The 111,347-nt window shown below is 58.7% G+C and carries 113 protein-coding genes, 5 tRNA genes and 2 pseudogenes (1 of these 120 cut by a window edge); 64 read left to right on the top strand and 56 right to left on the bottom strand.

All coding sequences use genetic code 11. From position 1 onward, the window contains the following. Positions 1-357: 357 nt before the first annotated feature. The 3 genes from ACHPFG_RS21525 (at position 358) to ACHPFG_RS21515 (ending at position 4,212) form a co-directional block, all read left to right on the top strand. Positions 358-1,815, top strand: a complete 1,458-nt coding sequence (locus ACHPFG_RS21525) for a hypothetical protein (protein WP_431700350.1) — start codon at positions 358-360, stop codon at positions 1,813-1,815. Between the two features lie 294 nt (positions 1,816-2,109). Next, positions 2,110-2,868, top strand: a complete 759-nt coding sequence (locus ACHPFG_RS21520) for a hypothetical protein (protein ID WP_431700349.1) — start codon at positions 2,110-2,112, stop codon at positions 2,866-2,868. 87 nt (positions 2,869-2,955) lie between these two features. Next, on the top strand, positions 2,956-4,212 hold the full coding sequence (locus ACHPFG_RS21515; RefSeq protein WP_431700348.1) for a hypothetical protein: 1,257 nt from the start codon (positions 2,956-2,958) through the stop codon (positions 4,210-4,212). A gap of 3 nt (positions 4,213-4,215) precedes the next feature. Here ACHPFG_RS21515 and ACHPFG_RS21510 read toward each other — a convergent pair whose 3' ends face one another. After that, positions 4,216-7,494, bottom strand: a complete 3,279-nt coding sequence (locus ACHPFG_RS21510; protein WP_431700347.1) for an EAL domain-containing protein — start codon at positions 7,492-7,494, stop codon at positions 4,216-4,218. A 66-nt stretch (positions 7,495-7,560) separates the two neighbouring features. Next, positions 7,561-8,451, bottom strand: a complete 891-nt coding sequence (locus tag ACHPFG_RS21505) for a LysR family transcriptional regulator (RefSeq protein WP_131700512.1) — start codon at positions 8,449-8,451, stop codon at positions 7,561-7,563. Positions 8,452-8,591: 140 nt separating this feature from the next. Between ACHPFG_RS21505 and leuC the strand changes: the two genes are divergently transcribed. The 19 genes from leuC to ACHPFG_RS21410 all read left to right on the top strand — a co-directional run bounded on the left by leuC (position 8,592) and on the right by ACHPFG_RS21410 (position 27,445). Beyond that, the gene (gene leuC / locus ACHPFG_RS21500) at positions 8,592-10,010 is read left to right on the top strand and encodes a 3-isopropylmalate dehydratase large subunit (RefSeq protein WP_053128838.1); all 1,419 of its coding nucleotides are present in this window, start codon (positions 8,592-8,594) and stop codon (positions 10,008-10,010) included. Between the two features lie 10 nt (positions 10,011-10,020). Then, complete coding sequence (leuD, locus tag ACHPFG_RS21495; protein WP_424087215.1) at positions 10,021-10,665, top strand: 3-isopropylmalate dehydratase small subunit; 645 nt, start codon at positions 10,021-10,023, stop codon at positions 10,663-10,665. Positions 10,666-10,792: 127 nt separating this feature from the next. After that, a complete protein-coding gene (locus ACHPFG_RS21490) occupies positions 10,793-11,557 on the top strand; it encodes a class I SAM-dependent methyltransferase (protein ID WP_431700346.1) in 765 nt (254 codons plus the stop codon). A 52-nt stretch (positions 11,558-11,609) separates the two neighbouring features. Next, positions 11,610-12,692 carry a 3-isopropylmalate dehydrogenase gene (gene leuB / locus ACHPFG_RS21485; RefSeq protein WP_017530190.1) on the top strand — a complete coding sequence of 361 codons (1,083 nt, stop codon included), beginning with the start codon at positions 11,610-11,612 and terminating at the stop codon, positions 12,690-12,692. A 64-nt stretch (positions 12,693-12,756) separates the two neighbouring features. Beyond that, positions 12,757-13,869 (top strand): aspartate-semialdehyde dehydrogenase, encoded by a 1,113-nt coding sequence (gene asd, locus ACHPFG_RS21480; RefSeq protein WP_027604071.1) that lies wholly within the window; start codon positions 12,757-12,759, stop codon positions 13,867-13,869. 250 nt (positions 13,870-14,119) lie between these two features. Further along, positions 14,120-15,130: an aspartate-semialdehyde dehydrogenase gene (locus tag ACHPFG_RS21475; RefSeq protein ID WP_145336303.1), complete on the top strand. Its 1,011-nt coding sequence runs from the start codon at positions 14,120-14,122 to the stop codon at positions 15,128-15,130. A gap of 163 nt (positions 15,131-15,293) precedes the next feature. After that, positions 15,294-17,861, top strand: a complete 2,568-nt coding sequence (locus ACHPFG_RS21470; protein ID WP_431700345.1) for a FimV/HubP family polar landmark protein — start codon at positions 15,294-15,296, stop codon at positions 17,859-17,861. Positions 17,862-18,002: 141 nt separating this feature from the next. Further along, the gene (gene truA, locus ACHPFG_RS21465; RefSeq protein ID WP_131700548.1) at positions 18,003-18,827 is read left to right on the top strand and encodes a tRNA pseudouridine(38-40) synthase TruA; all 825 of its coding nucleotides are present in this window, start codon (positions 18,003-18,005) and stop codon (positions 18,825-18,827) included. Between the two features lie 64 nt (positions 18,828-18,891). Further along, on the top strand, positions 18,892-19,524 hold the full coding sequence (locus tag ACHPFG_RS21460; protein WP_431700344.1) for a phosphoribosylanthranilate isomerase: 633 nt from the start codon (positions 18,892-18,894) through the stop codon (positions 19,522-19,524). Positions 19,525-19,767: 243 nt separating this feature from the next. Then, positions 19,768-20,688, top strand: a complete 921-nt coding sequence (gene accD, locus ACHPFG_RS21455) for an acetyl-CoA carboxylase, carboxyltransferase subunit beta (RefSeq protein WP_027604076.1) — start codon at positions 19,768-19,770, stop codon at positions 20,686-20,688. Next, positions 20,685-21,992: a bifunctional tetrahydrofolate synthase/dihydrofolate synthase gene (folC, locus tag ACHPFG_RS21450; protein ID WP_431700343.1), complete on the top strand. Its 1,308-nt coding sequence runs from the start codon at positions 20,685-20,687 to the stop codon at positions 21,990-21,992. Before accD ends, folC begins: the two co-directional genes overlap by 4 nt. Further along, positions 21,976-22,629 (top strand): SPOR domain-containing protein, encoded by a 654-nt coding sequence (locus tag ACHPFG_RS21445; protein WP_131700519.1) that lies wholly within the window; start codon positions 21,976-21,978, stop codon positions 22,627-22,629. The genes folC and ACHPFG_RS21445 overlap by 17 nt, the downstream gene beginning before the upstream one ends. 161 nt (positions 22,630-22,790) lie before the next feature. Next, positions 22,791-23,348, top strand: coding sequence for a CvpA family protein (locus ACHPFG_RS21440; protein ID WP_003192538.1), 558 nt, complete (start codon positions 22,791-22,793; stop codon positions 23,346-23,348). A gap of 41 nt (positions 23,349-23,389) precedes the next feature. Continuing rightward, positions 23,390-24,895, top strand: a complete 1,506-nt coding sequence (purF, locus tag ACHPFG_RS21435; RefSeq protein WP_027604079.1) for an amidophosphoribosyltransferase — start codon at positions 23,390-23,392, stop codon at positions 24,893-24,895. Between the two features lie 65 nt (positions 24,896-24,960). After that, positions 24,961-26,172, top strand: coding sequence for an O-succinylhomoserine sulfhydrylase (locus ACHPFG_RS21430; protein WP_131700520.1), 1,212 nt, complete (start codon positions 24,961-24,963; stop codon positions 26,170-26,172). Between the two features lie 11 nt (positions 26,173-26,183). Continuing rightward, entirely contained in the window at positions 26,184-26,948 is a 765-nt protein-coding gene (locus ACHPFG_RS21425) for an SDR family oxidoreductase (protein ID WP_431700342.1), read from the top strand. Positions 26,949-27,055: 107 nt separating this feature from the next. After that, positions 27,056-27,131 (top strand) — tRNA-Val (locus ACHPFG_RS21420). Positions 27,132-27,186: 55 nt separating this feature from the next. Further along, positions 27,187-27,263 (top strand) — tRNA-Asp (locus tag ACHPFG_RS21415). A 105-nt stretch (positions 27,264-27,368) separates the two neighbouring features. Beyond that, positions 27,369-27,445, top strand: a tRNA-Asp gene (locus tag ACHPFG_RS21410). 157 nt (positions 27,446-27,602) lie between these two features. On the opposite strand, the gene ACHPFG_RS21405 is transcribed toward ACHPFG_RS21410, so the two are convergent. Continuing rightward, positions 27,603-28,886, bottom strand: coding sequence for an NAD(P)/FAD-dependent oxidoreductase (locus tag ACHPFG_RS21405; protein ID WP_145336297.1), 1,284 nt, complete (start codon positions 28,884-28,886; stop codon positions 27,603-27,605). Positions 28,887-29,070: 184 nt separating this feature from the next. Here ACHPFG_RS21405 and ACHPFG_RS21400 point away from each other — a divergent pair. Both ACHPFG_RS21400 and ACHPFG_RS21395 read left to right on the top strand, forming a co-directional pair. Beyond that, positions 29,071-29,147, top strand: a tRNA-Val gene (locus ACHPFG_RS21400). A 163-nt stretch (positions 29,148-29,310) separates the two neighbouring features. Next, the gene (locus tag ACHPFG_RS21395) at positions 29,311-29,745 is read left to right on the top strand and encodes a hypothetical protein (RefSeq protein ID WP_431700341.1); all 435 of its coding nucleotides are present in this window, start codon (positions 29,311-29,313) and stop codon (positions 29,743-29,745) included. Between the two features lie 30 nt (positions 29,746-29,775). On the opposite strand, the gene ACHPFG_RS21390 is transcribed toward ACHPFG_RS21395, so the two are convergent. After that, a complete protein-coding gene (locus ACHPFG_RS21390) occupies positions 29,776-31,206 on the bottom strand; it encodes a DHA2 family efflux MFS transporter permease subunit (protein ID WP_431700340.1) in 1,431 nt (476 codons plus the stop codon). Positions 31,207-31,554: 348 nt separating this feature from the next. Here ACHPFG_RS21390 and ACHPFG_RS21385 point away from each other — a divergent pair, with 348 nt between their 5' ends. The 5 genes from ACHPFG_RS21385 (at position 31,555) to ACHPFG_RS21365 (ending at position 35,152) form a co-directional block, all read left to right on the top strand. After that, a complete protein-coding gene (locus ACHPFG_RS21385) occupies positions 31,555-32,271 on the top strand; it encodes a DUF969 domain-containing protein (RefSeq protein WP_431700339.1) in 717 nt (238 codons plus the stop codon). After that, positions 32,268-33,218 carry a DUF979 domain-containing protein gene (locus tag ACHPFG_RS21380; RefSeq protein WP_065927250.1) on the top strand — a complete coding sequence of 317 codons (951 nt, stop codon included), beginning with the start codon at positions 32,268-32,270 and terminating at the stop codon, positions 33,216-33,218. The genes ACHPFG_RS21385 and ACHPFG_RS21380 overlap by 4 nt, the downstream gene beginning before the upstream one ends. Before the next feature lie 7 nt (positions 33,219-33,225). Beyond that, positions 33,226-33,831: a pyroglutamyl-peptidase I gene (pcp, locus tag ACHPFG_RS21375; protein WP_431700338.1), complete on the top strand. Its 606-nt coding sequence runs from the start codon at positions 33,226-33,228 to the stop codon at positions 33,829-33,831. Between the two features lie 63 nt (positions 33,832-33,894). Then, positions 33,895-34,341, top strand: a complete 447-nt coding sequence (locus tag ACHPFG_RS21370; protein WP_431700337.1) for an anti-virulence regulator CigR family protein — start codon at positions 33,895-33,897, stop codon at positions 34,339-34,341. Positions 34,342-34,474: 133 nt separating this feature from the next. After that, positions 34,475-35,152, top strand: coding sequence for an HAD-IA family hydrolase (locus tag ACHPFG_RS21365; RefSeq protein ID WP_431700336.1), 678 nt, complete (start codon positions 34,475-34,477; stop codon positions 35,150-35,152). A 19-nt stretch (positions 35,153-35,171) separates the two neighbouring features. Here ACHPFG_RS21365 and ACHPFG_RS21360 read toward each other — a convergent pair whose 3' ends face one another. From ACHPFG_RS21360 to csrA, 3 genes are all read right to left on the bottom strand, one after another. Continuing rightward, positions 35,172-35,468 (bottom strand): hypothetical protein, encoded by a 297-nt coding sequence (locus ACHPFG_RS21360; RefSeq protein ID WP_145336283.1) that lies wholly within the window; start codon positions 35,466-35,468, stop codon positions 35,172-35,174. Between the two features lie 99 nt (positions 35,469-35,567). Continuing rightward, the gene (locus ACHPFG_RS21355; RefSeq protein WP_131700530.1) at positions 35,568-35,813 is read right to left on the bottom strand and encodes a hypothetical protein; all 246 of its coding nucleotides are present in this window, start codon (positions 35,811-35,813) and stop codon (positions 35,568-35,570) included. Positions 35,814-36,025: 212 nt separating this feature from the next. Next, a complete protein-coding gene (gene csrA, locus ACHPFG_RS21350; RefSeq protein ID WP_003192511.1) occupies positions 36,026-36,220 on the bottom strand; it encodes a carbon storage regulator CsrA in 195 nt (64 codons plus the stop codon). 263 nt (positions 36,221-36,483) lie between these two features. Between csrA and ACHPFG_RS21345 the strand changes: the two genes are divergently transcribed. Continuing rightward, a complete protein-coding gene (locus ACHPFG_RS21345; protein WP_167656391.1) occupies positions 36,484-36,849 on the top strand; it encodes an SPOR domain-containing protein in 366 nt (121 codons plus the stop codon). A gap of 30 nt (positions 36,850-36,879) precedes the next feature. On the opposite strand, the gene ACHPFG_RS21340 is transcribed toward ACHPFG_RS21345, so the two are convergent. The 3 genes from ACHPFG_RS21340 to ACHPFG_RS21330 all read right to left on the bottom strand — a co-directional run bounded on the left by ACHPFG_RS21340 (position 36,880) and on the right by ACHPFG_RS21330 (position 39,105). Next, the gene (locus ACHPFG_RS21340) at positions 36,880-37,569 is read right to left on the bottom strand and encodes an endonuclease (protein WP_431700335.1); all 690 of its coding nucleotides are present in this window, start codon (positions 37,567-37,569) and stop codon (positions 36,880-36,882) included. Between the two features lie 4 nt (positions 37,570-37,573). Next, positions 37,574-37,825 (bottom strand): DUF1654 domain-containing protein, encoded by a 252-nt coding sequence (locus tag ACHPFG_RS21335; RefSeq protein ID WP_178116737.1) that lies wholly within the window; start codon positions 37,823-37,825, stop codon positions 37,574-37,576. Positions 37,826-38,016: 191 nt separating this feature from the next. Beyond that, positions 38,017-39,105, bottom strand: a complete 1,089-nt coding sequence (locus ACHPFG_RS21330) for an asparaginase (protein WP_431700334.1) — start codon at positions 39,103-39,105, stop codon at positions 38,017-38,019. 553 nt (positions 39,106-39,658) lie between these two features. On the opposite strand from ACHPFG_RS21330, the gene ACHPFG_RS21325 reads away from it, so the two are divergent. From ACHPFG_RS21325 to ACHPFG_RS21295, 7 genes are read left to right on the top strand one after another with little or no spacing between them, the layout of a single operon-like run. Then, positions 39,659-40,618 (top strand): sugar ABC transporter substrate-binding protein, encoded by a 960-nt coding sequence (locus ACHPFG_RS21325; RefSeq protein ID WP_431700333.1) that lies wholly within the window; start codon positions 39,659-39,661, stop codon positions 40,616-40,618. 57 nt (positions 40,619-40,675) lie between these two features. Continuing rightward, on the top strand, positions 40,676-42,229 hold the full coding sequence (locus tag ACHPFG_RS21320) for a sugar ABC transporter ATP-binding protein (protein WP_431700332.1): 1,554 nt from the start codon (positions 40,676-40,678) through the stop codon (positions 42,227-42,229). Then, positions 42,226-43,203, top strand: a complete 978-nt coding sequence (locus tag ACHPFG_RS21315) for an ABC transporter permease (protein WP_431700331.1) — start codon at positions 42,226-42,228, stop codon at positions 43,201-43,203. Before ACHPFG_RS21320 ends, ACHPFG_RS21315 begins: the two co-directional genes overlap by 4 nt. Positions 43,204-43,206: 3 nt before the next feature. Beyond that, positions 43,207-44,229, top strand: coding sequence for a LacI family DNA-binding transcriptional regulator (locus ACHPFG_RS21310; protein ID WP_431700330.1), 1,023 nt, complete (start codon positions 43,207-43,209; stop codon positions 44,227-44,229). A 23-nt stretch (positions 44,230-44,252) separates the two neighbouring features. Then, positions 44,253-45,170: a ribokinase gene (rbsK, locus tag ACHPFG_RS21305; RefSeq protein WP_431700329.1), complete on the top strand. Its 918-nt coding sequence runs from the start codon at positions 44,253-44,255 to the stop codon at positions 45,168-45,170. After that, complete coding sequence (gene rbsD, locus ACHPFG_RS21300) at positions 45,167-45,571, top strand: D-ribose pyranase (protein ID WP_131700540.1); 405 nt, start codon at positions 45,167-45,169, stop codon at positions 45,569-45,571. The genes rbsK and rbsD overlap by 4 nt, the downstream gene beginning before the upstream one ends. A 26-nt stretch (positions 45,572-45,597) precedes the next feature. Then, a complete protein-coding gene (locus ACHPFG_RS21295; protein ID WP_431700328.1) occupies positions 45,598-46,626 on the top strand; it encodes a nucleoside hydrolase in 1,029 nt (342 codons plus the stop codon). A 26-nt stretch (positions 46,627-46,652) separates the two neighbouring features. On the opposite strand, the gene ACHPFG_RS21290 is transcribed toward ACHPFG_RS21295, so the two are convergent. Beyond that, positions 46,653-46,865 carry a hypothetical protein gene (locus tag ACHPFG_RS21290; protein WP_053128891.1) on the bottom strand — a complete coding sequence of 71 codons (213 nt, stop codon included), beginning with the start codon at positions 46,863-46,865 and terminating at the stop codon, positions 46,653-46,655. A gap of 154 nt (positions 46,866-47,019) precedes the next feature. Here ACHPFG_RS21290 and ACHPFG_RS21285 point away from each other — a divergent pair, with 154 nt between their 5' ends. Both ACHPFG_RS21285 and ACHPFG_RS21280 read left to right on the top strand, forming a co-directional pair. After that, positions 47,020-47,325, top strand: coding sequence for a hypothetical protein (locus ACHPFG_RS21285; RefSeq protein ID WP_431700327.1), 306 nt, complete (start codon positions 47,020-47,022; stop codon positions 47,323-47,325). Positions 47,326-47,467: 142 nt separating this feature from the next. Continuing rightward, positions 47,468-47,788: an I78 family peptidase inhibitor gene (locus ACHPFG_RS21280; protein WP_131700543.1), complete on the top strand. Its 321-nt coding sequence runs from the start codon at positions 47,468-47,470 to the stop codon at positions 47,786-47,788. A gap of 73 nt (positions 47,789-47,861) precedes the next feature. On the opposite strand, the gene ACHPFG_RS21275 is transcribed toward ACHPFG_RS21280, so the two are convergent. Together ACHPFG_RS21275 and ACHPFG_RS21270 are read right to left on the bottom strand one after the other, a co-directional pair. Continuing rightward, positions 47,862-48,074, bottom strand: coding sequence for a cold-shock protein (locus tag ACHPFG_RS21275; RefSeq protein ID WP_003234260.1), 213 nt, complete (start codon positions 48,072-48,074; stop codon positions 47,862-47,864). A 289-nt stretch (positions 48,075-48,363) separates the two neighbouring features. Next, complete coding sequence (locus ACHPFG_RS21270; RefSeq protein ID WP_431700326.1) at positions 48,364-48,678, bottom strand: hypothetical protein; 315 nt, start codon at positions 48,676-48,678, stop codon at positions 48,364-48,366. A 368-nt stretch (positions 48,679-49,046) separates the two neighbouring features. Here ACHPFG_RS21270 and thrS point away from each other — a divergent pair, with 368 nt between their 5' ends. From thrS to ACHPFG_RS21185, 17 genes and pseudogenes are all read left to right on the top strand, one after another. Continuing rightward, the gene (thrS, locus tag ACHPFG_RS21265) at positions 49,047-50,969 is read left to right on the top strand and encodes a threonine--tRNA ligase (protein WP_406598305.1); all 1,923 of its coding nucleotides are present in this window, start codon (positions 49,047-49,049) and stop codon (positions 50,967-50,969) included. Then, positions 50,969-51,520 carry a translation initiation factor IF-3 gene (gene infC / locus ACHPFG_RS21260; RefSeq protein WP_015884933.1) on the top strand — a complete coding sequence of 184 codons (552 nt, stop codon included), beginning with the start codon at positions 50,969-50,971 and terminating at the stop codon, positions 51,518-51,520. The genes thrS and infC overlap by 1 nt, the downstream gene beginning before the upstream one ends. A 60-nt stretch (positions 51,521-51,580) precedes the next feature. Next, entirely contained in the window at positions 51,581-51,775 is a 195-nt protein-coding gene (rpmI, locus tag ACHPFG_RS21255; protein ID WP_002553160.1) for a 50S ribosomal protein L35, read from the top strand. Between the two features lie 29 nt (positions 51,776-51,804). After that, positions 51,805-52,161: a 50S ribosomal protein L20 gene (gene rplT / locus ACHPFG_RS21250; protein WP_003174975.1), complete on the top strand. Its 357-nt coding sequence runs from the start codon at positions 51,805-51,807 to the stop codon at positions 52,159-52,161. A 109-nt stretch (positions 52,162-52,270) separates the two neighbouring features. Continuing rightward, the gene (gene pheS / locus ACHPFG_RS21245) at positions 52,271-53,287 is read left to right on the top strand and encodes a phenylalanine--tRNA ligase subunit alpha (protein WP_131700545.1); all 1,017 of its coding nucleotides are present in this window, start codon (positions 52,271-52,273) and stop codon (positions 53,285-53,287) included. Between the two features lie 26 nt (positions 53,288-53,313). Then, positions 53,314-55,692 (top strand): phenylalanine--tRNA ligase subunit beta, encoded by a 2,379-nt coding sequence (gene pheT / locus ACHPFG_RS21240; RefSeq protein ID WP_431700325.1) that lies wholly within the window; start codon positions 53,314-53,316, stop codon positions 55,690-55,692. Between the two features lie 3 nt (positions 55,693-55,695). Then, positions 55,696-55,998 (top strand): integration host factor subunit alpha, encoded by a 303-nt coding sequence (gene ihfA, locus ACHPFG_RS21235; RefSeq protein WP_002553164.1) that lies wholly within the window; start codon positions 55,696-55,698, stop codon positions 55,996-55,998. Next, a complete protein-coding gene (locus ACHPFG_RS21230) occupies positions 55,979-56,335 on the top strand; it encodes a MerR family transcriptional regulator (protein ID WP_003174972.1) in 357 nt (118 codons plus the stop codon). Before ihfA ends, ACHPFG_RS21230 begins: the two co-directional genes overlap by 20 nt. 90 nt (positions 56,336-56,425) lie before the next feature. Then, positions 56,426-56,502, top strand: a tRNA-Pro gene (locus ACHPFG_RS21225). Between the two features lie 156 nt (positions 56,503-56,658). Next, positions 56,659-56,944 (top strand): annotated as a pseudogene (locus ACHPFG_RS21220) (DNA adenine methylase); the annotation flags it as partial. 34 nt (positions 56,945-56,978) lie between these two features. Continuing rightward, positions 56,979-57,408: pseudogene (locus ACHPFG_RS21215) on the top strand (IS66 family transposase); the annotation flags it as partial. 162 nt (positions 57,409-57,570) lie between these two features. Further along, the gene (locus ACHPFG_RS21210; RefSeq protein WP_090454267.1) at positions 57,571-58,221 is read left to right on the top strand and encodes a hypothetical protein; all 651 of its coding nucleotides are present in this window, start codon (positions 57,571-57,573) and stop codon (positions 58,219-58,221) included. Between the two features lie 522 nt (positions 58,222-58,743). Beyond that, positions 58,744-59,922, top strand: a complete 1,179-nt coding sequence (locus tag ACHPFG_RS21205) for a CBASS cGAMP synthase (protein ID WP_090454269.1) — start codon at positions 58,744-58,746, stop codon at positions 59,920-59,922. Between the two features lie 6 nt (positions 59,923-59,928). Continuing rightward, positions 59,929-61,560: a ThiF family adenylyltransferase gene (locus ACHPFG_RS21200; RefSeq protein WP_103408617.1), complete on the top strand. Its 1,632-nt coding sequence runs from the start codon at positions 59,929-59,931 to the stop codon at positions 61,558-61,560. After that, positions 61,548-62,027 carry a Mov34/MPN/PAD-1 family protein gene (locus ACHPFG_RS21195; RefSeq protein WP_103408618.1) on the top strand — a complete coding sequence of 160 codons (480 nt, stop codon included), beginning with the start codon at positions 61,548-61,550 and terminating at the stop codon, positions 62,025-62,027. The genes ACHPFG_RS21200 and ACHPFG_RS21195 overlap by 13 nt, the downstream gene beginning before the upstream one ends. Positions 62,028-63,013: 986 nt before the next feature. Beyond that, on the top strand, positions 63,014-64,672 hold the full coding sequence (locus tag ACHPFG_RS21190) for an ATP-dependent nuclease (RefSeq protein WP_103408620.1): 1,659 nt from the start codon (positions 63,014-63,016) through the stop codon (positions 64,670-64,672). Beyond that, positions 64,665-65,849 carry a UvrD-helicase domain-containing protein gene (locus ACHPFG_RS21185; RefSeq protein ID WP_090454279.1) on the top strand — a complete coding sequence of 395 codons (1,185 nt, stop codon included), beginning with the start codon at positions 64,665-64,667 and terminating at the stop codon, positions 65,847-65,849. The genes ACHPFG_RS21190 and ACHPFG_RS21185 overlap by 8 nt, the downstream gene beginning before the upstream one ends. Positions 65,850-65,940: 91 nt before the next feature. Here the strand turns inward: ACHPFG_RS21185 and ACHPFG_RS21180 are convergent, their stop codons facing one another. The 3 genes from ACHPFG_RS21180 to mobH form a co-directional block, all read right to left on the bottom strand. Continuing rightward, positions 65,941-66,480: a hypothetical protein gene (locus ACHPFG_RS21180; RefSeq protein ID WP_259191900.1), complete on the bottom strand. Its 540-nt coding sequence runs from the start codon at positions 66,478-66,480 to the stop codon at positions 65,941-65,943. 95 nt (positions 66,481-66,575) lie between these two features. Then, positions 66,576-66,716: a hypothetical protein gene (locus ACHPFG_RS21175; RefSeq protein WP_159439177.1), complete on the bottom strand. Its 141-nt coding sequence runs from the start codon at positions 66,714-66,716 to the stop codon at positions 66,576-66,578. 624 nt (positions 66,717-67,340) lie between these two features. After that, positions 67,341-69,065 carry a MobH family relaxase gene (gene mobH / locus ACHPFG_RS21170; protein ID WP_103408622.1) on the bottom strand — a complete coding sequence of 575 codons (1,725 nt, stop codon included), beginning with the start codon at positions 69,063-69,065 and terminating at the stop codon, positions 67,341-67,343. 223 nt (positions 69,066-69,288) lie between these two features. On the opposite strand from mobH, the gene ACHPFG_RS21165 reads away from it, so the two are divergent. Beyond that, positions 69,289-69,486 (top strand): hypothetical protein, encoded by a 198-nt coding sequence (locus ACHPFG_RS21165; protein ID WP_044269227.1) that lies wholly within the window; start codon positions 69,289-69,291, stop codon positions 69,484-69,486. Between the two features lie 136 nt (positions 69,487-69,622). Here the strand turns inward: ACHPFG_RS21165 and ACHPFG_RS21160 are convergent, their stop codons facing one another. Next, complete coding sequence (locus tag ACHPFG_RS21160) at positions 69,623-70,585, bottom strand: ArdC family protein (RefSeq protein WP_103408623.1); 963 nt, start codon at positions 70,583-70,585, stop codon at positions 69,623-69,625. 126 nt (positions 70,586-70,711) lie between these two features. Further along, the gene (locus tag ACHPFG_RS21155) at positions 70,712-71,050 is read right to left on the bottom strand and encodes a hypothetical protein (protein WP_103408624.1); all 339 of its coding nucleotides are present in this window, start codon (positions 71,048-71,050) and stop codon (positions 70,712-70,714) included. A gap of 455 nt (positions 71,051-71,505) precedes the next feature. Between ACHPFG_RS21155 and ACHPFG_RS21150 the strand changes: the two genes are divergently transcribed. Beyond that, positions 71,506-71,904 carry a DUF3742 family protein gene (locus ACHPFG_RS21150; protein WP_103408625.1) on the top strand — a complete coding sequence of 133 codons (399 nt, stop codon included), beginning with the start codon at positions 71,506-71,508 and terminating at the stop codon, positions 71,902-71,904. On the opposite strand, the gene ACHPFG_RS21145 is transcribed toward ACHPFG_RS21150, so the two are convergent. The 5 genes from ACHPFG_RS21145 to ACHPFG_RS21125 all read right to left on the bottom strand — a co-directional run bounded on the left by ACHPFG_RS21145 (position 71,893) and on the right by ACHPFG_RS21125 (position 76,464). Further along, positions 71,893-73,434 (bottom strand): conjugal transfer protein TraG N-terminal domain-containing protein, encoded by a 1,542-nt coding sequence (locus ACHPFG_RS21145; RefSeq protein ID WP_103408626.1) that lies wholly within the window; start codon positions 73,432-73,434, stop codon positions 71,893-71,895. The genes ACHPFG_RS21150 and ACHPFG_RS21145 overlap by 12 nt on opposite strands. A 10-nt stretch (positions 73,435-73,444) precedes the next feature. Then, a complete protein-coding gene (locus ACHPFG_RS21140) occupies positions 73,445-73,753 on the bottom strand; it encodes a hypothetical protein (RefSeq protein WP_103408627.1) in 309 nt (102 codons plus the stop codon). Between the two features lie 3 nt (positions 73,754-73,756). Next, positions 73,757-75,139 carry an integrating conjugative element protein gene (locus ACHPFG_RS21135; protein WP_103408628.1) on the bottom strand — a complete coding sequence of 461 codons (1,383 nt, stop codon included), beginning with the start codon at positions 75,137-75,139 and terminating at the stop codon, positions 73,757-73,759. Then, positions 75,136-76,092: a TIGR03756 family integrating conjugative element protein gene (locus tag ACHPFG_RS21130; RefSeq protein ID WP_103408629.1), complete on the bottom strand. Its 957-nt coding sequence runs from the start codon at positions 76,090-76,092 to the stop codon at positions 75,136-75,138. Before ACHPFG_RS21130 ends, ACHPFG_RS21135 begins: the two co-directional genes overlap by 4 nt. Positions 76,093-76,209: 117 nt before the next feature. Further along, complete coding sequence (locus ACHPFG_RS21125) at positions 76,210-76,464, bottom strand: helix-turn-helix domain-containing protein (protein WP_103408630.1); 255 nt, start codon at positions 76,462-76,464, stop codon at positions 76,210-76,212. Positions 76,465-76,633: 169 nt separating this feature from the next. Between ACHPFG_RS21125 and ACHPFG_RS21120 the strand changes: the two genes are divergently transcribed. Continuing rightward, on the top strand, positions 76,634-76,888 hold the full coding sequence (locus ACHPFG_RS21120; RefSeq protein WP_103408631.1) for a LasR-specific antiactivator QslA: 255 nt from the start codon (positions 76,634-76,636) through the stop codon (positions 76,886-76,888). 44 nt (positions 76,889-76,932) lie between these two features. On the opposite strand, the gene ACHPFG_RS21115 is transcribed toward ACHPFG_RS21120, so the two are convergent. From ACHPFG_RS21115 to ACHPFG_RS21075, 9 genes are read right to left on the bottom strand one after another with little or no spacing between them, the layout of a single operon-like run. Beyond that, positions 76,933-79,686 (bottom strand): conjugative transfer ATPase, encoded by a 2,754-nt coding sequence (locus tag ACHPFG_RS21115; RefSeq protein WP_103408632.1) that lies wholly within the window; start codon positions 79,684-79,686, stop codon positions 76,933-76,935. Next, a complete protein-coding gene (locus ACHPFG_RS21110) occupies positions 79,686-80,102 on the bottom strand; it encodes a TIGR03751 family conjugal transfer lipoprotein (RefSeq protein ID WP_103408633.1) in 417 nt (138 codons plus the stop codon). The genes ACHPFG_RS21115 and ACHPFG_RS21110 overlap by 1 nt, the downstream gene beginning before the upstream one ends. Then, positions 80,065-81,582 carry a TIGR03752 family integrating conjugative element protein gene (locus tag ACHPFG_RS21105; RefSeq protein WP_103408634.1) on the bottom strand — a complete coding sequence of 506 codons (1,518 nt, stop codon included), beginning with the start codon at positions 81,580-81,582 and terminating at the stop codon, positions 80,065-80,067. Before ACHPFG_RS21105 ends, ACHPFG_RS21110 begins: the two co-directional genes overlap by 38 nt. Continuing rightward, positions 81,572-82,384 (bottom strand): TIGR03749 family integrating conjugative element protein, encoded by an 813-nt coding sequence (locus tag ACHPFG_RS21100; protein ID WP_103408635.1) that lies wholly within the window; start codon positions 82,382-82,384, stop codon positions 81,572-81,574. The genes ACHPFG_RS21105 and ACHPFG_RS21100 overlap by 11 nt, the downstream gene beginning before the upstream one ends. Then, positions 82,381-83,022 carry a PFL_4703 family integrating conjugative element protein gene (locus ACHPFG_RS21095; protein ID WP_103408636.1) on the bottom strand — a complete coding sequence of 214 codons (642 nt, stop codon included), beginning with the start codon at positions 83,020-83,022 and terminating at the stop codon, positions 82,381-82,383. Before ACHPFG_RS21095 ends, ACHPFG_RS21100 begins: the two co-directional genes overlap by 4 nt. Continuing rightward, positions 83,019-83,432, bottom strand: a complete 414-nt coding sequence (locus tag ACHPFG_RS21090) for a TIGR03750 family conjugal transfer protein (RefSeq protein WP_103408637.1) — start codon at positions 83,430-83,432, stop codon at positions 83,019-83,021. Before ACHPFG_RS21090 ends, ACHPFG_RS21095 begins: the two co-directional genes overlap by 4 nt. 7 nt (positions 83,433-83,439) lie before the next feature. Further along, the gene (locus ACHPFG_RS21085; protein ID WP_060738069.1) at positions 83,440-83,811 is read right to left on the bottom strand and encodes a TIGR03745 family integrating conjugative element membrane protein; all 372 of its coding nucleotides are present in this window, start codon (positions 83,809-83,811) and stop codon (positions 83,440-83,442) included. Positions 83,812-83,828: 17 nt separating this feature from the next. Then, on the bottom strand, positions 83,829-84,068 hold the full coding sequence (locus ACHPFG_RS21080; protein WP_103408638.1) for a TIGR03758 family integrating conjugative element protein: 240 nt from the start codon (positions 84,066-84,068) through the stop codon (positions 83,829-83,831). After that, complete coding sequence (locus ACHPFG_RS21075; RefSeq protein WP_103408639.1) at positions 84,065-84,394, bottom strand: RAQPRD family integrative conjugative element protein; 330 nt, start codon at positions 84,392-84,394, stop codon at positions 84,065-84,067. Before ACHPFG_RS21075 ends, ACHPFG_RS21080 begins: the two co-directional genes overlap by 4 nt. 120 nt (positions 84,395-84,514) lie before the next feature. Between ACHPFG_RS21075 and ACHPFG_RS21070 the strand changes: the two genes are divergently transcribed. Beyond that, the gene (locus ACHPFG_RS21070) at positions 84,515-85,600 is read left to right on the top strand and encodes a hypothetical protein (RefSeq protein WP_259191896.1); all 1,086 of its coding nucleotides are present in this window, start codon (positions 84,515-84,517) and stop codon (positions 85,598-85,600) included. 30 nt (positions 85,601-85,630) lie between these two features. On the opposite strand, the gene ACHPFG_RS21065 is transcribed toward ACHPFG_RS21070, so the two are convergent. The 12 genes from ACHPFG_RS21065 to ACHPFG_RS21010 form a co-directional block, all read right to left on the bottom strand. Further along, a complete protein-coding gene (locus ACHPFG_RS21065) occupies positions 85,631-86,362 on the bottom strand; it encodes a TIGR03747 family integrating conjugative element membrane protein (RefSeq protein ID WP_103408641.1) in 732 nt (243 codons plus the stop codon). An 89-nt stretch (positions 86,363-86,451) separates the two neighbouring features. Further along, the gene (traD, locus tag ACHPFG_RS21060) at positions 86,452-88,557 is read right to left on the bottom strand and encodes a type IV conjugative transfer system coupling protein TraD (protein WP_103408642.1); all 2,106 of its coding nucleotides are present in this window, start codon (positions 88,555-88,557) and stop codon (positions 86,452-86,454) included. Between the two features lie 9 nt (positions 88,558-88,566). Beyond that, positions 88,567-89,082 carry an integrating conjugative element protein gene (locus ACHPFG_RS21055; RefSeq protein ID WP_103408643.1) on the bottom strand — a complete coding sequence of 172 codons (516 nt, stop codon included), beginning with the start codon at positions 89,080-89,082 and terminating at the stop codon, positions 88,567-88,569. Further along, positions 89,079-89,627: a lytic transglycosylase gene (locus ACHPFG_RS21050; protein WP_103408644.1), complete on the bottom strand. Its 549-nt coding sequence runs from the start codon at positions 89,625-89,627 to the stop codon at positions 89,079-89,081. The genes ACHPFG_RS21055 and ACHPFG_RS21050 overlap by 4 nt, the downstream gene beginning before the upstream one ends. Then, positions 89,609-90,328, bottom strand: coding sequence for a TIGR03759 family integrating conjugative element protein (locus ACHPFG_RS21045; protein ID WP_103408645.1), 720 nt, complete (start codon positions 90,326-90,328; stop codon positions 89,609-89,611). The genes ACHPFG_RS21050 and ACHPFG_RS21045 overlap by 19 nt, the downstream gene beginning before the upstream one ends. 9 nt (positions 90,329-90,337) lie before the next feature. After that, positions 90,338-91,009, bottom strand: a complete 672-nt coding sequence (locus ACHPFG_RS21040) for a chemotaxis protein (RefSeq protein ID WP_103408646.1) — start codon at positions 91,007-91,009, stop codon at positions 90,338-90,340. After that, positions 91,006-91,548 (bottom strand): PilL N-terminal domain-containing protein, encoded by a 543-nt coding sequence (locus ACHPFG_RS21035; RefSeq protein WP_081360948.1) that lies wholly within the window; start codon positions 91,546-91,548, stop codon positions 91,006-91,008. The genes ACHPFG_RS21040 and ACHPFG_RS21035 overlap by 4 nt, the downstream gene beginning before the upstream one ends. A 106-nt stretch (positions 91,549-91,654) precedes the next feature. Next, complete coding sequence (locus ACHPFG_RS21030) at positions 91,655-92,401, bottom strand: ABC transporter substrate-binding protein (protein ID WP_103408647.1); 747 nt, start codon at positions 92,399-92,401, stop codon at positions 91,655-91,657. 51 nt (positions 92,402-92,452) lie between these two features. Beyond that, a complete protein-coding gene (gene radC, locus ACHPFG_RS21025; RefSeq protein WP_103408648.1) occupies positions 92,453-92,947 on the bottom strand; it encodes a RadC family protein in 495 nt (164 codons plus the stop codon). Between the two features lie 100 nt (positions 92,948-93,047). Then, complete coding sequence (locus ACHPFG_RS21020) at positions 93,048-93,305, bottom strand: hypothetical protein (protein ID WP_081360954.1); 258 nt, start codon at positions 93,303-93,305, stop codon at positions 93,048-93,050. Between the two features lie 71 nt (positions 93,306-93,376). Beyond that, on the bottom strand, positions 93,377-93,958 hold the full coding sequence (locus tag ACHPFG_RS21015; protein ID WP_103408650.1) for an STY4534 family ICE replication protein: 582 nt from the start codon (positions 93,956-93,958) through the stop codon (positions 93,377-93,379). Positions 93,959-94,922: 964 nt separating this feature from the next. Further along, on the bottom strand, positions 94,923-95,816 hold the full coding sequence (locus ACHPFG_RS21010) for a LysR family transcriptional regulator (RefSeq protein WP_103408651.1): 894 nt from the start codon (positions 95,814-95,816) through the stop codon (positions 94,923-94,925). A 127-nt stretch (positions 95,817-95,943) separates the two neighbouring features. On the opposite strand from ACHPFG_RS21010, the gene ACHPFG_RS21005 reads away from it, so the two are divergent. The 3 genes from ACHPFG_RS21005 to catA are packed head-to-tail and all read left to right on the top strand — an operon-like array spanning position 95,944 to position 98,374. Then, a complete protein-coding gene (locus ACHPFG_RS21005) occupies positions 95,944-97,092 on the top strand; it encodes a muconate cycloisomerase family protein (RefSeq protein WP_103408652.1) in 1,149 nt (382 codons plus the stop codon). 10 nt (positions 97,093-97,102) lie between these two features. Further along, positions 97,103-97,393 (top strand): muconolactone Delta-isomerase, encoded by a 291-nt coding sequence (gene catC, locus ACHPFG_RS21000; protein ID WP_007936026.1) that lies wholly within the window; start codon positions 97,103-97,105, stop codon positions 97,391-97,393. A gap of 51 nt (positions 97,394-97,444) precedes the next feature. After that, positions 97,445-98,374 carry a catechol 1,2-dioxygenase gene (gene catA / locus ACHPFG_RS20995; protein WP_103408653.1) on the top strand — a complete coding sequence of 310 codons (930 nt, stop codon included), beginning with the start codon at positions 97,445-97,447 and terminating at the stop codon, positions 98,372-98,374. A 229-nt stretch (positions 98,375-98,603) separates the two neighbouring features. Here the strand turns inward: catA and ACHPFG_RS20990 are convergent, their stop codons facing one another. The 12 genes from ACHPFG_RS20990 to ACHPFG_RS20935 form a co-directional block, all read right to left on the bottom strand. Continuing rightward, complete coding sequence (locus ACHPFG_RS20990) at positions 98,604-100,571, bottom strand: DNA topoisomerase III (RefSeq protein WP_103408654.1); 1,968 nt, start codon at positions 100,569-100,571, stop codon at positions 98,604-98,606. A gap of 218 nt (positions 100,572-100,789) precedes the next feature. Then, positions 100,790-101,260: a single-stranded DNA-binding protein gene (locus tag ACHPFG_RS20985; protein WP_103408655.1), complete on the bottom strand. Its 471-nt coding sequence runs from the start codon at positions 101,258-101,260 to the stop codon at positions 100,790-100,792. Next, positions 101,257-101,775: a DUF3158 family protein gene (locus ACHPFG_RS20980; protein ID WP_093432362.1), complete on the bottom strand. Its 519-nt coding sequence runs from the start codon at positions 101,773-101,775 to the stop codon at positions 101,257-101,259. The genes ACHPFG_RS20985 and ACHPFG_RS20980 overlap by 4 nt, the downstream gene beginning before the upstream one ends. Then, positions 101,772-102,527, bottom strand: a complete 756-nt coding sequence (locus tag ACHPFG_RS20975; protein WP_431700324.1) for a PFL_4669 family integrating conjugative element protein — start codon at positions 102,525-102,527, stop codon at positions 101,772-101,774. The genes ACHPFG_RS20980 and ACHPFG_RS20975 overlap by 4 nt, the downstream gene beginning before the upstream one ends. A 248-nt stretch (positions 102,528-102,775) precedes the next feature. After that, positions 102,776-103,966, bottom strand: coding sequence for an STY4528 family pathogenicity island replication protein (locus ACHPFG_RS20970; RefSeq protein ID WP_431700323.1), 1,191 nt, complete (start codon positions 103,964-103,966; stop codon positions 102,776-102,778). A gap of 2 nt (positions 103,967-103,968) precedes the next feature. Continuing rightward, entirely contained in the window at positions 103,969-104,511 is a 543-nt protein-coding gene (locus tag ACHPFG_RS20965; RefSeq protein WP_431700322.1) for a DUF2857 domain-containing protein, read from the bottom strand. After that, positions 104,508-106,094, bottom strand: a complete 1,587-nt coding sequence (locus ACHPFG_RS20960) for a ParB family protein (protein ID WP_431700321.1) — start codon at positions 106,092-106,094, stop codon at positions 104,508-104,510. Before ACHPFG_RS20960 ends, ACHPFG_RS20965 begins: the two co-directional genes overlap by 4 nt. Positions 106,095-106,108: 14 nt before the next feature. Further along, on the bottom strand, positions 106,109-106,318 hold the full coding sequence (locus tag ACHPFG_RS20955; protein ID WP_321848131.1) for a hypothetical protein: 210 nt from the start codon (positions 106,316-106,318) through the stop codon (positions 106,109-106,111). Positions 106,319-106,406: 88 nt separating this feature from the next. Continuing rightward, entirely contained in the window at positions 106,407-107,246 is an 840-nt protein-coding gene (locus ACHPFG_RS20950) for a ParA family protein (RefSeq protein WP_431700320.1), read from the bottom strand. 4 nt (positions 107,247-107,250) lie between these two features. Continuing rightward, positions 107,251-107,481, bottom strand: a complete 231-nt coding sequence (locus ACHPFG_RS20945; protein ID WP_275969314.1) for an AlpA family phage regulatory protein — start codon at positions 107,479-107,481, stop codon at positions 107,251-107,253. Between the two features lie 115 nt (positions 107,482-107,596). Continuing rightward, positions 107,597-108,346 (bottom strand): hypothetical protein, encoded by a 750-nt coding sequence (locus ACHPFG_RS20940; protein ID WP_275969313.1) that lies wholly within the window; start codon positions 108,344-108,346, stop codon positions 107,597-107,599. 778 nt (positions 108,347-109,124) lie between these two features. Continuing rightward, complete coding sequence (locus ACHPFG_RS20935; RefSeq protein WP_321848127.1) at positions 109,125-110,588, bottom strand: PLP-dependent aminotransferase family protein; 1,464 nt, start codon at positions 110,586-110,588, stop codon at positions 109,125-109,127. 176 nt (positions 110,589-110,764) lie between these two features. Here ACHPFG_RS20935 and ACHPFG_RS20930 point away from each other — a divergent pair, with 176 nt between their 5' ends. After that, a protein-coding gene (locus ACHPFG_RS20930) for a class II aldolase/adducin family protein (protein WP_321848125.1) crosses the window boundary here: on the top strand, positions 110,765-111,347 show its 5' portion. It continues 191 nt past the right edge of the window; only the first 583 of its 774 coding nucleotides appear in the window; the start codon lies at positions 110,765-110,767; the stop codon falls past the right edge of the window.

The following is a 111,347-nucleotide window of genomic DNA, read 5'->3' as shown; positions in this document are numbered from 1 at the left end:
GTGGGGCGGGCTAGTCGCGCTGATGGTATTCCTGTGCGCGTGAACTAGCACAAACATTGATTTAATGGGGCGGCTAATGATTTCTCTTAATGACATGCCCGGCGGTTTATTAGTGCTTGTGTCTACCGGCAATGCGCGCATGCGGGTTGAATCGCGGCTTTCTGGGGATACCGATGAGGCAAAGTCCGAAAGTTTGGTTTCCTTTCCTTATGTGAATCGCGATTTCTGGAACTTGATGGCGTCAGATTCCACGAATGAAGGGACTGAGATGCAACAATGTTGTTTTCGGCCTCCATAAATCCTGTCGCTGTCCTATGTGCTCATGCTCATGGCGGCGCTGACTAAGGAATATTGATAATGTCTTTCTCGATTAATAATTCGCCTTTTGTGAAGTTTGATGCAACACCCAATGATTCGCAGGTACCAGTACTTTCTAAAACGGGGGGATCACCCGGTACCGCCACTAATGATTCAAAAGTTATTCCGCCCACTATTCAGCAAGACCTCTCCCGAGGTTCGCAGGGCGAGATGATGATTAGCGCAGGGGCGCTGTCTAAGTTGTTTGACATGCTTGAACAAGTTTTCAGGGCCATGCGGGAAATGGTAACGGGGAAAAATATAACTCCTGACCTGAAGACCAGCTCTGATACGTCGGCCAAGGTTAACTCGGGTACAGACCCTCAGAAAAAAATCAGCACGGACTCAAGCCCGTTGCCGAAGGTGGTACCGAACACCGCGGATCAGCCGAAAGTGCAGCCAGACGCCAACCCGTTGCCGAAAGTGGTGCCGAACGCCGCGAATCAGCCGAAAGTGCAGCCAGACGCCAGCCCGTTGCCGAAAGTGGTGCCGAACACCGCAGATCAGCCGAAAGTGCAGCCAGACGCCAGCCCGTTGCCGAAAGTGGTGCCGAACGCCGCGAATCAGCCGAAAGTGCAGCCAGACGCCAGCCCGTTGCCGAAGGTGGTGCCGAACACCGCGGATCAGCCGAAAGTGCAGCCAGACTCCAACCCGTTGCCGAAGGTGGTGCCGAACACCGCGAATCAGCCGAAAGTGCAGCCAGACGCCATCCCGTTGCCGAAGGTTATGCCGAACACCGCGGATCAGCCGAAAGTTCAGCCAGGCGTAAACCCGTTACCCAAGACCGCGCCGGACGGGGACGATCAGATGAAGGTCAAGATCAAAACGGATGATGGCGTGTTTCAGGTGATACCGCCTAAACCGACCCCTCGTTATCTGCCTCCAGTTCCCCAACCTGGCATCCACGTCACCAACGATGCGAATGCGCAGGTGAAGGTGGAAGTCAATGTCGGCCATTGCCACTGTCCAGATATCAGGGCCGAGCACGACAAAGGCAGGCAAACCACGGTGACACCGCAGCCCAAGCCTGACGCTACGCCGCAAACCACGGTGACACCGCAGCCCAAGCCTGACGCTACGCCGCAAACCACGGTGACACCGCAGCCCAAGCCTGACGCTACGCCGCAAACCACGGTGACACCGCAGCCCAAGCCTGACGCTACGCCGCAAACCACGGTGACACCGCAGCCCAAGCCTGACGCTACGCCGCAAACCACGGTGACGCCGCAGCCCAAGTCCGACGCTACGCCGCAAACCACGGTGACACCGCAGCCCAAGCCCGACGCTACGCCGCCAACCACGGTGACGCCGCAGCCCAAGCCCGAGGACACACCGCAGCCGCCGGTTAACCCAATCGTGCCAAAGCCTGCACCTGATGTGACTAGCCCGGGCCCAGCCGAATCTCACGCAGATCTCAAAGGTTGGAGCTTTATCAATCGTCGCCGCGCAAGGACCTGATGCCTGGCGTCGTATTTCGACCTCTTCGATAGAAACAGCGTTCTCCGGACGTAATGTTCGGAGAATCGCTAAGAATGTAGAGAGACAATCATGTCATGCTACCCAATTAATAATATTGCTCGCACAGTGGATGTGCGTCAGGTGTTGCATAGGGAGTTACCAACCGCTATCAATGAAACTGTGCTGCCTTCCAAGCCAGAAAGTGCTGGTTTTAGAGCAGGCTCCGTATCTACGCCTGTCACTGTTCGGCCAAATAGTGTTGCGATAGGAGATCACTTAGCTCCGATTGCAAACTTGATCACGTTGTTCAACTCATTAGTCACTCAATTGATTAACCTGGTCTCGGTTAAACCGGATAAGAGTGATCGCGATGTTGCGCCGAAACCGGAAGTCACCCCTCCATTTGTACCTGCACCGATACCTGCACCGGAACCGAGACGGAATGTCCCGGCCCATATTCCGAACTTGTCCGATAAGCGCAATGGCGCCAAGCCCGACAATATCTGGAGTGGCTTCCGTCAAGGGCCGGATGGTAACTGTGTCACGGTATCGGCCATCAAGGCGGCGATGTACAAGTTCGGCCAAAGCCCCACGGATATTTATAAGGAGGTACTTAGAGTCGGCGATGGCTATCGGATAACGATGCGCGATGACTATGTCCTTACCCTGAGCGACCAGGAGTTGCGAATAGGCGCGGCCGGTTCGAAATTCATCGGCCCTGATAAAGGCATGCTCAAGGATGCGCAATTCCTGTTCGCCGTGAGTGCCAAGCGCGCACAACTGGAAAATAACGACGGTCGGGCCAGACGCAGTTTTCAGGCTGGCGTGAGCAGCTTGAACGATGGTGAGGATGAGCGTGGCCCCGGTGAAGGCTTCGAGCGCTTGGGTTTGAGAAAATACATGAGGACGGTCAGCGTGCGAGACCTCGCCAACGGTCAGTTGGGCATGTGTAACCGATCCCTTCATTCAGTGGCTGTGATCAATGGTCGCGAGGAGTTATACGGGCGACCAGGTGGCGCGCCGACACACGGGCAGGCCATCGCACTGGTTTGAGCGGCGCGTACTTGTTTCCTGGTCAAGGGATGCAGCCAGGGTTTCTGGCTGCATATTTTCCAGCAGTCCTGCTTTAGGAGCAGATCCATGAACGCTTCTGTTGATGGCCGTGGCACCGGCATGGCGATTCGCTTGCCTGAGCACCTTTCAAGTATGTCCAGCATGAAGCCCGGCGCGAAAGGGGATGACCCTGTGAGTGCACTTCATGGCGCCGAGCGTCGATTCGGCGAAAACGTTGACTGCAGTACTCACGTGGCCGTTATCAAAATGATGATGATGACCCTCGGCTCGCGCCCCACCGATGTTTTCAACGAAGTAACCCCTGTGGGTGAAGGATATGCCGTCACCATGAAGGATCAACACAGGGTGTATGTGTCCCAGGCAGAGCTTGAGCGGGTCACACAGGCTTCAGGGGTCATGGGGCCGGACCCTGACGTGGTCAGGCATGCCAACTTCATGTTGGCGGCCTTTATAAAGCGCAAGCAAAAGTCGGGTGGTTACTCGACGTTTGAGGCGGCCCTTGCAAAGAGCCTTGAGGGCGAGACAAGCAAGCGTTGTCTGGAGGGAATGGGCGTGTACGGGCTGTCGCGGTGGGTGGCCGCCCGCGACGTGGCTGACAGGAATTCGGCCTGGGTGCGTCAAACCCATGACTTTGGCGCTGAACTCGTGGTGGGCGGGGTCAATCACAACCACGGCGAAGGCTACGGGTATGTGCTGTTTGATGATCGTCAGACGCCACCGCAGCGTGACGGGGTGCTGGCTCAAGTGTCGGAAAGCATCCGGCATGCCGATATCTGGGGCGGTTTTTATCAAGGAGTGGAGGGCAATTGTGTGACGGTGTCGGCGATCAAGGCGGCCATCACCCGTTTCCCCGAAGGCATCTACACAGCCATCCACAGAACGCCGACCGGCTGCGAAGTGAGCATGCGCGATGGCTTCCGGTTGCGCTTGACCCATGAGGAGCTGAGGCAGGCAACCGCTGCGTCGAACTTCTATGGCAGCGACCCGGTACTGCTGGACTATGCCAATTTCCTCTACGCCTGCAGCGCCAAGCGGGCGCAGTTGGAGAACAACGATTTCCGGGCGGGGAGAAGCTTTGCGGTGGCCCTGGAAACCCTCAACGATGGCGAATACCCAGGCGAGGCGCTCCAGCGCCTGGGCCTATTCGGTTACATCCGTAACAGCACTATCGAGGAGTTGGTCAACGGTGCAATCGGTACGATTGCAGACGGTTGGCATTCTGTGGCGGTTATCGGTGGGACGCTGGACCTGTATGGGCAAAAGTACAACTTGAACGCGTCGTCCTGGAAGAGCAGAGCGCTCACCGCGTTAAAGCTGGTGTAAGGGCTAGCCCAACAACCGTCGAAACCCCTCGATCGGCAGCGGTCGACTGTGCAAATACCCCTGGAACAAATGGCACCCCAGTTTTTGCAGGAACGCGAGTTGTTCCGGGGTTTCCACGCCTTCGGCGATCACCGCCAGGTTCAGGCTGCGGGCCATGGCCACGATGGCGCGGATGATTTCGGCGTCGTTGGGGTCATGGGTCGCGTCGCGTACAAAGGACTGGTCGATCTTCAGCGCATCCACCGGCAGGCGCTTGAGGTATGTCAGCGATGAGTAGCCGGTACCGAAGTCATCCATGGCAAAACTGACGCCGAGCTTTTTCAGGCGGCGCATCTTGGCCACGGTGTCGTCCAGGTTTTGAATCACGATGCCTTCGGTGATTTCCAGCTTCAGCAGGTTGCAGGGCAGTTGATGCCGCTTGAGGCTGCGCTCCACCCGTTCCACAAAGTCGTTCTGGCGAAACTGCCGGGGGCTGATGTTCACGCACAAGCTGAAATTCAGCGGGTCCACCAAACCGTCAGCAATAAGTTGTGCAAAGGCGGCGCAGGCCTCGTCGAGGATCCAGGTACCCACTTCGAGGATCAGGCCGCTGTCTTCCAGGACCTTGATAAATTCGGACGGCGACTGCGCGCCCAGCTGCGGATGTTGCCAACGCACCAGGGCCTCGGCGCCGACGATCTTGTTGCCTCGCGCATCCACCTGGGGTTGGTAATGCACGCTGAACTCGCCGCGTGACAGGGCCAGTCGCAGGTCGGTTTCCATGCGCAGGCGCTCGCTGGCGGCTTTTTGCATGCTGTTGTGGAACATCTGCGTGGTATTGCGCCCCGAATCCTTGGCCCGGTACAGGGCGATGTCCGCGCGCTTGAGCAGGTCCGCCGGGGTCGTGCCATGGTCAGGAATCAACGCCACGCCGATGCTCGGGGTGACCTGCAGGCGATGGCCGTCGAGGAACATCGGCTCCGAAAGCAGTTCGCGCAGGGTATCGGCCAGTTCCTGCACCTGGGCGCTGACTTGCGTGCGCGTGCCGTCCAGGCCGCTGAGCAGTACCACGAACTCATCGCCGCCCAGGCGTGCCACCGTGTCCTCCAGGCGCACACTGGCCTCCAGGCGCGCGGTGACGATTTTCAAAACAGTGTCGCCCACCGGGTGGCCGAGGGAGTCGTTGATGTGCTTGAAATGGTCGAGGTCAAGAAACAGCAACGCGCCGCGCAGGTTATGGCGCTTGAGCAAGGCAATCTGCTGGCTCAGTCGATCCATCAGCAGTGCACGGTTGGGCAGGTTGGTCAGCGGGTCGTGATACGCCAGGTGACGGATCTGCGCCTGGGCGTTTTTCAGCAGGCTCACGTCCCGTGCGGTCAGCAGCAGGCACGGGGTTTCATTGAGGGTGATCGGCTCGACCGACACTTCAACCGCCAATACGTCGCCGCGCTTGTTGTGCCAGAGCATTTCCAGGTGAGGGATACGCCCCTTGATCTGCAATTCGGCCAATAAGGCCGCACGCTGGTTTTCATCGGCCCAGATGCCGATCTGGTACAGCGTCAGGCCGATGGCTTCTTCGGCGCGATAGCCGGTGAGGCGGCAGAAGCCGTCGTTGACCTCGACATAACGGCCGGTATCGCGTTCGGTGATGGAGATGGCGTCGGGGCTGGAATGGAAGGCCTTGGCGAACTTCTCTTCGCTGGCCTTCAGCGCGGCCTCAGAGCGTTGTTGCTGGGTGATGTCGCGCAACGTGGTGACGATGCACGGCTGGTCGCCCACCTTGATCAAACGGCTGGAAATCATGCAGGTCAGGGGATGGCCGTTCTTGTGATGCACCACGACGGCTACATTGCTCAGTGCCTGATCACGAATGACCTGTTCGATACGTTGCAGGCGTTTGCTTGATTCGTCCCACAGGCCAATCTGCTCGGCGCTCTTGTCGATCACCTCGGCCGCTGTCCAGCCAAAGGTCTGGGTAAAGGCGGGGTTGATCTCGATGAACGCGCCGCTGTCCAGGCCGGTGACGCAGATGGGATCAGGGCTGGCCTGGAACAGGCTGGCGAATTTTTCTTCCGAGGCGGTCAGGCGTTGTTCGCGCTCCACTTGGTCGGTGATGTCCAGCAGGGTGCCGGCCATGCGCAGCGGCGCCCCTTGTTCGTCGCGGTAGAGGCGGGCGCGGCTTTCCAGGTAGCGCGAGCTGCCGTCTTCCAGTTGTACGCGGTAAGTCAGTTGATAGTTACCGGCCGGGCCCTCGCGCAGGGTTCGATAGGCGTTGCGCATGTTCTCGCGCTCTTGCTTGGGCATGCCCTCGAAAAACGCTTCGAACGATTCATGGAAGGACTCGGGCGGCAGGCCGTGCAGTTGCGCGGCGCGGGCCGAACCGTAGAGCATACCGGTGGGAATATGCCAGTCCCAGGTGCCCAGTTGCGCCGAGTCCAGGGCCAGGTCCAGGCGCTCCTGGCTGTCCTTGAGGGCGCTTTCGGCGTTTTTGCGCTCGGTGGTGTCGAGAAAGGTGCTGATCAAGTAGGCCTCTCCCTCCAGCTCGACCTTTTGTGCACTGAGGGTGCCATCGTGGATCTGGCCGTTGCTGGCGCAGAACTGCACTTCCATGGTGATGGGTTCGCCTTTGCGCTGGGTGGCCTGGACCAGCTGCGCGCGTTGTTCGGGGTGGCACCACAGGCCCAGGTCCAGGGTGGTGCGGCCAATGGCATCAGCCACCGGCCAGCCGAAGAGCATCTCGAAATACTGGTTGGCTTCGCTGATCAGGCCGTCGCGCTGACGGGTCAACAACACCATGTTCGGGCACAGGTGAAACAGCGTTGCGAAGCGTTTTTCGGAATGGCTGAGGGCGTGCTCCCGCTCGCGTTGGCGAGTAGTCTCGCGGATCACGCCGATCATGCGGCGCCGGCCGGCCTTGTCCGGTGCCAGGCTGCCATTGATTTCCAGCCAGTGATGAGTGCCGTCCGGCCATTGAATGTGATGGTGCATGGCCTGCTCGAACGGCTCGCCGGCCAGCACTGCATGAAAGGCGCGTACCACCCGGGATCGATCCGACGGCGCCAGCAGGTCGAGGTAATCCAGGTCCTTGGGCAGCGGTTGGCGTGGGTCGAAGCCGAACAGCGCCTGGGTGCCCCGTGACCAGCTTATTCTTCCGGTGTCGATTTCCCAGCACCACGCGCCCAGCCGCGCAGCATTAAGGGCTGCCAGCAGTTGCGGGGCACTGTCCCAGCTTTGTTCCGCCTGTTGAGGGTCCAGGGCGTAAATGCGGGGCAGGGGTGGCACAGGGTCGACGGGGTTGCGCATTATCAAAGGGCCTTGGCTCGATGGGCAAACAACGCGGGTTGACTCAGAACCCGAGGCCGCACAGCGTCATACCGGTATCACTGGCAGATCCACCTGTGCATCCAACAGGCTCATGAACGCCCGCGCAGCGTTCGACAGCGTCCTTTCGGTGTGCACGATATAGCCTAGCTGGCGACTGAGTTGTATGCCCGGCAAAGCGATACTCGCCACCTGATCATCAAGCATGGTGCGCGGCAAGACGCTCCAGGCCAGGCCGATGGAGACCATCATCTTGATAGTTTCCAGATAGTTAGTGCTCATCGCGATGTTCGGCGTAAGGCCCTGGGCCTCGAACAGTCGGCTGACAATATGGTGGGTAAAGGTATTACCGCCAGGGAAAACCGCCGGGTGGCCGGCAATATCGGCCAGGCTGACGTCGCGGTTGCCGGTGAGGCTGTGCTCCGGCGCCACCACGAAATCCAGCGGGTCGTCCCACACCGGGGTGGCGCGTACCAGGTGATGGGGGGCGGGCGCCAGGGTGATCACCGCCACTTCGGCGCGGCCGTGGAGGATTTCTTCGTAGGCCACTTCCGAATCGAGAAACTGAATATCCAGGGCCACGTTCGGGTATTCCCGGGTGAAGGTACGCAGGATCGGTGGCAAACGATGCAGGCCGATATGGTGGCTGGTGGCTAAAGTGAGGCGGCCGCTGACTTCTCCGGTGAGATTGGTGAGGGCGCGGCGGGTGTCGTCCAGCACGTTAAGGATCTGATAAGCGCGCGGCAGCAGGGCCCGACCGGCTTCGGTCAAGCCGACTTCACGGCCCAGGCGATCAAACAGTCGCACCTTCAATTGCTGTTCCAGGCCGGCGATGCGCTTGCTGATGGCTGGTTGGGTCAGGTACAGGCGTTCACCGGCGCCGGAGAAACTGCCGGTCTCGGCGATGGCAATAAAGGCATTGAGGTTGGCCAGGTCCATGGTGGTATTCCAGTTGGTAATCCAAAGCATAAAAAATATGAATTTGAGTTATTTAATGTAGCGCCATACCATCAGCCTCACAAGCCAAAGGGTTATTGAAAAGCCCGGCGCATAGAAATACCGCTGATGAGGACCGACTGATGGCCGGCAAAACGCTTTACGACAAGCTTTGGGATTCCCATGAAGTGAAACGGCGCGACGATGGTTCGTCGCTGATCTATATCGACCGTCACATCATCCATGAAGTGACCTCGCCACAAGCGTTCGAAGGCCTGCGGCTGGCCGGGCGCAAGCCTTGGCGCGTCGACTCGATCATTGCTACCCCGGACCACAACGTGCCGACCACCCCGGAGCGCAAGGGCGGGATCGACGCCATTGTCGACACCGTGTCGCGTTTGCAGGTCCAGACTCTCGACGACTATTGCGACGAATATGGCATCACTGAGTTCAAGATGAATGACGTGCGTCAAGGCATCGTGCATGTCATCGGCCCGGAGCAGGGCGCCACCTTGCCGGGCATGACCGTGGTCTGCGGTGACTCCCACACCTCCACCCACGGCGCGTTCGGCGCCCTGGCCCACGGCATCGGCACCTCCGAGGTGGAACATGTGTTCGCCACCCAGTGCCTGGTTGCCAAGAAGATGAAGAACATGCTGGTGCGCGTCGAAGGCAAGTTGCCGTTCGGCGTGACCGCCAAGGACATCGTGCTCGCCGTCATCGGCAAGATCGGCACCGCCGGCGGTAACGGCCATGCCATCGAATTCGCCGGCAGCGCCATTCGCGACTTGTCCATCGAAGGCCGCATGACCATCTGCAACATGTCCATCGAAGCCGGTGCCCGCGTGGGCATGGTGGCGGCGGACGAGAAAACTGTTGAATACGTCAAAGGCCGTCCTTTCGCCCCGGCGGGCGCCGATTGGGACGCCGCGGTTGAAGCCTGGAAAGACCTGGTGTCCGACGCCGATGCGGTGTTTGACACCGTGGTTGAACTCGACGCTGCCCAGATCAAGCCGCAAGTCAGCTGGGGCACTTCGCCGGAGATGGTCCTGGCCGTCGACCAGAACGTGCCGGACCCGGCGCAGGAAGCCGACCTGGTCAAGCGCGGTTCCATCGAGCGCGCCTTGAAGTACATGGGCTTGAAAGCCAACCAGGCGATCACCGACATCCAGTTGGATCGCGTGTTTATCGGCTCCTGCACCAACTCGCGGATCGAAGACCTGCGCGCTGCGGCGGTGATCGCCAAAGGCCGCAAAGTTGCCTCGACCATCAAGCAGGCCATCGTGGTCCCGGGCTCAGGCCTGGTTAAAGCCCAGGCTGAAGCCGAAGGCCTGGACAAGATCTTCCTCGAAGCCGGTTTTGAATGGCGTGAGCCGGGCTGCTCAATGTGCCTGGCGATGAACCCGGACCGCCTGGAGTCGGGCGAGCATTGCGCGTCGACCTCCAACCGTAACTTCGAAGGGCGTCAGGGCGCCGGTGGCCGTACCCACCTGGTGAGCCCGGCCATGGCCGCCGCCGCTGCCGTCAACGGTCGTTTCATCGACGTTCGCGAATTGATCTGAGGAAAACCCGATGAGAGCTTTTACCCAACACACCGGTTTGGTCGCGCCGTTGGACCGTGCCAACGTCGACACCGACCAGATCATCCCCAAGCAGTTCTTGAAGTCGATCAAGCGCACCGGTTTCGGCCCCAACCTGTTCGACGAGTGGCGCTACCTGGACGTGGGCTACGCCTACCAGGACAACTCCAAGCGCCCGCTGAACAAGGACTTTGTGCTCAACGCCGAGCGCTACCAAGGCGCCAGCGTATTGCTGGCCCGGGAAAACTTCGGTTGCGGTTCCAGCCGCGAGCACGCGCCGTGGGCCCTGGAAGAATATGGCTTTCGCAGCATCATCGCGCCGAGCTATGCCGACATCTTCTTTAACAACAGCTTCAAGAACGGCCTGTTGCCGATCATCTTGAGTGATGCGGAAGTGGATGAGCTGTTCAAGGCGGTGGAAGCCGATGTGGGTTACCAACTGACCATCGACCTGGCCGCGCAAACCGTGACCCGTCCGGACGGCAAGGTGTACCACTTTGAAGTGGACGCCTTCCGCAAGCACTGCCTGATCAACGGCCTGGACGATATCGGCCTGACCTTGCAGGACGGCGATGCGATTGCCGCGTTTGAAGCCAAGCACCGGGCGAGCCAGCCCTGGTTGTTTCGTGACGCCTAAATTGATGTAGGCAGGACCGCCGCCATCGGAGCGAGCCCCCTCTCACAGGGGGAACGCATTCCAAATGTGGGAGGGGGCTTGCCCCCGATGAGGCCAGTGTTAACAACACACACCCAGGGGAAACACCATGACCAGCACCGCCCACACCCAAGTCGTGCAAAAACAATTCGGCGAACAGGCGTCTGCCTACCTGAGCAGTGCCGTGCACGCCCAAGGCACCGAATTCGCGCTGCTCCAGGCCGAACTGGCCGGGCAGGGCGGTGCGCGACTGCTGGACCTGGGGTGCGGTGCCGGCCATGTGAGTTTCCATGTGGCGCCGCTGGTCAAGGACGTGGTGGCCTACGACCTGTCCCAGCAGATGCTCGACGTGGTGGCAGGCGCTGCGCACGATCGCGGTTTCACCAATATCAGCACCGTACAGGGCGCCGCTGAACACCTGCCGTTCGCCGATGGCGAATTCGACTTCGTGTTCAGCCGCTACTCGGCGCACCATTGGAGCGACCTCGGCCTGGCCCTGCGCGAAGTGCGCCGGGTGCTCAAGCCGGGCGGCGTGGCGGCGTTTGTGGATGTCTTGTCACCGGGCAGCCCGCTGTTGGACACTTACCTGCAAACCGTCGAAGTGCTGCGCGACACCAGCCACGTGCGTGACTACTCCGCCGCCGAGTGGATGCGTCAGCTCAGCGAAGCCGGTTTGCATGTACGCAACAGCAGCCGCCAGCGCCTGCGCCTGGAATACACCTCGTGGGTCGAACGTATGCGCACGCCGCAAGCGCTGCGCGCCGCGATCCTGGCGCTGCAGCAGGCGATGGGCCAGGAAGTGCGCGATTACTACGAGATTCAAGCCGACGGTACCTTCAGCACCGACGTGCTGGTGGTATGGGCCGAACGCTGATTAATTTTCCCGACCTGCCCACGGGCGGGTCGCTCGATGAAATGAGGAACCCATGAGCAAGCAGATTCTGATTCTCCCTGGCGACGGTATTGGTCCGGAAATCATGGCCGAAGCGGTCAAGGTCCTGGAACTCGCTAACAGCAAGTACAGCTTGGGCTTCGAATTGAGCCACGACGTGATCGGCGGTGCCGCCATCGACAAGCACGGCGTGCCCCTGGCCGACGAAACCCTGGACCGCGCCCGCGCCGCCGATGCCGTGCTGCTGGGCGCCGTGGGTGGCCCGAAGTGGGACAAGATCGAGCGTGATATCCGCCCTGAGCGCGGCCTGCTGAAAATCCGCGCGCAACTGGGCCTGTTCGGCAACCTGCGCCCGGCGATCCTCTACCCGCAACTGGCCGACGCGTCGAGCCTCAAGCCGGAAGTGGTGGCGGGCCTGGACATCCTGATCGTGCGTGAACTGACCGGCGGTATCTACTTCGGCTCGCCACGCGGCGTGCGTGAGCTGGAGAATGGTGAGCGCCAGGCCTACGACACCCTGCCGTACAGCGAGAGTGAAATCCGCCGTATCGCCCGCGTCGGTTTCGACATGGCCCGTGTGCGTGGCAAGAAGGTCTGCTCGGTGGACAAGGCCAACGTCCTGGCCTCCAGCCAACTGTGGCGCGAAATCGTCGAAGAGGTGGCCAAGGACTACCCGGACGTCGAACTGAGCCACATGTACGTCGACAACGCCGCCATGCAACTGGTACGTGCGCCGAAGCAGTTCGACGTGATCGTCACCGACAACCTGTTCGGCGACATCCTGTCCGACCAGGCCTCGATGCTCACCGGTTCCATCGGCATGCTGCCGTCGGCGTCCCTGGATACCAATAACAAGGGCATGTACGAGCCTTGCCACGGCTCGGCGCCGGACATCGCGGGCCAGGGCATTGCCAACCCGCTGGCGACCATCCTGTCGGTCTCGATGATGCTGCGTTACAGCTTTAACCTGAGCGACGCTGCGGACGCGATCGAGAAAGCCGTGAGCCTGGTGCTGGACCAGGGCTTGCGCACCGGCGACATCTGGTCGCAGGGTTGCACCAAGGTGGGTACGCAAGAAATGGGCGACGCAGTAGTCGCCGCGCTGCGGAATCTGTAATCTCTCGGGCCCGCTTGCAGTTGTTGCTGCAAGGCGGCCCACTTTTTAACAAGGTGTAGTTGCGATGAAACGTGTAGGTCTGATCGGTTGGCGCGGTATGGTCGGTTCCGTGCTCATGCAGCGGATGCTGGAAGAGCAGGATTTCGATCTTATTGAGCCGGTGTTTTTCACCACTTCGAACGTAGGTGGCCAAGGGCCGTCCGTGGGCAAGGATATTGCCCCGCTCAAGGACGCCTACAGCATTGAAGAGCTGAAAACCCTCGACGTGATCCTGACCTGCCAGGGTGGCGACTACACCAGCGAAGTCTTCCCCAAGCTGCGTGAAGCCGGTTGGCAGGGTTACTGGATCGACGCCGCCTCGAGCCTGCGCATGCAGGACGACGCCGTAATCATCCTCGACCCGGTCAACCGCAAGGTCATCGACCAGCAACTGGATGCCGGCACCAAGAATTATGTGGGCGGCAACTGCACCGTCAGCCTGATGCTGATGGGCCTGGGTGGCCTGTTCGAAGCCGGCCTGGTCGAGTGGATGAGCGCCATGACCTACCAGGCGGCGTCCGGTGCCGGCGCGCAGAACATGCGTGAGCTGATCAAGCAGATGGGCGCGACCCACGCCGCTGTCGCCGATCAACTGGCCGACCCGGCCAGCGCGATCCTCGACATCGACCGCCGTGTGGCCGAAGCCATGCGTAGCGATGCCTACCCGACCGAGAACTTCGGTGTGCCATTGGCCGGCAGCCTGATTCCGTGGATCGACAAAGAGCTGCCGAACGGCCAGAGCCGCGAAGAGTGGAAGGCCCAGGCCGAGACCAACAAAATCCTCGGCCGGTTCAAGAGCCCGATCCCGGTGGATGGCATCTGCGTGCGCATCGGCGCCATGCGCTGCCACAGCCAGGCGCTGACCATCAAGCTGAACAAAGACGTGCCGATCGCCGATATCGAAGGGCTGATCAGCCAGCACAACCCCTGGGTCAAGCTGGTGCCGAACAACCGCGACATCAGCATGCAGGAGCTGAGCCCGACCAAGGTCACCGGCACCCTGAATGTACCGGTGGGCCGTCTGCGCAAGCTGAACATGGGCACCCAGTACCTGGGCGCGTTCACCGTCGGCGACCAACTGCTGTGGGGCGCGGCCGAGCCGCTGCGTCGCATGCTGCGGATTTTGCTCGAGCGTTGATTGCCTGAAGCAGTAAAAGAGAAACCCGCGTTCTGGTGACAGGCGCGGGTTTTTTATTGTTCTTTCGGGCGCTATCGGGGGTAAGCCCCCTCCCACATTCTTCCGAATTTCAACGTTGAAATGCTGTTCACTGTGGGAGGGAGCTTGCCCCCGATAGCGCCATCAGCCACTCGATCAGACCCAGGCTAATTGCCTCCCCTCCAGCCACCCGGTAAAGTGCCGCTCCCCCGCCATGCCCGAGGTAGCCCCCATGACCCAGACCTTTGAAATTGCCGTGATCGGTGCCACTGGTACGGTCGGCGAAACCCTGGTGCAGATTCTCGAAGAGCTGGAATTCCCGGTGGGCACCCTGTACCTGCTGGCGGGCAGTAACTCTGCTGGCGCCTCGGTGCCGTTTCGCGGCAAGAACGTACGGGTCAAGGAGGTCGACGAATTCGATTTCAGCAAGGCGCAATTGGCCTTCTTCGCCGCAGGCCCTGCGGTCACCCTGAGCTTCGCGCCGCGTGCCACGGCGGCGGGTTGCGCGGTGATCGACTTGTCGGGAGCATTGCCCGCCGAGCAGGCGCCTCAGGTGGTGCCGGAAGCCAATGCCCACGTCCTTGAGGGGTTGAAAAAGCCGTTCCAGCTGGGCAGTCCGAGCCCGTCGGCCACTAACCTGGCGGTGGTGCTGGCGCCGTTGCGTGGCTTGCTGGACATCCGGCGTGTCGCCGTCACTGCCAGCCTGGCGGTGTCTGCCCAAGGCCGCGAAGCCGTCAGCGAATTGGCACGTCAGACCGCCGAGCTCCTGAACGTGCGCCCTCTGGAACCGAAGTTCTTTGACCGGCAAATGGCCTTCAATCTGTTGGCACAAGTCGGCACGCCAGACGCCCAAGGTCATACCGCCTTGGAAAAACGCCTGGTTCACGAACTGCGCGCAGTCCTGGAATTACCTTTGCTAAAGATTTCCGCAACGTGCGTTCAAGCCCCGGTGTTTTTTGGCGATAGCCTGACTGTGTCACTGCAGTTGGGCGCGGCGGTCGATCTCGCCGCCGTCAACCGGGCATTGGAGGCCGCGCCGGGTATCGAACTGGTAGAAGAAGGTGATTACCCTACAGCCGTGGGCGACGCAGTGGGCCAGGATGTGGTTTATGTAGGCCGGGTGCGCGCGGGGGTGGATGACCCGGCTGAACTAAATCTGTGGCTGACGTCAGATAACGTACGCAAGGGCGCGGCCCTTAACGCCGTGCAACTGGCGCAGTTGTTGATAAAACGCCTTGCGTAAAAGATACTTGGCGGCAATTTGTAGATTGATTCTAACCAGGCGCTATGCTTGGCCCCAAGCAGGAACAATTGCGCGTCGGTGACCTATCGGCTCGCCATGCCTTATGGCAAGCGGTTACCAACCTTCTCGCAGGCCGGGGAGTGTTCAAACAAAGGATGAGGCTATGGTTCAAGTTCGCAAACTGGTGTTAGCAATAGCGGCCGCCTCGGCGCTGTCCTCCGGTATGGCGCAGGCGCTGCAGCTGGGGGAGATGACCCTAAAGTCGACGTTGAACCAGCCGTTGTCGGTGGAAATCGAATTGCTCGATGTCGGTGGCCTCACGGCGTCCGAGATCACCCCGAGCCTGGCCTCATCCCAGGCGTTCGTGGACGCAGGCGTCGATCGTCGGGCGTTTCTCGATGACCTGACGTTTACCCCGGTCATCAATCCCAGTGGTCGCAGCGTGGTGCGCGTCACCTCCAGCAAGCCGCTGCCGGATTCCTACGTACGTTTCCTGCTGCAGGTGCAATGGCCCAATGGCCGCTTGATGCGCGACTACAGCGTGTTGCTCGACCCGAGCAAGTTTGACCAGCCCGCTTCGAGTGCCGCAGCACCTGCTCCGCGCTTGGGAGCGCCTGCCAATGCTGCGCCCGCTGTGAGCAAGCCGGTTCAGCACACCACCACCTCCCGCGACACCCTGTGGGAAATTGCGCAGAAGCACCGCAATGGCGGCTCGGTGCAGCAGACTATGCTGGCCATTCAGGCACTCAACCCCGGCGCCTTTATCGATGGCAATATCAACCGCCTGAAAACCGGCCAGGTGCTGCGCCTGCCGGACACCGTACAAAGCACTGCGTTACCGCAACCTCAAGCAATCGCCGAAGTGACGGCGCAAAATGCCGCCTGGCGCCAGGGTCGGCGCGCGGCTGCCAATCAGGTAGCCGGCAAGCAGCAACTGGACGCCACCAAGCGCGCCCAGGCCGGCAATGCGCCGTCGACCACCAATGCCAAGGACAACCTGAGCCTGGTCTCGGCTGAAGCGGCCAAGAAGGGCGGCAAAGGCAAGGCCGGTGACAGCCAGGTCCTGAGCGACAAGCTGGCGATGACCCAGGAGCAACTGGACACCACTCGCCGCGATAACGAAGAACTCAAGAGCCGTGCGGCAGATTTGCAAAGTCAGTTGGATAAACTGCAAAAGTTGATTCAACTGAAAAACGATCAACTGGCCCGTTTGCAGGCAGAGAAAGGCGACCCGGCGGTACCGGCGACGGCAGCGATGCCCGCACAGCTGACAAGCGACCCGGCCGCTACGCCGGCAGCACCCGCTGCACAGGCCGCCGCGCCAACGCCAACGCCAACCCCGGCTGCGTCGGCACCTGAGGCGGCTAAACCAGCCGCCGCACCTGATACCACCGAAGGCAAGTTCAATGATCTGCTGACCAACCCGGTTGTCCTCAGTGTGATCGGTGGCGCGGCTGGCCTGGTGGTGTTGCTGCTCCTGCTGCTGTGGGCGCGCCATCGCAACGCCCGCCGTGAAGAGGAAAAGCACTTGCGCATGGCGCGGGCGCTGGCTGAAGAGCCGGAATTTACCTCGAACATCGAACAGGACCTGCCGTCGGACAGTTTCGAAGGCCTCGAAGTGCCGCCGCCGAACGTCAAGCTGGCAGCCGCTCCGGCCCCTGCTCAAGTGGTTGCGCCAGCGGTGGCGGTTCCGACGGTTGCCTCCGTGCTCGCACCGCTGGCCGCTGCCGTGGCCCCGCAAAACGCCAACGATGCCCTGGCGCAAGCCCAGTCCCATATCGACCGTGGTCATTTGAACCAGGCCGCCGATGTGCTGGAACAAGCGATCAAGCACGAGCCCAAGCGCAGCGACCTGCGGTTGAAGCTGATGGAAGTCTACGGCCTGCAAAGCGACAAGGACGGTTTCGTCACCCAGGAGCGTCAACTGGTGGCCAATGGTGAGAACCATGCCCAGGTCGAGCAGCTCAAGTCGCGCTTTCCTGCTATGGCCGTATTGGCCGCGGGCGTCAGTGCCGCAGTTGCCGCGGCCGCGCTTGATGCTCAGTACGTCAAGGAGTTGCTGGAAGACAAGCCGGCGGCCCCGGCCACCGAGCCCGGCGCACTCGACACCGATTTCGATTTGAGCCTGGATGACCTGGAAGCGGCTTCCCCGGCCAACCTGGACGACGAGCAGACGTTTGCCGCGCTCCTGGAGCAGCAATCGGCGCCCAAGGCCGGCGAGGAAAACCTGTCGGACTTTGACCTCGACCTGCAACTGAATACCCCGGCGTCCGAGCAGTCCGACGACGACTTCCTTTCCGGTCTTGAGGATCAGATGAAGGATGCGCCGGCGGTCGAGCCGCCGACGCTGACCCCGTCGGCGCCGGATGACTTCGATTTGCCGGAGGATTTCGACCTGTCCCTGGCGGACGAACCAGACGCAGTCGCCAAGCCTGATGCCTTCGCTTCGGAACTGGACGATGTCAACGCCGAACTCGATCGCCTGTCCCAGAGCCTGGAAAATCCGCCCATCGAACCTTCTTTTACCGCTGAAGACGCAGCGTTGGGCGATGATGAACCGGAGTTCGACTTCCTGTCCGGCACGAATGAAGTCGCCACCAAGCTCGACCTCGCCCAAGCCTATATCGACATGGGAGATGCCGACGGCGCGCGGGACATTCTCTCCGAAGTGCTCACTGAAGGTGATGAGGCGCAGCGCGGCGAGGCCAAGGAAATGCTCGGCAAAATCTGAGGGTCGATGCAGGTCCAGTGTGGGAGGGGTCAATCCCTAACAAAAGCGCACGCCACGCAGCTGCCGCATTTATAATGGCCGCCTTCGCGCAACTCATCAGGCTCTCAGTTCTTGGCAAATATAGATAACCCGGCCGCCGAAATGGCGGCCGCTGGCTTTTACCGCATCGCTCTCGGCGTGGAATACAAAGGCTCGCGCTATCGCGGCTGGCAGCGCCAGGCGTCAGGCGTGCTGACGGTGCAGGAAACCCTGGAGAAGGCCCTGTCCAAGGTCGCCGATTCGCCCGTATCGCTGATGTGCGCCGGACGTACCGATGCCGGCGTGCACGCCTGTGGCCAGGTGGTGCACTTCGACACTCAGGCTGAACGCACGATGAAGGCATGGGTGATGGGCGCCAATATCAATTTGCCCCATGACGTCAGCGTCAGTTGGGCCAAGGTCATGCCTGCGCACTTTCATGCGCGCTTCAAGGCCATTGCCCGGCGTTATCGCTATGTGATCTATAACGACCAGATCCGTCCCGCGCACCTCAACGAAGAAATCACCTGGAACCACCGTCCGCTGGATGCCGAACGCATGGCCGAGGCTGCGCAGCACCTGGTGGGTGTGCATGATTTCAGCGCATTCCGTGCCGGCCAGTGCCAGGCCAAGTCGCCGATCAAGGAAGTCCATCACCTGCGGGTGACCCGCCACGGCAAGATGATCGTGCTGGACATCCGCGCCGGCGCCTTCCTGCACCACATGGTGCGCAACATTGCTGGCGTATTGATGACCATCGGTACCGGAGAACGCCCGGTGGAATGGGCCAGGGAAGTGCTGGAAAGCCGCATCCGCCGCACGGGCGGCGTCACGGCGCATCCGTTTGGCTTGTACCTGGTGGATGTGGAGTACCGCGACGAGTTCGAGCTGCCGCAACGCTTCATCGGGCCACACTTCCTCACAGGGTTCAGCGAACTTGACGGCTGACGCCCGGAAAAGCTTTTGTTACCATCCGGGACTTTCTCGGTCCAACCCCTGAGGTTTCTACGATATGTCTGCCGTTCGCAGCAAGATTTGCGGGATTACCCGCATAGAAGACGCGCTGGCGGCAGTCGAGGCGGGGGCGGATGCAATTGGTCTGGTGTTTTATGCCAGGAGCCCACGGGCGGTGAATGTGTTGCAGGCGCGGGCAATCATTGCTGCGTTGCCGCCGTTCGTGACCACCGTAGGCTTGTTCGTCAACGCCAGCCGCTGCGAACTCAACGAAACCCTGGATGCCGTACAGTTGGATATGCTGCAATTTCACGGCCATGAAACCCCGGATGAATGTGAAAGCTACCAGCGCCCGTATATCAAGGCGTTGCGAGTCAAGGCGGGTGACGACATCGCGCGTGCCTGCGCTGCCTATTCCGGCGCGCGTGGCATTCTGCTGGACACGTATGTCGAAGGCGTACCGGGTGGGACCGGCGAAGCGTTTGATTGGTCGCTGATCCCCGAGGGGCTGAGTAAGCCGATCATCCTCGCCGGTGGGCTCAATCCTGCGAATGTCGCGGCGGCTATCGAGCAGGTTCGGCCGTATGCCGTGGATGTCAGCGGTGGGGTAGAGCAAGGTAAGGGCATCAAGGATCACAGCAGGATTCGCGCATTCATGCAGGCCGTGCGCAACAGCAGTGGCGGGATGTGACGGCTGGCAGTCTGCCGCCGTCCATAACTACCACTGTGTAAAACAGCCCGGTGCCGCCTGAGGGAGGCCCGGAAATGAAGTGGCAACCTGCACTGGCAGGCTGTCTGGAAGGCTGAGGATGCAGGCTGGAAATGGCAGGTCGAACGTCTGACCCCGTCCAGCCTGTGTCATCGCCACATATGAATTTAGCTCAAGGGCATACGCGGGGCTGTGTTCAAGCCACCGGTACTGGAGAAAGAAAGCATGAGCAACTGGTTAGTAGACAAACTGATCCCTTCGATCATGCGTTCCGAGGTGAAAAAAAGCTCGGTTCCTGAAGGTCTGTGGCACAAGTGCCCATCCTGCGACGCGGTGCTGTACCGCCCCGAGCTGGAAAAGACCCTGGATGTTTGCCCCAAGTGCAACCACCACATGCGTATCGGCGCCCGCGCCCGCATCGACATCTTCCTCGACGCCGACGGCCGTAACGAGCTGGGCGCCGACCTGGAGCCGGTCGACCGTCTCAAGTTCCGCGACGGCAAGAAGTACAAGGACCGCCTGACCGCTGCGCAAAAGCAGACCGGTGAGAAGGACGCGCTGATTTCCGTCAGTGGCAAGCTGCTGGGGATGCCGGTGGTGGTGTCGGCGTTCGAGTTCTCCTTCATGGGCGGCTCCATGGGGGCCATCGTCGGCGAACGCTTCGTGCGCGCTGCCAACTACGCCCTGGAAAACCGTTGCCCGATGATCTGCTTCGCCGCCTCCGGTGGTGCGCGGATGCAGGAAGCGTTGATCTCCCTGATGCAAATGGCCAAGACCTCCGCGGTGCTGGCGCGTCTGCGCGAAGAAGGCATTCCGTTCATCTCCGTGCTGACCGACCCGGTCTACGGCGGTGTTTCCGCCAGCCTGGCGATGCTCGGCGACGTGATCGTCGGTGAACCAAAAGCCCTGATCGGCTTTGCCGGCCCGCGTGTGATCGAGCAGACCGTGCGCGAGAAACTGCCGGAAGGCTTCCAGCGCAGCGAGTTCCTGCTGGAGCACGGCGCAATCGACCTGATCATCCCGCGCGGTGAACTGCGTCCACGCCTGGGTAGCCTGCTGGCGCAGATGATGGGCCTGCCGACACCTGTTTACGTCGCGCCTAAAGTCGAGCCGATCGTTGTGCCCCCGGTGCCTGCGAACCTATGACCCAACGTACCCTGGGCGAATGGCTCGCCTACCTTGAGCAGTTGCATCCGTCCGCCATCGACATGGGCCTGGAGCGCTCGCAACAGGTAGCGGCCCGCCTTGGGTTGGGCCGGCCGGCACCGCGAGTGATCACGGTGACCGGCACCAATGGCAAAGGCTCTACCTGCGCCTTTGTTGCCGCGCTGCTGCAAGCCCAAGGGCTGAAAGTTGGCGTGTACAGCTCGCCGCACTTGCTGCGTTACAACGAGCGGGTGCAACTCAATGGTGTCGAAGCCACTGATGAGCAACTCTGCGAAGCCTTCGCCGCACTCGATGCCGGGCGAGGCGAGATTTCCCTGACTTACTTCGAAATGGGCACCCTGGCGGCGTTCTGGCTGTTCGAGCGTGCGCAACTGGATGTGGTCGTATTGGAAGTGGGCCTGGGCGGACGCCTGGACACCGTCAACGTGGTGGATGCCGACCTGGCGCTGGTCACCAGTATTGGCGTGGACCATGCCGACTACCTGGGGGATACCCGCGAGTCCGTGGCTTATGAAAAGGCCGGGATTTTCCGCCAGGGTAGGCCTGCGCTGTGCGGTGATCTGGATCCGCCGCAGCCCTTGCTGGACAAGGTGCGTGAGCTGGATTGCCCATTCTTCCTGCGTGGCCGCGAATTCAATCTTGATATCGGTGACCGGCACTGGCAGTGGCGCGGGCGGGATGCGCGTGGGCTGGCTGTAGAGCTGCGCGATCTGCCCTTGCTGAATCTGCCGATGGAAAACGCCGCGCTCGCGCTGCAAGCCTATCTGTTGCTGGACCTGCCTTGGCATGCTGAACAGATTGCTGCGACGTTGTTGGCGACTCGCGTGGTGGGGCGTCTGGACCGTCGCGGGTTCGACTGGCACGGTAAGCACCTGAACCTGCTGCTGGATGTGGGGCATAACCCCCATGCAGCGCAGTACCTGGCAAAACGCCTGGCACGCACGCCGCCGGTGGGGCGTCGCCTTGCTGTATTCGGTTTGCTCGCCGATAAAGACTTGGAGGGCGTGGTTGCGCCGTTGCTGGACAGCGTCCAGGCATGGGCGGTCGCGCCGCTGGACACGCCCCGTAGTCGTCCGGCCCATGAGCTTGAGATCGCGTTACAGAACCTTGGTGCGCCCGTGGCGTCGTATGCAGGCGTGACTGCTGCCCTGGAGGCTCAGTGCGCGGTGGCGACGGCCGAGGACGAGATTCTGTTGTTCGGATCATTTTATTGTGTTGCCGAGGCGCTTGAGTGGTTGGCCCGGCGCTCCACGGAGGAAGCTGCACATGGCATTACTGGATAGCGCATACAAGCAGCGAATGGTTGGAGCCCTGGTGCTGGTGGCATTGGCGGTGATTTTCCTGCCGATGCTGTTTTCCCGTCAGGACGAGCAGCGCCAGGTGGTCGTCGAGGCCCCGGCTGCGCCCCAGGCCCCGGCGGTACCGCAAGTGCAGGTTGAACCGGTCGTAGTGCCGGAGCCGCAGGCATTGCCGGAAGAAGAGCCGGTGCCGACTGATGATGAGGTGGCCGCGCAACAGGCGCCGTCGATGCCGGTTCAGCCAAGCGTCCCGGTGGTCAAGCCGACACCTGCTCCGGCGGTCGCCGCCAAGCCTGCGACGCCTGCGCCCAAGCCGGTAGCGCCGCAGCCTGCCGCGCCGGGCAAACCGGATGTGGGTCAGAGCCGTATCGATCCGAATGGTTTGCCGATCAGTTGGTCGATCCAGGTGGCCAGCCTGGGCAATCGCGAAGGCGCTGACGCCTTGCAGAAGAAGCTGCGTGCCCAGGGTTATAACGCCTATATCCGTAGCGCCGACGGCAAGAACCGGGTGTTTATCGGGCCGCTGATCGAACGCGCAGAGGCCGACCGGCTGCGGGATTTGCTGGACCGTCAGCAGAACCTGAAAGGCTTCGTGACCCGTTTCCAGCCTGAGCGCGGCTGAGCCCGCATCGATTCCAGCCTGGAATGCAATCAAATGTGGCGGGGTTGAAATCGGGCCGGCCCGCCACAAACTATTGATTTGCAACGCAGCCGCAATCACAGCTTACCGACAGCCCGACGCTCTGCTAAAATGCGCCGCCTTATCCGTCCGTAGGCTCAAACGTGCCATTTACCTGGGTTGACTGGGCGATCGTTGCAATCGTCGCCATCTCCGCTTTGATCAGTCTAAGCCGCGGCTTCGTAAAAGAAGCACTGTCGTTGCTGACCTGGATCATCGCAGGAGTCGTAGCCTGGATGTTCGGCGGTTCATTGTCGGTCTACCTGGCCGGATACATCGAGACACCTTCGGCTCGTGTCATCGCGGGCTGCGCCATCATGTTCATCGCCACGCTGCTGGTGGGGGCAATGGTCAATTATCTTATTGGCGAGTTGATACGTGTCACCGGCCTCTCCGGGACCGATCGATTTCTCGGCATGGCCTTCGGCGCTGCGCGTGGCGCGTTGCTGGTGGTCGTGGCGGTCGGGCTATTGAGCCTGGGGCCGGTACAGCAGGATTCGTGGTGGCAGGAGTCGGTACTCGTGCCAAAGTTTCTATTGGTTGCAGATTGGTCCAAGAACCTCATATTGGGGTGGAGCAGTCAGTGGCTGGCCAGCGGAATCAGCGTACCCGCTGATCTTCCGTTCAAGGAACACCTCTTGCCGGCCAAAACGCCGCAGTAAGGTGTGTTCAGTCAAGATTCATTAAGTAGGGGTTGCGTCGCATGTGTGGCATCGTCGGTATCGTCGGTAAGTCGAACGTCAATCAGGCGCTGTATGACGCGCTAACCGTCCTCCAGCACCGCGGCCAGGACGCTGCCGGTATTGTGACCAGCCACGACGGCCGGTTATTCCTGCGCAAGGACAATGGCCTGGTACGTGACGTGTTCCATCAACGTCACATGCAGCGCCTCGTCGGGCACATGGGCATTGGCCATGTGCGTTACCCGACCGCCGGTAGCTCGACTTCGGCCGAAGCTCAGCCGTTCTACGTCAACTCGCCTTACGGCATTACCCTGGCGCATAACGGTAACCTGACCAACGTTGAGCAACTGGCCAAGGAGATTTACGAATCTGACCTGCGCCACGTCAACACCAGTTCCGACTCGGAAGTGCTGCTCAACGTGTTCGCCCACGAGCTGGCCCAGCGCGGCAAGCTGCAGCCGACCGAAGAAGACGTGTTCGCCGCCGTGATCGACGTGCACAACCGTTGTGTCGGCGGTTATGCCGTCGTTGCGATGATCACCGGCTACGGCATCGTCGGCTTCCGTGACCCGCACGGTATTCGTCCAATCGTGTTCGGCCAGCGTCACACCGACGAAGGCGTCGAGTACATGATCGCGTCCGAAAGCGTATCCCTGGACGTGCTCGGCTTCACCCTGATTCGCGACCTCGCGCCGGGCGAAGCGGTGTACATCACCGAAGACGGCAAGCTGCACACCCGGCAGTGCGCCGTCGCGCCGAAACTCACCCCGTGCATCTTCGAACACGTCTACCTGGCGCGTCCGGATTCGATCATCGACGGCGTTTCGGTATACAAGGCGCGCCTGCGCATGGGTGAGAAGCTGGCCGACAAGATCCTGCGCGAGCGTCCCGAGCACGATATCGACGTGGTGATCCCGATCCCGGACACCAGCCGTACCGCTGCGCTGGAGTTGGCCAACCACTTGGGCGTCAAGTTCCGCGAAGGCTTCGTGAAGAACCGTTACATCGGTCGCACCTTCATCATGCCGGGCCAGGCTGCGCGCAAGAAGTCGGTGCGCCAGAAACTCAACGCCATCGAGCTGGAATTCCGCGGCAAGAACGTGATGCTGGTGGACGACTCCATCGTACGCGGCACCACCTGCAAGCAAATCATCCAGATGGCCCGCGAAGCCGGTGCGAAGAACGTGTACTTCTGTTCCGCAGCGCCTGCCGTGCGTTACCCGAACGTGTACGGTATCGACATGCCGAGCGCCCACGAACTGATCGCCCACAACCGCACGACCCAGGACGTGGCCGACCTGATCGGCGCGGATTGGCTGATCTACCAGGACCTGCCGGACCTGATCGAAGCGGTCGGCGGTGGCAAGATCAAGATCGAGCAGTTCGACTGCGCCGTGTTCGACGGCAAGTATGTGACCGGCGATGTCGACGAGGCCTACCTGAACAAGATCGAGCAGGCGCGTAACGACTCGTCGAAGATCAAGACCCAGGCGGTCAGCGCGATCATCGATCTGTACAACAACTGAGTAGACACCGGCCCTGAGGGGCCGGTTTTGTATCTTAAATAAAGAATTGAGTAAGGAGTCGCAGCATGAGTCAGGAATGGGATGCCGGTCGCTTGGACAGCGACCTCGATGGCGTAGCTTTCGATACCCTGGCTGTGCGCGCCGGCCAGCACCGCACCCCGGAAGGTGAACACGGTGACCCGATGTTCTTCACTTCCAGCTACGTATTCCGCACTGCTGCTGACGCCGCTGCGCGCTTTGCTGGTGAAGTGCCGGGTAACGTTTATTCGCGTTACACCAACCCGACTGTGCGTGCGTTCGAAGAGCGTATTGCGGCGCTGGAAGGTGCAGAGCAGGCGGTGGCGACGGCCACCGGCATGGCGGCGATCCTGGCGGTGGTAATGAGCCTGTGCAGTGCCGGCGACCACGTGCTGGTGTCGCGCAGTGTGTTCGGTTCGACCATCAGCCTGTTCGAGAAATACTTCAAGCGCTTCGGGATCGAAGTGGACTACGTGCCCCTGGCGGATTTGTCCGGTTGGGATGCGGCAATCAAGTCCAACACCAAATTGCTGTTCGTCGAGTCGCCGTCCAATCCGCTGGCCGAGCTGGTGGATATCGCCGCATTGTCCGAAGTGGCCCACGCCAAGGGCGCAATGCTGGTGGTCGATAACTGCTTCTGCACGCCTGCCTTGCAGCAGCCCCTGAAGCTGGGCGCGGACATTGTGGTGCACTCGGCCACCAAGTTTATCGATGGCCAGGGCCGTTGCATGGGCGGCGTGGTTGCCGGTCGCTGCGAGCAGATGAAGGAAGTGGTGGGCTTCCTGCGCACCGCCGGCCCGACCCTGAGCCCGTTCAACGCCTGGATCTTCCTCAAGGGCCTGGAAACCCTCAGCCTGCGTATGAAGGCCCATTGCGCCAACGCTCAGGCCCTTGCCGAGTGGCTGGAGAAGCAGGACGGCATCGAGAAAGTGCATTACGCCGGCCTCAAGAGCCATCCGCAACACGCGTTGGCCCAGCGCCAGCAGCGTGGATTTGGCGCCGTGGTGAGCTTCGAAGTGAAGGGCGGCAAAGAGGGCGCCTGGCGCTTTATCGATGCGACGCGCCTGATCTCCATCACGGCCAACCTGGGTGACAGCAAGACCACCATTACCCATCCGAGCACCACGTCCCACGGACGCCTGGCGCCGCAGGAGCGTGAAGCGGCCGGTATCCGGGACAGCCTGATCCGCGTTGCGGTAGGCCTGGAAGATGTCGCTGATCTGCAGGCTGACCTGGCCCGCGGGCTGGCTGCCTTGTGATCGAGTGGTCCATGGAGGCCGCAGCGGCCAGTAATGGGCGCGTCGCCCTGGTGACGGGCGCGGCGCGGGGCATTGGCCTCGGGATTGCCGCGTGGTTGATCAGCGAAGGCTGGCAGGTGGTCTTGACCGACCTGGACCGCGAGCGCGGTTCCAAGGTGTCCAAGGTGCTGGGTGACAATGCCTGGTTTATCACCATGGACGTGGCTGACGAGAAACAGGTGGCCCAAGGGGTCGCCGAAGTCCTGGGGCAATTCGGGCGCCTGGACGCATTGGTCTGTAACGCTGCGGTGGCCCACCCGCACAATATCACCCTGGAAAGCCTTGACCTGGCTTACTGGAACCGCGTGTTGGCCGTTAACCTCAGTGGGCCGATGTTGCTGGCCAAGCATTGTGCGCCATACCTGCGTGCCCACGGCGGCGCCATCGTCAACCTGGCGTCGACCCGGGCCCGCCAGTCGGAGCCGGATACCGAGGCCTATGCGGCGAGCAAGGGTGGCTTATTGGCCCTTACTCACGCCTTGGCGATGAGCCTCGGGCCGGAAGTGCGGGTGAATGCGGTCAGCCCTGGCTGGATCGATGCCCGTGATCCTGTCGCGCGGCGTGCCGAGCCTTTGACCGATGCCGATCATGCCCAGCACCCGGCGGGCAGGGTGGGTACGGTGGAAGATGTGGCGGCGATGGTGGCGTGGCTGCTGTCGCGCCAGGCGGGGTTTGTCACGGGGCAAGAGTTTGTGGTGGACGGTGGCATGAGCAAGAAGATGATTTACAGCGAGTAGGGCAGGTAGCCGTCTTGAAGCAATTTTGTCTTTTTCAGAAAAACTTCAAGCAGGCTATTGACTTAGGTCCGCTATCTGCGTAAATTTCGCGGCCTCAACGAAGCAAAGGGTGATTAGCTCAGCTGGGAGAGCATCTGCCTTACAAGCAGAGGGTCGGCGGTTCGATCCCGTCATCACCCACCACTTCTTGAGAGTTTTACCTTCGGGTGAGACGCAACGTTAAAGGTTGCACCGACGCGCAGCGGTAGTTCAGTCGGTTAGAATACCGGCCTGTCACGCCGGGGGTCGCGGGTTCGAGTCCCGTCCGCTGCGCCATATTTTCCAGGTTCGATTTATCGGGCTTGAGGTTGAACAGCCAAGGCTGGTCGATCAGATGTTCAAAGACGGTTGAGGCGGTTTGCTCGGCCTGTCAAGCGATACGCAGCGGTAGTTCAGTCGGTTAGAATACCGGCCTGTCACGCCGGGGGTCGCGGGTTCGAGTCCCGTCCGCTGCGCCATATCTGCTTCAAGGCCCACTGAACGCCTTGAAGCACAAAGAAAGCCACTGGCTACTTTGATCCGATAGCAAAGACCCTGGTCGAAAGACCGGGGTTTTTTGTGTCTGCGATTCGGCAATTTTTTGCGGGAGCCGGCGAACCGGCTCCCATTGATTTGTCAGAAGCCCAGCTTATCTCGCAGCCCGTAATACCAGGCCCCCAGTGCCGCAAACGGTGTGCGCAACAGTTGCCCGCCCGGAAATGGGTAGTGCGGCAGGTCGGCAAACGCATCAAAGCGCTCTGCCTGGCCTCTCAGCGCTTCCGCCAGTACCTTGCCCGCCAGGTGGGTGTACGTCACGCCATGGCCGCTGCAGCCCTGTGAGTAGTAGATGTTGTCGCCCAGGCGGCCGACCTGCGGCAAGCGCGACAGGGTCAGGAGGAAGTTGCCGGTCCAGGCGTAGTCGATCTTTACATCCTTGAGTTGCGGGAAGGCCTTGAGCATCTTCGGGCGGATGATTGCTTCGATGTTCGCCGGGTCGCGCGCGCCATACACCACGCCACCGCCGAAGATCAGGCGCTTGTCGCGGGTGAGGCGATAGTAGTCGAGCAGGTAGTTGCAGTCCTCTACGCAGTAATCCTGCGGCAGGAGGGTCTTGGCCAGTTCATCCCCGAGTGGCGCCGTCGTGATCACCTGAGTGCCACAGGGCATCGACTTGGCCGCCAACTCCGGCACCAGGTTGCCCAGGTAGGCATTGCCCGCGACGATGATGAACTTGGCCCTGACCTTGCCTTCGGCCGTGTGCACCACCGGGTTGGCACCCCGCTCGATGCGCACCGCCGCCGATTGTTCGTAGATCGTACCGCCCAGTGACTCCACGGCTGCGGCTTCACCCAGTGCCAGGTTGAGTGGGTGGATGTGGCCGCCACTCATGTCCAGCAGGCCGCCGACATAGTTGTCACAGGCCACTACCTCGCGAATGCGACGCTCGTCCAGCAACTCCAGCTGTGTATGGCCGTAGCGCTCCCACAAGCGTTTTTGCGACTCCAGATGGCCCATGTGCTTGCTGTTGAGTGCCGCGAACACGCCGCCGTCCTTCAGGTCGCACTGGATCTGGTATTTGGCGACCCGCTCGCGAATGATCCTGCCGCCTTCGAACGCCATCTGCCCCAGCAACTGCGCCTGCTGGGGGCCGACACTGCGCTCGATCACATCAATGTCACGGCTGTAGCTATTGACGATCTGCCCGCCATTGCGGCCCGACGCGCCAAAACCCACCTTTGCGGCTTCCAGTACCGTGACGCGAAAACCGTTCTCCAGCAGAAACAGCGCGCTGGACAGGCCGGTATAGCCGGCGCCAATCACGCACACATCGGTTTCGACGTCGCCTTGCAGCCTTGGGCGCGGCGGAACGGCATTTGCGGAAGCGGCGTAATACGACTGGGGGTAGGGGGTGTTCGCCATCCTGGAACCTCTGTTTTATATTTTTTACGAGTGCCCCGATCCTACCTGAGTTGAAAATTGCCTGCCAGCCACCCAAAAAAGCGCGGTGCCCCGACTGCAAATAAATAATTCGCATATTCATAGGCTTAGCTGCAAAAAAGATGTTGACACCCCTCCGGAATTCCGTAGAATGCCGCCTCACAGCAGGCACGTAGCTCAGTTGGTTAGAGCACCACCTTGACATGGTGGGGGTCGTTGGTTCGAGTCCAATCGCGCCTACCAAACAAAATCCGCTCTGCTGGGCGGTCTAGAAGGGCTCACCGAAAGGTGGGCCCTTTTTTGTTCGTGCGATTTATTACTACCCGAAAATCTTCCCACCCCCACCTAAAGTAATCGACACCCAGGCCGATAGTGATCGCAGACCTCTTACTCTCGGACATCTGGCATGCTTATCAACATCAGCACTACCGCCTCCGTAGCAAGCACTCCAAGCGCTCTCAGCTCGACGGCTACCGCAACCAAGGAAAGCACAAGCAGCGCAGGCGGCATGACCGTCAACATGCACGCTGATTCCAATGGTGCGGCAGGTGTAGGTGGTGGTGGCCAAGCCTCCTCGCTCTCGAAGGAGTCCGATACCGTCAAACAGTTGAAGAAGCAGATCGAGCAGTTGCAAAAGCAGCTTCAAGCGCAGCAGCAAGCCTTGCAGAAAGCTCAGTCCAGCAATCAGAGTGCAGAAGCCAAAGCGGCGGCAGTGGCGGCGGCGCAGATGCAGATCGCTGGCACTGCGGCGGCGTTGCAGACAGTGACTTCCGCGCTGTTGCAGGCGGTCATCGATGAGGGCAACAGCACGTCGGGTTCGATGGTCAGTACCACCGCCTGATAGTTGCAAAAGTGTGTTGAACCTCAGCCTTCACTGTCGATTCAACACACTTTCTCCCGCCCCCACCGGCAAGCGATATACATCTACCAGCGCCCACACTCCCAGCAGCGCCACTCCGACGAACGCCACGCGAAAATCCCCGACCTGCGCGTGCATCTCATGCCCTTGCACACTCATGGATGCCCGTAGCAGCAGCGCCGCCACCGTTACGCCCATCCCCATGGCCAGCTGGAATGACATGCTGAACAGCGCCGACGCCTCACTCATGCGCGGCTTGGGCACATCCGCGAAGCCGATCGAGTTGTAGCAGGTGAACTGCATCGAGCGTGACAGACCTCCCAAAAACAACACGGCCGCGATCAGTACAAATGGGGTCTGCGCCGTGAAAAGCGCGCAAGCGGCTATCGATACCACGCCGATCACCCCGTTCACCAGCAAGACCTGGCGAAACCCATAGCGGCGCATGATGGCCGTGGTGAACGGTTTCATCGCCAGATTGCCAGCGAATACCGCCAGCACCAGCAAGCCTGCGTCCACCGGGGGCAAGCCAAAGGCGACTTGAAACAGCAGCGGCAGCAGGAACGGCAGGGCGCTGATGGCCAGGCGAAACAGCGAGCCGCCGTAGATGCTCACACGAAATGTATCGATGGACAGGGTCTCGAGCGGCAATAAGGGGGCGCTGGAATGGCGGCAATGGTGCAGAGCCCACACTGCCAGCGCGATGCCTGCCGCGACCAGCACGGCGCCTGGAATAAGCCGCGCACCGTTCGGTTTACCCAGCCATTCCAGCCCGCCCAGCAGGGCCACACAGGCGCCTGCCAGCAGCAAAAAGCCCTTGGCATCGAACGGGCGAACCCTGGCTTCGCGGCCTTCCGGTACCAGCCACAGTGCGGCGGCCAGTGCCAACGCGCCCAGCGGCAGATTCACGTAGAAGATCCATGGCCATGATGCATGAGTCACGATCAAGCCGCCGACCAGCGGCCCCAGAATCGGCGCGACCAGGCCGGGCCAGGTAATGATCGCGATCATTTTCACCAAATCTTTCTTATCCGTATTGCGCAACACCGCTAAGCGCCCCACGGGCACCATCAATGCGCCGCCGATGCCTTGCAGGACTCGGGCGAACACGAACATCTCAATACTTTGGCTCAGCCCGCAGAGCAACGAGGCGAGGGTGAACAGGATGATTGCGCCAGCGAATACCCGGCGCGCACCAAAGCGGTCGGCGACCCAGCTGGACAGCGGTATGAAGATCGCCACGGCGAGGATATAGGCGGTGATGCCGATGTTCATGTCGACCGGCGTCACCCCGAAGGCGGTCGCCATGGTCGGTAGCGCGGTGGCGATGACCGTGGCGTCGAGGTTCTCCATGAAGAAGGTCACGGCGACCACCAGGGCAATCAGGCGGGTTTGTAGACTGAGGCGGTTTTGCGCGGCGGAATCTGGAGTGGGTGAGCTCACCGGTGCTGCCCTTTTTCAGTGAACGGTTTGACGAAGAAGGCCGATCAACTGCCAGATGCGCCGCGCCCGATAAACGGGCGGCGTTAAGATGAGCGAATCCTTCGTGGTCTGTCCACCTCTTGTTACTCGTACGCCCCTCGATTGCCCACAAAATTTATTGGTTTGCAGCAACAATTTTTCTTGTTGGACACCTCCCGCTCCCAGGCAGCACAGTTGCCGCCACTGACGCTCGCCCTGACGGGTCAACAATAAAAAACCGAGCCGACTGCACGCCACTTCCTGCTGTGAACCCTTTGTTCACATCCTGCTGTAATGGCGCCGCAGCGCGCACTTAAGGACCTCTCCGCCATGCAAACTGTTGTGAACTTATGGCCGTTGATCGGCGTACTTGTGATCGTGGTTGGCTTTGTTTTGCGTTTCAATCCGCTGTTGGTGGTCACCGCCGCGGCTATCACCACCGGGCTCGCTGCCCACTTCCCGCTGGAGAAAATCCTCGCCACTATGGGTGATGGTTTCCTACAGACTCGCGCCCTGCAATTGATCCTGTTGTTGCCTCTCGCAGTCATCGGTTTGCTCGAGCGCCACGGCTTGCGCCTGCACGCGCAGAACTGGATTGCGCGGTTTGAGCGCGCCACGGTCGGACGCCTGCTGATCATCTATCTGTTTGTGCGCGAATCCACCGCAGCCATGGGTTTGACCAGCCTCGGCGGGCACCCGCAGATGGTGCGCCCGCTGCTGGCACCGATGGCCGAAGGCGCGGCGGAAAAGCGCTACGGCAAACTGCCTGACAAACTGCGTCACAAGGTGTTGGCCATGTGCGCTGCCACCGATAACGTCGGCCTGTTTTTTGGTGAGGACATCTTCGTCGCCTTTGGTGCGATTGCGTTGATGCATACCTTCCTGCTGGGTTCGGGGATCGACGTAGAGCCGCTGCACATTGCGGTGTGGGGCATTCCTACGGCGATCTGCGCCTTTATCATTCACGCGATCCGACTTCATCGGTTTGACCGAAGACTTACCCGCGAGATGACGACCGCCGTGACCCCAGTGGAGGCCGCGCAATGATCATCTCCATCCAATACCTGTACTGGCTCGCCGGGGTCCTGCTGCTGATCACCGCCGGCATGATTCTGTTGGATCGGACCCATCCCAAGCGCTGGTCCAGCGCACTGTTCTGGCTGCTGTTCGCCATCCCGTTCCTGGTGGGAGAGCGCCTGCCCTCGGTGGTTGTCGGTGCGGGGGTGGTGGTGATGGCACTGATTGCCGGTCTGGGCGGCGTCGGCCGTGGCACCCATGCTGAGTTGCATGACAAGGCTTCGCGCGCCAGTGCCGGTCGCCTCGGGCATAAACTGTTTATCCCGGCGCTGGCGATCCCCCTGACCACGGTGATTGGTTCGGTCTTGCTCAAGCACACCGAGATTGGCGGGGTACCGCTGCTGGATCCGAAAAACACCACCTTCGTCTCCCTCGGTATCGGCTGTCTGATCGCCCTCGGGCTGGCCTGCTGGCTGACCCGTGATACCCCGGTGCAAGCCTTGCGCGAATCCCGACGACTCACCGAGGCCTTGGGCTGGGCCATGGTGCTGCCGCAGATGCTGGCGATGCTTGGCCTGCTCTTCAATGAAGCAGGTGTCGGCACGGCCGTCGCCCATGTCACCACCACCTACATCAACCTGGATTTCAAGTTGGTGGCGGTCATGGTGTACGTGTTGGGCATGGCGCTGTTTACGGTGATCATGGGCAATGGCTTCGCGGCATTCCCGGTGATGACCGGGGGCGTCGGCGTGCCGGTGCTGGTGGGTATCTACGGCGGTAACCCGGCGGTGATGGCCGCCATCGGTATGTTCTCTGGCTACTGCGGTACGCTGATGACGCCGATGGCGGCCAACTTCAATATCGTGCCGGCGGCGTTGCTGGAGTTGCCGGACAAGAACGCGGTGATCAAGGCGCAACTGCCGACCGCGTTGATGATGCTGGTGGTCAATATTGTCCTGCTTTATGTGTTGATGTGAGGCCAAGATGCGAACTGTATTGCTGACGGGGTTCGAGCCCTTTGATCAAGACCTGGTGAATCCTTCTTGGGAAGCGGTGCGCCAGTTGGATGGCGTGCAACTCGACGATGATGTGCGGATTGTTGCGCGCCGATTGCCCTGTGCGTTTGCCACGGCGGGTGAGTGCCTACGCCAACTGATCAGTGAACTGCGCCCGGCGATGGTCATCGCCACTGGGTTGGCTCCCGGGCGCAGCGAAATATCCATCGAGCGGGTGGCGATCAACGTCAACGATGCGCGCATCCCCGATAATCGGGGGGAGCAGCCCATCGACACGGCGGTCGTGGTCGGCGGCCCTGCGGCCTACTTCTCGACGCTGCCGATCAAGGCCATGGCCAGGGCGGTGCGCGAGGCGGGGATTGCGGTTTCGGTATCGCAGACGGCGGGCACCTTTGTGTGCAACCAAGTGTTCTACCGCTTGCAACACGAACTCGCGGGCTCGGGTGTACGCAGTGGTTTTATCCACGTGTCGAGCCAGCTTGGAGCGGGCCTGGTCGATGGGCTGCGCATCGCGGTGTCGACGGCATGGAATACCCCGGTGGACGTGGTGGAAGTCGGCGGTCAGGTGAGTTGACTTCTTACGTGATGCGGTAAGCTCGACTACAGTTCAGCTACATTCCTGTGTTGGATAATCGTCATGATCAAGTGCTCGAAATTCGTGTCTGTTGCACTTACGCTTGTGTTGTTTGCCGCTGGCGGTACGGCTTTGGCTGATCCAGGCAATGGCAAGGGGCAAGGCAACGATAAAGGCAATGGTCACGGCGGGCAGGGGCATGACAAGCCCAAAGGCAAAGGTGCAGCAGGCAGTCACGGCCCCAGCGTCGACCGTGGCAGCGTGCTGAATGTGTTGGGCGGTTATCGCGACTACTGGAGCCCGGGGCCCGCCTTGCCGCCTGGCATCCAGAAGAACCTGGCCCGCGGCAAGCCGCTGCCGCCGGGCATTGCCAAGAAACTGGACGGGCGTTTGTTGGGCCGTTTGCCCCATTACGATGGGTACGAGTGGCAGCAGGCGGGCACCGACTTGATACTGGTTGCCATCGCGACGGGCATTATCTACGAAGTCCTCAATGGCGCCCTCAATTGAGCTGACGCCGTCACCAGCATGGTTCTCGACGCCGCCGTGTTATTGCCGGCGTCGGTGGCGTTTACAAGCCGCCAGGTGATCCGTAGATTGCATTGCGCCGATTATTCGTTTCAGCCCACTAGGAAATCCCGCAGTGTCCATCCGAGGTTCAGTCGTATTTGCCCGCCCTTACCGCGCCTTTCTGTTCGATATGGATGGGACTTTGCTCAATTCGATTGCCGCCGCCGAGCGGGTATGGAGTACCTGGGCTGAACGCCATGGGCTGGAGGTGGCGACGTTTCTGACCACCATCCATGGCGCCCGGGCCATCGACACCATCACGCGCCAGGCTTTGCCCGGCGTTGACCCAGAGGTTGAAGCACAGTGGATTACCGAGGCTGAAATCAATAACGTAGAAGGCGTCGTTGCGATTGCCGGTGCTGTCGAGTTTCTGAACCGCTTGCCCGGTGATCAGTGGGCGCTGGTCACCTCTGCACCCAGGGAGCTCGCGTTGCGTCGACTGCAAGCGGCGGGCATTGTACCGCCAGCGGTGCTGGTCACGGCTGAAGACGTGGCTATCGGTAAGCCTGACCCTGCCTGTTATGCGCTCGGTGCGCAGCGCCTGGGGGTGTCGGTGCAGGACTGCCTGGTGTTTGAGGATGCGACGGTGGGTATTCGTGCGGGGGAGGCGGCTGGAGCGGATGTGATGGTCGTGACCTCGACGCACCTCAAGCCCATGGCGACGGAGCATCCTTCGATCGATGGGTATGAACAGCTGCAGGTGCAACGCAGCGCCGATGGCTTGTTGTACTTGGCGCGCGCGAGAGGCTGACGCAGCAAGGCCGAGACGGCTACCGGCCTCGGCCCGCTTCGCGGGTGGCTGGATCAGGCGGCGCCTGCATTCGATCACTGCGCATGCCTTGGCGTGACAGCACCATCTCCCTGAGAATCTCGTTGGCGAGCCGGGCAATCGCTTCGGCACCGCGATAATGCGCGCGCACGATTCCGGTGATTGCGAAGTGATCGGTTTCCGGACCGCTGAGCACGGCCGAGAGGGTACCGTCGGCGTGCAGCGTACAGGTGACCGTGTAGCTGGGCAGGCGGGCTGCCAATTCAGATTCGATTTGGGTTTTAGTGAGCGTGTCCATTTGTACCGGCACCTTTTACTGACTGTGCAAACACACCCAAGAATAGGTCCTGCTGCGAGGCTGTAAATACCAGCGATCTGATAGTGAATTACGGGGACGTCAGTGTGCGGTTTTGCGCACGATTCGCTGGCACAACTTGCGCTGCACGGCCATCTGGATGGGCTTGAGACAGAACATGAACAGGTAGCCAGACAGCAGCAATACCAGGTCCAGCCGCGAACGAGGGGCCTCGGCGCCTTCTATTTCAAGCTTCAGGCCATATTCCAAACCGACAAAGACCAGCCCTGTCAGCAGGGCGATCATCCAGGATCTGGAGAAAAATGGCTGGGTATTGCCTGGCAGCATCGACGTGCTCCCAATTGCACACTGATGGCGAGATATCAGTCAGGGGATTCGGTTGCAGAGGGTGTAATAAGTTCCAGGCGTGAAGATAGTTTCATCTTGATTCATGGATGAGCATGCGGCAAAAAACGGTTCGCGCAACAAAGACAAAAGCAGCCCGAGGAGGTTTTCGCCAGCCGTTACAGTGAACGAAAGGGCTGGCTACTGAGGGCGCTTCAAGGCGTCTGGTTTTTGTCCGGAGCGGTCAGGCCGGCCTGGATGCGCTGGTAAATCTCCTCGCGATGCACGGCAACATCCTTGGGGGCGTTGATGCCGATTCGTACTTGCTGGCCGCTGACGCCCAGGATGGTGATCGTAATGTCATCACCGATGTTTATGCTTTCACCGACTTTGCGGGTGAGTATAAGCATGGACTTCTCCTTGATTACTTTTAAGGACACATGTTTCAGACAGGGCAGGTGTCGTATGTGTGTAGCTTACTGCTAAGCGCTTCCCTGTGACTGCCTCTTTTAGGACGCATAGAGGCGACATTAATTCCCATGGCGGCATCATACAGGTCTGGGATACATCATTCGCATTGTTTAAGCCAACGTTTATGACGGCCAGAATAGACAGTGAATGATAAAGTCGCTTCTTTATCCGTTGAAGGAGCAGGGCAGTGCGTAAAGTAACGATGGCAATTGCGGTGTTGGCCTTGGCCGGTTGCGGTGAAGGCAAAAGCGTCGATGCTCCCAATGCCAAGCCTGCCGTGACCGAAAGCCAGCCACAAACCGGCGCGATTGCCGCCCAGGAATGGGACCTGCGCGTTGGCCCGCCAGACCATAAGTTGCAGGCAATCACGGACCTGACCGCCTGGTTGCTCGAACACGGGTTCAGTTTTTATATCGTGAAGGTCGACGGCAAGGACGAAGTGCTGCTGGGGCCATTTGCAACCAGGGCCGAGGCCGAAGCCAAGCAGACACTGCTCAACGAGAAGATGGCGCGGGCCAAGAAAACCGACACGGTGTCCGAGATCATCGAGCACAAGGCCGCGCAGTAACAGCTGGTTGGGCGGCAGGGCCGCCCATGTTCAACCGCAGGCTTTCAGGTTAACCGGGCCGACAAACTCATTGCCGCGGCCCATCACGCACGCCACCGTCTGGTTACGCTGGCGCTCCCAGGCTTGTACCGGATAGGTCTTGTTCCAAGCTTCGTACAGCTGGCGATCCTGTTTTGACAGGCGCAAGCCGTACTGCTTGCTCATGTAGAAATAAGTGCGTGCGATCATCCCGCGAATGGACGGGCGCGGCATGACCTTCTTGGCCTTGAAATCCACCTGGGTCAGGCATGAACCGTACTGCCCGCTTTGCACCGGCAGCCAGCCAAAACTAAAGTTACTTCGATCTCCATTGACCTCGCCGATGCTCGGCACCAGGTTGTGCAAATCCGCTTCGGCACGCTTGAACACGTCGTCATTGCGCGTGCAGTTCTTGCGTCCACCGTCCTGCCAGCACTGGCGCTGATGTCCGATCTGCCAGGCCGGAACAATGTGCTCCCACTCGATGCGCGCGGCACGGTTGGCGTTTTTGCGTGGGATGTAGCCGCAGGCTTTCAAGTCAACGCGGTTGCCGGTGTATTTGCAGCCGCAATAGAACTCGGTGGATTGTGGCGAGTAGAGCTTCCAGGCGATTTTTTTGGCTTCGCTGAAGGTTCGGGGTGCCTGTGCATGGGCAGTGACAGCAAAAAGCAGGCAGCACAGAGCAATAAAACGGGCACTCATTGAATCAATCTTCCTTCGGCACAACCCAGAAAATCTGCACGCCGCCGTCATCCCGATAGGCGAGGGTAACGTTGTCGTTCTCCGCGATTTCCTCCAGCAAGCGCTGCCACTCGTCTTCTGGCTCGTCCGGCAAGCGGAAGATCAAGGCTGCCTTGGCTTTTTGGGCGCTGGTGGAGTTGATGATCTTTTGCACACGAATGGCCAGGCGTTCGTAGGCATCAGGTGGGGTTAATGCTGCTGAGGAGGGCTTTGCCACGGAGTGTTCCTTAGTAAGCTGTACGTGCATACAGTATTTAACTGTAGGCAATTTCGCAACTGCTTAAAATTTAATAAGTTCGTCTTACGGCGGTTTAGGTGATTTGGTGTAAGGCGGGGAGGTGTTGGTTGCGGGATTTACACATGAAGTAGAGGCGGGTAAACCCGCCTCTACAGAGACGTCATCAGGAATCAATATTCCCAGAACATCCGCTGCAGTTCTTTGCTGTCCTGAGTCTTGGTCAGTGCGACCATCGCCAGAATCCGGGCTTTCTGCGGGTTCAGGTCAAGAGCGGCGACCCAGTCGTACTTGTCGTCCGGCTGTTCGGCATTACGCAGCACCATGCCCCCGGCATTCACGTGGGAAGAACGGATGATCTGCACACCTTGCTTGCGCAACTCCACCAGCGCAGGGACCACTTTGGACGACACCGATCCATTGCCGGTGCCGGCCTGGATGATGGCTTTGGCGCCAGCCTGGGCCAGTGCCTTGTAGGCGGTGTCGCTCACGTTGCCGTAGCCGTAGGCGATTTCAACATCGGGCAAGCTCTTGATGTTCTTGATGTCGAATTCCGAGTCCATGGTGTGACGCTTGGCCGGCAGGCGGAACCAGTAGGACTTGCCTTCAACGACCATCCCCAGCGGGCCCCATGGGCTCTTGAAGGCTTCGGTTTTGATATTGATCATTTTGCTGACGTCGCGACCCGATTGGATCTCGTCATTCATAGTCACCAGTACGCCTTTGCCGCGTGCGTCCTTGCTGCCGGCCACGGCTACCGCGTTGTACAGGTTGAGCATGCCGTCAGCCGACATGGCGGTGCCTGGGCGCATGGAGCCGACCACCACGATAGGCTTGTCGGTTTTTTCCACCAGGTTCAGGAAGTAGGCGGTCTCTTCCAGGGTGTCGGTACCGTGGGTGATCACGATGCCGTCCACGTCCTTGCTGTCGGCCAGTTCGGCGACGCGGCGGCCCAGTTGCAGCAAGTTTTCGTTGTTGATGCTTTCGGACGCAATTTGCATCACTTGCTCGCCACGCACATTGGCGATCTGGCTAAGCTCAGGAACACCGGCAATCAATTGCTCGATACCGACTTTGGCGGCCTGGTACGTCGCACTGTTGGCGGCGCTGGCGCCCGCGCCGGCAATGGTACCGCCGGTGGCGAGGATGACCACGTTGGACAATTTGGTCTTGGATTCAACGTCCTTTGCCTGGGCGGCAACGGGGAACAGCAGCAGAAGGGCCAACGCCCCCGGAACAAAGTTCTTCAATGCAGATTTCATTATTTTTCTCTCTGGTTTTTGATGAGTGCTGTAGCAGGTTCATCTAGAACACCTGGGCAGTGCTGAATGCCTCCAGGCGCTGTGTAGGAGCAGGATCTGTACCATGCTGAATATGTTTGCGTATATAAATTAACCTATTGATATATATAGACTTTTATCTTTTTTATGATGGGTTTTCGGTCGCTGGATGTCCGGCTTTCCGAACAACCTGGGGTGTGGCGTTCGGTTGTCCGAAAGTTATGCCGAAAGAATCCTGTGTGTTGCGCCAAAACCTGTCGTTTCAGAGAACGACCGAACGCGGCAGATGTTTAAGAGCGGCTCTCGGAGGACGCGAGAGCCGGGGCTAGAGGCCTTGCATGAAAGGCCATATTCTAGCGTTGACAAAACTCGACAAGGTTCTCATAGTTTGGTTAACGCAAACGTTTGCGAGATGTTTCATGGGGCCCTCACTGAGTCTCCTGTCAGCTCGTATCAGCCCCCCGGGTGGGAGGGCCCCCGAAGCACACTTCGGTGCAAGCGTTGCCCACAATAATCATAAGATCGGAGTGAACCCATGAAGCTGCCATTCGCTGGACGTCTTCTTGCTGTCGCTGTGCTTGCTGCCGCATCCGCCGCCTTACCTTTCTCCTCTGCATTCGCTGATGACGCTGCCGCCAAACCCAAGGTCGGCCTGGTGATGAAATCCCTCGCCAACGAATTTTTCGTGACCATGCAGGACGGTGCCAAGGCGTACCAGAAAGACCACGCCGCCGATTTCGACATGATCACCAACGGCATCAAGGACGAAACCGATACCAGCGCGCAAATCGGTATCGTCAAGCAGATGATCCTGGCCAAGGTCAATGCCATCGTTATCGCGCCAGCTGATTCCAAGGCACTGGTAAAAGTGCTGGAGGATGCCTCTAAAGCCGGGATCAAGATCGTCAACATCGATAACCGCCTGGATCCGGACGTGCTGAAAAGCAAAAACCTCGATATTCCCTTTGTCGGTCCCGACAACCGCAAAGGCGCCAAACTGGTGGGCGACTACCTGGCCAAGCAACTGGCTGCCGGCGACAAGGTCGGCATCATCGAAGGTGTACCGACCACCACCAACGCCCAGCAGCGCACCGCGGGCTTCAAGGATGCGATGGACGCTGCCGGTATGAAGATCGTTTCCACCCAATCCGGCAACTGGGAAATTGACCAGGGCCAGAAAGTGGCCTCGGCCATGCTGAGCGAACACCCGGACCTCAAGGCGTTGCTGGCCGGTAACGACAACATGGCCCTGGGCGCCGTCTCCGCCGTACGTGCAGCAGGCAAGGCCGGTAAGATCCTGGTGGTGGGTTATGACAACATCGACGCCATCAAGCCGATGCTGCAGGACGGTCGTGTGCTGGCGACCGCCGACCAGGCGGCTGCGCAGCAAGCGGTGTTCGGTATCCAGAACGCCCTCAAGCTGGTCAAGGGTGAGAAAGTCGATGCCAAGGACGGCATGATCGAAACCCCGGTCGAACTCGTCCTCAAGAAGTAATCCTGGCAGCACCCAACAGCGTCCGTCCGCCCTGGGCGGACGCCTGGAGATTTTCCTATGTCATCTTCCGCCCCGAACGCTGTCCTCTCGGTCAGCGGTATCGGTAAGACCTATGCCCAACCGGTTCTGTCCGACATCACACTCACGCTTAACCGTGGTGAAGTGCTGGCGTTGACCGGTGAAAACGGCGCGGGCAAGAGTACCTTGTCGAAGATTGTCGGCGGGCTGGTCACGCCGACCACTGGGCACATGCAATTCAATGGGCAGGATTACCGTCCGGCCAGCCGCACCCAGGCTGAATCGTTGGGTGTGCGCATGGTCATGCAGGAACTCAATCTGCTTCCGACGCTGACCGTGGCCGAAAATCTGTTCCTGGATAACCTGCCGAGCCATTGTGGCTGGATCAGCCGCAAGCAATTGCGCAAAGCCGCGATCGAGGCCATGGCCCAGGTCGGTCTCGACGCCATCGATCCGGACACCCTGGTCGGCAGCCTCGGCATCGGCCATCAGCAGATGGTCGAGATCGCCCGCAACCTGATCGGCGACTGCCATGTGCTGATCCTCGATGAGCCCACCGCGATGCTCACGGCCCGCGAAGTCGAGATGCTGTTTGAGCAAATCACCCGCCTGCAGGCTCGGGGCGTGGCGATCATTTATATTTCGCATCGGCTCGAAGAGTTGGCCCGTGTCGCCCAGCGCATTGCGGTATTGCGCGACGGCAAGCTGGTCTGTGTCGAGCCGATGGCCAATTACAACAGCGAACAACTGGTCACCTTGATGGTCGGCCGGGAGCTGGGTGAACACATCGACCTGGGGCCGCGCAGCATCGGCGGCCCGGCCCTGACCGTAAAGGGCCTGACGCGCTCGGACAAGGTCCGCGATGTATCGTTTGAAGTGCGTGCCGGTGAGATCTATGGCATCTCCGGCCTGATCGGCGCCGGTCGTACAGAGTTACTACGCCTTATCTTCGGTGCCGACCTGGCCGACAGCGGCACTGTGGCCCTGGGTTCGCCGGCCCAGGTGGTGAGTATCCGCTCGCCAGTGGATGCAGTCAGTCATGGCATTGCTCTGATTACCGAGGATCGCAAGGGCGAAGGGCTGCTGCTGACCCAGTCGATCAGTGCGAATATCGCGCTGGGCAACATGCCGGAAATTTCCGGCGCCGGGGTGGTGAATACGCGAGATGAGACGGCATTGGCCAAGCGCCAGATCGACGCCATGCGGATCCGCAGCTCCAGCCCGGCGCAATTGGTGTCCGAACTGTCCGGTGGTAACCAACAGAAAGTGGTGATCGGCCGCTGGCTGGAGCGCGACTGCTCGGTGATGCTGTTCGACGAGCCTACTCGTGGCATCGACGTCGGTGCCAAGTTCGACATTTATGCCTTGCTGGGTGAATTGACTCGCCAGGGCAAGGCGCTGGTGGTGGTATCCAGTGACCTGCGTGAGCTCATGCTGATCTGTGACCGCATCGGCGTGCTGTCCGCCGGGCGCTTGATCGAGACTTTCGAGCGCGACAGCTGGACCCAGGACGAATTGCTCGCTGCCGCCTTTGCCGGCTATCAGAAACGTGATGCGCTGCTCAACGACGCAGTGCTTAGGGATACCCCATGAAACTAACAACTTCCCCCGGTAAAACCGGTGGCAACTTCTACGGCCTGGGCACCTACCTGGGGCTGGCCGCTGCATTGCTGGCGATGATCGCGCTGTTTTCGGTGCTCAGTGATCACTTCCTGTCCTATGACACGTTCAGCACTCTGGCTAACCAGATTCCTGACCTGATGGTGCTGGCTGTGGGCATGACCTTCATCCTGATCATCGGCGGTATCGACCTGTCGGTGGGCTCGGTGCTGGCGTTGGCGGCATCGGCCGTCAGCGTGGCGATTCTCGGTTGGGGCTGGAGTGTCTTACCGGCTGCATTGCTCGGCATGGGTTGCGCCGCGTTTGCCGGCACTATCACCGGTTCGATCACGGTGGCCTGGCGCATACCATCGTTTATCGTGTCCCTCGGTGTGTTGGAAATGGCCCGTGGCGTGGCGTACCAGATGACCGGTTCGCGTACGGCTTATATCGGCGATTCGTTTGCCTGGCTGTCCAACCCGATCGCCTTCGGCATTTCGCCGTCGTTTATCATCGCTTTGCTGGTGATCATTGCCGCCCAACTGGTGTTGACCCGTACTGTATTCGGTCGCTACCTGATCGGTATCGGCACCAACGAAGAAGCCGTGCGCCTCGCCGGGATCAACCCCAAGCCGTACAAGATTCTGGTATTCAGCCTCATGGGACTGCTCGCCGGTGTGGCGGCGTTGTTCCAGATTTCGCGCCTGGAAGCGGCAGACCCGAATGCCGGTTCGGGCCTGGAACTGCAAGTGATCGCCGCAGTGGTGATCGGCGGCACCAGCCTCATGGGCGGACGTGGCTCGGTGATCAGCACCTTCTTCGGCGTGCTGATTATTTCGGTATTGGCCGCCGGCCTGGCGCAGATCGGTGCCACGGAGCCCACCAAGCGCATCATCACCGGTGCCGTGATCGTGATCGCTGTGGTCCTGGATACTTACCGCAGCCGCCGCGCCAGTCGGCGAGGCTGAGCCATGGCAACGATCAAGGATGTGGCCGCGATTGCAGGTATTTCCTACACCACCGTGTCCCATGTGGTGAACAAGACGCGACCGGTGAGCGAGCCTGTACGGATCAAGGTTGAAGCGGCGATCAAGCAGCTCGACTACGTGCCCAGCGCCGTCGCGCGTTCGCTCAAGGCTAAGACCACGGCCACCATAGGATTGCTGGTGCCCAACAGCCTCAACCCGTATTTTGCCGAGCTGGCCCGGGGGATTGAGGACTACTGTGAGCGTAATGGCTACTGCGTGATTCTCTGCAACTCCGACGACAACGCAGAAAAACAGCGCAGCTATTTGCGGGTGTTGCTGGAGAAGCGCGTCGACGGCTTGATCGTGACCTCGGTAGGCGGTGATGACAGCGGCCTCGCCGCAGGCTTGAGCGCGGTGCGCACGCCCATGGTGATTGTCGACCGGGCGCTGGACGGTATAGATGTCGACTTGGTGCGCATCGACCATGAGCACGGCGCCTACCTGGCGACCCGGCACTTGCTTGAGCTGGGGCATCGGGATATCGCCTGCATCGGTGGCCCGGCCCACACTCGCGTCGCGCAAATGCGCCTGGCGGGGTACCACCGCGCGCTCCGTGAAGCAGGAGTGGAAGTGGTGGCCAATCGCACCCTGGAGAGCGACTTCACCAGCACCGGCGGTTATGCTGCTGCCGTGCAACTGCTGGCGGAAAACCCGCCCAGCGCGATTTTTGCCAGCAACGACATGATCGGTTTCGGCGTGTTGCGCGCTGCGGCGGAGCGCAATGTCCGCGTGCCCGGTGAACTGTCGGTGATCGGTTTCGATGACATTCAAATGGGCCGCTACGTGTACCCGGCGCTGACCACGGTCGGGCAGTCGATCCTGCAACTGGGTGAGACGGCGGCCGAGCTTTTACTGCGACGAATTGCAACACCCCAACTGCCGATCGATCAACGCATCGTGACGCCGTGCATCGTGTTGCGCGAGTCCACGGCGCCAGTCGCCGGCGTATTCGCCCAATACCGCTGAATCGAATTGATGAGTACTGATGTATGCCCGCAAAAGTAGTGGTAATAGGCAGCTTGAACATGGACCTGGTCACCCGCGCGAGTCGGCTGCCCCGTGCCGGTGAGACCCTGATCGGCCAGACGTTTTCCACGGTGCCTGGCGGCAAGGGCGCCAACCAGGCCGTGGCATCGGCGCGACTGGGGGCCGATGTGGCAATGATCGGTTGTGTCGGTAGCGATGCCTATGGCACTGAACTGCGTGGCGCCTTGCTGGTGGAAGGTATCGATTGCCAGGCGGTGAGCACCGTGGACGGTTCCAGTGGTGTCGCCTTGATTGTGGTGGACGACAGCAGTCAGAACGCGATTGTGATTGTTGCCGGCAGCAACGGCGAGCTGACCCCCGCCTCACTGCAGGCGTCTGATGCGGTGTTGCAGGCCGCCGATGTGATTATCTGTCAGCTTGAAGTGCCGATGGATACCGTGGGCTACACCCTCAAGCGCGGTCGTGAACTGGGCAAGACCGTGATCCTCAACCCCGCGCCGGCCAGCGGCCCGTTGCCCGCTGACTGGTACGCCTCGGTCGACTACCTGATTCCCAACGAAAGTGAAGCCAGCGCACTGAGCGGCGTGACAGTCGACTCCCTCGACAGTGCCAAGGTCGCGGCGACTCGGCTGATCCAGGCGGGAGCTGGCAAGGTCATTATTACCCTGGGTGCCCAAGGTGCGTTGTTTGCCGATGGCCAGGGCTTTGAGCACTTGGTGGCGCCCAAGGTCAATGCGGTGGATACCACGGCTGCCGGCGATACCTTTGTCGGTGGTTTTGCCGCAGCGCTGGCCAGTGGCAAAAGTGAGGCCGAGGCCATCCGTTTCGGCCAGGTCGCGGCAGCATTGTCGGTCACCCGTGCCGGTGCCCAACCCTCCATTCCTACGCTGCATGACGTTCAAGGTTTTGTACCTCTATGAAAAAGACCCCTCTGCTCAATATCGCCTTGTCGCGGTTGATCGCATCCCTGGGCCATGGCGACATCCTGGTGATCGGTGACGCCGGCCTGCCAGTGCCGCCGGGGGTTGAGTTGATCGACCTGGCGCTGACCCAGGGCATTCCCGACTTCATCAGTACCTTGCGTATCGTGCTCAGTGAAATGCAGGTGGAAAGCCACGTACTGGCGGAAGAAATCCTGCTCAAGCAGCCGCCCGCGCTGACTGAGCTGAACGCGTTGACTGAACAGGCCGCCCTCGGCGAGCGACGTCTGCTCAGCCATGAACAATTCAAGCAACTGAGCCGTAACGCGCGCGCTGTCGTGCGTACCGGCGAGTGCCAGCCTTACTGCAATATCGCGCTGGTGTCAGGCGTAACCTTCTAGAGTGTCCCAACGACAAGGAGTGTTTTATGCAACGTGGTCTCCCAACCCTGAGAAATCTGTTTCGGAGTGTCCTGCTTTTGTCCGCACTCACTGCTGCCAGCGCCCAAGCGGCGGAAAAAATCGACTTGATCATCGACACCGACCCAGGCGCCGACGATGTAGTGGCCTTGCTCTTTGCCATGGCTTCCCCGGACGAATTGAACATTCGTGCGCTGACTACCGTCGCCGGCAACGTGCGCCTGGACAAGACCTCGCGTAACGCGCGCCTGGCCCGCGAGTGGGCCGGGCGCGAGGAAATCCCGGTGTACGCCGGCGCACCCAAGCCGCTGTTGCGCACACCGATCTATGCCGAGAACATCCATGGCAAAGAAGGTATTTCCGGCGTCACCGTCCATGAGCCTAAAAAGGGCCTGGCTGAAGGCAGCGCCGTTGATTACCTGATCAAGACCCTCCGTGCGGCCAAGCCTCACAGCATCACCATTGCCATGCTCGGCCCGCAGACCAACCTGGCCCTGGCATTGACTCAGGACCCGGAAATCACCCAAGGCATCAAGGAAGTAGTGGTGATGGGTGGTGCGCACTTCAACGGCGGCAATATCACCCCGGTTGCCGAGTTCAACCTGTTCGCCGATCCGATTGCAGCCGAGATTGTGCTCAAGAGTGGCGTCAAGCTGACTTACCTGCCGCTGGACGTGACCCACAAGGTGCTGACCAGTGAGGCGCGCTTGAAAAAGATCGCCGACATCAACAACAACGCGAGCAAGGTTGTCGGCGATATTCTGAATGAGTACGTCAAGGGCGATATGGAGCACTACGGCATCCCGGGCGGCCCGGTACATGACGCCACTGTTATCGCTTACCTGCTCAAGCCGTCGTTGTTCACGGGGCGTCAGGCCAATATGGTGGTGGACAGTCGCGAAGGCCCGACCTTCGGCCAGACCATCGTTGATTGGTACGACGGCCTGAAGCAGACAAAGAATGTGTTTTGGGTTGAGAGCGGCGACGCCCAAGGCTTCTTCGATCTGCTCACCGAGCGCCTTGCACGCTTGAAGTAACCCGGTCGACGTTCGTCAGCTGGTTCTCATTCCCGCTCGGGGTCTTGTGCCCCCATGTGATCGGCCGGGTATTTTTCGAATACCTGGCCGATGAATGCTTGCGCCGCCTGGGTGCCGAGTTCCTTGACCAGCAGGTCGATACCGATGATTGCCAGTTCCTCCGGGCTTCCTGGACTGTAGGAACTTTGCCCTTGGGGCCACTTGGCTTTGATGTCGGCTTGGAGCGTTACGGTGGTCATGGAAGTCTCACGGGTTGAAATACTGGGCAGTGCGCTGGAACGCGGCTCTAACGGGCGCAGTTAATCATTTTGCGCGGGGTTTGGCACTGCTACTTAGGCATGAAGCAGGCGCTGTGCGACACTGTCCCCCTGTTTAATTGCCGGGGGACCCCGCGTGCAGATCGATTTGAGTAACCCCGAGAACCTGACCCTGGCCGCCGTGCGCCAACTGATCGGCAGTGCCAGTGATGACGAACATACCCAGTTGCGTGTGACCAGGGCTGGGATTGCCTACATATCTTCGGGGGTGGTGGGAGGCACTGACATCGACGGCCTGCTGTTTCGCCTGGAGACTTGGGCCAAGGGTTCCGGTTATGTCGGCAACGTCGCAGCCAGCGACGAGGTCTGGGTCACACAGATTTTTAATGCGCTGAAGCAAAACTGGCCGAAGCCGCCGTTTGATTACATCGACATCTACTGATTACGTTCATATTTGGTCACGATTGATCGGGCGAATGCTTGCTGATAGTCGGGCAGACTTGCCTATCGGCGGTTTACGTTTTGAAACCTATCATCCAGACCGCTGTCGCACGATCTCTGTTCATTTTTCAATAGGAGGCTTCATGCCTTGGAAGCTCGCATCATTCGGTACTTTGTTGGCAGCACTCGCGTTGGCGGGTTGCAGCACCCCGGGTGCCTCTGAGCCAGCCAAAGACGCCGCCGTGACCGATGCCGGTCATAGCCGCTGTGAGTCGAAGGCCGCCGAATTCAGCATTGGCCAGAAAGCCTCGCCGCAGTTGCTGGAGCAGGCCCGTACCCGCGCTGGTGCGCAGAACGCACGGATTCTCAAGCCCAACGATATGATCACGCTGGAATACCGCTCCGACCGCTTGAACCTGAATACCGATGACAACCTGGTGGTCACGCGCGTTAATTGCGGCTGATCGTTTCCAGGCTTTTGCAACGCCCATAAAAAACCCCGTCACATGGACGGGGTTTTTTTAGCTCAGCGGAGAATTACTCGCCGCGAACCTGTGCAGCTTGCATACCCTTTTGGCCTTTCTCAGCCACGAAGGAGACGGTTTGGCCTTCTTTCAGGCTTTTGAAACCGTCGCTTTCGATAGCTTTGAAGTGTACGAACAGGTCGTCACCGCCACCTTGAGGAGTGATGAAGCCGAAGCCTTTTTCATCGTTGAACCATTTAACGGTGCCGGTTTGGCGATTAGACATGGTGTATCTCCAAGAAACATATATTTTCAGTAGTGCTGTGCTGCTCAGGCCAACTGGGCACACTGGGCTATCATAGTCGAAATGTTCGGCTTGGGAGCCCCCCCAAGGCATTGTTTGCTAATCAATAGCGTTGCGTTCGGTGCTTGTGTCGGCTGAAAGCCCCGAACTACGGGGCTTCGGCACGAAATATCAGCTGGTAAAAAAAGCCGTAAAAGCTGCGTAATTTGTGAGAAAAGGCAGTTTTCGGGCTGTTTTTCCGGCAAAACGGACGTCTGATCAGGGCCCGATCTTACTTTTTCTTCACGACTTTGCAGGACGAAATAGCCGCGACCGCTTTGTTTTTAAGCTCCGGGCTGGCGTTCTGGTTGGTCATGAGTTCCTTGATTTCTGCTGTGCTCAATTCGGCGTTGATCTTGTCAGCGCCACATTCGCAATGGGCCTTGGCAGTTTTGGCATCAACGTTCTGGCTGGCAGCTGCGCTGCAGTCGCTGACGAAGCTGTCGCGGGCGCCCGCTGGCCAATTGGGCGGAGCGGCGGCCTGCGCGCCGAGGGAAAGGAGGCTCAGGGTAGCGGCGAGAGCGAGGGTAGAGGTGAAACGCATCATGGGATGCTCCTTTGGGTCGAGGACGAACGGCGATTCTCAGTGGGTTTGAGGCATGGCGTACAGCCCAAGTTCACTTTTGCAGCTATAAAGGCTGGAATTTGTCTTTAACATCAGGTGTGCCCGGCGCGATGACCGTTCATCTGTGCTAGCATCTTCCGCTTGGCTAATTCCGGGTGCGCCATTTGCCGCCTTGCCATGTTTCTTTTTAGCTCACTCCAGTCACTGTGGTTCGATTATCGGTTGGCCGAAAGGCTCCTGCCGCTGTAAGGCAGGCGTTCATCACTGAACGGCCTGGTGTTGGATCTTGTACTGGCTCATCCCAACCCACGTGACCTTTGGTAGGGGTCACCACTAGGAGAGGAGGCGCCATGCCAACTATTACTCTTCCCGACGGCAGTCAACGTTCATTCGATCATTCGGTCTCCGTAGCCGAGGTCGCCGCCTCCATTGGTGCCGGCCTGGCCAAGGCCACCGTGGCCGGCAAGGTCGATGGCAAGCTGGTTGACGCCAGCGACCTGATCACCTCCGATGCCAGCCTGCAAATCATCACGCCCAAGGACCAAGAGGGGCTCGAGATCATTCGCCACTCTTGCGCGCACCTGATTGGCCATGCGGTCAAGCAGCTGTACCCAACAGCGAAAATGGTGATCGGCCCGGTCATCGAAGAAGGTTTTTACTACGACATCGCCTACGAGCGTCCTTTCACTCCGGACGATCTGGCCGCCATCGAACAGCGCATGCACGCACTGATCGAAAAAGATTACGACGTCATCAAGAAAGTCACCCCGCGTGCCGAGGTGATCGACGTGTTCACCGCGCGTGGCGAGGACTACAAGCTGCGTCTGGTGGAGGACATGCCGGACGAGCAGGCAATGGGCCTGTACTACCACGAAGAATACGTCGACATGTGCCGTGGTCCGCACGTGCCGAACACGCGCTTCCTCAAATCGTTCAAGCTGACCAAATTGTCTGGTGCCTACTGGCGCGGCGATGCGAAGAACGAGCAGTTGCAACGGATCTACGGCACCGCCTGGGCTGACAAGAAGCAGCTGGCCGCCTATATCCAGCGCATTGAAGAAGCCGAAAAACGCGATCACCGCAAGATCGGCAAGCGTCTTAACCTGTTCCACCTCCAGGAAGAAGCGCCGGGCATGGTGTTCTGGCACCCGAACGGCTGGACCCTGTACCAGGTGCTTGAGCAGTACATGCGCAAGGTTCAGCGCGACAACGGTTACCTGGAGATCAAAACCCCGCAGGTCGTTGATCGCAGCCTGTGGGAGAAGTCCGGGCACTGGGCCAACTACGCCGACAACATGTTCACTACACAGTCGGAAAACCGCGACTACGCCATCAAGCCAATGAACTGCCCTTGCCACGTGCAGGTGTTCAACCAGGGCTTGAAGAGCTACCGCGAGTTGCCGATGCGTTTGGCCGAGTTCGGTGCCTGCCACCGTAACGAGCCATCGGGTGCGCTGCACGGCATCATGCGTGTGCGCGGCTTCACCCAGGACGACGCCCACATCTTCTGTACCGAAGAGCAGATGCAGGCCGAATCCGCCGCGTTCATCAAGCTGACCATGGACGTTTATCGCGATTTCGGCTTTACCGAAGTCGAGATGAAGCTGTCCACTCGTCCGGAAAAACGCGTCGGTTCCGACGAACTGTGGGACCGCGCTGAAGCGGCACTGGCCGCAGCGCTAGACAGTGCGGGCCTTGCGTACGACCTGCAGCCGGGCGAGGGTGCCTTCTACGGGCCGAAGATCGAGTTCTCGTTGAAAGATTGCCTTGGCCGTGTCTGGCAATGTGGTACCTTGCAGCTCGATTTTAACCTGCCGATCCGTTTGGGAGCCGAATACGTCTCCGAAGACAACAGCCGCAAACACCCGGTTATGCTGCACCGGGCGATCCTCGGTTCGTTCGAACGGTTCGTCGGGATCCTGATCGAGCACTACGAGGGTGCGTTCCCTGCGTGGCTGGCTCCGACTCAGGCAGTGATCATGAATATCACTGATAAACAGGCAGATTTTGCTGCTGAAGTTGAAAAAACTCTCAACGAAAGCGGATTTCGTGCCAAGTCCGACTTGAGAAATGAAAAGATCGGCTTTAAAATCCGCGAGCATACTTTGCTCAAGGTTCCCTATCTTTTGGTTATCGGAGATCGGGAAGTCGAGATGCAGACTGTCGCTGTGCGTACTCGTGAAGGTGCTGACCTGGGCTCGATGCCCGTCGCCCAGTTCGCTGAGTTCCTCGCGCAAGCGGTTTCCCGGCGTGGTCGCCCAGATTCGGAGTAATTATTATTAAGCGTGAAATGAGACAAGATAAACGAGCTGCACCGAAAGCCCCGATCAACGAGAATATCTCGGCACGCGAGGTTCGGTTAATTGGCGCTGACGGCGAGCAGATTGGCATCGTCTCGATTGATGAAGCGCTTCGTATTGCAGAAGAGTCCAAGTTGGACCTGGTGGAAATTTCCGCCGATGCAATCCCACCCGTTTGCCGGGTGATGGACTACGGCAAGTCGATCTTCGAAAAGAAGAAGCAGGTTGCCGCGGCGAAGAAGAACCAGAAGCAGATTCAAGTAAAAGAAATCAAGTTTCGTCCAGGGACGGAGGAAGGGGATTACCAGGTAAAACTGCGCAACCTGGTACGTTTCCTGAGTGATGGGGACAGGGCCAAGGTATCCTTGCGATTCCGCGGCCGTGAGATGGCCCACCAGGAGCTGGGGATGGAACTCCTCAAGCGGGTTGAAGCTGACCTGCTCGAGTACGGTTCGGTCGAACAGCATCCTAAGATGGAAGGACGCCAGCTGATCATGGTCATCGCCCCGAAAAAGAAGAAGTAATCAACAGGGCACGGCAGGCCTTCTGATTATGTTTATCAACTGAATGCGGAGTATCCGAACATGCCAAAGATGAAGACTAAAAGTGGTGCTGCTAAGCGGTTTCTGAAAACTGCTAACGGTATCAAGCACAAGCACGCTTTCAAGAGCCACATCCTGACCAAAATGTCGACCAAGCGTAAGCGTCAACTGCGCGGTAGCAGCTTGCTGCATCCGTCTGACGTGGCAAAAGTCGAGCGCATGCTGCGCCTTCGTTAATTTTGGATCAAGAATAGAGGAAGTAACTCATGGCTCGTGTAAAGCGTGGCGTCATTGCCCGTAAACGTCACAAAAAAATTCTGAAACTCGCTAAAGGCTACTACGGCGCGCGTTCACGCGTATTCCGTGTTGCCAAGCAAGCGGTAATCAAGGCAGGCCAATACGCCTACCGCGACCGTCGTCAGAAAAAACGTCAGTTCCGCGCTCTGTGGATCGCTCGTATCAACGCCGGTGCACGTGTTAACGGTCTGTCCTACAGCCGTTTCATCGCTGGCCTGAAAAAAGCGTCCATCGAAATCGACCGTAAGGTTCTGGCTGAACTGGCTGTGAACGAAAAAGCGGTGTTTGCTGCGATTGTCGAGAAAGCTAAAGCCACCTTGGCTTAAGTACCCCCGACAGTCACCCTGGGCTGCTCCTGTAGCCCAAGGTGGTAAACGTCATAAATAGGGGAAGAGCCTTCAAGCTCTTCCCCTATTTTGTATCTGGAGTCTGTACATGGAAAACCTGGACGCGCTCGTCGCTCAAGCTCTTGAGGCTGTGCAAAGCGCTGAAGATATCAATGCCCTGGAGCAAATCCGGGTTCACTACCTTGGCAAAAAGGGTGAATTGACTCAGGTGATGAAGACCCTGGGGAATTTGCCGGCTGAAGAGCGCCCGCAAGTCGGTGCGCTGATCAACGTCGCCAAGGAGCGTGTCACAGAGGTGCTCAATGCGCGCAAGGCGTCGCTCGAGGAGGCCGATCTTGCGGCCAAGCTCGCCGCCGAGTCCATTGATGTGACCTTGCCTGGCCGTGGCCAGGCCTCGGGCGGTCTGCATCCGATCACCCGGACTCTGGAACGTATCGAGCAGTTCTTCACCCACATCGGCTACGGCATTGCCGAAGGCCCTGAGGTCGAAGACGATTATCACAACTTCGAGGCGCTCAACATCCCAGGCCATCACCCGGCCCGGTCGATGCACGACACCTTCTATTTCAACGCAAACATGCTGTTGCGCACCCATACCTCTCCGGTACAGGTCCGCACCATGGAAGCGAACAAGCCGCCGATCCGCATTGTCTGCCCAGGCCGTGTGTACCGCAGCGACTCCGATATCACCCACTCGCCGATGTTCCATCAGGTCGAAGGCCTGCTGATTGATCGCGATATCAACTTCGCCGACCTCAAGGGCACCATCGAGGAGTTCCTGCGGGTGTTCTTCGAGAAAGAGCTGGCGGTGCGTTTCCGTCCATCGTTCTTCCCGTTCACCGAGCCGTCCGCAGAAGTCGACATGGAATGCGTGATGTGCAGCGGTAAAGGCTGCCGCGTCTGCAAGCAGACTGGCTGGCTGGAAGTGATGGGCTGCGGCATGGTTCACCCCAACGTGCTGCGCATGTCCGGGATCGATCCGGAAGAGTTCTCGGGCTTTGCCTTCGGCATGGGCGTTGAGCGTCTGGCCATGCTGCGTTACGGCGTGAACGACTTGCGTCTGTTCTTCGACAACGACTTGCGGTTCCTCGCGCAATTTCGCTAGTCGTAACGAATCTTTAGGAGAGCAGGATGAAATTCAGTGAACAATGGCTGCGTGGCTGGGTAAGCCCGCAGGTAGATCGCGATGCGCTGGTTGCGCGTCTGTCGATGGCCGGTCTTGAGGTCGATAGCGTTACGCCGGCCGCCGGTGTTTTCAGTGGCGTGGTCGTGGGTGAGGTGTTGAGCACCGAGCAACACCCTGATGCCGACAAATTACGTGTGTGCCAGGTCAGCAATGGCGCGCAAACGTTCCAGGTCGTGTGCGGAGCGCCTAACGTGCGCCCGGGCCTGAAGATCCCGTTCGCCATGATCGGCGCCGAACTGCCGGGCGACTTCAAGATCAAGAAGGCCAAGCTGCGTGGGGTCGAGTCCAACGGCATGCTGTGCTCCCAGGCGGAGTTGCAAGTAGGCGAGGGCAACGATGGCCTGATGGAGCTGCCGGGCGATGCGCCAGTGGGGCAGGACATTCGCGTCTATCTGGAACTGGAAGACGCCAGCATCGAGGTCGACCTGACTCCGAACCGTGGCGATTGCTTGTCCCTGGCTGGCCTGGCCCGTGAAGTAGGTGCGCTGTACAACGCTCCAGTGACCCGTCCAGTGGTTGCTGCAGTGGCTGCGGTGCACGATGAAGTGCGTCCGATCGAAGTGCTGGCGCCAAACGCCTGCCCACGTTACCTGGGGCGCGTGATCCGCAACGTTGACCTGTCCAAGCCAACCCCGCTGTGGATGGTTGAGCGCCTGCGTCGTGCCGACGTGCGCAGCATCGACGCTGCCGTCGATATCACCAACTACGTGATGCTTGAACTGGGCCAACCGCTGCATGCTTTCGATCTCGCTGAAATCAATGGCGGCATCCGCGTGCGTATGGCCGAAGAAGGCGAGAAGCTGGTTCTGCTCGACGGCCAGGAAGTCAGCCTGCGCGCCGACACCCTGGTGATCGCTGACCACTCCCGCGCCCTGGCGATTGCCGGTGTGATGGGGGGCGAGCACAGCGGTGTGTCTGCGACTACGCGCGATGTATTTCTTGAAAGCGCCTTCTTCGACCAGATTGCCATCGCTGGCAAGGCCCGCTCCTACGGCCTGCACACGGATGCTTCGCACCGCTATGAGCGTGGTGTGGACTGGAAGCTCGCCCGTGAAGCCATGGAGCGCGCCACTGGCCTGCTGCTGGAAATCACCGGTGGCGAAGCCGGCCCGATCACTGAAACCGTCAGCGAGCAGCATCTGCCGTCTGTTGCGCCGATCACCCTGCGCGCCAAAAGCGTCGAACAAATGCTCGGCCTGGTCATCGCTCCGGCTGAAATCGAGCAATTGTTGTCGGCCCTCGGGTTGAACATTTCTGCGGGTGGGGAAGGGCAGTGGCATGTTGAAGTGCCAAGCCATCGCTTCGATATCAGCCTGGAAGTCGATCTGATCGAAGAACTGGCTCGCCTGTACGGCTACAACCGCTTGCCGGTTCGTTACCCGCAAGCGCGCCTGGCACCGCAACCCAAGGCAGAAGCGCGTGCGCATTTGCCTGAGCTGCGCCGTCTGCTGGTTGCCCGTGGCTATCAGGAAGCGGTGACCTACAGCTTCATCGATCCCAAGCAGTTCGAGCTGTTTAACCCGGGCGTCGAACCGCTGCTGCTGGCCAACCCGATCTCCAACGACATGGCCGCCATGCGTTCGTCCCTGTGGCCAGGCCTGGTGAAAGCCCTTTCCCATAACCTGAACCGTCAGCAAGACCGCGTGCGCATGTTCGAAAGCGGCCTGCGGTTTGTCGGTCAACTCGACGGCCTGAAGCAAGAGCCAATGCTGGCCGGTGTTGTTTGCGGCAGCCGCTTGCCGGAAGGCTGGGCGCAAGGCCGTGATGCGGTGGACTTCTTCGACGTTAAAGCTGACGTGGAAGCGGTACTGGGTTTTGCCGGTGCACTGGACGATTTCACGTTTGTGCCAGGCAACCACCCGGCGTTGCACCCTGGCCAGACTGCGCGTATCGAACGTGACGGTCGCCTGGTGGGCTTCGTCGGCGCCATCCACCCAGAGCTGTCGAAAACCCTTGGGCTCGACCGCCCGGTCTTCGTCTTCGAGCTGGTCCTGGCCGAAGTGGCCTCGGGCAAGATGCCTAAATTCAGCGAGTTGTCGCGCTTCCCTGAAGTGCGTCGCGACCTGGCCCTGATCGCCGATCGTGAAGTCGCCGCCACTGCCGTTCTGGATGTAATCCGTGAAAATGCAGGGGAATGGCTGACAGACCTCAGGCTATTTGACGTCTATCAGGGTAAAGGCATTGATCCGCATAGAAAAAGCCTTGCAGTTGGCTTGACCTGGCAGCATCCATCGCGCACTCTTAATGACGATGAGGTGAATACCACGACACAAAATATCCTCACCTCGCTCGAACAAAGGTTGAACGCCACGTTAAGGAAGTGACGTATGGGGGCTTTGACGAAAGCTGAGATGGCGGAACGTCTGTACGAAGAGTTGGGTCTGAACAAGCGCGAGGCCAAGGAATTGGTCGAGCTGTTTTTTGAAGAGATCAGGCACGCTCTGGAAGACAACGAACAGGTCAAATTGTCCGGTTTCGGCAACTTTGACCTGCGGGACAAACGCCAGCGGCCTGGCCGCAATCCAAAAACGGGAGAAGAAATCCCGATCACGGCTCGCCGTGTGGTCACCTTTCGTCCAGGGCAGAAGTTGAAGGCCCGAGTTGAGGCTTATGCTGGAACCAAGTCATAACGACGAGCTACCCGTCATCCCAGGCAAACGCTACTTTACCATTGGTGAAGTCAGCGAGCTTTGTGCGGTAAAACCGCACGTATTGCGCTATTGGGAGCAGGAGTTTCCTCAACTCAACCCCGTCAAACGCACCGGGAACCGTCGGTATTATCAGCGCCAGGATGTGCTGATGATCCGACAGATCCGTGCATTGCTGTACGATCAGGGGTTCACCATCAGCGGCGCGCGCCAGCGTATGTCCGGTGATGAGGCCAAAGACGACACCACCCAGTACAAGCAACTGATCCGCCAGATGATCTCCGAACTGGAAGATGTGCTGGTGGTTTTGAAAAAATGATTCAGGCTTTTAAAATACTTCCACATTTCAAAAGCTTGCGGTATATTCCTGATCGCTTCGTTACGAAGCGAATCCAGTAACACGCCTAGTCGGGGCGTAGCGCAGTCCGGTAGCGCACTAGCATGGGGTGCTAGGGGTCGAGTGTTCGAATCACTCCGTCCCGACCATATTTTTCAATGACTTGGCCCAATCTTCACCGGTTGGGCTTTTTCATGTCTGAAAAAATACTCCCACATTTACTCCCACGGATATTCTGGATCTAGGTAGCTTCGTGTGAGCTAGCGATATATTTGGCACTGCTTCGCGCGAGTTTTGGTGTAAGTAAGAAGATGACCCGCCTCGAAACCCTCACCGACATCCAACGCGCCGCGCGATTTTTCTACCTGCAGCATCATACCTTCGCAGGCCAAGGTCACCGGGCAGACATTCGGCACCGCCACCACCGGCCTGGCCATTAACCTATTGCGTATCGAGGAAAACCTCTCGGCTGCCTGGCAGCGCCAGTCCGGCACCTATGTCGAAAACTTATTCTGGCTTGAATGCGCCGAACGATACGATCGCGCCCATACCTTCCACTACATGGGCCCGCCTTACAGGCAGACTGCCGGTTAGGGGGGACTTTTAGTTTGAGAACGACGAGCGGATGACCAACGAAGATCGCTGGCGAATACGCCAGGAAAAAGCGGCACCCATCCTCAGCGCACTGCATACCTGGATGTTGGCCCCGCGCGATCTTGTGCCCGAAGGGTCGGCTATCGCCAAAGCTCTGGATTACAGCCTCAAGCGCTGGGCTGCACTGACTCGCTATGCCGAGGATGGCGCTGTGCCCATAGATAACAACGCAGTCGAAAACCAGATCCGGCCGTGGGCGACGTTCGAACTGGTTGTTCGCTGGCTCGTTACGCAGCGGCAAACGTGCGGCAGTGAACATGAGTTTGATCCAGACGGCGCGCATGAATGGGCATGATCCTTATGCCTACCTCAAAGATGTGCTGACGCGGCTGCCGACGGAACGGGGGAGTGAGCCAGTTGCTGCCGCATCGGCGGATGCTTGCCTGAGTCACGCAAGGTGACTTGGCAGGACGCTTGCGGCCCTCCCGATCGAGTCAGGAATGTGGCGGTATTGGAAGGCTGCTGGCACACAAAAAAACCGCTCTATAATGCCCCCCCCAGAGTGTGCGCCAGTTATGCATAACGGTGTACTGTGGCTGCTGGCTTGTTGCAGAGGTGTGTTCATGTATCAGGTGCTTGGTATTCAAAAATGTCTCGGTTACTTCGCCCTATTGTGCTTCATCGTTTTCGGGGTGCTGAGCTTCTGGCGCCTGCCTGAGGTGTTCAGTGACTTTTCAGCTTTTTGGTCTGTAGCCAAAGTAGCGGTAGGTGTTGCAACGGTTGTCCTGCTTGGCGTGGGTCAGACACCTATGTTCCCCTGGATCTGCAAGCTGCCCTTGGTCCGGAAGTTTTTCCCTCCCATTGATGGAGACTGGCTGGTAACCATCCGGTCGAACTGGAATGTGGTCAGGCAGTTAACGGGGCAACCGGCTGGCGATGCGCTTTTCGACAAGCAGGGCAAGGTCACCATCACATCCCGCCTGTTCAGCGTGCGGATGAAGTTTCAGTCTGATGATAAGTACTCAAAGTCGAGCACTACGATCGTGGGCGTACGGCGCGATCCAGAGCACGGAACCATTGAACTCAACTACTCATACCTTAACGTCACCCGGAATCCGGAGGTAACGGATAGCGGCTGCCATCATGGTTCGGCGCGAGTGGAGGTTCATGACGAGAATGGGGGGGTAACTCTTGATGGGGAGTACTGGACGAATCGGAACTGGAACAAGGGCTTGAATACAGCGGGTATGATTTTCTTTGAGCGACTGAAGTGAGTTAGTCGCTGCCTTGGCGCCTTCGCCAGGCCAGCTTGGTTGGGCCGATCATAAAATTTGGTTACCCCTCTCTTTCTGGCGCCTATTCGAAGCACTTTTCGAGGGGGAGGCGCTCGGCTGGAGCTCCCTCCTTAACAGGGGCGGATTCCAGTAGCGAACTGTGGGGTTGCCGGGAGCATTCGGTTATCGGCACTTCGCCTGAAGCCGTCATAATCAAGGTGCTGCTCCCAGCGCATTGCTCTCAGGGTCTCAGCCACAACCTAGTACAGCCAACAAGTGGCGATTACACAATATGTGGTGTTTTTTGCCTATGTTGCCCCATGTATTGCACAAGATGTAGGTGTCTGGCAGTATTGGATCCAGCTTGTGTCCGCTTCGCTACAGTTGCGCGCTATTTGGCTACGAATCCATTGCCGGTTTGTGGCAGCACGGAAGAGGTTGGTTCTTGGGAAAGGGTTCCCATCGCGAGGGTTAGCATGAAGACAGGCACGGTGCTCACTAGCCATCGACTGGAGATGTTTCATGCCCAACCTGAGCCCCTTGCTGTACACCACCAAAGACCGTCCCGATGGCGACGGAACCGTCGCCGATCACCCGACATTTCTGAAGTCCCTGGATCTCACGACCGACGAGAAGCAGAAGATCGACGCGGCGCGGAAGGACATTCGCCAAGCACTACGTGATGGCCTACCCCAAGCCTTGCGGGACCAAGGTTACGAAGGTGAGACGTGTGAGCCGAAGTTTTACATCCAAGGCTCCTGGGCGTACAAGACGCTGAATCGCCCGTGCCAGACTCCGCCGCAACAGTCTGATGTTGACGACGGGGTGTACCTACCGCTGAGCATCATGAAGGAGGAGGAAAAGCCCCACCTGGCGATTGATGACTTCTTTGATGCGGTGCGCGAGGTGCTGAAGCCGTTGTGCGACGTCAACGGTTGGTCGCTGGAGCGCAAACCCAACTGCATGCGGGTCGTGATCTCGACTTACGCACATATCGACCTGCCGCTCTATGCGATCCCTGATGTGCAGTACATGCTCTTGAAGGCGGGTATGGAAGCGCGTGGCGTTCCAGTCATGGACGGTATCAATGCCACTGCCGCCACCCAGAGCTGGAAGAAGCTCCCGTCCGACAAGATCTTGCTCGCGTGTGATCGTGGCTGGATCAAGTCCGACCCTCTGGCAATGAAGGAGTGGTTCGAGTTGGAGGTGCAGGACAAGGGCGAACAGTTGCGCCGGGTGATCCGCTACATTAAGGGATTCCGTGATCAGCACTGGGATGATAAAGGGCCTAGCTCAATTCTGCTGATGGCGGCCGCCTGCCCACTCTTCGAACTCGAGAGCAAGCGCGATGACCAGGCACTGCTCAACGTAGTGAGGGGCATCCCAAAGGCCCTGCGAGATGGCGTTCTAAGCCCGATTGATTCCAAGGTTTACCTCACGGCCGCGATGTCCGAGGATGAGCTCCAAGCGGCGGCGGAGAAGTTTGAAACGTTCGAGAAGTACCTTGATGCTGCGATCAACGCGAGCTCTGAGGCAAAGGTGTCAGCTTGTCGCTGGATGCGGGAGATGTTGGGTGATCGTTTCCCGAACCGGCCGGATCTGATTGATGACAAGCCTGTGGCAGCGCTGCCAGCGGCGATGGCGGCTGTTGATCCGGAGCCCGGCGAACTGGAAATGCTGAAACGTTCGAAGTCGGGTTGATAGTCAATGATGATCCCTCAACTGCTGCAATCAATTAAGCCCCTGGGATTCCGTCGTAAGAAATCCCAGGACGTTTCGGGCTACCTGGCAGTGGAAGGCGCGCTGGAGACGCGCTTTGGTTTGGTGCCGTGCGACGTATTCATTGACCGCGAGCTTCGTTCGTTCCCGACGATCATTCTCCAGCAACCGTTGTCGGAGCTTCTGCTTCCTTTTGCGCCGCATGTTGGGCCGGATGGTTTTCTTTGCTATCTAGCGGAGGGGACAGTCGTGTTTGACATGTACAGACCTATCAGCCAAACGATCGCTGCCCTGAAGCGGGCGGCGGTCGTTCTCGATCAGATCATGGCCAAAGAGCGGGTGGATGATCTGGAGGAGGAGTTCTTCGCGTTCTGGCGTGGTGACTACTGCTACACCGACATCGAGAGGCCTGAATCTGGCGAAGTCGCGGCGCTGAGTCTGGGTAAAGGGCAGGGGCTCGTTTTCACCGATGATCTGGCACGCGCAGAATCAAAGTTTGCTTACCGAGCAGGTCGCGTCGAGGCGCTCCTTGGAGTCACGGCAAAAATCACGACGAAGGTTCCTCCTCGTCCTTTGATTGGTGCCTGGCCGCCAAAGACTGTCGGTGAACTTCTAGACTGGCAATCGAAACTGGATCCTCCATGTCGCCGGAAGATCCTGGCCCGAATCATCAAGGCCTACCGTGCTGACAAGCAAGCCATTGTCGTAGTTATTGACGCACCTACGATCCAGTATGGGTTTCTCGTGACAGATCTTCAGAAATACAAACGCACATCCAAGGCGGATCAAGGTACTCCTATCTTCGAAGCGCCTATTGAGTTGATGCAGATGGTCAGGATGGACGATCGATATATTGTAGGGCGCAACATTCCCGGGCAGAAAACGCTCGCAGGCAAGAAGATTGCGTTGGTTGGCTGCGGAACCATTGGCGGCTACCTTGCGGACTTGCTGGTTAAGGCGGGTGCCGGCACGGGCGGTGGTGAGTTGCAACTGATCGACAATCAGAAGCTTGCTCCTGGGAATATCGGACGTCACCGACTCGGCGCCAATCGGTTAGAACTGAACAAGGCGCAAGGGTTAGTCACAGAGTTGAAAATCGGGATGCCCTCAGCAAACGTCAGGGCCCTCCCGGAGGACGCCTTTTCGGTCAACCTTGCAGGGTTCGACCTGATCATCGATGCGACCGGTGAGCAGGGCCTCGGGAACTGGCTGGCTGGTCAACAAGCGAATGGTAGTCTGCCGAATGGCGGATGGCAGACTCCGCTCCTTCATGTCTGGATTGAAGGTTCTGGTGAGGCAGTGCGGGCGCTTCTCAAGCAGCATCGGTCTGAGGGCTGTTACCGCTGCTTATGCGATTACGAAGCCGAGCAGCGGTTCCTTTCAGTAGCCGGAGGTGTGCGTCCGATCCTCGCTGGAGGAGGCTGTGAGGGACAGTACGTGGCGTACCCTGCATCGGTGTCTGTTCAGGCAGCAGCGTTAGGCCTGGATGCTGCTTTGGCTTGGGTAGGGGCCACGTTGTGGGCTCCCTTATCCACTCGCGTCATCAGCCGGGCGCATGATCCTGCCACGGGGGATGTCACGATCCTTCCACGACCAGGGTGCCCCGCATGCGGTTCATAAACGCCTGGAAAGATCCAGCCAGCGAACGGCTTGTGTATTTCGCTCCACAGGTGATCGAAGTCTTCGAGCGGTACATCCAAGGCGAGAACGACGCAGAGGCGGGCGGCATTCTGCTTGGTTATGTTCGTGGTATCCACCTGGAGATCCTAGAGGCCACGGTACCCACGCCAAAGGATCGTCGGCTGAAGTACTTTTTCGAGCGCTTGCTCGATGGCCATCAAGGCATCGCCGAACGCCGGTGGCGAGATAGCAACGGGCTGGTCAGGTATGTCGGGGAGTGGCACACGCACCCTGAAGATCATCCGACGCCATCTGGCCTGGATATCAGCGAGTGGCAGAAGCTTGCGGCCTCTCGGAGAGATGGGAGGCCTATGTTGGCAGCGATTGTTGGGCGGCAGGACTTACGCGTGGAGTACATGCTGTCGGATGGAGCGAGGCACCGCTTGTACCCCTTCAGCGGGCAGTAGCTGTGTAACTGAACGCGATACCCATCACCTGAGTAGTCCATGTCGGAAGCGGTGATGCGGACTCGAAGGTCAGTGTACTCATGGAGTAACCAAGTGTGCGGGAAGTGCAGCCTACATCTCCACTTACTTCATGTCGCGTCCGCTACCTTCGTGCCTGAAGGTTGCAAATTAAGATCAGCTCACCTCTCGTAAGAGGTTCTTTGGCGCGCGGATGGCCTAGGCCTTCTTTGGACGGTTGGGGAGTCAATTGCCTGGCCCTTCAGTGAGACGGGATAGATCTTCTTCAGGCCCGAATGCATGTAGATCATCAGCGGCGTGTCGGCTACCGCCGTGGGCGCGAGTAGCACTTGTGTGACCCGTTGCTGCGCCTCGTCTTTCGTCAGCAATTTCGCGGTTGTCTGGATCCTGCACAGGCCCTCACGGTACTCGAACCACCGTGGAGCATTTCCATACTGAGCATCCACTCAGGAGACTTCCAAGTGCTTTTCGCCGACGCGTGTCTGAGTGATGATAGGAAGAAATTTTGCCGTGCTTGTGGTGCGTATCTCGTCGAGGTAGGTCGATACCACGGTGGTGCCATCGGGCACCCCATTGGTACGTGAAAGAGGCGCAGGCAGGAAGCCGGAGCCCCTGATGGCGTCAATAAGGCCGTTGATCGCCCGGAAGTCGTTTTCTTCCTCATCGAGCGCGACCTCTTCTGCCTCTTTCGCATCCGCGCGGTGGCGCAGCGGCGGAGGATACGTTCAAAGCTTAGGGGCAGGGCAGACCAATGAGGTCTGGTTCAATATATGGAAAAAAAGCAAGGTGGCGATGCAACTAAGGCAGCTTCTGAATAGGGGATGAGATTATGGTCTTTGCACTCGGGCCAACCTTCTCCGTAGGTTAGTATTCGTTGCCATTCGTCATATGGACAGCCGGCGCTACCCAAGGTACCGTTCAATCGCCGTGGCGATGCGCCATCACGACGATGTCTAGAGGGATTTAGAGTGCACGTTAAATCGATCAAGCTGATCAACTTCAAAAAATTCCGCGACGAACTTCTAGAGTTCAACGACGACGTCAATATTTTCGTCGGCGACAACAATGCCGGTAAAAGCACAATCCTGGAAGCAATGGAAATTGTGCTCAATTACAACCATCGCGGACGGCCCTTCAACGGCGAATTCTCCCCTGATCTTTTCAATCAAGACGCAGTCACTCGGTTTCTCGCCTCCGACTTGAGCTCCAAGCACCTGCCCAGTCTGATCATTGAGGCCTACATTGACGGTGTGCCTGAGTACCGAGGCTCGAACAACAGCCTCAAGGCTGACGCCCAGGGCGTCGTGGTACAAGCCTGTTTCGACCCGTCGCTGGAGGCTGTGTACGAGAGCCACCTGCTGACCAAGCCGAACATCACCAGCATTCCGATCGAGTTCTATAAGGTGGAATGGCTCGATTTCGGCTGGAACCCGATAAAGCCGATAGCCAAGAAGTTCAAGGCGCTGTACATCGACCCCACACGCATCCACCCCACCATGGGGAAGAACCAGTACATATCGAGCATCCTCAACACCGCGTTGGCGAAGGAAGAGCTCGTCAAGCTGACCCTCAATTATCGTGAAAACCTGCAGGTGTTTAACAACTCCGGGGAGGTCAAGACGGTTAACGCCAGCCTTGATTCGGATCACCTCATCACTGATAGCAAGCTCACCATTGCAGCAAGTACGTTACCAGCAGGTTCCATACAGACCGGCCTGCAGCTTGAGGTCGATGATGTGCCGTTTCACTTCATAGGCAAGGGTGAACAGAGCAATGTGCAGATCAAACTGGCCATTCAGAACAAATCCCACGACATCGATCTGGTGATGATGGAGGAGCCCGAAAACCATCTGTCTCACACCAATCTGAACAAGCTGGTGCACTACATCGAAACCCAGCGGGGCGACAAGCAGCTGTTCCTGACCACCCACAGCTCGTATGTGTTGAACAAGCTGAGTATCGACAAGATTTGCCTTGTGCAGTCAGGGTACAAAAGGCTGCACACGCTAGACCCCAAAGTGGTAAAGACCCTCAAGCGTCTCCCTGGCTACGACACCTTGCGGGTGGCACTGTCGGGCAAGGTCATCCTGGTCGAGGGGCCGTCGGATGAACTGGTGCTCAAGAAAATCTACCAGCGAAAACATAACCGACTGCCTGAGCAGGACGGGATCGATATCATCGTGGTGCGCGGTGTGGGGTTCAAGACGTTCATCGAGGTGGGCAAGGAGATCGGCACCAAGATCCATGTGCTCAGGGATAATGATGGCGACTATAACGGTAACGTTGTGCAAGGACGTCTGGAATACGCGGCGTTCCCTAACATCCAGCTGTTCTCGTCGATGAACAACGCCGAATTTTCGCTTGAGCCTGCGATGATTTATGCCAACGCAATTGACATCAAGACCCTTGACGCTTTCGCGAAGGAAGTCTTGTCGACGGAAACCTTCAATATTTACAATACAGAGGTCACTCTGGAGGATCGAAGGGAGAATCTGATCCGTTGGTTCAAAAGCGTAAAGGGCAACGGTAAAGGCGCTCGAAAGGTCGATTCGGCGGTCAAACTGTTCGATGGCGCCCTGGACTTCAAGTACCCAGTCTTCCTGGACGAGGTGCTCGATTTTGCCTAACGAACTCTGGGTTGCTGGCGCCGGGTCAGGGAAAACGCACAAGATCATTACTGACGCCATTGAGGTCATCAAGGGTGGTGGGCGGGTGCTTGTAGTCACCTACACGACCAATAATCAGGCAGAGCTGCGCGCTCGTTTTGTCGAACTGTACGGTGCCAGCTGTGAGCACTTCGTCGTCAAGGGGCTGTTCTCTTTTTACCTGGAAGATATGGTACGTCCCTATCAGAGCGAGGTATTTCCAGATCGGATCACGACCATCTCGTTCACAGAGAACAACCCTCACTTGATACCAGGTACAACCTACTACATTGATGGCAGAGCTGAAAAATCAGAAGACGGCACGATTAATCCGCTGCATTACCTGACGTCCTGCAAAACCAAGGCGTACTCAGGATTGTTGGCAAAGCTTGCGGCCCTCATTGCGAAGCTATCCAAAAATGCCCCGGCCAAGCGGTTAAAGGAAATTTATCAAAGGGTCTTTTTTGATGAAGTACAGGATTTGGTCGGTTGGGACTACGACGTGATCAAATCACTCAACAAGGTCATGGTCGACTCGATCTGTTGTGTGGGCGACTTTCGACAGACAATCTACACCACGACGTTCGGCCATAAGGCTCCGCAGACGCCTCAGCAGAAGGTCGATTACTTCGTCGGGAAAATGAAGTTCGAAAAGCATTCGATGCCGAAGAATCGCAGGTGCGTCCAGGAAATCTGCGACCTCTCCGACACGATCCACCCGGGGCTGTATGACAAAACAGTATCGGGCGTCGAGAAAGTGCCAGACGAGATATCGCACCACCATGGCACCTTCATCGTGAAGCAGTCTCAGGTGAGCGATTACCTAGCAGCCTTTCAGCCCCAAGTACTGCGCTGGTCGTCAACTACCGGCGCTGGATATCTCCCGGGCAACCTTATCTGTTACACGTTCGGTTCCTGCAAAGGCTTAGGCTTTGATCGAGTGCTCGTGATCCCGCCAGATAAACATCTGAAGTTCGTTGGCGGGAATGCCAAGGTGTTCGACAAGGATAAAACGGAGGAGTCGCGAAACAAGCTATACGTCGCGATCACCCGCGCGCGCTATAGCCTGGCCTTCCTCGTCGAGGACAAGAAGGTGAAAGGGCTCCCTTACCCCGTGTGGGATGGCGCTGGCGCGCTCGCTGCAGCAATTGAGATGTAAGGCGCGCTAATTGGATCCGCTATTGAGCCGGCGGCAGGGGGCCAGAGCAACTCGCACCACACCTACACCAGAAGTCACGGGCTACTTGAGCTCAAGCTGGCATACTTTCTCGCACGAGCTTTCCGCGCATGATGTACTGGTTCTTCACCTGGAGTCCTTCGTCGCCGGGCGCTTTGTCGACGATGATCAGGCCATGAGTGGCGAGGATCGAAAGTGCATCGCGCATCGAGTGCCACTGCACTGCAGCCCGGTCGCGCAGGTTCTCCACGTTGATGAGTGATACCCGTGAATGGTTGGGTCTGACGATGAGCAGGATCAGGTAGATCTTCAGCGCTGCCAGGGCTTTCTCGCCGCGGTGCGAAATTTTCGGGATCAGGCTCACGACCTCTACATTTGGGATTTTGTAGTAATAGCCGTCTTCCTCAGCCTCAAAGTGCGGGCACACCAACGTGTACTCGGATTTTTGCGTGCCTCCGCCTGGTGTATGGCGTATCCAGCCGCGCTGGGTTGCATCAGCAATGGCTACTCGCACCATCGGTCTGCTCAGGCCGGTTCTGTCCATCAAGACGCTGACCGAAGAGGTCACGCTGTACGACTTGCCGTTAGGGGTCATTGTCGCCAGTGCGAGCATGACACGTAGGAGTGCCTGGGAGCGTCCGGACGCTGCTCCTCCGCGCAAGTCTGAGATCTCCTTCGACCACCAGGCGGGCATCCGCGACCAGGGCCTCATTTGTCCTTCTCCTTCTTCTTGGAGTGGGCTTCCAGGACAGACAACGCTTTCCAGGCCAAAGCAAAAGCTGCAAATGCCAGTAAAGCGATAACTTTGCCAGGTTCCATACCAGCAATCTCGCGAGCTAACTCAATCATGGTACTTACCTCAACTCCTTCAACGTTGAAGCTTTGTACCAGCTACCAAACGCTCTATCTAGAAACGCCTATACTGAGGATCTATAAACATATTGATATTAATCATGAGCATATGAGCGTAATTCGCCATTTCAAGGGGGCAATGAGAGATCGGCTCAACCATCATCCGACAGGCCGAAATCAGGTATTTCAGGATAAATTCTGGATCGCCGATCAGGATTGCTGCTTCCAGATTCTATCCACCGTCGATGTCGGTATGCCCAAGATATCCAACGTTTCTTTTCTGAGTCATGCCATTCGTCCTGCAGCGTAGCACCGCTTCAATTTTTTCTTCAGAGGTGCGCCGGCAGGCGGGCAGATGTACCAGAGCACCCTTGTCAAACGGGCCTGGCAACTCATCGACGATTCCCATCTCTCGAAGCGCCTTGCGGCATCGACAAGCGTAGGGCATCAGCGGATACCTATCTACAGTCGGCTTTTGGCAAGTAGGTGCCTGCCGTCAAGCGCAGCTATCACCCCAAAGTAGTTGTTCGGAGCCTTCAAAAGGTCAAAGTCGGCTTTCCACAGCATCGTCGAACCGCTTGGTAGCCTCTCAATCTTCGACATATGGGCCACTTCGAAAATTTAATTTGTTTCGATTTTAAGAAACGGATTATCGGGTGGTATCAATTCAAATAATAGCTTCGGATCCTCAATCAAATACCCCTTCAAGGTGGTTTTCTTCCTCGGGCCTTGTACTTGGCAAATCCAGATGTTTAGACCGTTGCCTCGCTTCCTGTGGAACTTCAGTTTCTCGAACTGCTTCTGCACCCAGCGCCATTCTTCACCTTCGTGCTCGGCACCCTGTGAGATATCAGGAAATTCCTGAGCGTAGCGTTGGAAGAGGCCAGGTGTTACCAGAAACACAGTGCCGTCCACAGTGTGAACCTTGGCCTTGCTGTCGTTGATGATCAGCTTATGACTTTGAATGCTTTCCCTGACCCAATTCAGGAAAACCTGACCAGGGTTATCCGACGAGGGAATTGAGATTTCGAGAGTGCTTGCTGACGATGCGTCGCTGAACTCAGGCTCTTCCAGCTCGAACATGTCGAGCAGCGTTCCTAGGTAGTCGGCATCCTCCATCGCAATGGGATCTGGCTGCGATGGGCTTTGAGTTGATCTTGTATTGACAGCTTTGGGTGCTGGCGGTGATACCGGAGCGTCAGTCGAGTGATTATCGACTGCCATGCTCACCGTTCCGCTGAAAGCCTCGGGGCGGTCTTCGCTCCCCCAAATTAAAGCCGGTTGAATGCGCAGAAAAGTAAAGGTTTGCTGCCAGTTCCCCTGTGCGACAAGAGCGGTCCAGATGGCTTTGCCTGCCGGGGTGGACTCGACCAACCCATGCGACTGGAGTTCGTCGAACACCGCGATGTTGGAGGAGGGAATGCCCTCAATTGATTGCGACAGTAGATAGGCTCGCAGCTTGTCGGTGACGGTCTTGCTGACCAGCCAGAGGGCGTCTTGAGTCAACCAACCCGCGGCACCTGGTTGGTTGAGTTTCAACTCGTGTTGAACCAGATGACGCAGTCCGCTGATCAAGTGATGTTGCAGCGAGTGAATGGGTGCTTGTAACGCCTTGCTCGGGTTGCCACCGATGTTCTGCGCGGTGGAGACGCGGTCGGCCTGAATCACCAACTCACCGAGCACGCCAGCACGTTCGTACTGACCTGCCAGGACGTACAGCAGACTGGCCCACAGCGACGGAAATCCACTGAGCCAATCGAGGATCGGACGGTCGAGAATCTGGGTGTAAAGCAAACCTGCAGCGGCGCCGTGCAGGTGATAGTCGCGACCCTTGACATAGCGAAAACGGTAGGGCTGATCCAGGGGACCCTGCCAAGGATGCCAAAGACGGCCATCCTGACGCTCGACCTGCAGGTCCACGGCGATCTTGCCACTGTCATGCAGCAGCGCGCCATAGGCGATGCCAGCCGACCAGGCATCGGTCTGGGCGGCTTGGTCTTCGGGCGCGGCGCCGGTGGGAAGCAGATACGACTGACGCAGTTTCAAACTGCAAGCGACCAGCTCCAGGCCATGGTCGAGCATGCCGCCGAGATACGCATGGTGGTGCGTCTCGCTGGCCGGGAGTTGCTGGACTTGTTCGGCGTAGCGATGGATCGGATTTAAATAGAGTTGGGTGAATTGGGCGTGGGAGAGGGCGGTGTACTGCCAGATGCGATCGATCAGTTGGCGGCGGTGCTCTGCGGCTAACAAGCTGTGAGCCGACTCGATGGGCAGGTAACCTTCGGCAACGTTGACGGTCGGTGGCGGAGGGGGCTTCTGCCTTTTGCGGCGAAACAGGTTGAGCATCGTGACCTCCGGGAAGTGGCTGAGTCAGTGGCCTTTTAGCCGTTTCGGATAGCGCTCTTACCCTTGATTCCCCATTCCCTTCCAACCCTTTCCCGTCCTTTTGGCTCGTGTCCCTTTGTGCGGCAATCGGAATACCGATACTGCTAGGCTTCGTTTTGTTGGGGGGCTGGTACGAAAAAGAAAAGAGTCGGTACACTGCGGTGCATATTTTTTGGGACTTGCCATGAACCTCACTGATGCCACGCTCGTGCTGCTGCTCGCGGCACGTATCCATGGGACCGACGAAGCCGTGAGGGCCTCCGCGAAGAGCGTGGTCAAGAAGTTACCGCGCAGCAAACGCGATCTGATCTACAAGGTGATCGACAGTCGGAGCCCGCTCGATCTGGTGGATTTTCTGGCGCAGAACCTGGATACGGAATGACTTGCTGCGGGTGTGCGCCCCTCTGTTATTCTTTGCGTGAGGGGCCCGCGGCGTGATGTCGTCTGTTTTCAGGGAGCAGAAAAAGGGCTCAACTCGCGTTGGGCCCTGTGAAGCGTTTGCAGTGGTGAGGTAACGATCAAGCGCCATCGTTCATGCACAGCGAGTCATCCACGGCGGCTTGCTTCAGTTCCTGCTCCAGGTTGAGCACATACTCCGACGCGCTTCGGGCGTGACCGCTGGCGCGGAAGATCGCACGTTTGTCAGCCTTGAGCAGGCTGAGCCAGGAATCGATGTAGCCCTCGTGCCTCAGCTCTCCCTGTATACCGGTGTAGGCGCATAAAAACGCCGCGCCCATTTCAGCGATCAACTCCTCAAACGCGTAACCTGGTGAGCCGAACGGGCAGGATGAAACCACCCCCTCGCGCTGCAACCGAGCGTGATGCCCAGTCCAGTGCGTCAGCTCGTGAAGTGCGGTAGCGTAGTACCCACCCTCATCGTGAAATTGCGCTTTTGTTGGCAGTTGGATGAGATCCCTGATCGGGTGGTAAAAGGCTTCGTCGGCAGATCGATGAACGATGTGTGCACCTGAACTTAACAGCAGACGTTCCGCAGCGCTGTTGGCCTGGAAGGGGTCACTCGGTTCCGTCTCGAGCAAAGTTTCATTGAGCGCTTCGAGCCCCTCCGTTTGCTCGATGTTGAACAGAAAATGCGTCATGAGAATGCCAAAGTGAGCGACCTTGGGCTGACCGTTTTCATCGAGTACGGGTTGGCCTGACTCGGTCTGTTCCTCGCGCTCCATCGGCTTGTAGAGGACTGCCAGGGTGCTGTGCTCACCCTTACGGATGTGCCCGCCGGCCTTTTTGGCTTGGTTGAAGGTCAGCCAACGATCTTGAGTGAACCCCTGCAACCTAGCTTCGGCCCAGAGCAACGGTAAGTTGATCCCCGAGTAGGGACGACGCGTGATGGCGTTAATGGGGAAGGGTTGATGGTGAACGACGTCAGCTGAGCCACTTGAGGACCAGGGTTTGATCCAGGGGGCAACGCCTTGGTTCAACGCGGTAACGATCTTGTCAGTCACGTCTTGGTAGATATCGCGCATGGCATTTTCCTCGAGAGAAAACGGAGGAACGCCTTGCCCGTCGGGGAGGGTTCCCCGATTGGGTGAAGGGTGGATTGATGCAGGTCTTGCATGCTATCCGAATGTAGATTTGAGAGCCGAGTACGGTTATCTGTGTTTAGCGTTGGCCTCTCCTGCAAGCGCTATCAGCAAGGCACCAGGCTGGCCCGGTTCCTGGAGTAGGCTGAGACTCAGTTGCAGCAACGGGTCGTGGTCTGAGTCATCTGTTGGTTGAATGTGGACTACCTCGAACAGCACGTAGGGCCCGTGTGGATCGGCCAAGTGAGCCTCGAAGGCTGCGCGCAATACGTGGCTCAACCGATCGACCTGCAACTTCTCAGCGTGATCGGATTGCTCGAGCAGTACTGCGCGTTGCCACGCGCCAGGGGTGAACACGATGGGCAATCGAAGGGTGTTCAGCGTTTCCGGTGTCAGTGAGTCGGGCATGGTATGCCTCCGTTGAAAACGCGAAGAAACCTGCCCTGTGCGGGGAAAGATTTCCCCGCAGTGGGTTGAAGAAAATCAAGAGGGCTTATCTCACGAGCAGAGCTCGGAAGGTGCTCAGGAGAGCAGTAGGCGTTCATCACCGTAGAAACGGTCACCGTGCGAGCCACCGAACGCTAATCGCACTTGGGGAGAACCATCACCGAAGTGACGTAGCCTTGAAGGCTCTGGCTACCTGGGAGGGTGCTGTCGATAACAGCGATCCGTACCTTGTATTTAGCCGGACGATTTATATGGGTCAATCATTGTAGAGAAGCTGTGTCACGAGGTTTGTCTTCTGTCTTCCAGTGAAGATTTTTCGGCTGGACAAACGGATAAACGGTCAGGCACGGTCAGTTTTCAGTAGTAGGCTGTTACTCCTGCCTCAACCATGAAAACGCTCAGAAGAGGGCGAGACCATGCCAACTCCGAACCCTGTTCAGGTTTCCCGTGCCCACCGCTGGGCATATACCTGTGGCATGTCGGTGAAGCGTGGCCATCGTAAGTTGAAAGCGTTTGAGTCCCGCGCGGCTGAGCGAGCGGTGACGGCAGGTATACCTGCAGGTAATTTACTCGTTCGCGGGAGCTTTCTGATTGCCAAACTGGCATTGATCGGAGGATTGCTCTTTGTCAGTGCTTGGATGGTTACTTTCATTGTGATGATGCTGTCAGTCATCACTTTGCTATGGCTCAGGGCTTTTATTGGTGCCGATCACGAAGAGAAAAATCCAGGGCCAGACTACCTAGGTGCTGATCTCTACATCGGTGACTTCGACGACAATGGGCATTATATAGGCGACAGCAAGTCATCTAATTGAGCGCTTAGCAGCACCCAATATTTGTTCCGTACCTTTGCTCGCTGAATCACTTGCGGCTTTGCTACCGTTCGCCAACATGCCTTGAATCCCGTTGCCGACTGAATATCCTGCCCAGCTCATGGCCCCTAGAAACAGCATCGGCAGCACGATGAACATCGCCCCCATCACATACTCAATTACCTGCGCGGTGACCGTCCCATCCATAAACCCGGATGTGGGCAGCGATAACAGCACTTGATTGGAAGCCGAAACTTGGTTGTACAGGGTATCGAGCATGCTGGAGTCGACCCAGCGTGCTAACTCCCACCAGAAGCTCAGCATGTGTAAGGTGAAGAGCGCGAACGTCACCGTCATGACGGTCTTCAACTGGTAGGTACTGACCAACAGAATCAGCGGCAAGCTGATGATGATGCCCATGATCAGGAACGCTTGTACCATCGGCAAGGCTGCGCGTAGTGCATTCATTGCCGGGAAGTTGCTGAAGGAACCGAGGGCCAGCCCGGTATTGGTGGCCAGGTTATTGAGCCCCTGATTGATCGAACCGCCACGAGCGCTGGAGCCGTAGTCTTGGTACACCTGTCCGGGCGACATGGACATCGATTGCTGGCGCGGGCTTACCAGCTCACGCAGGGTGGCATCTTCGATCTCGCTGCTCGATCGCACCGTCAACCAACCTTTTAGCTGATTCAGCAGCGAAGGATCGACCTGCCGGATCAAGCGCTCGCGCAAGCCAACACCGCTATCACTCCACCACTGCTTGCAGGTGGGGTAGCCCGCGCCATTCTCCAGCCGCGGTAAGGAAACATCGCGGTTGTCGTCATACGGCCAGCTGACTCGCGGAGTGCGTGAACGATCCGTGTCGTAGTAGCCGGGCGTGTCGAGAAAATAGCTTGAACCGATCCACGCTGCGTCGTGACTTTGTGCCTTGTCCAGCTGCGGACGGTTGGTGAACAGGCGGGAGCGAGAATAGCCATAACAATCGCGAGTGAAATCGGCGACTTCCTGCAGCAGGACCTGACTGTCGATGCGCGAACTGTCGATCTCCATGCGCATCTGCCGGATATCCGGTGTGCAGGGAATGGAGGCGGTGGCTGCGGCGGTTACCCCTTTGCTCAAGGCATGCACCAGAAACCACCAGATCGGCACGTTGGCGGAGCGTTCGCCGATAGTATTGAAGGTCGTCCCCCAGGCGGTTTCCGTCGGTTGGGCCACACTCACGCCGCAGCGCTGGCTCGCCACATCATCGAACGTCATTGACGAGAGGCTCAACGGAAAGACCGGCGCGCAGCCAAACAACACGACGATGTAGGCCAGCCACAACCGGTTCTCGATCCGCGGCACCGAGAGCAATCCCTTGTTGCCTTCATCCGCGCCTTGCTGACGGGCCGACAGCCATTCCTGGAGGATGATCGCGCCGAAGGGCGCGGCAAATAGCCCGGTGTCGGACAGGACGCTCCAGAGTCCATTGTTGATGATCCAGGCCAGTAGGGAGAGGTAAAATTCCAGGTAGCTGTTGGTGCTCAGGAGCATGGTGGTGACCTCACAGTCGGGTGAGTTCGACGCAGGTAAAGAGCACGAGCCCTATTGTCCCGATGCGTTTCACGCGCAGTCGATCCTGGGGTCGATGTCGGTAGCGCTGAAGCAGATCCCACCAGAGCGCAAAGAGGGCGCCGTAGAGCAGGGCACGCCACCACCGCAGATAGGGTCGTACGGATTCGAATGCCTGCTGCCAGGCCTCGAAACTACCCAGCGCAGCGCGGCCGATCCAGGCGACCAGTGCGGCGGTCAGGATCATCACCGCGGCAATCCCCGAAGTCGCAAGCAAAGTGAATAGCGGTGAGCGTTTCATGGCTCACTTGCGCCTGGCGTCAGCGTCATTGAGTCGGCCCGGCTCAGGGTCGCCTTGTTCGACGGTACGCGAAGCATCGGCACCACCCGCATGTCGATCGAGCACCAGGCTGGCGGTATTGGTGGCCAGCATCTGCCGGACCTGCAGCTCGGTTTGTAGCAGACGTATTTCGCGCTCCAGGGCGTCGATATTTTTTGTCAAGGCGGTTTGGGCCGGCTCAGCGGAGGCGATGTTCGGTTCGTGACTGCCTGCCAGCAGGGTGCGCAGTAGCAGAAGCGCTTTGTCGAGCACACTGGACAAGGCCGTTTCACTGGCCAGGCGCCGTGCCAACAGATCCTGGTCAGGGTCGTCACGCAGGGCTTCGATCACGCCACGGGTCACCGGCAGCATCGGGCTCGAGGCTTTCGCCAGATTGTCAGGGGTGGGCGACAGTGAGCCGGACAGCAGCCCTTGCAGGGCCTTGAGACGTTCGCTGTAGGCCTCCTGGATCAGCGGCGTCAGTCCGCTGCCGGCGGTGGCACGCAGGGTTTCGCAGCTGTCGCAGGTCGCGACTTCGCTCTCGCCCAGTACGCGGACGGCCCATTCGGATTCCTCCTGGGGCGAGGTCCAAGTCTGGCAAATAGCCCCGCCTAAGCAGTCGCTGCTACTGATCGAGGCGCTGTCATCCACCGACCGGTTATGCAGCAGGTTGTAGCCTGCTCGCACTACGTCGGAAGTCACCCGGATGGGGGGCTGCCCACTACCTCCAGCCTTCTGGCCGCCGACCCAGGACACCCCATTGCTGCCGTTACGGGCCTCGGTGTTTTTCACCGCGGCCACTGCATCACCGCCGGTTTGCTCCAGGTTGCCCTGCATCTCCTGGTTCTTGGCCAGCGCGCCCCAGCCGGCTTGACCGACCTTGTCCGCCATCTTCTCGGCCATGGCTTGGCAGGTCAGTTTGGAACGGTCGAAGTCGATACGGCCCTGCATCACCCCGTTGCTCAACAGCTCATAGAGGCCAGGGTTAGCGCGTTGGATGATCAACGCCGGCAGCGACATCACTGCCTGGGTTGCGTTCTGCACGACGCTGCCCATGATCTGTTGGAAACCTTCGGTGGCGCCGTTCAGCTGGTTTTGCAGGGTGTTGGTGAGGCTCATGTTTCCGCACATCATGTTCGCTCGCCAGGACCCGCCGACACCGAGACCACTGGGTCGGTAGAGCGAACTCGGTGAGCCGACTGCCGAGCCGCCACCAATGGTGTACATCACCCGGTCGTCGAGTACTTCGCCTTGGGTACCCAGGCGGTAATCGCCCTCGGCGGCGTGGGCATGCGTGGCCATGGCGAGCAGTCCATAGAGCAGTAGGCTCTTCACGGCACGCCATGGTCGCGCGCGCAACCGGCTCATGATGCATCGCCTTCGAAGTCGATGCTGAACAGGAAGGTCTGCCCCTCACGTTTGCAGCAGCTATAGGGACGCCACAGCGACCAGGCGTAGCCGCCATCCGCGCTCTGTACCGGATCGCTGGGGAAGATGGCGCAGATGGACTGAACCTGGGGGTAGAGCAATTGCCATTTGTGAGTGGAAGCGTCGTTTTCAACGATCGGGCCAGGCGGCCAGTAGCCGTCGCCTTTGGCGGGCGTGAGCGGTAAGTACACATGCGGCTGCCCGTTACGGGTAATCACATCGCCGGCCCGTTGCGCCATCACCGCAGCGGCCTTGAAATCGTCGGGCTGTACCAGAAAACCCTGCCGGGGATAGACGTTGCCCCACATGTTTCCCGAAGCTTGACGACCGATTTCACGGATCCCCAGCATGAGCGACTCGGGGTAGAAACTTTCCGGAATGCCATGGCGCCAGGCCAGCGAGTCCAGGGTGCTCAGGTAGTAGGGCATGAGTGCGGTAGCGCCGCTGGCGCAGGCGTAGCCGGATTGCGACGCCAGTTGCGTGGCGGCCCAGCCACCTGGATGACCAATGCCATCGACGTTCTTGAAACGGGGCAGGTTGTTGCGCTGGGTGTTCGGCGTGATCAAGTTACCGCCACCTTCCGCACCGCTGATGGGAGAGGAGAGGGGGGCCATCTCGGTCCAGGGGTTATTGCCCGTGGTGGCGTAGCTCGAGACCACCAGTTCAGGAAGGAAATGACGAACCTTGGTCGAGGTTTTGACTGTGCAGCCGAAGGGCGTGCAAAGGAGCCAGTAACAAATGCCGACGACCCTGTAGGCGAGGCAATTTGGCGACAACACCGAGGACGTGATGCTGCCGGTATCCAGCGCCATGCTTGGGCCGCATGCCAGCAGAATGCTCAGCGCCAAAGGTCGTAGCTTTTGAAGCGCAATTGACGGGCATACGACAGGCATGATCCAGGCTCTTTGGGCTAATGGCCTGGACACGTTCAATGATTAAACGTACACCGTCAGTGATAAAGCTGAAGCTGGCGTTGTCGATTTACAAGGATTTGCAGGGCGACGAGGTGGCTATTCGATGCTCAGCGCACGGCGAAGGGCGTCTGGCTCGGTGAGTAGCTGAGCCGTTGTGATTTCGAGAATATTGGCGAGTTTGCACAGGACCATCAGCGACGGATTGCCCGTGCATCGTTCGATTTGACTGACGTAGGTACGATCGACCTCGGCCATGAGCGCCAACTGCTCTTGGGTAAGGTTCTTTATACGTCGCATCAAGCGGATGTTTTCCGCCAGTTGCAGACGCAGCTGTTCGTAGTCTTGAGTCATGCGCGCAAATTGCGCCTTGAGGGACTCTCAATCCACGGGATATAGTCTACATTGGTATTGATCTAGGCCATTTGATGCACATACCTGTTATCCAGCGTTCATTTGGTTTCGTTATGATTTCCAGGCTGGGTCCAGTGTCTAACAATAAAATCAGAACTCTAGGGTGTGTATGGACGAAAATTACATTTCAATTCCTGCGGCGGATGGTTGCTCAAGTCTTCTGACCCCTTGGGGCAACGAATTTGCTCCGATGATCGAACGTGGCGTGCAATGCGCTCAGGCTTGGCTTGATACGCCCGGCGAGATTCCACTGTGGTGGGAGCTGGCGCAAACACGCAAGACCTTTCCTGTGGGTGACTGCCAAGATGCCTTCGAAGCCGGATTCTTGTTAAGGATTCAGCAGCGGCTTCGAGGCGCATCGTAATAACCGGTCACTCGCTTTAGAGCGCGATACCTGAATAGATTTCCCTATGCAGGTCCTATGCCTCGCGCTCTATCGATCCGTTCAGCTACCCGATACGCCGCTTCCAGCTCTGAGCAGCCGTTCTCCTGCATCAGTGTCCAGCGCTCGGCCTTTTCCTCGGGTTCCGTCATGGCCAGCGCGAGGTAAAGGCTGGGCGGCACGGCCCGAAACAGCGTTTCGAGCTTCTTCGACAGCACGACCCCTTCGGTGTATTTCCCCGGCTCCTTGCTGGCGGAGAGCAACAAGGCTTTCTGTGCCGGCGTGAGCTTCTTGAACCGTGCGATTTCCTCAATCTCCGCCGGTGGCATGTTCAAACAAATCCACCATTCGATCATGTTGAGCATGGTCTGCGCGGCAGTGGGAAAGTCGGCAAGGTTTTGCGTCGCCAGCCAGAACCAAGCGCCGAGCTTGCGCCACATCTTCGTGCCCTTGACCACGAAGGGCGCCAGCAGCGGGTTTTTGGTGATGATGTGGCCTTCGTCGGTGACCATGATGATCGGCCGGCCCAGATACTGATCACGCTCGGCAAGGTTGTTCACGGTGTTCATCAGGCTGATGTAGCTGATGGACATCTGTGCTTCGTAGCCTTCACGAGCATAGGTGGCCAGGTCGACAATGGTCACATCGCTCTCGGGCCAAGGCGTGCCCTCACGATCGAACAGTTCAGCCTCGAAGCCTTGGCAGAACAGGTCGATGGACTCACCCATTTCCTGGGCGCGCTCGCGCCGCTTTTCCGGCAAGTGCGGGTCCGCGGCGACGCGCAGCAAGGCGTTGCGCACGTCGTGGGTCAGTACCTGACGACCCGACGCGACACAGGTCTGTGCTGCATCCAGAATACACTCGCGGATCAGGCTGCGATCGGCTCGACTCAGGCGCGCTTCTTCCTTGGCTTCGCCGCCGGTGATCATCAGTCGGGCGGTGATTTCCAGTTCGCCGAGAACATCGCGCTGGTCTTCGCGACTGCTTACCACCTCATCGTCCCACTCATCGATCGACAGACTCGCGACCTGATCCGGCTGCTCGACTAGGCGCCAAGCATCGGCAAAGGGGGCGAGACTGACCGAAGCGCCAGGTTTCAATTGGACCTTGTTGACCGATAGGCCGAGTGTCGCGAAGTAGTCGCCCTGCAAGCCGAATGAGTTGCCGGCCTCGACGATAAACAGGCGAGGGCGGTACACCGCCATGGCCTGCATCAGCAGGGTGACCAGGGTCGCCGATTTGCCGGCTCCAGTCGGACCGAACAACAGCATATGACCGTTCATGGCCCGGTCCAGGCGTGACAACGGATCAAAGCTTAACGGCGAGCCACCGCGATTGAACAGGGTGATGCCTGGGTGGCCGGTGCCTGTGCTGCGGCCCCACACCGGAACCAGGTTCGCCAGATGCTGGGCGAACATCAGGCGTGTATACCAGTTGCGCATGTCCCGGGCCGGGTTGTAAGTCATCGGTAACCAACGCAGGTAGCTGTTGCAGGCGGCGACTTCATCACCTTCCCGCACTGGTTGCAGCCCCGCACCCAGCAGCGCGTTGGCCAGGCTGACGGAGCGCTGGTGCAGTTGCTGTTCATCGTGACCGCGCACGTAGAACGCCAGCGTGCCGCGGTACAGCTTGTGCTGGCGACCGATGATCGCGCGAGCCTCTTCAACATCCTGGCGGGTCTGGGTTGAGGCCAGGTTTTCACCGATGGCTTTGCGAGCAAGGCGGTTCAACTGCTCCTCAAGTACATCCTGCGGTATGACCACCAAGGTCAGGCTCATCACCGTACCTTCGGGTAACTGGTCGAACAGTGCGTTCACCGCATCGCCCTTATGGGTTTCGCCGGTGAGTTGGCCAATCAAGGGTGCCCGCCGCAGTTTGTCCACCACCATCACCCGGTGGGGCTGATCGTCGAAAAACCAGAGTCCGCATTGCACATCCGAGCGCGGTTCGTTGAAGAACAGCCGCTCGGCAAAGTCGTGATCGAAGGGCAGTTCCAGCGACTCGCCATCGCCCGGCTCCGGAGATGCCACGCGGCGATAAAACTCCTCGGGCGCTTCATCGGTGAGCTTGGGGGCCGGATTGAACCAGGGCACTAGCCAGGCAGACAAACCTCGTCCATCGACTCGCATCGATTGCACTCCACACGCCTGCAGCGAAGCCGTAACCCGTTCGCAAGCCTGTTGCAGGGATTGCACCGGGGTGAGTCCCGTCGCCTCTGCGTCAGACTCAAGCCAGCGATAGACCACCAGGCGTACCCGGCGGTTATTGCCACGCCAGGGCAGGCGTGTAACCACCTTATCCTCAAACAGACCACCGGGCTTGGCGATGGCCTTCAGATGACGGCGGCTGAGTTCCAAATACGCCTCGGTGAAGATGGTGCCTCGCGCTCTGTCCTGAATATAGCCAGTGAGCCGATTGAGGTAGGGGGAGAAGTCGTTGTCATCCTGGCAGAAAAACTGCGCCACCCACGGCGCTTGGTCCAGCTCGTCAAAGCTATCCTGCAGGGTATCCTCCAGGGCATCGCGGGCGGTCATCAACCAATCGGGTTCGCGCCCTTCAGTGCCAATGGGCAGCAACTCGAACACGGCACCCACCGAGCGGTTGTCATCCAGTAGAAAACACTGCTCGGTGTCGAGGTATTCGACCCATGGCAGGTGATCGGTGAAGCTGGGGTTATGCGCATAGAGTGCAGCTTCATCGGCCAAGGTGGCGCGAGGGCGCAATGGGTGGCGCCAGGCTTTCCATGCAGAAGTGCGGTTGCCCGCATCGCTGGTACGCACTACAAGTCTTCCTGACGTTCACCGGGTAATGCGTACTGCACCCGTTGGTAGAACGGAAAGACGGTCGAGTAACCCGGAACCGGTGCCTGCTCGGTACCACTCAAATGCGGATACACGTACAGCACCAGATCGGGATTGGGGAGGCGCGGGAACAGGTTGCGGATCTCGTTCGCTGCGGTGCGCGTGTACGGTTCCTGGAGAGCCGCGGAGACATCTGCCTGAGCCAGCGGGCGGCGTAGCTGCTGTCGAGCCTCCAGCAGTTGCTGCTGAGTGCCTTGCGAACCGGCGCCGTTCCAGATATCCATCATAGTTTGCTCGCCATGGGGCAGCAGCGTGTCTTTGTCGGTGGAACACCCCGACAGAACCCAGCAGAACACGCTAATCCAGGTCAGGCAGAGAGGCATGGTCTTTTTCATGGCGAACGCTCCGGCCCTTGGGCTCGTAGTCGATGGTGATCTCATGGTCGAGGTGCAGCGCGACCTGTGCGGCCGGTGGCACGTACACGGCAGCGAAGGCTTCGCCATACAGTTTGTTGACCCACTCGCGGATGTCGCTGACCCCACCACTGAGAATTGAATTCAGCGCGGTATTACCACTGCTATTGGTGACCCCGAGCGTACTGCCGCCCGAACTGATCACGCTGCTGTTGTTCCGCTCATCCCCGAGCAAGGCGGCGACACCGGCGCCGGCCGCCGTGATGAGGCTCTGGCTACCGAGGTATTGCTGGGCGTTCGAGCGGCGCTCGCCAGCGATGCAAGGAATGCCATACGGATCGGACAGGTAACCGAGCCCGCCACGGATCTTGTCGGTGTTCGAGCTCTGGGTGGTGGACGCAGTGCGGCTGGCTACCGCCTTCGGCTGAGGCACCGTGCGGATGGTGCCATCGGTAAACACAAAGGTAATTGACTCGACCTGTCCGCGTACGCAGGACAGGGTCCAGTCACCGGACGCCGTGCCGCTCATCACGGCCCCCGCGACGTCCGGCAGGTCGATGCCGTTGGCGGTCAGGTTCTCCGGACCGACCAGCACCTTGAAGGGATAGGGGTCATTCACGGTGCCGTCCACCGGGACTCGGCCGATCAGCGCGGTCATGGCGACCGAGCCCATCAGCGTGGCGTTTTCGGGGATCGTGTAGACCGGCTTCGCGCCTTCGGTACGATCAACGGATCGCCTCCGGTCACGCTCACCCTGGGTGACGGTACGCAGCTGTTTCTGGCTGCGATCAATCGAGTTGTCTTTCAAGCCTTCCAGAGAGTTGAAAGCGGTAGGCAGGCTCAGTGCGGAGGAAGTCGTGGTTTTGCCTCTGGCGTCGGTGGACGGAGCATCCGAGGGTTCAATCCACTGCAGCGCATCACTGGTAGAGTGTCGCCCTTCGAACTGAGCGCCGTCGCCGGGCTCAAGCCCCAATCCGATCGGCATGTCCTTGCTTTTGCCAGCCAGCCCCGACAACTGTTCCTGCAATTGCGTCAGCAGGCCGCGAGCCTGACGACTGTCTTGTTCCGCTTTGAGTCGGGCCTCGTTGGCTTGGCGGCGGCCTTCGTCGACCTGCTGGGTCACACTGCCAAGCGCGGTCTGGATGCGCGAGTCGACACTGTTTTCCCGTTCGCGCAGGCGGCTGTTTTCCGTCAACAGCGAATCGTTGTGTTTCTTCAAACCGAGCATGTCGCTGCGCATGGCCTTCACCTGCCCGACCAGGGTGGCGACCGTGTCGCGTGGAGTATCGCCAGCAATGCCGAGCGACTTGGCTTGCTCGGCGGATAACTGAAGGTTGCCCTGATCAACCGAGCTCTCTGGAGAGGGCGCGCTGCTACCCGCGACCCAGGTTTTCAGGATGATCACCACCACGGCCAGCAGCGCAGCTGGTACCAGCCATTTGAGCAAGGCGTTAGCTTTCATCGTCAGCACCTGGCGCAACGGGCGGAAGCAGCACGGCGTGTTCGAGGCCGGCACCGCGGGTGATGAGGTAGGCGATCGTGGTGTCTTCGGCACTGCCGACAGGTCCGAGGAAAGCATGCTGGAAGGCTGCGGCGAACAGCTTGGCTTGAAGCCGGCGGGGATCGAGTTGCACTGTCGCTGAACCGCGATTGCGCAACTTCACCGCCGTCACCCAGTAATCACCGAGTCGCCAGGCAGCGATGGGTGTGCTGGACACGTTTTCGGTCGGCAGCAGGGTTGGAAGTTCGGTGCGCAGCTTGAGTGGTATGCGGCGGACGCCGGGCAGGGATTCTACGGTGCGCAGCGGCGCGTACAGGCTTTGCGCGGCGTAGCGTGTCAAAGCGACCGGGATCGGTGTACGTTCTGGAACCGGGACGGTGCTGGATTCCGCCTCGGTAGCCTGCACCTGAGCATTCTTGAGAATTCGCACGGGCTCCAGCGGTTGATCGCCAGGAGTAGCCGCGATATCCAGGAGGATGATCTCGCCCGTTCCCACTGATTGCAGTTGCAGTCGGGTCGGTGCAATGGCTTCCGACGCTCGCAGGTACAGCGTGCCGCCGGTTGATTGCACGCGCAGCTTGCCCGTCAGGGTTGAGGGCACGCCAACTCGAACAGCCTCATCGACAAAGACCACCCGCTCCTGATTGATCACCAGTGGGACCGCGAGGGGGAGGCGTTCCCAATGCATCAGCTCGACGGCCTGCGCTGCAGTTCCCCATAGCATCAGTGCGACGGGGAGTCCCAGGGTCGACATCCGCTTCATGGCTCACCTCCAGGCAGGGAGATTTTTTGCGGCGTGCCTTGATAACAATCCAGTGCCAGCCCCCACTTATTGCGTTCGGGGTCCAGATCAAAACGCACCACGCGTAATGGATAACGCACCACCACCCGTTTCACCGGTTCGGCGGCGTAATACTCATCGGCGTTGAGGTCGAGCTTGACCAGCCAGCTGTCGCGATCGAGTTGCTTGACCCTGAGTTCCGGGTCCTCGCTGTAGCCTCGACCCAGAATTTCGTAGACGCCACGCACCCGCTGGCGCAGCTCGCCGGCGGCCTTGCGGTACTCGTAGTCGCCGTCAAGGAAGGCCTTGCAGGCGGGTGTCAGGTAGGACTGCAAGCCATAGATGGCGCGGCGATAATCCTGCTCGCCATCCGAGGGCCAGCGGTTGAGCTGGCCAAAGATATACAGGGCAAAGGCATAGACATTCTCTGAGGGGATATCCCACCACTTGCGCGTGCTGCCCGAGCGCAGATCTGGCGGTACATGCACGGTCAGATCGGTCGGCGCCGAGCGCCAGCCATACCAGAGTCCGGCACAGACCAGGGCGAGGATCGCTACCGCCAGACGCAGGCTGAAGATGTGGGCCTGCTGGGCATCCACCTTGTTCCGAAAACGGCTCATCGCTGCCTCCGGGACAGAGCAGGGCGCAGCCGACGCGAGCGACGGACCGTCCAGGCGCCGGAGTGAAGGATCAAACTCCCGCGACCCAGGCGCCAACGGCTGGCCAATACCCATTCGAGCTTGCGGTAAAACCAGGTCTCGGGACGGGCCCGTTTGGCCCGACGCAGTAGCGTGCCACCGGCAAATAACACCAGCGCCATGCCCGCGATCATGCCGGTCGGTGCCACGGCAATGGAAGCGGTGGCGATCGCCAGAGGAACGCCCAGCAGCAGGCCGACGAGTGCGCCGACACCGAGCGCTACCCACATCTCATCATTGGTCAAACCACGCAATACGGCGGGATCACGATTGAGTCGCTCCGGCAGAAAGACCAAGGTGCCGTCGGCAAGACGTTCGATAGTGTCGTTCATGTCGACCTCACAGAATCGCGGCGGCCTTGGTCAGGAACCAGATGATGATCACCACCAGCAGGGCGCCAATGCCGACCACAGCGCCGAGATCTTTCCAGGTCTTGCGCTGGTTCTGCACATCGGCATACACCGTCAGCGAGTGCCAGGCCACACCCAAGAAAGCGAGCAGGGCGATCAGCAGGCCGAGCAGGATGCCGCCGTCGTAGGCGTAGTTTTTGATCGTTTCGATCAACCCGGAACCTTCACCACGCGACGGGGCTTCCATGGTCGGGAGTTCAGCAAAAGCCAAGCTTGGACCGAGCACCAGCAGCAGACCAATCAAGCGCTGACTGGCACGATCACGCAGGTTGTTTTTCAGGGGGGCAAGGCACTTGAGCATGGCGGCGATCTCCTGGATTAGGACAGGGTGAAGAACATCAGTGCGAGCAGGGCGAGTAAGACGCGCGCGGCGCTGCCGCCGAAGGCACCGAATCGCACGCTGCCGCTCGCCCAACCCCGGTAAGCCGTCCACATCACCCAGGCACACCACAGCAAAGCCAGGACGAGAACCAGAGACAGCCAAAGTGTCGAACTGCTCTGCGCCGAAAAGCCGGATGCGTTTTGGAAGGCCGCGGTCTGGGCGTCAGTCATGCTCATGGCGAGGACTCCGCGGACGGGATGTCGAGGCGGTAATCGCCGACCAACTCAGTTGGATCGCGGGGTTGCGCACGGGAAGGGGATAGATAGCCCTTCACACCTTGGCGAATGCGCTGGATATCGTGAGTCAGGCGAGGGTAGTCAAAGCGATAACGTGTATTTGATTCTGGTGCTTCAAAACGTGACGCCCGTTGTACCAACGTGTCGAGGGTATCGAGCTGTCGGATGAGTAGAGTGAGCTGCTGCTCCTGCTCTCCCGCTGCATAGCTGTCGCTGTGAGCCGCAATCAGAGTGAGCATGAGAAAACGAATAGGAAAAACGGACATTTTGTTGGTCCCGACATTGGTCTGGAATTAAGATCTCCGAGGGAAGAGAGAGCGTCAGCAGATTATTCGAGCTGGGTGTGATCGGTTTTTGATTTCAGTTGTCATTATGGAGCTATGGAAGTGCTGGAAGGAATTAAGGATAGAGTTGTAGTTGAAGTTGCTGAAAGCCTGGCTGGGCGCTCTGATGAGGAGATTTTGCAATTCTTTAGGTCAACTGCGACATTTGCAAGGAAGTATGCAGTAAGTTACGAGCTCGAAGGGCCGATGCATCTGGTGCTCGATAATAGTATTATTCAGTCCTTTAAACACAGGTTGACTGATGCTAACCGCGATCTGCAGGCATTGTCATATACTGTGTTCACTAGGTTTGTAACAGGTTGGAGCGATCGCGAGACGTATTTGGCGGTGACGCCGGCAGCCCTCTATGAACATATGGGACGTCGGGGGAATATTACGGCTGAAGAGGCGTTATGTGCACTCGAAGAACTGCAAGTGTTTTTCGTTGGTACAGGTCTACGTATGACATGGGTAGGTTTTAAGTCTATAGAGGATTTGGTGGAGAGTCTTGTGGCAATCCGTGCTGATGACTTATATCTGACAAAGTACTTTAAGCAAGTTAAAGAGAGGAGTTGGAGGACTGATCTCAAGGCGCCTTTCGGTGTGAAAATTCCCTTGGGTATTGCATATCGTGAGATACCCGATGATTTGCCACTGAAATACTTTAGCCCAGGGTATGTTAAGTTTGTGCTGGCGAGTCGAGTTGAACGGTCTATCATCCGAGAGTCACAGCATAACCCCGAGGCAATGCCGATTGGTAGCGGTCCAATGTCTGATGCTCTAGCTGATCTCAACGAGTTTAATAAAAAGGGGGCTTTGTCAGGGTTAGGGGATATCGACATGTTACAAGTGTGTGATGGCTCTCGACAGTATCAAGAAAGGGCCGGTTATGTTTTGGTGGGACAGACGCTGGACGCTAAACTCGCAGAGGTTCTTCAGCATAGACATTCGTACTTCGAGAGTATGGGAGTCGAATTCGGGAGCCCAAATGCGGAGCAACAGACTAGAGATATGGTCAATTTTATGTTTTCAAAACCATTTTCGGAACACCAGAAGCGTGGGGAATGGATTCAGCCTATGTTGAAGGATTTTGTGGATACAATCGCCAGTGGTTGTAAAGTGGCAATTTCCAATGCCAATCATAGCTAGTGCATTGATCCACAGTGCAGTCGTAAAATTTTAAAGGTACTTCTTGAATGTCGCCGCAGTGATTGCCGTTGTTACCCCAAGCATCGCGGCGCACGGTACAAAAATAACGAGTGGGTTGAGCGAAAAGGGCAGTGATAGGTAAATAATCCAGGGCACGATTAGCAATGGTGTCACTGCCCGCTTAGCACGGTGATAGACAAAACTGCTCTCTCGCCCAGCGCCAAATTTTCGCAGGTCTCGGCGCATCAGGCCATCCACAAAACCGGTGAGCATGGCCAGCAGAAACAGGGGGGTAGCCAGGACCAGAATGAACAGGCGCACCACGAAGGTAAATGTTACATACACCGCCGCCAGCACGAAATCCTCAATGCTTACGTAGAGCTGATTGATCCCGCTCCAGAAGCCATTACCCTGGCTCGATACCCGCGCCTGCTGGGCAAAGTCCGCAAAGCCGGTCTTGACCAGCAGCCACTGATTGAGGAAATCCAGCACCTGGACAATCGTTTGCCCGGGTTGTTGAATGATGAGTGAGGATTTGAAGTGGTCGCTGAGCCAACCCAACTCATTGGTTAGCATGGCCTGGCTGTGTCGCCAGCCCTGATCACCCCAGAAGAGCATCAGGCCCGCGAACTCAATCAGAATCGAGAACAGCAACGAGGCGATCAGCAAGCCAATGATGCGCAGTACCAGGCTGATCGCCGAGACAATCAGTCCTGGGCGCTGGATCGGTTGTGGCGGCGTGTTCTGTGCGGAAGTCGCCATCGTTCACTCCATTGCGCGCTGCAGAGTTGATGTGGGCACGACGCCTGCTGGATCGTTTTCTGCTGAACCGAAACCTGCAGCGGGGCGGGTTATCCCACCTGATCCAAATCGAAGTGTGTTGTTGGGCCGCCCCCGCTCCCAGTCCACCACTGTCCCGCCTGCGCGTTGTAGGCCGCCCGCATCCGTTGAGTGAGTTCCTGCAGGTCTTTGGGCATGGCGTCGTCGTTGGAGGGTTTAGGTAAAGGCATGCGGACTTTCCAGAGCTGGCCACCGGCCTGGAAGGAGAACATTTGCCCCTTGGGCAAACTGACGATGTGAGCAGGCTCGATCAGCGGCACACTGGTGCTGCTGACACGGTCCTGCGAGGAGGAGGTGAAGTCCGTGTTGGCTTCAGGGTCGGAGGTGTCGGTCGCACCCGACACCAGGGTCTTGGTCAGCACGTTAACCTTGGGCAACTGCTGGGTGAGCAGTTCCGCAGTGGCGGTTTCGCGCACCCGCAGCATCTGCAGAGTGTTGAAGTTACCAATGACCTGGCCAGCTTTGGCGCGGTTGCCGATACGTGCTTCGATATCGCTGAGGGTCTGGGTGTAGGCGGTTACCTGGATACCGGCACCGCCGCCCTTATTGATCAGCGGGATGAATTCATCACCCATCAACTCGTTGAACTCATCGGCGTGGAGGTTGATCGGCAATTTGTCACTGTTGTTGTCCGATTGGGGCAGGCCATGATCGATGCCGTGTTTGTAGATGTGTCCGGCGACCGATACCAAGTCGGCGAACATGGAGTTGCCTACGGCGGCGGCCACCTCGGCATCGGTCAGCGCATCCAGGCCGACGTAAACGATGCCGCGCTTACGGATGATCTGCATCCAGTCGAAGATTGGTCGCGGGTCATCTAAATCGGTGTAGTTGGGGGCCAGCAGCTGGGCGGTCTTACCGGTGGTGAGTTTCTCCAGCAGCGGCAGTAGCGAGGCAACGATTTTGTCGAAGTAAGTACGGTCATATCGCACCGCCGAACGCAGACCGTCCATGACCGGATCAAATACTCGCTTCACCGCCAGGTACTGCTCGATGGCCACCACCCGTTTTTCTCGCCCGATCATATGCCGGGGAATGTTCTTCTCGGTGAGCTTGCCTTCAAGCTGGACGATCACTTCCCACGCTTTCGGATCGGTCTTGGCGAAAAACTGCTGGGCGTATTCAATGAACAGCGCGTCGATGTTGACCACATGCCGTTGGATCTGCAGGTAGTCCGGGCGTCGGCCCAGCTCGATCAAAGCCCGAGCAATGATGTTGACGAAGCGCCAAGCGAACTCACGGAAGGCCGCAGAGTTACCTTCACCACTGAGCTGTCCAGCAATGCGAGACGCCACCTCAGAAATGCGTCCGAAACGTCCCACCGCGTTGTAGCGAGCGGAGATCTCCGGCCAGCCCAGATGGAACACATAAAACTCCTTTTCCCGACCAGCGCGTTTGGCTTCGACGTACATCCGTTTGAGCAAGTCGGCATCGCCCTTCGGATCGAAGACGATGACTACCTCATGTTCGGTGCGATGAATGTCCTGGGTGATGTACACCTCGGCGAGTCGCGTCTTGCCTACGCGGGTAGTGCCGAGCACCAGAGTGTGTCCGACCCGTTCGCCCAGCGGCAGACTGACTTCCGTTTCGTTGGGCTCGACCCCATGCAACAGCGGCGAGCCACCTACTGGAGGTAAAGGGCGCAACGGATTGAAGGCGCTGTCCCAGATCGTGACACGGGCCAGTATCGAGAGCGGAAACGGTACATGTTCCAGGCGTCGTTCGAGTCCACGTGCCAGGCGGTAGCTGGTCGGTTGGTCGACATAGTGGGCGACCGCCGGATCCTGGGCCTCGACCAAGCGCTGGGTGTGCAGGCGGGTCCAGCGAAAGCCGCGACCCATGAACAAACGCTTACGGCTAACCGGAATCTGCCGACTGGTCAGCTCATAGCGCGGCAGCCGGCGGATATTGCGCCGATAACGCAGCACCTCCCAGGCTTGTCGCAGTCGGATCAGGCCGAACAGGGTATAGGCCAGCGCCGCCACCTGCCCGATCTCGGGTGATAGGGCCACAGCCCAGGGCGAATCCACGCACAACACCGCGGCGGCGATGCAGATCGCTACGGTGTACAGCTCCACCGCTGGCCGGAGTTTGGACTCCATCGCATGCTCGGCCATGACCTGGACTCACTGTTCCAGTGAGGTGGCGGTGATCAATACGGGGTAGTGCTCTATCTGCAGGCGAGTGGCGATGTCATTGCCGTTGACCGGCAGGATGGTGATGCCCGGAGCGGCTGCTCGAATCCGGGCCAAAGCTTCGATATCGGCCACTTCGATGGCGAGGCCGGCCGCGCCCATTTTCTGCAGTTCAGCCGCACGTTGACGCAACCAAGCCAGTGAGTGGGGATCCTCACCGACCAGGAAAAATGGCCGCAAACCCGGCATGTCCAGGGCGCGATACGTGACCGGGCCGGGGCTCAGGCGAGAACTGAGGACGGGCAGTATCCAGGCTTCATCGGCAAACGTGGACAGGTCCGCATGCATGGCCCGATCAGGCAGGATCTTATTGTTTATGGGCGGCCTGGCAACCTGAAAATGGGGTCGGGTGAAGTCGCTAGGCTGATCCCCGGCTACGGTCAGTTCCGGCTGGGCGAAAGGTGCCAAGAGCAGGGTGAAATAACAGGTAATGGCGATTCGCTTCATGGTGGTGTGCCTTGTTCGAAGGAAACCAGTAATCGTTCGAGTTGCCGGGAAAAGCCGGCGCGGTAACGCGCGGCCGGCGCGCCGCCTGCCGGGCGGTGATAGCGTCCGGCCGCCGACACCCAATCACCGGTGGCGGCGTGATGCTTCTGCAACAGCGCGGCGGTCACCGCGAGATTTCGATAGGGGTCGAGGGCTTCGCAGGGACTGGAAAAACGTTGTCCGTGGTAACCCAGGTTGGTTTGCCCGAGTCCGACATCGACCCGCTTGGCGTCATGTCGGGCGAGCGCCTGGAGCAAGGCGTGACAGGCGGCCTGGCGAGTGGTGAAGCGGTAGGGTGTTCCGGTGATGTTCAGGGTCCAAGGCCAGGGCAGCAGTCGACCACGGACGCGGATACCACTCTCCTGCAAGGCAATCGCGAACAGCACCATAGAAGGGATGTTGGCGTCATGCGCCGCCAGTTGGTAGGCTGGCGGCGGAAGCTCCTCGGCCTGAGCCGCCAGCATCGCAAACATCAACGTAATACCACTTAGTCGAGGCGTTGCCATTGTCCATTCACCTGTTGAAATGTGGCAGGCAATGGCCCCGGGGCACCCAGGCTGAACCAGCGACCACGGTCATGGTTCAGGGTGATCTGCCTGCGTTGAACTCTGGTCGGGTCGATGTCTGCTTGCCGAGCCCAGCTACGGACGCGTTCATCCTCGCCTTGGCTGCCCACCAGGTAGATATCGAACGCCGTATCACTGCTTTGCAGACGCTGCGCTTCAACGGTGCACGCTGGGCAGTGGTCCTCCACAAACAGGGCCTGGCGCGGCACGAGCGATGAGCTGGCAGGGGATGGGGATGCCATGCCCTGGATCGGCAGCAGCCCTGGAAACAGCTTGGCCCAGGCCGTGGTGTAAGCGTTTTGGTAGGCCAATTCGCGTTCGGCGCGTTTGGCTTCCAGTGCTACCTGTAATTCGGCATAGCGCTGGCGCTCTTGGTCGGTCTGGGCCTCGACTCCGAGTGCGGTCAGCGGATCGAGGTTCGGGCTCCAGAAACCGCGTGGACCGGCTTGGATCTGTTCGAAGCGCGTCCACTCCTGCTCCGTCAGCCCCCAGCTTGCCGCCTGTTCAGAGTGAGAGCGCCCCAGCGGAGCGGACTGCGTGTCTTGGATCTGTAACTGTGTCGTGATGGGGTTAGCCATCGCAGCGCCGCTGATTAGTAGCGAAACGAGACAGGCGACGGAGGGCAGTAACGCTTTGTTCATGATCGCTTCTCAAGGGAGGTGCACGGTCTGGTCTGGCTGAGCGGCCACCGCGAAGATAGCTGAGTTTGGCTCCAGCACTTTCAGGTGCCAGGCGCCGAGCTGCTCGCCGCTATGCAGCAGACGAACATCCCTGAGCGAGCGACTGTCAGGAGGTGCGACTGCCAAAAAGCGCTCACCCCCGCGGGACTCGACACTCAACACTGAGAACGGTGGCGAGAGCGGGGGAGGTTTAGGACGAGCCGTCTGTTTCGGTTTGGTCGCGGAAGGCGTCGGTGGTGGTGAGGATGGCTTTGTCCTGAGGTCCAGGAGCTGCTGCTCGACCTGTTCAAGGCGTGCTCGTAGCGCAGTCATGTCCGCTTCGGTGGCGCGGGCTGCCAGACTGTCGCGCAGTTCCTGTATTTCTTGTGCCCACTGATCCAGCATCGGATCGAGGGTATTGGCCTGTTGCTCACCGGTATCGACCATCTGCTTCAGGTCTTTCAGCGCGTACTGCAGCTTCTCTTGTGCGTCCTTCAGCGCGCTTGAATCACGTTGCAGGGAGTCCAGAGTTTGTAGGCGTTGGGTGTCCGTGCTCTGTAGCTCGGCCATACGCTGATACTGGTTATACAAACCACCGCTCAGACCGGCGACTGTCAGGCACAGCAGCCCAATGATGAGGGTTTGAAACGTTGAGGCTTTCATTGACGCGCCTCCGATTGATGGGGCGAGACTGGTGTGATTAGCATGCCGCTGGCATTAGTTTTCTGCTGTTCGAAGCAGACCGAACGGCTGACCTCATCGGTCGTGAGTTGCCAGGCGGGTCCAGCCAGCACCTGTAGCGCACTGCGCAAAGAGATCGGGCCGAGCCGGTAATGGGCTGCGGGCAGAGACCGGGTAAACAGCACCTTCACCGACGCGGAAACTGGACAGAGCGAATAGCCCGAGCGCTGCAATACGTACTGCAACGCATCCTGCACCGAGGGACTCAGGCTGGACGGGATGCTCACATCAATGATTTGAGCGAGAAGATCGCGTTGTTCCGTGGTGGGTTTGGTGCTGACCAGCGTATAGCGGCCATAGCGGAGTTCTGTCGGATGCTTTCCTTCGACTGTGCCCCTCGAAAGCTGTGCCCGATTGGAGCCACTGTCGATCTCTGGATGGGCCGGCAATGGAGTGGGGATTTGCGCGGTGCAGGCGCTCAACAAACCCAGCAGGCAGACAGGCGTGAAAAAACGCTCCATGGAAAAAACCTCATGTCAGATTCAGTGCTGAACCTGACATGAGGTGAAGGAGCGATTCAGTGAGAAAGTTGATTCAAAGCTGGTCGTGTTAAAGCTGAACGTGTTGCTATTCATCAAAAATGGCGAGCCCATCCAAGACGACAGCGTCGGGGTCGAAGATCAACAATCGCACATCCGCCAATGCCGCCAGATACAGTACGTTGACCAAGGCTTCCGGTGTGCCGGCGTCGAGCTGCTCTTGTCTCAAGCTCGAATAACCATTGCCCTCAATGTTCAGCAAGTTCTCGTCCGTCCATGGCGTGCCGATCAGTTTGCAACCGATGCCGTGGCAATCCGCCAATGTGAACAGCTCGAACAAGAGGCCGGTTTGCCTCAGCGCGGAGTCACTGACCCACTCCTCCAGACACAGCATCGTTTCTTCAGGAAGGTGTGCGGTACTGATTTCCCAGGCTCGACTGTAGTGTCCCGTTTCGAAGCTTAGGCGATGGACCATGGCTTGGGCTTCTTCCAGGGAGTACAGGTCGCCGACGTGACACCGCTCGTTAAGCATTTCGCCTATCACGGCGTAGATCACTTGGCGCACCAGCCCGGTGGACGGGTAGCGTTCATCCAACTCCTCCGGAATGAATTGGCCTTCGCTGATCAAGGCGAAATCGTCATTGAACAGGCAGGAGAACAGCTGCAGCTCATCGTCGGGCAGATGGGCCTGTGAGTCGTGTACGGGGCGAAAGCAGGGAGGGCAGTCGTCTTCGTAGGTGATCAGTAGCAGCCGTTCGATATGAAGGTCGTCGTAGCCGCGAGCAAATGGATTGGAGGCCGCCAGCAGAGCAGGGGCTTGGGGTGTGGGGTTCATGAGCGTTCTCCAGATGAAAATGAACAAGGCGCCCGAAGACGCCTGTGAGGGTTAAAGCCAGCCATGTTCGGCCAGGGAAAACGGACGACCTTCACCGACTATGAAGTGATCCAGTACGCGCACTTCGATCAAGGCCAAGGCCTCTTTCAACCGTGCGGTCAAGACGCGATCTGCCTGGCTGGGTTCCGTACAACCTGAGGGGTGGTTGTGCACAAAAATGACAGCGCCCGCGTTATGAGCCATGGATCTCTTAATGACCTGTCGGGGGTAAACGCTGGCCCCATCAATGCTGCCGTGAAAGAGGACTTCGAACGCCAGCACCCGGTGCTTGGCATCGAGAAAAATTACACCGAAGACTTCATGCTCTTGTTGTGCAAGGTGCAGTTTTAGGTATGAGGCCACAGAGTCAGGCGACGTCAGGCTAGGGCCTCGGGCGAACAGCCGACGATCCAGAATATGCAGCGCTTCGTCGATCACCTGGTTTTCTTGGACGATACGATCAGTCTCGAAATCCGAGGTTTCAATCAGTGTGAGTTGGGTGCTCATGGCGGTATCTCCGAAGGGAACAAACAGGGGTGCACGCCCGAGGGGAGTGGTGTCCCCGAGGTGGATATAGAGTCGCGGGCGTTAGCCGATGGCGCGCTGTTTACAGCCGAGTGAATCGGTGGCGTTGACCGTGTAGGGGGGAGTCACAACTGTCGCAGGGCAATGGGGAAAAGGCTCTTATTCCCCAACCGGCTTCGGGATCGAAGTCGGCACTGATGGGCAGCAACCGAACTAGCCCATGATTGATACCGGCGATGCGTTTCTCGATCTCATCCGTCGTGTCGTAGAGCGATAACGTGCTGTAGTCCTCGTAAGCAGCAGCGAACAGGCAGTCGTCGCAAAGCCAGAAGGACTCCATGTGGATTCTCCTGTGCGGATTGAAGAAAAGGCGCTCAACGGAGCGCCTTGATGAGGAACATCGTGGACTGTTCAGGCGGACTGAACGGTACGGGTGGCATCACGGCGGGCCGTGCGGGGAGTGGGTGAAGATTCAGGTTCGACCTGAGCTTCTGTTGGGTTTTCATTCTCCTCAACTTCGGCATCAGCCGATGGTGGGGATGACTCACTGGTGGGCGCTTGCTCAGCAGGTGCTGTTGCTTCCTGCCTGGCGGGCGCTTTGTACTCGAACGTGCCGTTGACCTTGATCCAGTCGATGAACAACAAACGACCTTTCAGACTGGCGCCCGGTTGGCCTTGTTTATCGCCTTTCTCGTAGAGAAACGGATCGATCCAGAGATCGCCGATACGGAACGACAACAAGACCTTTTTCTCGGCGTTGACGGCGTCCATATAGAGACGAATCAAACGTTCAGCTTCACCCCCAGCGACTTTACAGTCGAAGCGGGTGTACTCGACCGCATCGGAGGCACCGTGCAGGGCGGCGATATCGCAGGCCATGAATGGCTGGCCGCGGCGGACTTGGACTTCACGAACACGGTTGAGGTAACCGATACCGACGGTGTGCAGATTGAAGTAAGTGGTCGCTTCTTGGGAGTGGTTGGCGTGGGCCATGATGGTTCTCCTGTTTCAAGGGAAAACGGCGACGCACAGTCCCTGACGGGGAAGTGAGCCCCCGTCAGGGTGGGTAAGGTGAAGGCGAGCGATGAACGATTCGCCACCGGCAAGCCGATGACGAGCAGAACGATGCGTCTGGATGAATAGCAGTGCAGCAGAGGAACGTCTGCGATAGTGGTCCGCAAACATGGGGTAGTGGGCATTCATCACCGATGAAGCGGTAACCGTGCGAGCTTCCGAACGCTGATCGCACTTGGGTCAACCACCACGAACGTGGCGTAGCCTTGAAGGTTGAAGCTACCTGGGCTGGGCTGTCAACGACAGCAAACCACGCCCTTTGTATAAGCCTGTCACAGGTGAGCGTCAAGACGCTGAAACCCAGTTTTTTACGGGCGGAATTCAGTGGCAGTCACTGGACTGAAGAAACTGAAGAGTGGGCCTGGCGGGGTGCCAGGCGAGGAACAGAAAAGCCACCTTTGGCGGCCTTACGCAGTCGACAAGCTCCTCGCAAAGCTTGGTTTAACTGCATCATGACTCGCCAACCGACCCTTGTCGTGGCCTGGGTCGGAGCATGCTGGCACGCATCCGCGCACAAAGGGTGCCCAATGTTTCCCCGGTGGGCTCCGGGGCTGAATACGATCGCCGAAGCGGATGACCGCTATTGCCTAGCAAAGGCAACAGTGGTCATCCGCCACCACCATCAGGTCGAGCACAAAACGGGAATGAAATCCCGCAGAAGAGAAGGCTCCGAACTCAAGGAGTCCGACCGAGCTACCCGGAGCGAATCGGTCTTGGGTCGCCGTTGGCGATGATCCTGAGGCACTACAGCAGAGGGCGTTGGAGACGTCAAGGCAGAGGCGGCCAAACATTGGCGCGCTTTGGGATGGTCAGGCTGCGATCTTCTGATAATGTTTACAACGGTAAAGTAAAAAGATCGCAGCTTGTGGCAGTTGTAATGAGCCTAGCGGAGCTGGTGCCGTGGCAGCAGTTCATCGATCATCTGTAAACAATAATTCAGCCCCGGTAACACGTCACCCACCCGTCGGCTGAGAATGATCGGCGAGGTGGCGTTGTCTTCCCGCACCGGGGTGAAGCCAATGTCGTCGCGGTGCAGCAACTGCACCGAGGCCGGTACCAACGTCACCCCGATTCCCGTCCCCACCAGACCGATCGCCGTTTGCAGCTCGTTGGTCCATTGCGCCACGTTGATATGCACACCATAGGATTCGAATAACGCGATCACGTGGTCGGCGTAGCTGGGCCGCGGGTTGCCGGGGTAGAGCACGAAGGGTTCTTTTGCCAGGTCCCGAAGGCTGATCGGCCCGGCCAGTAATGGATGGCCGGCGGGCAGGGCGGCGACCAGTCGGTCTTCAGTCAAAACAGTCTGGATGATCGCCGGATCGTCGATGCGGATGCGCCCGAAGCCGACATCGATGCGCCCGGCCTTGAGCGCCTGCACCTGTTGCAACGTGGTCATTTCCGAGAGCCCCAACTCAAGCGCCAGAGGCTCGCCGCTGCGCAGTCGGCGAATCAGTTCCGGCAGCACGCCATAGAGCGTCGATGGCGCAAAGCCGATGCCCAGCCAGGTCTTTTTACCCAGACCGATCCGCCGTGTGTTGTCGCAGACTTTGCCCAATTGTTCGAGCAGGGAGGTGGAGTGTTCATGGAAAAACCGACCGGCGTCGGTCAGCTTCAGCGGCCGCCCGCGTTCCAGCAACAACACCCCGAGTTCATCCTCCAATTGCTGCATCTGTCGGCTCAGTGGCGGCTGGGCGATGTGCAGTAGTTCGGCGGCACGGGTGAAATTGAGGGTTTGAGCCAACACCTGAAAATACCGCAGGTGACGCAGTTCCATGGAGCCTCCAGACGCAAGTCGGTTACATACCTTAAAGGTATCAAGTCAGACCAATTCTATATTGGCTTCCCGAAAAAAGCCGTACCAGAATCGGTTCCAGAACTTTAAGAACCTGACGGGTATCGACATGCTTGCAACAGCCATTGAATCGATCGAGACGATCATCGTCGATCTGCCGACCATTCGCCCGCACAAGCTGGCGATGCACACCATGCAGAACCAGACCCTGGTGATCATTCGTGTGCGCTGTGCCGACGGCATTGTAGGGGTTGGTGAATCGACCACCATTGGCGGTCTGGCCTATGGCAACGAAAGCCCGGACAGCATCAAGACCAACATCGATAAACACTTCGCGCCATTGCTGCTTGGCCAGGACAGCGGCAATGTGAATGCCGCGATGTTGCGCCTGGAGCGCAGCATTCGTGGCAACACCTTCGCCAAATCGGGTATCGAAAGCGCCTTGCTCGACGCCCAGGGCAAGCGCCTGGGCCTGCCGGTCAGCGAACTGCTGGGCGGCCGTGTTCGTGATGCGCTGCCGGTGGCCTGGACCCTGGCCAGCGGCGACACCGCCAAGGACATCGCCGAAGCGGAAAAAATGCTCGACCTGCGCCGGCATCGTATCTTCAAGCTGAAAATCGGCGCAGGCGAGGTCAACCGCGACCTGGCCCACGTCATTGCGATCAAAAAGGCGCTGGGCGATCGCGCCAGCGTGCGGGTCGATGTCAATCAGGCCTGGGACGAAGCGGTTGCCCTGCGGGCCTGTCGTATCCTCGGAACCAACGGCATTGACCTGATCGAACAACCGATCTCGCGCAATAACCGCGCCGGCATGGTGCGCCTGAATGCCATGAGCCCGGCACCGATCATGGCCGATGAATCCATCGAGTGCGTGGAAGATGCTTTCAACCTGGCCCGCGAGGGTGCCGCTTCGGTATTCGCCCTGAAAATCGCCAAGAACGGCGGCCCACGTGCCGTGCTGCGAACCGCCGCGATTGCCGAGGCGGCCGGCATCGGCCTGTACGGCGGCACCATGCTCGAAGGCGGTATCGGCACGCTGGCCTCGGCCCATGCCTTCGTCACGCTCAACACACTGAGCTGGGATACCGAGTTGTTCGGCCCGCTGCTGCTCACCGAAGACATCCTCAGCGAGCCATTGGTCTACCGCGATTTCCAACTGCACGTCCCGCAAACACCGGGGCTGGGCCTGGCTCTGGATGAAGAGCGCCTCGCGTTTTTCCGTCGGGACAAGACATCCACTGCCGTTCATCAAGCCTGAGGAGGGCATCATGCTGTTTCACGTAAAAATGACTGTGAATTTACCGGTCGACATGAACCCGGAACGCGCCGCTCAGCTCAAGGCCGACGAAAAAGCCCTGGCCCAGCGCCTGCAAGAGCAAGGCAAGTGGCGTCATCTGTGGCGCATCGCCGGGCTCTATGCCAATTACAGCGTGTTCGATGTCGACAGCGTTCAGGAACTGCACGACCTGCTGATGCAATTGCCGCTGTACCCGTACATGGCGATCGAGGTCAACGCGCTGTGCCGGCATCCTTCTTCCATTCGCGAGGATGACCGCTGAACCCAGCCTGTTCAGTTCGCTACGCTAATAATTACAAGATGAGGAACCACCATGAACGTCAAGATTTCCCACACTGCCAGTGTCCAGAAGTTTCTCGAAGAGGCCAGCGGTCTGCTCAATGACGCCGGCGATCCGCGAGTCAAGGCGCTGGTTTATCGCATCCTGCGGGATTCGGTGAACATCATCGAAGACCTGGCCGTGACCCCGGAAGAGTTCTGGAAAGCCGTCAACTACCTCAACGTGCTGGGTGCGCGTCAAGAGGCCGGGTTGGTGGTGGCCGGACTCGGTCTGGAGCATTACCTCGACCTGCTGATGGACGCCGAAGACGAGCAGGCCGGCAAGGCCGGCGGCACGCCGCGGACCATCGAAGGCCCGCTGTATGTGGCGGGTGCGCCGCTGTCGGACGGCGAAGCGCGACTGGATGACGGCGTCGATCCGGGTGTGGTGCTGTTCATGCAGGGCCAGGTCAAGAACACCGCCGGCGAACCGTTGGCCGGGGCGGTGGTGGATGTCTGGCACGCCAACACCGGCGGCACTTACTCCTACTTTGATACCACTCAATCGGAGTTCAACTTGCGTCGTCGTATCGTCACCGATGCTGAGGGTCGCTATCGCTTTCGCAGCATCGTGCCGTCGGGCTATGGCTGTCCGCCGGACGGTCCGACCCAGCAACTGCTCGATCAACTGGGCCGTCATGGTCAACGGCCGGCGCACATTCACTTCTTCATCTCCGCGCCGGATCATCGTCACCTGACCACCCAGATCAACCTCGATGGTGATCAGTACCTGCACGACGATTTCGCCTACGCCACCCGAGATGAGCTGATCGCCAAGATCACCTTCAGCGACGATCAACAGCGTGCGGCGGCCCATGGCGTCAGCGGTCGCTTTGCCGAAATCGACTTCGATTTCACTTTGCAGACCTCCGCGCAACCCGACGAGCAACAACGCCACGAGCGGGTCCGCGCACTCGAGGATTGATCTCCTCGAACCGCTGAACCGGGCCACGAGATAACAGAAAACTTATCTCGTGGCTTTCTGCGTTGCAGCCGGACCTTAAAGCCCCCAATTTGGAGGCGCTATGAAATGCAGTAGGCACCGCCTCAGTTGTGAAGTCGGACAACCGTTGAGCGACTTGGAGAGAGATTAGCCGACGCTGATGATGCATCAGTAAGTGATCACAATAGCCCTATCGATCTCCAATTGTGCGTTATGGGCGACCCGTATCTTTACTGATCTGCGCAGTGCCTTTGCAGTCTGGGTAGTGGGAGCATGACCAGAACGGCCCTGATTTCCCCTTACGCCTGAGCGTTGAGGCGCTGCAAATGGGGCAAGTCGGTCCGGTTTCGACCGGTAACGCCAAGGTGAGTGCTCGGTAGTGTTCGACCAATTGCGCAATCCAGTTCGCCTGCTTGGCGACGAATGCATCCAGGGGCAGGCGTCCCACTTCGATTTCATCCAGGGCCTGCTCCCAGATCGCGGTCATGCCCGGATCGGCGATTGCCGCGGGTACCGCTTCAATCAGGGTATGGGCCGCTGCGGAGGCCATCAAGGCGCGTTTTTTCTTCAGCAAATAACCGCGATCAATCAACCCCTTGATGATGCCGGCTCGTGTGGCTTCGGTACCGATTCCGGTGGTGTCTCGTAGTTTCTGTTTCAGACGTGGGTCGTTGACCAGCTTGGCTACATTTTTCATCGCCTTGATCAGATCGCCTTCGGTGAGAGGTTTGGGAGCGGCGGTGCGCATGGACTTGAGTTCGACGTCGTCCACTGCGCATTGCGTACCCTGTTGTAGGACGGGTAATACTTGGGACTTTTGACTGGGCTCATCCTCTTCGGTGGCGTCATGGAGCAAGCCTTTCCAGCCCTGGACCAGGATCTGTTTGCCAACAGCGGTCAATCGTTCTTCGCCACACTCCAGTTCGACCTGGGTTCGATCAAATTCATGATGTGGAAGAAATTGCGCGAGGTAGTGGCTACGAATCAGTTCGTAGACTTGGCGTTCTTGTTCGGACATCCGCGCAAGGTTCGCCGGCTGGGTGGTGGGGATGATGGCGTGGTGCGCGGTGACCTTGGCATCGTTCCACACGCGGGAGCGCAGTGATCGATCGAGTCTTCCGAATGCGGGCTGCAGCGCGGGATCTGTTTTGAGCAGGGCATCGAATACCGCGGGTGCCTCGTTGAACATACTCTCTGGCAAATGGCGGCAATCGCTGCGCGGGTAGGTGGTGGCTTTGTGGGTTTCATACAGAGCCTGGGCGATGTTCAGGACTTCCTGAACGCCAAGCCCCAGCTTGCGCGAGCAGACTTCTTGCAGTGTGCTCAGGTCGAAGGGCAGGGGTGGAGCTTCGCGAAAATGCTCCGTCTGCAGCGAGAGTACTGTGGCGGTCTTACCGTCAGTGATTGTTTGGACAGCATAATGGGCTAGCGCCTGCTGCAGGCAATGACCGGCTTCATCTTGTCCTGAGCCGGGTGGCTGCCACGACGCGATGAATGGCTGCCCCATGGAGGACAGGTGCACTTCCACTTCCCAGTAGGGCACTGGGACGAAGCTGGCAATCGCACGATCCCGATCGACCACCAGACGTAAAGTCGGTGTCTGGACGCGTCCCACCGACAGTACGCCATCGTAGCCCGCCCGGCGTCCGAGTAGGGTAAACAAACGACTGAGGTTCATGCCGATCAGCCAGTCGGCGCGGCTGCGGGCGAGGGCTGAGTGGTAGAGTGGAAAGGTCTCCTGCCCAGACTTCAGCGAAGACAGTGCCTTGCGAATCGACGCCTCGTTGAGTGCGGACAACCAGAGGCGTTGGACGGGGCCTCGATACTGGCAGCGCTCCAGTAACTCGCGGGCAATCATTTCACCTTCGCGATCGGCGTCGGTCGCGATAACGACGGTGGTGGCTTCGCTGAGCAGGCGCTTGATGACTTTGAATTGTGCCGCGGTCTTGGGTTTGACCTCGACCTGCCATTGCTCGGGAATGATCGGTAGCTGATCCAATGACCAGTTCTTGTACTGAGCGCCATAGGCTTCAGGCGGTGCTGTCTCCAGCAGGTGGCCGATGCACCAGGTGACGGTTGTCTGTGTGCCGGTCAGGCAACCGTCACCACGTCGAGTGGCCCCGAGTACCTTGGCGATGTCCCGACCCTGGGACGGTTTCTCGCAGAGGAAGAGGCGCATAGAACTGCTCCGGATTGAGTTCGGAGCAGCGTGGTTGGAAACAGCAGTGGCGAGATATGAGAAACCTGAATGGGAGGTTCCTCATATTAGTCGGTGAGGGCAGGCTTAAATGGGCCGGGGCGATTTGTAGTGTGGACGACAGGTGGGCCTTCACGAGCAGCGAGTAACGACAGGCCAGCCACTTCGCGCAGAGGCGCAATTTTTATGCCTGAACTCTGTCAGTCCGACGGTGGTTGCCCTCTGCGTTTTTTGGGTTTCGACGCAGGTGAACCGGCCTGCTCTGTATGTTGCCCGGCGTGTGTCGCAGATGCCGTCGGTTCACTGGAGCGTTCCCGCATGACCACGCTGTGCACCCGGTGAGGCAGGATGCCGACTCGACGGGCCTCGATCTTGAAGGTCACCCTCGCATTGTCTTCGCTGTCCTCCCACTCATCGCGCACGGTACGGCCTTCGACCAGCACACGCATGCCTTTCTGGTACAGCGTGCTCCAGTGTTCAGCCTCGCGGTGCCAGAGCTCAACCGGCGCCCAATAGCCGCCTCGATCTTCATAGCTGCCCTCGCGTGGCACGGGGTTGTCGAAGTACACATTCAGCCGTAGCAAACGCCGTGGCTCGTCATTGCCTGATGGAAATTCCTGGAACTCTGGCGCACTGCCGATGTTGCCTTCGCCGACGAAAAAAGTACTCATCGTGATACCTCCGCTGCTGTTGTGAGCTGGCGCAGTAACCGTTCGGCACTCGCCATTTTGATCGCGCAGGTCGAGGCCTGGCGGTAAAGCGAATGCACCACACTCATTTGCAGGTTCAGTGCAATGCGATCGCATTCGAAACGGTGCAATCCCTCGCGCACGACCTGCGACAGGGTTTGGTTGCCGACCTGGCGTTCCCAGACCGCAACCCCCATGCGGGCGAAGTCACGGGTGCGCCAACGCAAAAAGGTGCTGCCCGCGCTGGTGTTCTGCAGCACCAATCGAATATCCAGCAGTGAGTAAGGAGGCTGTCCGGCTTGCTGTACCACAGCCTCCATCAGGTGACGTAACTGCGCCTCGATTTCCCTCGCCACCTGCGCCAGGTGTTCCAACTCCCCCTTACCCTTAAAAGGTTTTAAAAGGCCTTTTAGGGAGGCGGCGTGTTCGAGCTGTCGATAGGCATCCGGTGTCAGCGCTTCGAAGGGTATTGGTTGAGTCGGGCTCAGGGGATTCATGCTTCGTCCTCCTGCTCATCCGTTGTCGCAGATGGCTCTTCCGCGTCCTCTACCAGCGCGTCAGCGTCATCCACTGTCACAGCACCACGACGAATGATCGGTGGCGCGAACTGGGAGCGGCGATGCCCCTCAAGGATATCCATGGGGGGCAAACCCAGTTTATCAATGACCGCAATGGCACGGGCGTTGTTCGCCGCCATGTCATCGCGCGTGACGCCGGCATGCCGATAGCGCTGTGCCTGGCCGAACAGGCTGCGCAGCAGGTGGGCGCCATCGTCGATCCAGGCCTCCATGTCGATACGGCCGATCAGGGCGGTGTGATGAGCCAATAGGGTACGGCGCACCAGGGTGTCGTAGTCGGTCAGTAGGTAGACCGCCAGAAAACCCAACTGGCTGCCGATGTATAACGGCAAGGTGACGGGGTGGATATTGAGGTTGTCGCCCATGTCGATCTGGGTCGGCAGGTCCTGTCTGATCCGATCCAGCTGTTGGGTCAGTTCCAGCATCCCAGCCTTGGCCTGCATCAGTTTTTCTTCGAGTTGCACGATGGCCCAGTCGGCATAGGGGTCGTCTTGGGCCGCGGTTTGTTTGATCAGGTTGGTGACACTGATGTAGCCGGCCATGCCCATGATCGAGTGGACGCCTTCACGTGCGGCCCGGCCTTGCCAGATACGTGCAGCGTGGTGCGTGTGCAGGGTCAGGGTGATGCTGCTGCGCAATGAACCCAGGTTGAGTTGGTAGTGATCGGCCACGGAGTTGTCCTCGCATAAGCTTGGACGGGAACGTTGCGATAGTTGAGGGTCAAGGGCAGCCCAAAAGCTGAATGCGGTCTGTTCGGTTTGGTTTGAGAGGGTTAATTTCGGGGACGATCGCGAGTGATGCCAGTGGCATCATTTCCATCAATGGCGATGGCGATGGCGATGACGCTCGGATTGCGCAGGTTCGGCCCTTTGCGATCTCACAGTAGATCTCAGTAGATTTGATGCCACTGGCATCAAATCTACTGACGTCCACCGCGTTTGCCGCGCAGTTGGCGCAGCTCATTCAGGCACGCTTGGGCAAGGGCGGATGCGGGTTCGCCCTGTTGTCGAGATGGCCGCGAGGGGGCGGGTGGGGGCGGTTCTGCAATGGGTGACGGTTCGGCCTGACCTGCCCAAGGACGAAATTCGCCGTTCAGCGCACGTTGGATCAATCCCATCAGATAGGCCGCTGGCTTGCGGATTCCACCGGCCGCACAACGTGCCCCCGCTTCGTTGAGCACCGCCTGCCGATCCACTGGTTTGAGCTTGTTCAGCGCCACGGCGACGGCTTGACGCTCGCTTGGGCTCAGGTGCAGCGTAGCGGGCCAGTGAAGGTTATCCACCGCTGGGGTCGCGCGCTGTACTGTACAAATACTTTCTTTTAATACAGTACAGGCGGCGTTCGGATTCCGAACGGTGCGGGAAACACTGGCGTTTAGACTCGGTTCGGAATCCGAACGCGGGCCTGCACGATTCCGAACGAGGGCATCTTCCCCCCGTTCGGAATCGTGCACCGCGGCGTCGGTTGCCGGATCCAATTCTTGCTGCGTCCAGTGTTCGCCCCAGCTGTCGAGCCGTGTCGGTAGTCGACCCTGATCGATATCCGTGTCCTGGCGGATTTCTTCCACAATGTGCTGCGCGACAATGCGCACCGCCTTGGTGGCATGGCCGAGGGCATGCCCGACCAGCGCCAAGTAATCCTGATCCAGTTCCATGGCTTCGGCGGGGGTTAACGGCTCATCGTGCAGAACGTACAGCGAACCTTGAAGACGTCCGCTGAGCTGATCGCGTCCGCGACTCACCAAACTGAGCCAGCGCGTCAACCTGAGCATCGTCAACACCCGAGCAATGGTTTCACGGGAGGCTGACGCACCGTAGGGCACGCTTGACAGGTAAGGTTGCAAATCCTCATAACGCGGTGTGACCACGCCCTGACCGTGCAGCATGAGTCGAAACACCTGCCAGGCATTCCGTTCCAACGGCGTCAACCGACTATCCAACAGCAGCCGACGTGGCACGACTTCGTGAGATTGGCCACTGAACAGAAAGTCCACCTGCAGAGCCAGGTTGGAGGGATGTTCAGTGGTGGGACGTGTGGGCCAGCGTTCACTCAGCTGCTGGGTGCATTGCTGCAGGACACGCTGCCAGCGACTGGAAGGGGCAGTGTTCATGTTCAGTTGCTGTACTGGTCGATCTGCTGCCACACGATGGTCAAGCTGATCTGTTGCTCTTCGGCCAGCATCATCATGGCGTCTAGCTGATCTCCGGTACTGTCTTGAGCGCGCAGCTGGCACCATCGCTGCCAGAGCGCATGTTCCTGGGCTTCGCTCAAATGCTGAGGACGGCCCTTACGGGTTTCTATTTTGAGCAGACGTCGACGCAGGGCGGTTTCCGAATGCGCCAAGCCGAAGTTTTGATACATGATGGTGCTGCTGGCGCCGAGCTTGAGCGCTCGGTTGATCAAGCGCTCGTTCTGCTCGTCGCGCTCGGCTTGTTCGATCAACCGGTGCAGCACCGGTGAGTCGATCTTGATCTCTACCCAGGGTACGGTGGCATGGGCCAGGCGTGACAGGGTGGTGGGCGGTAAGGATTGCAACAAGTAGATGTCGTCTTCACCCAGCCCGAGTGCCTTGCAGCGCTGCAGGTTACCTTGGCGCAGTTCATGCAGCACCTGGGCCAGCATGGCCTGGTTGAGCACATTGAAGGACAGGCTCATGGCAATTTCTCCGGTGAGTCGTCTTCAGGGGTTAGCGTTAAGTCGATCAGGCGACGGGCCAGGCGGATCAGCCGATACAGTTTGATGAGCAGACTGTCGGGCAATCGCTCCAGTCCCACATCAACGGCGGGACGATCTGTCAGCGGAAGTTGATAGATCCCCAACAACAACTGGCCGAACAGCGCTGACGGCAGTTGCTTACGATCTTCCCAGTTGACCTCGTCTTGAGCGCGCAGCAGGGCCAGGAGCAGTAGGTGAACGCCGGTCGCGCGAGGCACTGCAAGATCAACTCGCTCGATGTTCAGGGCGAAGCCCAAGCCATGCGGCTGGTCGATGATGCTCTCGGGATGTCCGGCATAGGCCGCCATTTCCCGCGCCAGTGTGGCAATGGCGGATCGCAGTTGTTCGGGGCTATCCAGTGCTGGTGCGATGGTCCAGATGTCGTCGATCGCATAGGTGTCGACCGAATATGCTGAGTCGGTGGCGGTCTCGCGATCGATCTGTTCACGAATCTGTTGAACGCGAGACGGAGGGCTGACTGCTGATACGGCATTCGTTTCTGGCGGTGTGAGCAATTCCTCTCGCGTTGGTTCGGTCTGGGGCCTAGTCTCAGTTGATTTGGGATGGGGCTCGGAGGAGGGAGCTCCTGCTGCGGCGACATCAACGCTTGGCGGATGGCTGTTCTCTGAGGACGCACTGGCGACAATACCAGGCGTAGAGATGACCCGTTGGGTGTCGCTCAGCTCTAGGGCCAACATACGGTAGGACTGTCTGAGTAAGTGGCTCATGCGTTCGAGCAGTTCATCCTGGAGCTGCTCAAGATCGAATAACTCGGGTTCTGCATCGAAATATCCCAGGGTCTCGAGCCAGAAATCGACGAACGCAACGGGGGCGGTTGGATATCGGTTCCAGGTTCGCTCTGCCTGACTACGCAGTGCGATCAGGCGTTCAACTTGGGGTTTACCCAACCCGGCATACAGGGTTTGTGGAATGGCGGGCAATAAGTACTCGAGGGTGTCGAGCATTCGGCTGATGTGTGACTGCGAAATCGGATAGCCTCCAGCGGCAAGACGTCGAACCAGCTCACGTTGTGAGAGCACCGCTCCCTCTGCTTCGAGCATGGTTTTGAGCTTGGCTACCGCCAGAGCCCGTTCGATGAAAGTGAGTTGGCCGTGCAGATCGCTTTCGGCCAGATGGCCGAGTAGCGCGTTGATTTCATTGCTCCAAGGTCGGAACAGGCAATGAATGCGAAAGAAATGCTCGTCGCGGGTTTCCTGCCACAGCTCGCCGAGAATTGCCAAACGCGTATTACCGCCGTTGCGGATGATGAAATAGGTTTCACCTGGGCGGCGGGTAATCGGTGGCGGTTGATCCAGCCCGCGTTCACGGATCGAAGCCTTGATATCGTCGTATAGCGGATTACGGATGAAGCGCGGGTTGTGTTCGTAGGGCCGCAACTGCTCCAGCGTGACCAACATAGGCGTGTCAGTAAGTGGATCGGACAGCCGCTCCAGTTCTGGACCTCGAGGGAAGTGGTCCTGGTGCAGCTTGTCGGTGATCTGTCCCTGACTGAGCTTCTTCATCGGAACAACCTCAGTTAACGCCGGTTACACAAATGGTCACCGACCTCGAACTTGACGATCTCGGCAGTACCCGAACCTTCGAAGTGTCGGGAGAGTTCTGCGAGGAACCAACCCATGGCCGAGCGCCCACCCTGCACGCGAAAGACCACGGTGCAGTACTCCTCGCAATGTGGGTGGTGTGGTTGAATGGAGGGTGGAACGATGATGGGCAGTTGATCCAACATCAGAAGACTCCTAGCCAAACATGGTTGGCCTCAAGGTCGATCAAACACAATGACTGGGTGAGAAATGCGGGCTTGGTGATTTGTCTCATTAAACCTCCTCGTACCTGCTCATCGTAGAGATCGCCTCGCGCCATTCCGGAAACAGTTCAATGGCCAGCGCTTGCATGGTTTTCAGCGCTGATGGCGAGCGCCGTTGGCGTGACTGGCGAGTCTCGATTCGGTGGACCGGTAGGCCAAGGGAGGCGGCATTGAGATAAGCCACTCGGTCTGGAACTATGGTGTCTAGAACCGAGATATTGATAGCCTCGGCGAAGGTCTCGCGCAGGCCTCGGATGATCATCCGGGTGTCCACTCGAATGCCATTTACCTGGTTCAGTAGTAGTCTCAAGGGTGGTGGTGTAATGCCTAGGTGGCGGAATGGTTCGAGTTCGCTGAGTAGCTTCAAGGTGCCACGGCGCAGTTCGCGGGCAGCGAGCATTTCGGGTGTGATGGGAGATAGGGCGAGATCGGAGGCTAGTATGGCCATCTCCAGCAGTACGCTGCGCGCGCCTTGGGTGTCGATCAGCAGCAGGTCGTAACTGGGGCGGAAGGCGTCCAGCAGATTGCGCAGACGCAGTCGCCCATCAGGGGCATGCATCAACAAGGTGCTCAGTCGGCCTTGATCATCGTTGGAGAGGATCAGGTCGAGACCAACAACCGCAGTTGTGGAAATTATCTGTGCAGGATCTGTCAGGTTGAGCGCAATGAACTCGTACACACCGGCGATAGCCTCGTGGCTCAATGCGTAATAGCTGGAGAGAGTCGGTTGGCTATCCAAGTCCAGCAGCAGGACTCGCAGACCAGCATCTGCCAGAAGACCACCAAGGTTGGCGGCCACTGTTGTTTTGCCCACGCCACCCTTGGTGGAAACCACCGATACCACACGCATGACATCAGGCCTGCTGACCCAAGCGTTCAACGACCCACCGCTCGATCTCCAGCGAGTCCCAGCCGACGGCGCGCAGTCCAATGCGTTTGGCTTGGGGGAATTTGCCTTCCTTCATCAGGTTATAGATGTGCGCGCGCTTGAAACCGGTTTTTCGCTCCACTTCGTCGCGACGCATGATGTGGCGTTCCGTCTGTCGTTGAGGTTCTTCAGCGATGGTTGAGGTTTGGCTGAACATGATGGTCACTCCTGGCGTCGATTGGCGCGTGATGGGAAGTGACCTGAATTGAATAGAAGAAAAGCCTGAGAGTCATTGCACTGCAAGTCAGGACATTGCAGTGCAATGCGATGGGTCAGGTGGTTTTTTTAAGGCTGCGGTTGGCTGCAGCAAACTTCGCGTCCAGCGTCCGTTTACTGAGGCCGGGAATGTCATTGTGGCGTGCGGTCACAGCATCGACGATTGCGGATTGGCTCCTGAACACGGAGAGAGGCTTGCCCGCAGGTGACGAGCTCAAGAAGGTGTTGAGCAAGGCGCCGATGATCTGCAGGTAGGTTTGTTCGCTTCGCTCGCTGAGCTGCCCCTGAGTAGTTACCAACGATTTAAGGCTTTCCTGCTCAAGTCCCAGCGTCCGAAGGTCAGCTACGACATCTTGGAGCTGACGTTGCAGAGTATCCCGCTCTCGCAGGAGTACATCCCGTTCCGCCTGGAGTGCAAAGTAAACACCCAGGCTGATTTTATCTCGAGTGTCGTCGTCAGACTCGAATAGAAAATCGGGCCTCTGACCAGGGTAGTAGATCTGCATCCAATGACGCAGATCCGAATGTCGAACCGTCAACAGAGTGAGGTCCACGGGGGTACCCCGGGGAACCGAGATACCGAAACATCCGTACGGTAATTCGCCATTGCGGATGGCATCATAAATTATTTCGGTATTGATTTGTAGGCATGGCCACTGGGGAAACAGGAGTCTGAGTTCTTCTGGGCAGGACCAAGCTGCCTGTACTATTTGCGTTTCAAAACGAATGAGATTGCACCAACGCAATGCTGCGTCGATGGGCCGATAGAACGTTTTTGCCTGCGGATTAAAGTAGGTCGAAGACATGTGCGAACGGACCTCCATTTCTGGTGGATAGGCCTCTCGCGAAACATCTCTACTTCGCCTACCTGCCGGGAAGCAGTGGCAGTGGCTGTTTTATTCGGATTTTTTTGTTCGATGAGGTCATTCCATCTATCAGTTCCTAAAGTGGTGCTTATGTTTTTGTTTAAAGCTTCGTCCCAGGCAGGCGGGGCGGGATCTCATCTCAGATTGATTTATCAGCTCAGGGCGAAAGTGGATCCTTTGAAGCAGACCATCATTTTCGTAATGCGTTCACACCACCAACTCGAGATAGCGAGCGTGGCAACACGCTCTTGTTTCGCTCAAGGTAGTTGTCTAGTTGGTGGTGTGGTCAAAATTGACCCGCGAAGCCGCGCTAGATGCGAGAGGGAATAGGGGGGGGGATAGGAGTATTTCTATGTCAAACCTAAAATGTATAAAAGTGTTTCAGCGTAGGAAGGAGCAGTGATTGCAAAGGACTTTGTCAGCGACTAATGGGTATGCCGATGAGTTGTCTCGGGCGGCCTAGCGCATGGCCGCACGCCGTATTGGCTAATACCCGTCCCCAGTTTGTCTTCGTGCCCAGGGGAAGCGCCCAGACCCGAGCATTACGGCCTAATCTGTCTGGAGGCCGGTACCGACTGTGACGCTAGGACTCCGTCACCATCGCCATCGCGCAGGAGTGCCAACACTAACTGGTATGCTTCTTGGCGTCGCAGATAATGTGCTCGGCGGCGGGACAGTAGCATGGAGTTCAAGGAAGGGCGGCGATGGATCGATCGGCTCACTGGCAGGAAAAGTTGTTTATTGCTCTCTGTGACCCTTTGCGTTGGGAAGATACGCAGGGAGTTGCTTGCGTCAGAAATGCATGAATTCGCTCGTCTATCGAATGGGCCACATTGAAGCGTATCCAGGGCACCACGCGAGCATTCGGCATGAACAGCTGTCCAGGTGCGAGCAGAATTTTTTCATCCTTGGCCTTTATGGCGAGCTGGGTAGAGTCCTCAATCAGCGGATGGCGTGCCCACAGAAACAGCCCCGCATAAGGCTTGGCAAACACTTCCATGCCCACCGCTTCCAATTGATGAACGACGGTTTCGTGGGCCCGGATCAGGTTGCTTTGCAACTGTTTGACATGTTTTCGATGCCGTCCTTGCAATAACACATCGAGTACCAGTTCTTCGGCGATGGCCGAGGTGGTCAGGCCGCTGACCATCTTCAGGGGGACCAACTCATCGATCAACTCATGATGCGCGGCGATAAAGCCGACGCGCAATGCTGGGGCGATCGTCTTGGAAAAACTACCGATATAGATAACTCGCGCCAACTGATCCATGCCGGCCAGCGTTTGCTGGCCGGAAGGATCCAGGTCCGCATAAATATCATTCTCGACAATCAGGAAGTCGTACTTTTCCGCCAGTTGCAGGAGTCGATGGACGATAGCCAGCGACAGGCTGGTGCCGGTGGGGCATTGCAGACGAGTATTGGTGAAGAACACCTTGGGGCGGTTAAGACGGATAAGATCTTCCAGCACTTCGAGGTCAATGCCGTCGCGTGTTCGTGGAACGCCGAGCAGCCTGGCGCCTTGTAGGTGCAGGTTGAGGAACAAGTTATGATAACCCGGTTCGTCGACCAGCACGGCGTCGCCGGGTTGCACCAGGTAGCGCACCATTAGATCCAGCGCGTGGCTGCCACCGCTGGTCAACATGATCTGCTCGGGGTGTGCATCAATGCGTGTATCCACCAATTTTTCAGCCAGCTTGGCTCTTAATCTTGCACAGCCCTTGGCGTGCCCGTAGCTGGAAAACTCCTCTGATTCCCTCCGACTCAGCGCACGCAGACTGCGCCGCAGTCCATCGTGATCGGTCCATTGCTCGGGTAGCAGACCTATCCCTGGTCGTAACTCCATGCCTATTGGCTGGAAGACTTTCTGCAGCAGCAGATAAGCATCGAAATCAAATTCATTGTCCTGTTCACTCGTAGTCAGGGCTGGTTCTGTCAATGCGCCTTCAGACACGTTGCGCACGTAGAAGCCGGAGTTGCGCACCGGCGTCAGATAGCCGAGCGCGACCAGCCGATCGTAAGCCTCGACAGCGGTGAAGTGGCTGACTTTGTGAGTCTGGGCGAATTTGCGAATCGACGGCAATTTGCTGCCCGGCCGCAACCGCTTCTCTTTTATCGCCAGACTGATCCCCGTAACGATCTGGCTGACCAGAGAAATATGCGAGCTGGAATCCAATAACATCATAAAAAAAACCGTCCAAACGTGGTGTTCTTCAGTGACTGTACCGGCAAAAAGACCAGAACAGCGATGGAGTCTCGGTGCATGTTTTGTTCATGGTGGGCAGGGGGAAGAGAAGGCAAGATCACCTCATTGCCGGCGCGCTTTTGCACCCAAAAACATACCATGAACAAGGATGCGTAATGCACGATATCAGCTATCCAATCGACCCAGATGGGGTCTCTAGCGAGGAATGGCGAACCCGATGCGATCTGGCTGCCCTTTATCGGCTGCTAGCACACTTTCGCATGACGGATCTCATCGATACCCACATCTCTGCGCGAGTGCCAGGCGAAGAGGGGCACTTTCTGATTAACCGTTACGGAGTGCTGTTTCATGAAATGCGTGCTTCCGATCTGATCAAGATCGATCACAAGGGCAATGCCGTGGACGAGCATTTCAGCCCCGAGAGTATCAATCGTGCGGGTTTCAATATCCATTCGGCCATTCACGCCGCACGCCCGGATGTAGCTTGTGTCGTGCATACCCATACGTCGGCGGGAATTGCCGTATCAGCACAGGAGCAGGGGTTGCTTCCGGTCAGCCAGCACGCACTGAAGTTTTACCAACGGCTCGGTTATCACGACTACGAGGGCATCGCGTTGAATCCAGAGGAGGGCGCCCGACTGGTTCGCGACCTCGGGCCGCACATGGCGATGATCCTGCGAAATCATGGTCTGCTCGCCGCCGGCCGCTCTATCGCCGAGGCGTTTAATCAGATCTATT

Origin of the sequence: Pseudomonas sp. BR20, assembly GCF_050780135.1 — a bacterium.
In the GTDB taxonomy this organism is placed as follows: Bacteria; Pseudomonadota; Gammaproteobacteria; order Pseudomonadales; family Pseudomonadaceae; genus Aquipseudomonas.
The sequence above is the reverse complement of the archived record's forward strand: the minus strand, read 5'-3'. Positions and strand labels throughout refer to the sequence as shown.

Coding starts and splice junctions, on each gene's coding strand:
- ACHPFG_RS21395 (WP_431700341.1), top strand. CDS start 29,311: ATGCTTATCAACATCAGCACTACCGCCTCCGTAGCAAGCACTCCAAGC.
- ACHPFG_RS21320 (WP_431700332.1), top strand. CDS start 40,676: ATGTCATCTTCCGCCCCGAACGCTGTCCTCTCGGTCAGCGGTATCGGT.
- ACHPFG_RS21345 (WP_167656391.1), top strand. CDS start 36,484: ATGGCAATTGCGGTGTTGGCCTTGGCCGGTTGCGGTGAAGGCAAAAGC.
- ACHPFG_RS21380 (WP_065927250.1), top strand. CDS start 32,268: ATGATCATCTCCATCCAATACCTGTACTGGCTCGCCGGGGTCCTGCTG.
- ACHPFG_RS21155 (WP_103408624.1), bottom strand. CDS start 71,050: ATGCCCGACTCACTGACACCGGAAACGCTGAACACCCTTCGATTGCCC.
- leuC (WP_053128838.1), top strand. CDS start 8,592: ATGGCCGGCAAAACGCTTTACGACAAGCTTTGGGATTCCCATGAAGTG.
- ACHPFG_RS21065 (WP_103408641.1), bottom strand. CDS start 86,362: ATGGCGACTTCCGCACAGAACACGCCGCCACAACCGATCCAGCGCCCA.
- ACHPFG_RS21100 (WP_103408635.1), bottom strand. CDS start 82,384: ATGAAGCGGATGTCGACCCTGGGACTCCCCGTCGCACTGATGCTATGG.
- leuD (WP_424087215.1), top strand. CDS start 10,021: ATGAGAGCTTTTACCCAACACACCGGTTTGGTCGCGCCGTTGGACCGT.
- rbsK (WP_431700329.1), top strand. CDS start 44,253: ATGCCCGCAAAAGTAGTGGTAATAGGCAGCTTGAACATGGACCTGGTC.
- catC (WP_007936026.1), top strand. CDS start 97,103: ATGCTGTTTCACGTAAAAATGACTGTGAATTTACCGGTCGACATGAAC.
- ACHPFG_RS21270 (WP_431700326.1), bottom strand. CDS start 48,678: ATGATGCGTTTCACCTCTACCCTCGCTCTCGCCGCTACCCTGAGCCTC.
- ACHPFG_RS21090 (WP_103408637.1), bottom strand. CDS start 83,432: ATGAACGACACTATCGAACGTCTTGCCGACGGCACCTTGGTCTTTCTG.
- thrS (WP_406598305.1), top strand. CDS start 49,047: ATGCCAACTATTACTCTTCCCGACGGCAGTCAACGTTCATTCGATCAT.
- ACHPFG_RS21010 (WP_103408651.1), bottom strand. CDS start 95,816: ATGGAACTGCGTCACCTGCGGTATTTTCAGGTGTTGGCTCAAACCCTC.
- ACHPFG_RS20940 (WP_275969313.1), bottom strand. CDS start 108,346: ATGTCTTCGACCTACTTTAATCCGCAGGCAAAAACGTTCTATCGGCCC.
- radC (WP_103408648.1), bottom strand. CDS start 92,947: ATGAGCACCCAACTCACACTGATTGAAACCTCGGATTTCGAGACTGAT.
- ACHPFG_RS21015 (WP_103408650.1), bottom strand. CDS start 93,958: ATGGCCCACGCCAACCACTCCCAAGAAGCGACCACTTACTTCAATCTG.
- ACHPFG_RS21385 (WP_431700339.1), top strand. CDS start 31,555: ATGCAAACTGTTGTGAACTTATGGCCGTTGATCGGCGTACTTGTGATC.
- catA (WP_103408653.1), top strand. CDS start 97,445: ATGAACGTCAAGATTTCCCACACTGCCAGTGTCCAGAAGTTTCTCGAA.
- ACHPFG_RS21310 (WP_431700330.1), top strand. CDS start 43,207: ATGGCAACGATCAAGGATGTGGCCGCGATTGCAGGTATTTCCTACACC.
- ACHPFG_RS21125 (WP_103408630.1), bottom strand. CDS start 76,464: ATGACTCAAGACTACGAACAGCTGCGTCTGCAACTGGCGGAAAACATC.
- ACHPFG_RS20935 (WP_321848127.1), bottom strand. CDS start 110,588: ATGATGTTATTGGATTCCAGCTCGCATATTTCTCTGGTCAGCCAGATC.
- ACHPFG_RS21120 (WP_103408631.1), top strand. CDS start 76,634: ATGGACGAAAATTACATTTCAATTCCTGCGGCGGATGGTTGCTCAAGT.
- ACHPFG_RS21210 (WP_090454267.1), top strand. CDS start 57,571: ATGTATCAGGTGCTTGGTATTCAAAAATGTCTCGGTTACTTCGCCCTA.
- ACHPFG_RS21475 (WP_145336303.1), top strand. CDS start 14,120: ATGACCCAGACCTTTGAAATTGCCGTGATCGGTGCCACTGGTACGGTC.
- pheS (WP_131700545.1), top strand. CDS start 52,271: ATGGAAAACCTGGACGCGCTCGTCGCTCAAGCTCTTGAGGCTGTGCAA.
- traD (WP_103408642.1), bottom strand. CDS start 88,557: ATGGCCGAGCATGCGATGGAGTCCAAACTCCGGCCAGCGGTGGAGCTG.
- ACHPFG_RS21325 (WP_431700333.1), top strand. CDS start 39,659: ATGAAGCTGCCATTCGCTGGACGTCTTCTTGCTGTCGCTGTGCTTGCT.
- pcp (WP_431700338.1), top strand. CDS start 33,226: ATGCGAACTGTATTGCTGACGGGGTTCGAGCCCTTTGATCAAGACCTG.
- leuB (WP_017530190.1), top strand. CDS start 11,610: ATGAGCAAGCAGATTCTGATTCTCCCTGGCGACGGTATTGGTCCGGAA.
- ACHPFG_RS21005 (WP_103408652.1), top strand. CDS start 95,944: ATGCTTGCAACAGCCATTGAATCGATCGAGACGATCATCGTCGATCTG.
- ACHPFG_RS21080 (WP_103408638.1), bottom strand. CDS start 84,068: ATGAGCATGACTGACGCCCAGACCGCGGCCTTCCAAAACGCATCCGGC.
- ACHPFG_RS21030 (WP_103408647.1), bottom strand. CDS start 92,401: ATGAACCCCACACCCCAAGCCCCTGCTCTGCTGGCGGCCTCCAATCCA.
- ACHPFG_RS20980 (WP_093432362.1), bottom strand. CDS start 101,775: ATGAATCCCCTGAGCCCGACTCAACCAATACCCTTCGAAGCGCTGACA.
- ACHPFG_RS21195 (WP_103408618.1), top strand. CDS start 61,548: ATGCGGTTCATAAACGCCTGGAAAGATCCAGCCAGCGAACGGCTTGTG.
- accD (WP_027604076.1), top strand. CDS start 19,768: ATGAGCAACTGGTTAGTAGACAAACTGATCCCTTCGATCATGCGTTCC.
- ACHPFG_RS21370 (WP_431700337.1), top strand. CDS start 33,895: ATGATCAAGTGCTCGAAATTCGTGTCTGTTGCACTTACGCTTGTGTTG.
- ACHPFG_RS21230 (WP_003174972.1), top strand. CDS start 55,979: ATGCTGGAACCAAGTCATAACGACGAGCTACCCGTCATCCCAGGCAAA.
- ACHPFG_RS21405 (WP_145336297.1), bottom strand. CDS start 28,886: ATGGCGAACACCCCCTACCCCCAGTCGTATTACGCCGCTTCCGCAAAT.
- rpmI (WP_002553160.1), top strand. CDS start 51,581: ATGCCAAAGATGAAGACTAAAAGTGGTGCTGCTAAGCGGTTTCTGAAA.
- ACHPFG_RS21055 (WP_103408643.1), bottom strand. CDS start 89,082: ATGAAGCGAATCGCCATTACCTGTTATTTCACCCTGCTCTTGGCACCT.
- ACHPFG_RS21145 (WP_103408626.1), bottom strand. CDS start 73,434: ATGCTCCTGAGCACCAACAGCTACCTGGAATTTTACCTCTCCCTACTG.
- ACHPFG_RS21105 (WP_103408634.1), bottom strand. CDS start 81,582: ATGAAAGCTAACGCCTTGCTCAAATGGCTGGTACCAGCTGCGCTGCTG.
- ACHPFG_RS21140 (WP_103408627.1), bottom strand. CDS start 73,753: ATGAAACGCTCACCGCTATTCACTTTGCTTGCGACTTCGGGGATTGCC.
- ACHPFG_RS21165 (WP_044269227.1), top strand. CDS start 69,289: ATGAACCTCACTGATGCCACGCTCGTGCTGCTGCTCGCGGCACGTATC.
- ACHPFG_RS21130 (WP_103408629.1), bottom strand. CDS start 76,092: ATGCCTGTCGTATGCCCGTCAATTGCGCTTCAAAAGCTACGACCTTTG.
- ACHPFG_RS21470 (WP_431700345.1), top strand. CDS start 15,294: ATGGTTCAAGTTCGCAAACTGGTGTTAGCAATAGCGGCCGCCTCGGCG.
- ACHPFG_RS21045 (WP_103408645.1), bottom strand. CDS start 90,328: ATGAACAAAGCGTTACTGCCCTCCGTCGCCTGTCTCGTTTCGCTACTA.
- ACHPFG_RS20990 (WP_103408654.1), bottom strand. CDS start 100,571: ATGCGCCTCTTCCTCTGCGAGAAACCGTCCCAGGGTCGGGACATCGCC.
- ihfA (WP_002553164.1), top strand. CDS start 55,696: ATGGGGGCTTTGACGAAAGCTGAGATGGCGGAACGTCTGTACGAAGAG.
- ACHPFG_RS20985 (WP_103408655.1), bottom strand. CDS start 101,260: ATGAGTACTTTTTTCGTCGGCGAAGGCAACATCGGCAGTGCGCCAGAG.
- ACHPFG_RS21135 (WP_103408628.1), bottom strand. CDS start 75,139: ATGAGCCGGTTGCGCGCGCGACCATGGCGTGCCGTGAAGAGCCTACTG.
- asd (WP_027604071.1), top strand. CDS start 12,757: ATGAAACGTGTAGGTCTGATCGGTTGGCGCGGTATGGTCGGTTCCGTG.
- purF (WP_027604079.1), top strand. CDS start 23,390: ATGTGTGGCATCGTCGGTATCGTCGGTAAGTCGAACGTCAATCAGGCG.
- ACHPFG_RS20960 (WP_431700321.1), bottom strand. CDS start 106,094: ATGAAGAAGCTCAGTCAGGGACAGATCACCGACAAGCTGCACCAGGAC.
- ACHPFG_RS20950 (WP_431700320.1), bottom strand. CDS start 107,246: ATGCGTGTGGTATCGGTGGTTTCCACCAAGGGTGGCGTGGGCAAAACA.
- ACHPFG_RS21510 (WP_431700347.1), bottom strand. CDS start 7,494: ATGCGCAACCCCGTCGACCCTGTGCCACCCCTGCCCCGCATTTACGCC.
- ACHPFG_RS21075 (WP_103408639.1), bottom strand. CDS start 84,394: ATGTCCGTTTTTCCTATTCGTTTTCTCATGCTCACTCTGATTGCGGCT.
- ACHPFG_RS21445 (WP_131700519.1), top strand. CDS start 21,976: ATGGCATTACTGGATAGCGCATACAAGCAGCGAATGGTTGGAGCCCTG.
- csrA (WP_003192511.1), bottom strand. CDS start 36,220: ATGCTTATACTCACCCGCAAAGTCGGTGAAAGCATAAACATCGGTGAT.
- folC (WP_431700343.1), top strand. CDS start 20,685: ATGACCCAACGTACCCTGGGCGAATGGCTCGCCTACCTTGAGCAGTTG.
- ACHPFG_RS21180 (WP_259191900.1), bottom strand. CDS start 66,480: ATGCTCGCACTGGCGACAATGACCCCTAACGGCAAGTCGTACAGCGTG.
- ACHPFG_RS21110 (WP_103408633.1), bottom strand. CDS start 80,102: ATGAAAAAGACCATGCCTCTCTGCCTGACCTGGATTAGCGTGTTCTGC.
- ACHPFG_RS21095 (WP_103408636.1), bottom strand. CDS start 83,022: ATGAGCCGTTTTCGGAACAAGGTGGATGCCCAGCAGGCCCACATCTTC.
- ACHPFG_RS21515 (WP_431700348.1), top strand. CDS start 2,956: ATGAACGCTTCTGTTGATGGCCGTGGCACCGGCATGGCGATTCGCTTG.
- ACHPFG_RS21360 (WP_145336283.1), bottom strand. CDS start 35,468: ATGGACACGCTCACTAAAACCCAAATCGAATCTGAATTGGCAGCCCGC.
- ACHPFG_RS21490 (WP_431700346.1), top strand. CDS start 10,793: ATGACCAGCACCGCCCACACCCAAGTCGTGCAAAAACAATTCGGCGAA.
- ACHPFG_RS20945 (WP_275969314.1), bottom strand. CDS start 107,481: ATGTTCAGCCAAACCTCAACCATCGCTGAAGAACCTCAACGACAGACG.
- ACHPFG_RS21525 (WP_431700350.1), top strand. CDS start 358: ATGTCTTTCTCGATTAATAATTCGCCTTTTGTGAAGTTTGATGCAACA.
- ACHPFG_RS21295 (WP_431700328.1), top strand. CDS start 45,598: ATGCAACGTGGTCTCCCAACCCTGAGAAATCTGTTTCGGAGTGTCCTG.
- ACHPFG_RS21355 (WP_131700530.1), bottom strand. CDS start 35,813: ATGCTGCCAGGCAATACCCAGCCATTTTTCTCCAGATCCTGGATGATC.
- ACHPFG_RS21085 (WP_060738069.1), bottom strand. CDS start 83,811: ATGCTCAAGTGCCTTGCCCCCCTGAAAAACAACCTGCGTGATCGTGCC.
- ACHPFG_RS21315 (WP_431700331.1), top strand. CDS start 42,226: ATGAAACTAACAACTTCCCCCGGTAAAACCGGTGGCAACTTCTACGGC.
- ACHPFG_RS21460 (WP_431700344.1), top strand. CDS start 18,892: ATGTCTGCCGTTCGCAGCAAGATTTGCGGGATTACCCGCATAGAAGAC.
- ACHPFG_RS21020 (WP_081360954.1), bottom strand. CDS start 93,305: ATGGAGTCCTTCTGGCTTTGCGACGACTGCCTGTTCGCTGCTGCTTAC.
- ACHPFG_RS21160 (WP_103408623.1), bottom strand. CDS start 70,585: ATGCGCGATATCTACCAAGACGTGACTGACAAGATCGTTACCGCGTTG.
- ACHPFG_RS21430 (WP_131700520.1), top strand. CDS start 24,961: ATGAGTCAGGAATGGGATGCCGGTCGCTTGGACAGCGACCTCGATGGC.
- ACHPFG_RS21175 (WP_159439177.1), bottom strand. CDS start 66,716: ATGATTGAGTTAGCTCGCGAGATTGCTGGTATGGAACCTGGCAAAGTT.
- ACHPFG_RS21425 (WP_431700342.1), top strand. CDS start 26,184: ATGGAGGCCGCAGCGGCCAGTAATGGGCGCGTCGCCCTGGTGACGGGC.
- ACHPFG_RS21340 (WP_431700335.1), bottom strand. CDS start 37,569: ATGAGTGCCCGTTTTATTGCTCTGTGCTGCCTGCTTTTTGCTGTCACT.
- ACHPFG_RS21040 (WP_103408646.1), bottom strand. CDS start 91,009: ATGAAAGCCTCAACGTTTCAAACCCTCATCATTGGGCTGCTGTGCCTG.
- ACHPFG_RS21290 (WP_053128891.1), bottom strand. CDS start 46,865: ATGACCACCGTAACGCTCCAAGCCGACATCAAAGCCAAGTGGCCCCAA.
- ACHPFG_RS21280 (WP_131700543.1), top strand. CDS start 47,468: ATGCCTTGGAAGCTCGCATCATTCGGTACTTTGTTGGCAGCACTCGCG.
- rbsD (WP_131700540.1), top strand. CDS start 45,167: ATGAAAAAGACCCCTCTGCTCAATATCGCCTTGTCGCGGTTGATCGCA.
- ACHPFG_RS21275 (WP_003234260.1), bottom strand. CDS start 48,074: ATGTCTAATCGCCAAACCGGCACCGTTAAATGGTTCAACGATGAAAAA.
- ACHPFG_RS21035 (WP_081360948.1), bottom strand. CDS start 91,548: ATGGAGCGTTTTTTCACGCCTGTCTGCCTGCTGGGTTTGTTGAGCGCC.
- rplT (WP_003174975.1), top strand. CDS start 51,805: ATGGCTCGTGTAAAGCGTGGCGTCATTGCCCGTAAACGTCACAAAAAA.
- ACHPFG_RS20965 (WP_431700322.1), bottom strand. CDS start 104,511: ATGAGCCTGTCCTTCAATGTGCTCAACCAGGCCATGCTGGCCCAGGTG.
- ACHPFG_RS20970 (WP_431700323.1), bottom strand. CDS start 103,966: ATGAACACTGCCCCTTCCAGTCGCTGGCAGCGTGTCCTGCAGCAATGC.
- pheT (WP_431700325.1), top strand. CDS start 53,314: ATGAAATTCAGTGAACAATGGCTGCGTGGCTGGGTAAGCCCGCAGGTA.
- ACHPFG_RS21205 (WP_090454269.1), top strand. CDS start 58,744: ATGCCCAACCTGAGCCCCTTGCTGTACACCACCAAAGACCGTCCCGAT.
- ACHPFG_RS20955 (WP_321848131.1), bottom strand. CDS start 106,318: ATGTTGGATCAACTGCCCATCATCGTTCCACCCTCCATTCAACCACAC.
- ACHPFG_RS21050 (WP_103408644.1), bottom strand. CDS start 89,627: ATGGCAACGCCTCGACTAAGTGGTATTACGTTGATGTTTGCGATGCTG.
- ACHPFG_RS21200 (WP_103408617.1), top strand. CDS start 59,929: ATGATGATCCCTCAACTGCTGCAATCAATTAAGCCCCTGGGATTCCGT.
- ACHPFG_RS21505 (WP_131700512.1), bottom strand. CDS start 8,451: ATGGACCTGGCCAACCTCAATGCCTTTATTGCCATCGCCGAGACCGGC.
- ACHPFG_RS21330 (WP_431700334.1), bottom strand. CDS start 39,105: ATGAAATCTGCATTGAAGAACTTTGTTCCGGGGGCGTTGGCCCTTCTG.
- ACHPFG_RS21150 (WP_103408625.1), top strand. CDS start 71,506: ATGCCAACTCCGAACCCTGTTCAGGTTTCCCGTGCCCACCGCTGGGCA.
- mobH (WP_103408622.1), bottom strand. CDS start 69,065: ATGCTCAACCTGTTTCGCCGCAAAAGGCAGAAGCCCCCTCCGCCACCG.
- truA (WP_131700548.1), top strand. CDS start 18,003: ATGGCGGCCGCTGGCTTTTACCGCATCGCTCTCGGCGTGGAATACAAA.